At 43.7% G+C, this 114730-nt stretch carries 121 protein-coding genes and 2 pseudogenes (2 of these 123 running past the window's edge); 52 read left to right on the forward strand and 71 right to left on the reverse strand.

The annotated features are described in order from the left end of the window. The 3 genes in view from Q9R23_RS08345 to Q9R23_RS08355 are tightly spaced (at most 2 nt apart) and all read left to right on the forward strand, a layout consistent with a single transcriptional unit that may run on beyond the window. Window positions 1–199 carry the 3' portion of an AAA family ATPase gene (locus tag Q9R23_RS08345; RefSeq protein WP_311246835.1) on the forward strand. Its footprint begins 710 nt before the window's first position, so the window shows 199 of its 909 coding nt (coding positions 711–909); the start codon falls outside the window, past its left edge; the stop codon is at window positions 197–199. Window positions 200–201: 2 nt separating this feature from the next. Beyond that, window positions 202–1248: a DUF58 domain-containing protein gene (locus tag Q9R23_RS08350; protein ID WP_056061433.1), complete on the forward strand. Its 1047-nt coding sequence runs from the start codon at window positions 202–204 to the stop codon at window positions 1246–1248. Beyond that, window positions 1245–2219, forward strand: a complete 975-nt coding sequence (locus tag Q9R23_RS08355; protein WP_311246836.1) for a hypothetical protein — start codon at window positions 1245–1247, stop codon at window positions 2217–2219. The genes Q9R23_RS08350 and Q9R23_RS08355 overlap by 4 nt, the downstream gene beginning before the upstream one ends. On the opposite strand, the gene Q9R23_RS08360 is transcribed toward Q9R23_RS08355, so the two are convergent. From Q9R23_RS08360 to Q9R23_RS08370, 3 genes are all read right to left on the reverse strand, one after another. Then, window positions 2149–2637, reverse strand: a complete 489-nt coding sequence (locus tag Q9R23_RS08360) for a hypothetical protein (protein WP_311246837.1) — start codon at window positions 2635–2637, stop codon at window positions 2149–2151. The genes Q9R23_RS08355 and Q9R23_RS08360 overlap by 71 nt on opposite strands. 325 nt (window positions 2638–2962) lie before the next feature. Further along, on the reverse strand, window positions 2963–3289 hold the full coding sequence (locus tag Q9R23_RS08365; RefSeq protein ID WP_311246838.1) for a hypothetical protein: 327 nt from the start codon (window positions 3287–3289) through the stop codon (window positions 2963–2965). 154 nt (window positions 3290–3443) lie between these two features. Then, the gene (locus tag Q9R23_RS08370) at window positions 3444–4448 is read right to left on the reverse strand and encodes a helix-turn-helix transcriptional regulator (protein WP_214853790.1); all 1005 of its coding nucleotides are present in this window, start codon (window positions 4446–4448) and stop codon (window positions 3444–3446) included. Between the two features lie 113 nt (window positions 4449–4561). Between Q9R23_RS08370 and Q9R23_RS08375 the strand changes: the two genes are divergently transcribed. Then, a complete protein-coding gene (locus tag Q9R23_RS08375) occupies window positions 4562–5413 on the forward strand; it encodes an alpha/beta fold hydrolase (protein WP_311246839.1) in 852 nt (283 codons plus the stop codon). Here Q9R23_RS08375 and Q9R23_RS08380 read toward each other — a convergent pair. Beyond that, a complete protein-coding gene (locus tag Q9R23_RS08380) occupies window positions 5401–6069 on the reverse strand; it encodes a hypothetical protein (protein WP_311246840.1) in 669 nt (222 codons plus the stop codon). The genes Q9R23_RS08375 and Q9R23_RS08380 overlap by 13 nt on opposite strands. Before the next feature lie 146 nt (window positions 6070–6215). Here Q9R23_RS08380 and Q9R23_RS08385 point away from each other — a divergent pair, with 146 nt between their 5' ends. Together Q9R23_RS08385 and Q9R23_RS08390 are read left to right on the forward strand one after the other, a co-directional pair. Next, complete coding sequence (locus tag Q9R23_RS08385) at window positions 6216–6752, forward strand: flavodoxin family protein (protein WP_311246841.1); 537 nt, start codon at window positions 6216–6218, stop codon at window positions 6750–6752. 79 nt (window positions 6753–6831) lie between these two features. Beyond that, window positions 6832–7149 (forward strand): hypothetical protein, encoded by a 318-nt coding sequence (locus Q9R23_RS08390; protein WP_311246842.1) that lies wholly within the window; start codon window positions 6832–6834, stop codon window positions 7147–7149. Window positions 7150–7293: 144 nt separating this feature from the next. Here Q9R23_RS08390 and Q9R23_RS08395 read toward each other — a convergent pair whose 3' ends face one another. The 11 genes from Q9R23_RS08395 to Q9R23_RS08445 all read right to left on the reverse strand — a co-directional run bounded on the left by Q9R23_RS08395 (window position 7294) and on the right by Q9R23_RS08445 (window position 18142). Beyond that, entirely contained in the window at window positions 7294–7491 is a 198-nt protein-coding gene (locus Q9R23_RS08395) for an antibiotic biosynthesis monooxygenase (protein ID WP_311246843.1), read from the reverse strand. Then, window positions 7488–7853, reverse strand: coding sequence for a YciI family protein (locus Q9R23_RS08400; protein ID WP_311246844.1), 366 nt, complete (start codon window positions 7851–7853; stop codon window positions 7488–7490). Before Q9R23_RS08400 ends, Q9R23_RS08395 begins: the two co-directional genes overlap by 4 nt. A 93-nt stretch (window positions 7854–7946) precedes the next feature. Continuing rightward, window positions 7947–8408: a general stress protein gene (locus tag Q9R23_RS08405; RefSeq protein WP_311246845.1), complete on the reverse strand. Its 462-nt coding sequence runs from the start codon at window positions 8406–8408 to the stop codon at window positions 7947–7949. Between the two features lie 86 nt (window positions 8409–8494). Continuing rightward, window positions 8495–10168 carry an FTR1 family iron permease gene (locus Q9R23_RS08410; RefSeq protein WP_290783926.1) on the reverse strand — a complete coding sequence of 558 codons (1674 nt, stop codon included), beginning with the start codon at window positions 10166–10168 and terminating at the stop codon, window positions 8495–8497. Beyond that, window positions 10152–11384 (reverse strand): iron uptake transporter deferrochelatase/peroxidase subunit, encoded by a 1233-nt coding sequence (efeB, locus tag Q9R23_RS08415; protein ID WP_396136363.1) that lies wholly within the window; start codon window positions 11382–11384, stop codon window positions 10152–10154. Before efeB ends, Q9R23_RS08410 begins: the two co-directional genes overlap by 17 nt. 2 nt (window positions 11385–11386) lie before the next feature. Beyond that, window positions 11387–12205: an iron uptake system protein EfeO gene (gene efeO, locus Q9R23_RS08420; RefSeq protein ID WP_290783863.1), complete on the reverse strand. Its 819-nt coding sequence runs from the start codon at window positions 12203–12205 to the stop codon at window positions 11387–11389. 133 nt (window positions 12206–12338) lie between these two features. Further along, window positions 12339–14042, reverse strand: a complete 1704-nt coding sequence (locus Q9R23_RS08425; protein WP_311246846.1) for a DUF2339 domain-containing protein — start codon at window positions 14040–14042, stop codon at window positions 12339–12341. A gap of 136 nt (window positions 14043–14178) precedes the next feature. Continuing rightward, on the reverse strand, window positions 14179–15255 hold the full coding sequence (locus Q9R23_RS08430; RefSeq protein WP_311246847.1) for a C39 family peptidase: 1077 nt from the start codon (window positions 15253–15255) through the stop codon (window positions 14179–14181). A 183-nt stretch (window positions 15256–15438) separates the two neighbouring features. Continuing rightward, window positions 15439–16488, reverse strand: coding sequence for an oxidoreductase (locus Q9R23_RS08435; RefSeq protein WP_290758436.1), 1050 nt, complete (start codon window positions 16486–16488; stop codon window positions 15439–15441). A 73-nt stretch (window positions 16489–16561) separates the two neighbouring features. Next, window positions 16562–17047: a GNAT family N-acetyltransferase gene (locus Q9R23_RS08440; RefSeq protein WP_214853766.1), complete on the reverse strand. Its 486-nt coding sequence runs from the start codon at window positions 17045–17047 to the stop codon at window positions 16562–16564. Window positions 17048–17269: 222 nt separating this feature from the next. Next, window positions 17270–18142 carry an SDR family NAD(P)-dependent oxidoreductase gene (locus tag Q9R23_RS08445; protein WP_035408008.1) on the reverse strand — a complete coding sequence of 291 codons (873 nt, stop codon included), beginning with the start codon at window positions 18140–18142 and terminating at the stop codon, window positions 17270–17272. A 160-nt stretch (window positions 18143–18302) separates the two neighbouring features. Between Q9R23_RS08445 and Q9R23_RS08450 the strand changes: the two genes are divergently transcribed. Beyond that, window positions 18303–19766 carry a potassium/proton antiporter gene (locus Q9R23_RS08450; RefSeq protein ID WP_311246848.1) on the forward strand — a complete coding sequence of 488 codons (1464 nt, stop codon included), beginning with the start codon at window positions 18303–18305 and terminating at the stop codon, window positions 19764–19766. A gap of 246 nt (window positions 19767–20012) precedes the next feature. Here Q9R23_RS08450 and Q9R23_RS08455 read toward each other — a convergent pair whose 3' ends face one another. The 4 genes and pseudogenes from Q9R23_RS08455 to Q9R23_RS08470 form a co-directional block, all read right to left on the reverse strand. Further along, on the reverse strand, window positions 20013–20501 hold the full coding sequence (locus Q9R23_RS08455) for a PTS sugar transporter subunit IIA (RefSeq protein ID WP_234943139.1): 489 nt from the start codon (window positions 20499–20501) through the stop codon (window positions 20013–20015). Window positions 20502–20519: 18 nt separating this feature from the next. Beyond that, window positions 20520–21290: a MurR/RpiR family transcriptional regulator gene (locus Q9R23_RS08460; RefSeq protein WP_311246849.1), complete on the reverse strand. Its 771-nt coding sequence runs from the start codon at window positions 21288–21290 to the stop codon at window positions 20520–20522. Between the two features lie 84 nt (window positions 21291–21374). After that, the gene (locus Q9R23_RS08465) at window positions 21375–22709 is read right to left on the reverse strand and encodes a 6-phospho-alpha-glucosidase (RefSeq protein ID WP_214853755.1); all 1335 of its coding nucleotides are present in this window, start codon (window positions 22707–22709) and stop codon (window positions 21375–21377) included. 157 nt (window positions 22710–22866) lie between these two features. Beyond that, window positions 22867–23139 (reverse strand): annotated as a pseudogene (locus Q9R23_RS08470) (glucose PTS transporter subunit EIIB); the annotation flags it as partial. Window positions 23140–23667: 528 nt separating this feature from the next. On the opposite strand from Q9R23_RS08470, the gene Q9R23_RS08475 reads away from it, so the two are divergent. Continuing rightward, window positions 23668–23976, forward strand: coding sequence for a hypothetical protein (locus tag Q9R23_RS08475; RefSeq protein ID WP_311246850.1), 309 nt, complete (start codon window positions 23668–23670; stop codon window positions 23974–23976). A 47-nt stretch (window positions 23977–24023) separates the two neighbouring features. Here the strand turns inward: Q9R23_RS08475 and Q9R23_RS08480 are convergent, their stop codons facing one another. Further along, the gene (locus Q9R23_RS08480; protein WP_035408013.1) at window positions 24024–25208 is read right to left on the reverse strand and encodes a hypothetical protein; all 1185 of its coding nucleotides are present in this window, start codon (window positions 25206–25208) and stop codon (window positions 24024–24026) included. 21 nt (window positions 25209–25229) lie between these two features. Beyond that, window positions 25230–25826: a hypothetical protein gene (locus Q9R23_RS08485; protein WP_311246851.1), complete on the reverse strand. Its 597-nt coding sequence runs from the start codon at window positions 25824–25826 to the stop codon at window positions 25230–25232. Window positions 25827–25974: 148 nt separating this feature from the next. On the opposite strand from Q9R23_RS08485, the gene Q9R23_RS08490 reads away from it, so the two are divergent. Continuing rightward, window positions 25975–26121, forward strand: coding sequence for a hypothetical protein (locus tag Q9R23_RS08490; protein WP_214853749.1), 147 nt, complete (start codon window positions 25975–25977; stop codon window positions 26119–26121). Between the two features lie 35 nt (window positions 26122–26156). On the opposite strand, the gene Q9R23_RS08495 is transcribed toward Q9R23_RS08490, so the two are convergent. From Q9R23_RS08495 to Q9R23_RS08510, 4 genes are read right to left on the reverse strand one after another with little or no spacing between them, the layout of a single operon-like run. Then, complete coding sequence (locus tag Q9R23_RS08495; protein ID WP_214853746.1) at window positions 26157–26948, reverse strand: PP2C family serine/threonine-protein phosphatase; 792 nt, start codon at window positions 26946–26948, stop codon at window positions 26157–26159. A gap of 18 nt (window positions 26949–26966) precedes the next feature. Beyond that, the gene (locus Q9R23_RS08500) at window positions 26967–27884 is read right to left on the reverse strand and encodes an alpha/beta hydrolase (protein WP_311246852.1); all 918 of its coding nucleotides are present in this window, start codon (window positions 27882–27884) and stop codon (window positions 26967–26969) included. Between the two features lie 34 nt (window positions 27885–27918). After that, the gene (locus Q9R23_RS08505; protein WP_290758415.1) at window positions 27919–29367 is read right to left on the reverse strand and encodes a PH domain-containing protein; all 1449 of its coding nucleotides are present in this window, start codon (window positions 29365–29367) and stop codon (window positions 27919–27921) included. Continuing rightward, window positions 29364–29855, reverse strand: coding sequence for a PH domain-containing protein (locus Q9R23_RS08510; protein WP_311246853.1), 492 nt, complete (start codon window positions 29853–29855; stop codon window positions 29364–29366). Before Q9R23_RS08510 ends, Q9R23_RS08505 begins: the two co-directional genes overlap by 4 nt. Window positions 29856–29981: 126 nt before the next feature. Here Q9R23_RS08510 and Q9R23_RS08515 point away from each other — a divergent pair, with 126 nt between their 5' ends. Beyond that, a complete protein-coding gene (locus Q9R23_RS08515; protein WP_023468294.1) occupies window positions 29982–30437 on the forward strand; it encodes a hypothetical protein in 456 nt (151 codons plus the stop codon). 17 nt (window positions 30438–30454) lie between these two features. Here Q9R23_RS08515 and Q9R23_RS08520 read toward each other — a convergent pair whose 3' ends face one another. Further along, window positions 30455–30886 carry a MarR family winged helix-turn-helix transcriptional regulator gene (locus Q9R23_RS08520; RefSeq protein ID WP_290758409.1) on the reverse strand — a complete coding sequence of 144 codons (432 nt, stop codon included), beginning with the start codon at window positions 30884–30886 and terminating at the stop codon, window positions 30455–30457. A gap of 108 nt (window positions 30887–30994) precedes the next feature. On the opposite strand from Q9R23_RS08520, the gene Q9R23_RS08525 reads away from it, so the two are divergent. Then, a complete protein-coding gene (locus Q9R23_RS08525) occupies window positions 30995–31417 on the forward strand; it encodes an organic hydroperoxide resistance protein (RefSeq protein ID WP_023468292.1) in 423 nt (140 codons plus the stop codon). Between the two features lie 131 nt (window positions 31418–31548). Here Q9R23_RS08525 and Q9R23_RS08530 read toward each other — a convergent pair whose 3' ends face one another. Beyond that, entirely contained in the window at window positions 31549–32685 is a 1137-nt protein-coding gene (locus tag Q9R23_RS08530) for a Six-bladed beta-propeller, TolB-like protein (RefSeq protein WP_311246854.1), read from the reverse strand. A 140-nt stretch (window positions 32686–32825) separates the two neighbouring features. On the opposite strand from Q9R23_RS08530, the gene Q9R23_RS08535 reads away from it, so the two are divergent. The 4 genes from Q9R23_RS08535 (at window position 32826) to Q9R23_RS08550 (ending at window position 35304) form a co-directional block, all read left to right on the forward strand. After that, complete coding sequence (locus tag Q9R23_RS08535; protein ID WP_235514003.1) at window positions 32826–33902, forward strand: GTP pyrophosphokinase; 1077 nt, start codon at window positions 32826–32828, stop codon at window positions 33900–33902. Between the two features lie 71 nt (window positions 33903–33973). Further along, window positions 33974–34417 (forward strand): MarR family winged helix-turn-helix transcriptional regulator, encoded by a 444-nt coding sequence (locus Q9R23_RS08540; RefSeq protein ID WP_035397402.1) that lies wholly within the window; start codon window positions 33974–33976, stop codon window positions 34415–34417. A gap of 72 nt (window positions 34418–34489) precedes the next feature. Beyond that, window positions 34490–34975 (forward strand): tetratricopeptide repeat protein, encoded by a 486-nt coding sequence (locus Q9R23_RS08545; protein WP_311246855.1) that lies wholly within the window; start codon window positions 34490–34492, stop codon window positions 34973–34975. Window positions 34976–35055: 80 nt separating this feature from the next. Beyond that, complete coding sequence (locus Q9R23_RS08550) at window positions 35056–35304, forward strand: hypothetical protein (RefSeq protein ID WP_231496855.1); 249 nt, start codon at window positions 35056–35058, stop codon at window positions 35302–35304. 76 nt (window positions 35305–35380) lie between these two features. Here the strand turns inward: Q9R23_RS08550 and Q9R23_RS08555 are convergent, their stop codons facing one another. Genes Q9R23_RS08555 through Q9R23_RS08575 form a run of 5 tightly spaced genes read right to left on the reverse strand, consistent with a single transcriptional unit; the run spans window position 35381 to window position 39550 of the window. Then, window positions 35381–36268 (reverse strand): aminoglycoside phosphotransferase family protein, encoded by an 888-nt coding sequence (locus tag Q9R23_RS08555; protein ID WP_311246856.1) that lies wholly within the window; start codon window positions 36266–36268, stop codon window positions 35381–35383. A gap of 51 nt (window positions 36269–36319) precedes the next feature. After that, window positions 36320–36877: a guanylate kinase gene (locus Q9R23_RS08560; protein WP_311246857.1), complete on the reverse strand. Its 558-nt coding sequence runs from the start codon at window positions 36875–36877 to the stop codon at window positions 36320–36322. A gap of 10 nt (window positions 36878–36887) precedes the next feature. Beyond that, window positions 36888–37337 carry a hypothetical protein gene (locus Q9R23_RS08565; RefSeq protein ID WP_035408033.1) on the reverse strand — a complete coding sequence of 150 codons (450 nt, stop codon included), beginning with the start codon at window positions 37335–37337 and terminating at the stop codon, window positions 36888–36890. A 12-nt stretch (window positions 37338–37349) separates the two neighbouring features. Continuing rightward, window positions 37350–38072, reverse strand: a complete 723-nt coding sequence (locus tag Q9R23_RS08570; protein WP_251137840.1) for a glycerophosphodiester phosphodiesterase — start codon at window positions 38070–38072, stop codon at window positions 37350–37352. After that, window positions 38072–39550: a carboxypeptidase M32 gene (locus tag Q9R23_RS08575; RefSeq protein WP_290750307.1), complete on the reverse strand. Its 1479-nt coding sequence runs from the start codon at window positions 39548–39550 to the stop codon at window positions 38072–38074. Before Q9R23_RS08575 ends, Q9R23_RS08570 begins: the two co-directional genes overlap by 1 nt. Window positions 39551–39705: 155 nt before the next feature. On the opposite strand from Q9R23_RS08575, the gene Q9R23_RS08580 reads away from it, so the two are divergent. Further along, window positions 39706–40326 (forward strand): serine/threonine protein kinase, encoded by a 621-nt coding sequence (locus tag Q9R23_RS08580; RefSeq protein ID WP_214853713.1) that lies wholly within the window; start codon window positions 39706–39708, stop codon window positions 40324–40326. Between the two features lie 51 nt (window positions 40327–40377). Here Q9R23_RS08580 and Q9R23_RS08585 read toward each other — a convergent pair whose 3' ends face one another. The 4 genes from Q9R23_RS08585 to Q9R23_RS08600 all read right to left on the reverse strand — a co-directional run bounded on the left by Q9R23_RS08585 (window position 40378) and on the right by Q9R23_RS08600 (window position 43791). Beyond that, a complete protein-coding gene (locus Q9R23_RS08585) occupies window positions 40378–41319 on the reverse strand; it encodes a sensor domain-containing diguanylate cyclase (RefSeq protein WP_290783930.1) in 942 nt (313 codons plus the stop codon). 409 nt (window positions 41320–41728) lie between these two features. After that, a complete protein-coding gene (locus Q9R23_RS08590) occupies window positions 41729–42118 on the reverse strand; it encodes a hypothetical protein (RefSeq protein WP_311246858.1) in 390 nt (129 codons plus the stop codon). 41 nt (window positions 42119–42159) lie between these two features. Next, the gene (locus tag Q9R23_RS08595; RefSeq protein WP_290783898.1) at window positions 42160–42420 is read right to left on the reverse strand and encodes a hypothetical protein; all 261 of its coding nucleotides are present in this window, start codon (window positions 42418–42420) and stop codon (window positions 42160–42162) included. Window positions 42421–42498: 78 nt separating this feature from the next. After that, window positions 42499–43791 (reverse strand): methyl-accepting chemotaxis protein, encoded by a 1293-nt coding sequence (locus tag Q9R23_RS08600; RefSeq protein ID WP_311246859.1) that lies wholly within the window; start codon window positions 43789–43791, stop codon window positions 42499–42501. 384 nt (window positions 43792–44175) lie between these two features. Between Q9R23_RS08600 and Q9R23_RS08605 the strand changes: the two genes are divergently transcribed. From Q9R23_RS08605 to Q9R23_RS08615, 3 genes are all read left to right on the forward strand, one after another. Further along, window positions 44176–44931 carry a hypothetical protein gene (locus tag Q9R23_RS08605; protein WP_311246860.1) on the forward strand — a complete coding sequence of 252 codons (756 nt, stop codon included), beginning with the start codon at window positions 44176–44178 and terminating at the stop codon, window positions 44929–44931. Window positions 44932–45049: 118 nt separating this feature from the next. Beyond that, window positions 45050–45652, forward strand: a complete 603-nt coding sequence (locus Q9R23_RS08610) for a TetR/AcrR family transcriptional regulator (RefSeq protein ID WP_311246861.1) — start codon at window positions 45050–45052, stop codon at window positions 45650–45652. Between the two features lie 8 nt (window positions 45653–45660). Continuing rightward, the gene (locus tag Q9R23_RS08615) at window positions 45661–46842 is read left to right on the forward strand and encodes an MFS transporter (protein WP_056061330.1); all 1182 of its coding nucleotides are present in this window, start codon (window positions 45661–45663) and stop codon (window positions 46840–46842) included. Window positions 46843–46882: 40 nt separating this feature from the next. Here Q9R23_RS08615 and Q9R23_RS08620 read toward each other — a convergent pair whose 3' ends face one another. From Q9R23_RS08620 to Q9R23_RS08635, 4 genes are all read right to left on the reverse strand, one after another. Further along, the gene (locus Q9R23_RS08620) at window positions 46883–47488 is read right to left on the reverse strand and encodes an HAD-IA family hydrolase (RefSeq protein WP_290758368.1); all 606 of its coding nucleotides are present in this window, start codon (window positions 47486–47488) and stop codon (window positions 46883–46885) included. After that, the gene (locus Q9R23_RS08625) at window positions 47460–47861 is read right to left on the reverse strand and encodes a PhzF family phenazine biosynthesis isomerase (protein WP_311246862.1); all 402 of its coding nucleotides are present in this window, start codon (window positions 47859–47861) and stop codon (window positions 47460–47462) included. The genes Q9R23_RS08620 and Q9R23_RS08625 overlap by 29 nt, the downstream gene beginning before the upstream one ends. Further along, the gene (locus tag Q9R23_RS08630; protein ID WP_311246863.1) at window positions 47824–47958 is read right to left on the reverse strand and encodes a hypothetical protein; all 135 of its coding nucleotides are present in this window, start codon (window positions 47956–47958) and stop codon (window positions 47824–47826) included. The genes Q9R23_RS08625 and Q9R23_RS08630 overlap by 38 nt, the downstream gene beginning before the upstream one ends. Before the next feature lie 140 nt (window positions 47959–48098). Then, window positions 48099–48317, reverse strand: a complete 219-nt coding sequence (locus Q9R23_RS08635; protein WP_155960153.1) for a hypothetical protein — start codon at window positions 48315–48317, stop codon at window positions 48099–48101. Window positions 48318–48490: 173 nt separating this feature from the next. Between Q9R23_RS08635 and Q9R23_RS08640 the strand changes: the two genes are divergently transcribed. The 5 genes from Q9R23_RS08640 to Q9R23_RS08660 all read left to right on the forward strand — a co-directional run bounded on the left by Q9R23_RS08640 (window position 48491) and on the right by Q9R23_RS08660 (window position 51109). Then, window positions 48491–48772, forward strand: coding sequence for a hypothetical protein (locus tag Q9R23_RS08640; RefSeq protein WP_290758358.1), 282 nt, complete (start codon window positions 48491–48493; stop codon window positions 48770–48772). Between the two features lie 179 nt (window positions 48773–48951). Further along, window positions 48952–49158, forward strand: a complete 207-nt coding sequence (locus tag Q9R23_RS08645) for a helix-turn-helix transcriptional regulator (RefSeq protein ID WP_035408056.1) — start codon at window positions 48952–48954, stop codon at window positions 49156–49158. Further along, window positions 49158–49634, forward strand: coding sequence for a DUF2178 domain-containing protein (locus Q9R23_RS08650; protein WP_290783913.1), 477 nt, complete (start codon window positions 49158–49160; stop codon window positions 49632–49634). Before Q9R23_RS08645 ends, Q9R23_RS08650 begins: the two co-directional genes overlap by 1 nt. A 162-nt stretch (window positions 49635–49796) precedes the next feature. Next, the gene (locus Q9R23_RS08655; RefSeq protein ID WP_214853677.1) at window positions 49797–50327 is read left to right on the forward strand and encodes a GNAT family N-acetyltransferase; all 531 of its coding nucleotides are present in this window, start codon (window positions 49797–49799) and stop codon (window positions 50325–50327) included. Beyond that, entirely contained in the window at window positions 50324–51109 is a 786-nt protein-coding gene (locus Q9R23_RS08660; protein WP_311246864.1) for an endonuclease/exonuclease/phosphatase family protein, read from the forward strand. The genes Q9R23_RS08655 and Q9R23_RS08660 overlap by 4 nt, the downstream gene beginning before the upstream one ends. Before the next feature lie 247 nt (window positions 51110–51356). On the opposite strand, the gene Q9R23_RS08665 is transcribed toward Q9R23_RS08660, so the two are convergent. From Q9R23_RS08665 to Q9R23_RS08690, 6 genes are all read right to left on the reverse strand, one after another. Beyond that, on the reverse strand, window positions 51357–51842 hold the full coding sequence (locus Q9R23_RS08665; RefSeq protein ID WP_251137838.1) for a YusW family protein: 486 nt from the start codon (window positions 51840–51842) through the stop codon (window positions 51357–51359). After that, entirely contained in the window at window positions 51839–52456 is a 618-nt protein-coding gene (locus Q9R23_RS08670) for a flavodoxin family protein (protein ID WP_311246865.1), read from the reverse strand. Before Q9R23_RS08670 ends, Q9R23_RS08665 begins: the two co-directional genes overlap by 4 nt. A gap of 107 nt (window positions 52457–52563) precedes the next feature. Further along, window positions 52564–54222, reverse strand: a complete 1659-nt coding sequence (locus Q9R23_RS08675; protein ID WP_311246866.1) for an FAD-dependent oxidoreductase — start codon at window positions 54220–54222, stop codon at window positions 52564–52566. 15 nt (window positions 54223–54237) lie between these two features. Then, window positions 54238–55533, reverse strand: coding sequence for an arsenic transporter (locus Q9R23_RS08680; RefSeq protein ID WP_311246867.1), 1296 nt, complete (start codon window positions 55531–55533; stop codon window positions 54238–54240). Between the two features lie 49 nt (window positions 55534–55582). After that, a complete protein-coding gene (locus Q9R23_RS08685) occupies window positions 55583–55906 on the reverse strand; it encodes an ArsR/SmtB family transcription factor (protein ID WP_214853643.1) in 324 nt (107 codons plus the stop codon). Window positions 55907–55985: 79 nt separating this feature from the next. Next, window positions 55986–56465, reverse strand: coding sequence for a GNAT family N-acetyltransferase (locus tag Q9R23_RS08690; protein ID WP_214853640.1), 480 nt, complete (start codon window positions 56463–56465; stop codon window positions 55986–55988). Window positions 56466–56576: 111 nt separating this feature from the next. Between Q9R23_RS08690 and Q9R23_RS08695 the strand changes: the two genes are divergently transcribed. Beyond that, on the forward strand, window positions 56577–57023 hold the full coding sequence (locus tag Q9R23_RS08695) for a MarR family winged helix-turn-helix transcriptional regulator (RefSeq protein WP_311246868.1): 447 nt from the start codon (window positions 56577–56579) through the stop codon (window positions 57021–57023). Between the two features lie 36 nt (window positions 57024–57059). Beyond that, window positions 57060–58328: an NAD(P)-binding domain-containing protein gene (locus tag Q9R23_RS08700; RefSeq protein ID WP_311246869.1), complete on the forward strand. Its 1269-nt coding sequence runs from the start codon at window positions 57060–57062 to the stop codon at window positions 58326–58328. Window positions 58329–58348: 20 nt separating this feature from the next. Here Q9R23_RS08700 and Q9R23_RS08705 read toward each other — a convergent pair whose 3' ends face one another. Next, on the reverse strand, window positions 58349–58789 hold the full coding sequence (locus tag Q9R23_RS08705; RefSeq protein WP_311246870.1) for a VOC family protein: 441 nt from the start codon (window positions 58787–58789) through the stop codon (window positions 58349–58351). Between the two features lie 390 nt (window positions 58790–59179). Here Q9R23_RS08705 and Q9R23_RS08710 point away from each other — a divergent pair. Continuing rightward, window positions 59180–60507 (forward strand): IS3 family transposase gene (locus Q9R23_RS08710; protein WP_396136364.1). Its coding sequence is split into 2 segments (ribosomal slippage): window positions 59180–59558 and window positions 59558–60507, totalling 1329 coding nucleotides; the frame shifts between segments, so codons are not numbered across the junction. Window positions 60508–60618: 111 nt separating this feature from the next. Then, window positions 60619–61455, forward strand: coding sequence for a hypothetical protein (locus tag Q9R23_RS08715; RefSeq protein ID WP_311246871.1), 837 nt, complete (start codon window positions 60619–60621; stop codon window positions 61453–61455). A 49-nt stretch (window positions 61456–61504) separates the two neighbouring features. Here Q9R23_RS08715 and Q9R23_RS08720 read toward each other — a convergent pair whose 3' ends face one another. From Q9R23_RS08720 to Q9R23_RS08740, 5 genes are all read right to left on the reverse strand, one after another. After that, a complete protein-coding gene (locus tag Q9R23_RS08720) occupies window positions 61505–64684 on the reverse strand; it encodes a type I restriction endonuclease subunit R (RefSeq protein ID WP_311246872.1) in 3180 nt (1059 codons plus the stop codon). A 24-nt stretch (window positions 64685–64708) separates the two neighbouring features. Then, window positions 64709–65947 carry a restriction endonuclease subunit S gene (locus Q9R23_RS08725; protein WP_311246873.1) on the reverse strand — a complete coding sequence of 413 codons (1239 nt, stop codon included), beginning with the start codon at window positions 65945–65947 and terminating at the stop codon, window positions 64709–64711. Further along, window positions 65937–67529 carry a type I restriction-modification system subunit M gene (locus Q9R23_RS08730; protein WP_311246874.1) on the reverse strand — a complete coding sequence of 531 codons (1593 nt, stop codon included), beginning with the start codon at window positions 67527–67529 and terminating at the stop codon, window positions 65937–65939. Before Q9R23_RS08730 ends, Q9R23_RS08725 begins: the two co-directional genes overlap by 11 nt. A gap of 479 nt (window positions 67530–68008) precedes the next feature. Next, a complete protein-coding gene (locus Q9R23_RS08735) occupies window positions 68009–69325 on the reverse strand; it encodes an McrC family protein (protein WP_311246875.1) in 1317 nt (438 codons plus the stop codon). Then, the gene (locus Q9R23_RS08740; RefSeq protein ID WP_311246876.1) at window positions 69312–71441 is read right to left on the reverse strand and encodes an AAA family ATPase; all 2130 of its coding nucleotides are present in this window, start codon (window positions 71439–71441) and stop codon (window positions 69312–69314) included. Before Q9R23_RS08740 ends, Q9R23_RS08735 begins: the two co-directional genes overlap by 14 nt. A 266-nt stretch (window positions 71442–71707) precedes the next feature. On the opposite strand from Q9R23_RS08740, the gene Q9R23_RS08745 reads away from it, so the two are divergent. Genes Q9R23_RS08745 through Q9R23_RS08760 form a run of 4 tightly spaced genes read left to right on the forward strand, consistent with a single transcriptional unit; the run spans window position 71708 to window position 73492 of the window. After that, complete coding sequence (locus Q9R23_RS08745; RefSeq protein ID WP_311246877.1) at window positions 71708–71839, forward strand: hypothetical protein; 132 nt, start codon at window positions 71708–71710, stop codon at window positions 71837–71839. Between the two features lie 33 nt (window positions 71840–71872). Next, a complete protein-coding gene (locus Q9R23_RS08750) occupies window positions 71873–72547 on the forward strand; it encodes a DNA/RNA helicase domain-containing protein (protein ID WP_311246878.1) in 675 nt (224 codons plus the stop codon). Further along, a complete protein-coding gene (locus tag Q9R23_RS08755; protein ID WP_311246879.1) occupies window positions 72510–72950 on the forward strand; it encodes a DNA/RNA helicase domain-containing protein in 441 nt (146 codons plus the stop codon). Before Q9R23_RS08750 ends, Q9R23_RS08755 begins: the two co-directional genes overlap by 38 nt. Next, window positions 72911–73492, forward strand: a complete 582-nt coding sequence (locus Q9R23_RS08760; RefSeq protein WP_311246880.1) for a DNA/RNA helicase domain-containing protein — start codon at window positions 72911–72913, stop codon at window positions 73490–73492. The genes Q9R23_RS08755 and Q9R23_RS08760 overlap by 40 nt, the downstream gene beginning before the upstream one ends. 111 nt (window positions 73493–73603) lie before the next feature. Here Q9R23_RS08760 and Q9R23_RS08765 read toward each other — a convergent pair whose 3' ends face one another. From Q9R23_RS08765 to Q9R23_RS08775, 3 genes are all read right to left on the reverse strand, one after another. Next, window positions 73604–73867 (reverse strand): hypothetical protein, encoded by a 264-nt coding sequence (locus Q9R23_RS08765; protein WP_311246881.1) that lies wholly within the window; start codon window positions 73865–73867, stop codon window positions 73604–73606. Between the two features lie 243 nt (window positions 73868–74110). Continuing rightward, window positions 74111–74959 carry an HNH endonuclease gene (locus tag Q9R23_RS08770; protein WP_311246882.1) on the reverse strand — a complete coding sequence of 283 codons (849 nt, stop codon included), beginning with the start codon at window positions 74957–74959 and terminating at the stop codon, window positions 74111–74113. Window positions 74960–74971: 12 nt separating this feature from the next. Next, a complete protein-coding gene (locus tag Q9R23_RS08775) occupies window positions 74972–75745 on the reverse strand; it encodes a hypothetical protein (protein WP_311246883.1) in 774 nt (257 codons plus the stop codon). A gap of 273 nt (window positions 75746–76018) precedes the next feature. Here Q9R23_RS08775 and Q9R23_RS08780 point away from each other — a divergent pair, with 273 nt between their 5' ends. The 3 genes from Q9R23_RS08780 (at window position 76019) to Q9R23_RS08790 (ending at window position 77480) form a co-directional block, all read left to right on the forward strand. Continuing rightward, window positions 76019–76204 carry a hypothetical protein gene (locus Q9R23_RS08780; RefSeq protein ID WP_311246884.1) on the forward strand — a complete coding sequence of 62 codons (186 nt, stop codon included), beginning with the start codon at window positions 76019–76021 and terminating at the stop codon, window positions 76202–76204. An 18-nt stretch (window positions 76205–76222) separates the two neighbouring features. Further along, window positions 76223–76492: a hypothetical protein gene (locus tag Q9R23_RS08785; RefSeq protein WP_311246885.1), complete on the forward strand. Its 270-nt coding sequence runs from the start codon at window positions 76223–76225 to the stop codon at window positions 76490–76492. A 232-nt stretch (window positions 76493–76724) separates the two neighbouring features. Beyond that, the gene (locus Q9R23_RS08790; protein ID WP_311246886.1) at window positions 76725–77480 is read left to right on the forward strand and encodes a coiled-coil domain-containing protein; all 756 of its coding nucleotides are present in this window, start codon (window positions 76725–76727) and stop codon (window positions 77478–77480) included. 64 nt (window positions 77481–77544) lie between these two features. On the opposite strand, the gene Q9R23_RS08795 is transcribed toward Q9R23_RS08790, so the two are convergent. The 7 genes and pseudogenes from Q9R23_RS08795 to Q9R23_RS08825 all read right to left on the reverse strand — a co-directional run bounded on the left by Q9R23_RS08795 (window position 77545) and on the right by Q9R23_RS08825 (window position 85741). Further along, window positions 77545–78348, reverse strand: coding sequence for a hypothetical protein (locus Q9R23_RS08795; protein ID WP_311246887.1), 804 nt, complete (start codon window positions 78346–78348; stop codon window positions 77545–77547). Then, a complete protein-coding gene (locus Q9R23_RS08800) occupies window positions 78345–79124 on the reverse strand; it encodes a ParA family protein (protein ID WP_215148774.1) in 780 nt (259 codons plus the stop codon). The genes Q9R23_RS08795 and Q9R23_RS08800 overlap by 4 nt, the downstream gene beginning before the upstream one ends. Next, complete coding sequence (locus tag Q9R23_RS08805) at window positions 79121–79807, reverse strand: DUF3102 domain-containing protein (protein ID WP_029343472.1); 687 nt, start codon at window positions 79805–79807, stop codon at window positions 79121–79123. Before Q9R23_RS08805 ends, Q9R23_RS08800 begins: the two co-directional genes overlap by 4 nt. Beyond that, window positions 79791–80579 (reverse strand): ParA family protein, encoded by a 789-nt coding sequence (locus Q9R23_RS08810; RefSeq protein ID WP_311246888.1) that lies wholly within the window; start codon window positions 80577–80579, stop codon window positions 79791–79793. The genes Q9R23_RS08805 and Q9R23_RS08810 overlap by 17 nt, the downstream gene beginning before the upstream one ends. 648 nt (window positions 80580–81227) lie before the next feature. Continuing rightward, complete coding sequence (locus Q9R23_RS08815; RefSeq protein ID WP_311246889.1) at window positions 81228–82304, reverse strand: hypothetical protein; 1077 nt, start codon at window positions 82302–82304, stop codon at window positions 81228–81230. A gap of 1124 nt (window positions 82305–83428) precedes the next feature. Beyond that, window positions 83429–84862, reverse strand: a complete 1434-nt coding sequence (locus tag Q9R23_RS08820; protein ID WP_311246890.1) for a hypothetical protein — start codon at window positions 84860–84862, stop codon at window positions 83429–83431. Between the two features lie 137 nt (window positions 84863–84999). Next, window positions 85000–85741: pseudogene (locus Q9R23_RS08825) on the reverse strand (SDR family NAD(P)-dependent oxidoreductase). A 114-nt stretch (window positions 85742–85855) separates the two neighbouring features. Here Q9R23_RS08825 and Q9R23_RS08830 point away from each other — a divergent pair. Together Q9R23_RS08830 and Q9R23_RS15915 are read left to right on the forward strand one after the other, a co-directional pair. Further along, window positions 85856–86236, forward strand: coding sequence for a LysR family transcriptional regulator (locus Q9R23_RS08830; protein WP_311246891.1), 381 nt, complete (start codon window positions 85856–85858; stop codon window positions 86234–86236). A gap of 12 nt (window positions 86237–86248) precedes the next feature. Continuing rightward, window positions 86249–86716 (forward strand): LysR substrate-binding domain-containing protein, encoded by a 468-nt coding sequence (locus tag Q9R23_RS15915; RefSeq protein WP_396136365.1) that lies wholly within the window; start codon window positions 86249–86251, stop codon window positions 86714–86716. Between the two features lie 753 nt (window positions 86717–87469). Here the strand turns inward: Q9R23_RS15915 and Q9R23_RS08835 are convergent. Both Q9R23_RS08835 and Q9R23_RS08840 read right to left on the reverse strand, forming a co-directional pair. Continuing rightward, window positions 87470–87694, reverse strand: coding sequence for an excalibur calcium-binding domain-containing protein (locus Q9R23_RS08835; RefSeq protein ID WP_311246892.1), 225 nt, complete (start codon window positions 87692–87694; stop codon window positions 87470–87472). Continuing rightward, window positions 87691–88233: a hypothetical protein gene (locus Q9R23_RS08840; protein WP_311246893.1), complete on the reverse strand. Its 543-nt coding sequence runs from the start codon at window positions 88231–88233 to the stop codon at window positions 87691–87693. Before Q9R23_RS08840 ends, Q9R23_RS08835 begins: the two co-directional genes overlap by 4 nt. Before the next feature lie 748 nt (window positions 88234–88981). On the opposite strand from Q9R23_RS08840, the gene Q9R23_RS08845 reads away from it, so the two are divergent. After that, window positions 88982–91513: a DEAD/DEAH box helicase gene (locus Q9R23_RS08845; protein ID WP_311246894.1), complete on the forward strand. Its 2532-nt coding sequence runs from the start codon at window positions 88982–88984 to the stop codon at window positions 91511–91513. A 983-nt stretch (window positions 91514–92496) separates the two neighbouring features. Here Q9R23_RS08845 and Q9R23_RS08850 read toward each other — a convergent pair. The 4 genes from Q9R23_RS08850 to Q9R23_RS08865 all read right to left on the reverse strand — a co-directional run bounded on the left by Q9R23_RS08850 (window position 92497) and on the right by Q9R23_RS08865 (window position 98241). Then, window positions 92497–94278, reverse strand: a complete 1782-nt coding sequence (locus tag Q9R23_RS08850; protein ID WP_311246895.1) for a DUF4365 domain-containing protein — start codon at window positions 94276–94278, stop codon at window positions 92497–92499. 524 nt (window positions 94279–94802) lie between these two features. Next, on the reverse strand, window positions 94803–95822 hold the full coding sequence (locus Q9R23_RS08855) for a tyrosine-type recombinase/integrase (RefSeq protein WP_311246896.1): 1020 nt from the start codon (window positions 95820–95822) through the stop codon (window positions 94803–94805). 1154 nt (window positions 95823–96976) lie between these two features. Then, window positions 96977–97555: a PBECR4 domain-containing protein gene (locus Q9R23_RS08860; RefSeq protein WP_311246897.1), complete on the reverse strand. Its 579-nt coding sequence runs from the start codon at window positions 97553–97555 to the stop codon at window positions 96977–96979. Between the two features lie 347 nt (window positions 97556–97902). Then, on the reverse strand, window positions 97903–98241 hold the full coding sequence (locus tag Q9R23_RS08865) for a YolD-like family protein (RefSeq protein WP_311246898.1): 339 nt from the start codon (window positions 98239–98241) through the stop codon (window positions 97903–97905). A gap of 2010 nt (window positions 98242–100251) precedes the next feature. On the opposite strand from Q9R23_RS08865, the gene Q9R23_RS08870 reads away from it, so the two are divergent. The 5 genes from Q9R23_RS08870 (at window position 100252) to Q9R23_RS08890 (ending at window position 103022) form a co-directional block, all read left to right on the forward strand. Then, the gene (locus tag Q9R23_RS08870) at window positions 100252–100485 is read left to right on the forward strand and encodes a hypothetical protein (protein ID WP_311246899.1); all 234 of its coding nucleotides are present in this window, start codon (window positions 100252–100254) and stop codon (window positions 100483–100485) included. A 115-nt stretch (window positions 100486–100600) separates the two neighbouring features. Then, window positions 100601–100873, forward strand: a complete 273-nt coding sequence (locus Q9R23_RS08875) for a hypothetical protein (protein ID WP_311246900.1) — start codon at window positions 100601–100603, stop codon at window positions 100871–100873. Between the two features lie 144 nt (window positions 100874–101017). Beyond that, window positions 101018–101608, forward strand: coding sequence for a hypothetical protein (locus Q9R23_RS08880; protein ID WP_311246901.1), 591 nt, complete (start codon window positions 101018–101020; stop codon window positions 101606–101608). 97 nt (window positions 101609–101705) lie between these two features. After that, window positions 101706–101882 (forward strand): hypothetical protein, encoded by a 177-nt coding sequence (locus Q9R23_RS08885; RefSeq protein ID WP_311246902.1) that lies wholly within the window; start codon window positions 101706–101708, stop codon window positions 101880–101882. A 972-nt stretch (window positions 101883–102854) separates the two neighbouring features. After that, window positions 102855–103022, forward strand: coding sequence for a hypothetical protein (locus Q9R23_RS08890; protein WP_311246903.1), 168 nt, complete (start codon window positions 102855–102857; stop codon window positions 103020–103022). Between the two features lie 133 nt (window positions 103023–103155). Here Q9R23_RS08890 and Q9R23_RS08895 read toward each other — a convergent pair whose 3' ends face one another. Next, complete coding sequence (locus Q9R23_RS08895) at window positions 103156–103707, reverse strand: hypothetical protein (RefSeq protein WP_311246904.1); 552 nt, start codon at window positions 103705–103707, stop codon at window positions 103156–103158. Between the two features lie 371 nt (window positions 103708–104078). Continuing rightward, window positions 104079–104498, reverse strand: a complete 420-nt coding sequence (locus tag Q9R23_RS08900; protein WP_311246905.1) for a hypothetical protein — start codon at window positions 104496–104498, stop codon at window positions 104079–104081. Between the two features lie 560 nt (window positions 104499–105058). Here Q9R23_RS08900 and Q9R23_RS08905 point away from each other — a divergent pair. Beyond that, entirely contained in the window at window positions 105059–107065 is a 2007-nt protein-coding gene (locus tag Q9R23_RS08905) for an NACHT domain-containing protein (protein WP_311246906.1), read from the forward strand. Between the two features lie 209 nt (window positions 107066–107274). Here Q9R23_RS08905 and Q9R23_RS08910 read toward each other — a convergent pair whose 3' ends face one another. Further along, a complete protein-coding gene (locus Q9R23_RS08910; RefSeq protein WP_311246907.1) occupies window positions 107275–108564 on the reverse strand; it encodes a HEPN domain-containing protein in 1290 nt (429 codons plus the stop codon). Window positions 108565–108877: 313 nt separating this feature from the next. On the opposite strand from Q9R23_RS08910, the gene Q9R23_RS08915 reads away from it, so the two are divergent. The 8 genes from Q9R23_RS08915 to Q9R23_RS08950 all read left to right on the forward strand — a co-directional run. Continuing rightward, window positions 108878–109366, forward strand: coding sequence for a helix-turn-helix domain-containing protein (locus Q9R23_RS08915; RefSeq protein WP_311246908.1), 489 nt, complete (start codon window positions 108878–108880; stop codon window positions 109364–109366). Between the two features lie 350 nt (window positions 109367–109716). Beyond that, entirely contained in the window at window positions 109717–109905 is a 189-nt protein-coding gene (locus Q9R23_RS08920; protein WP_214749308.1) for a hypothetical protein, read from the forward strand. A gap of 14 nt (window positions 109906–109919) precedes the next feature. Beyond that, the gene (locus tag Q9R23_RS08925; RefSeq protein WP_050678812.1) at window positions 109920–110144 is read left to right on the forward strand and encodes a hypothetical protein; all 225 of its coding nucleotides are present in this window, start codon (window positions 109920–109922) and stop codon (window positions 110142–110144) included. Window positions 110145–110236: 92 nt separating this feature from the next. Beyond that, complete coding sequence (locus Q9R23_RS08930; RefSeq protein WP_311246909.1) at window positions 110237–111343, forward strand: hypothetical protein; 1107 nt, start codon at window positions 110237–110239, stop codon at window positions 111341–111343. 22 nt (window positions 111344–111365) lie between these two features. Continuing rightward, window positions 111366–113735: a VirD4-like conjugal transfer protein, CD1115 family gene (locus tag Q9R23_RS08935; RefSeq protein WP_311246910.1), complete on the forward strand. Its 2370-nt coding sequence runs from the start codon at window positions 111366–111368 to the stop codon at window positions 113733–113735. Window positions 113736–113747: 12 nt separating this feature from the next. Continuing rightward, window positions 113748–113999 (forward strand): hypothetical protein, encoded by a 252-nt coding sequence (locus Q9R23_RS08940; protein ID WP_311246911.1) that lies wholly within the window; start codon window positions 113748–113750, stop codon window positions 113997–113999. Window positions 114000–114018: 19 nt separating this feature from the next. Further along, a complete protein-coding gene (locus Q9R23_RS08945) occupies window positions 114019–114435 on the forward strand; it encodes a hypothetical protein (RefSeq protein WP_311246912.1) in 417 nt (138 codons plus the stop codon). Window positions 114436–114461: 26 nt separating this feature from the next. Further along, on the forward strand, window positions 114462–114730 hold the 5' portion of the coding sequence (locus tag Q9R23_RS08950) for a pLS20_p028 family conjugation system transmembrane protein (protein WP_311246913.1). It continues 1666 nt past the right edge of the window; only the first 269 of its 1935 coding nucleotides appear in the window; its start codon is at window positions 114462–114464; its stop codon lies off the right edge, out of view.

Raw genomic sequence — 114730 nt, forward strand, 5'->3', positions numbered from 1 at the left:
ACTCGCTCTTTTAAAGGCAGCAAAAGCGCGTGCTTGGATGCAAGAGCGGACGTACGTCACACCAGAGGACGTCAAACACTTAGCAACGCCGCTTCTCGCTCACCGACTCGTCCTAACACTTGAAGCGACGCTGAAGTTGTCGAACGAACGTCTCGTCCAGCAGGTGCTCGATTCACTCACCGTTCCGACTGAGGTGTAATCATGCAATTGATCACACCAAAAGCCTTTAACCTCATCATTCTCACCATGACGGGCGCAAGTGGGATCATCGTCGGACTCTATGGTCCTGTTTGGATGGCGGCTTTATTATTTGCCTATACGATATACGGCTGGGTGATGCCCTATTATCTTGAATACGTCGCGAAGCGAATCCACGTCCGCCTCCTTGAGACAGTCCGTGCTTTCCGAGAAGAAGCGATCCAGATTCCGTTCGAGCTGACGAATCCGACGAAGTTACCGCTTGGACGGATTACGATTTCCGGTCTTCTCGGGGATCAAATCAAGCTTCCTGACGCGAGTAGTCAGTTTTGGCGTCAACACATGTATGTCGGTAAACAGACGATCGTCCCGTTTTCAATCGATGTCATCGCTGCACAGCGAGGAACAATTCGGATTCAATCGTTTGACATCATGATCTCGGATCCGTTTCATCTGATGACGATCTATATCACGCTCGACATCCAGGAACTTGGGCATGTCTTCCCAGACTTCGCGCCAGCGTCCGTCGAGTGGAACGAGCGGATGATTCCGGGTGAGACGATTGATCGTTCGAGTCCGTTTTCGGATCGTTCGAGTTTTCATTCAGTCGTTCCCTATTCCGGAGACGCGAAATCGATTTATTGGTCTGCCTATGCAAAGACAAACGAACTGTATTCGTATCAATATGATCGGAAACGTAATCATGATTATGCCGTGATCGTCGATGGTCTGTCAGCAGATGGGCTCGCCCTCCGCTCTGACTTCGAGAAACTCTTATCGCGTGCCGCAACAATCATCCGCGAACTCGAAAAACAAGGCGCTTCCTACAGTCTTTGGATCTCGATGGTCAATCGAACGGGTCAGTGGTATCATGTCCCGTCCGGTACGGGGAAACATCAGTTCCTGCGGACGATGGAATGTCTTGCCCGGATCTCGGAATATGACTTACCACTCGAGCGCCGCTATTTCACGAAACGCTTACAACGGAGCGTTCCGTCAACGACGGCAGAGATCCATCTCGGTCATCGGCAGAAAGGGGTGAGCGCATGATTCTCTGGTGGATTTTCCTAGCGAGTCTGTTACCCGTTCCGTTCTATCTAGCACTCGTTTTCCCGGCACTTGCCTTCGTGCCGCACCGCTCGCTTCGGATTGGACTACAGCTACTCGCAGCGGGATTACTGTTCATTCTATCTCCGGTTGCTTGTATTTTAGCTCTTATCTTCGTCGCCTGGACCGCATTTCTTGATACGGTCGAGTCAGCTTGGCGTTACGCCGCAAGTGGACTGATCGTCGGTGGCGTGATGATTCTATTCCCAGGTGTGACTCCACCGCTTGGTGCCTTTTTGCTCCTCTTCCTTGTCGTCGCGTATCCATTCGTCGTCACCTATATGACAGAATGGCGACGTATCTTCTCAACAGTTGGTCTGATGCTGACGTTAGGGCTCCTTTTAGCCGGTCTTTTTCGATTGACGAAGGAAGCACTCGTAGGGTCCGTGACGAATTCGATCCGACCGCTGTTTGAAGCATTTGGCTCCCTCTTCCTTTGGACGGAGCCACTCGGACGAAAAGCGGACAACATGACGAACCGCGCAATGGGACTTGAAAACATCAAAAGCGTGGAAGACGTCAAACAAGCAACGGTCCAAGCGGGAACGTCACATTGGATTTGGATCGTGACGGCAATCGTGACTGTACTGTTCGTTGCAATCACGCTGTACGTCATCCGGAAGCGAAAAATCATTCCGATTGAAATGGAACAGACTGTCAAACGTTCCAAACAGGTACGAACGCATGCTCCAAAACGTTATAGTCATCACCCGCTGCTGAAGATTGCTTCGCAACTTGAACAAGCCTTCCCAAGACGTCATGAGGAGACGACGCTTGAGTGGTTGATGCGGATTGAGTTCCCGGATGCGTCATCCAATGCGCGTTTAATCGACGGGATTGAATTCAGCACAAGCGAACCCGCCTATGATATCCAAACGTTCCGGCGTCAAGTACGCGAACAAATCGAACGTTAACAAAAAGCCCTTGCTCGTGGAGTAAGGGCTTTTTGTCGCATTGAGTGCGCATCAATTGATTGAGGCTTCCCTCATAGGAGAGACTCGGATTAAGAAACGGTTCGATGGATTTTTGAGAGCCGATGAAGAAAAATGAAATATGTGCTTTCCGGTAGACGGAGGCATAGTCACGTCCCGCTGCCTTATGTAAGTACTCCGGCATGATCATGACGGCGTCATATTGACGTAAATCTCCTTTGATTTCCTGCAGATCAATTGAGTGGAAGTCCGGAGATTGTGTAAGAACCGGAGCCGTTCCGACGACAGCGATGGTGAGATCGATGGTACTAGCTTTTGGCGTCAACGTCGATTTTTTCAACATACACACCGTAAGCAGTAGACTGAGTGCAAGTAAAGTCATGACGGTTCTTTGGCTCATCCGTCCATCCATGGTTTCCTGATATTAGGTCTTTCACCTAGTTTCTTTATACCATTAAATGTGTGGCGTTATGTTTTCGAACAATAGGGAAATCGCGTAAATAAAGTGTCAACGGAACCCGATAAAAAAAGACTCCCTAGCTGGAGTCTTCTTACTTTTCAGCATCGATTTTTGAAGCCTTACGCGCAATGACGACAATAAAGACGATGGCACCGACAGGAATCACGAGCGGCATCCAGTCGAGGATATACTGTGCGTTCATCGTATCCCCCCTTACCTAGCAAGCTATAAGCGTAGCATATGCCAATTGCTTAGGAGTTGCAAGTTACAGTCTGGGTAGAAGCGCGTAGGCAACTGAATAATAGATCAAAACACTTGTTGAAAGCATATACCCGATGAATAAAAGGGGGATAAATTTAGGTTTCATGCGCCGTTCGATCAAACGTAGCGATCCGATGGTGACAACAAGAGCGATAACCGGACTGAATCCGAACGCGACGATATCGAGTGATGTCATGACATCTTCTGGTAACACGAGACGAAAGACAAAAAGTGAGAATAAGTACCAAGATGTATAGGATAAACAAACGAAGAACAGGAAAGCACCTAATTTCCGCATCCCGTTTGATCGGCTTTTTTCCATCTGTTGCATGTCGTTCCTCCTACATAAGTATCAGATACCTATAATAGTAACTGGAACTATTCGCTTAAAATATTCAAATATGAATATCCGACAAAAAACGACATTTTTTTATTCAATCATTAAAAAAGCAAGATCCATGGTCAAATGAACCTTGCTTTACCTCTTAAAGAGCAGGTGTTTCGACTTGGTACATCGTCGCAAGACCCGCTACTTTATTCTTGAATGCCTCTCGGCGTTCGACAGGTGCGATGATTTCTGCTTGGTTGCCGAACTGGATCAGCCACATCATGAAGCCGTCAGAAAAGAGCGCATCGACCTTAACCTCGAACCAGAGGTCATCGAGACGACGACAACGGATATCGGTCCCGAACCGGTCAACGACGGTCGGCATCAGACTCTCCTGGAATTTAAGCGTCAATTGCTCGTTCTCTCCTCCATACATGTTGAACATATTACTTAAGTAACTTGGCTCGACATAGACCGGTTCTTCCATCGGTTCGAATGCTTTACAATCAACGATTCGGTCGACCCGATACGTTCGAATCTCTTTGATCCGTTCGTCTCTTCCGATCAAATAGTAATTTCCGTTATCCATCAATAGGTGTGCTGGTGAAACGAGATAATGCTCGCCATCCTTGCGTAACTCGAACTTTCGCGTCCGTTCATTGAATTTCCCTTGGTACTGGAAGCTGATGACGAAACCTTCGCTGATTGCTTTCTGAATCGTATCGATTGAGCGGGATGTCATCCCTTTTGGTTTTTTGACAGTATGTAGGACCGGCTGAAGTGACTCCGCCATCTTATCACTCGTCAGGGATTGAAGCGTCTTGACGAGAGCTGTTGTCTCACTTTCCGAGATGAACTTCGCACTAGCGATGGCATCGACGAGCAATCGGAGCTGATGATGTTCAAAAGGACGACTGACGAGATGATACGGAATGGCAAGTCCATTCTTCGTCTCTTCCGCCACGACGTCGAAGCCTGATTTGGCAAGTGCTGCAATATCATCCTTTAACGATTTTCGGGATAGCTTCTCGATTAAGCCTCGTTTCGAGAGTTCCATGCTTAATTCCTCAAGCGTCAACGTATGATCTTCATCCGACTGACGTTCGAAGATTTCTCGTACAGCAAGTAAGCGGTCACGGTTTGTTAATTTTTCGTTTGACACTACGCATCCTCATTTCCTAAGTCACAATGGTTTGGTTATACTTTACAGTATACATGAAAAAGAGAATTAGATTAACAATAAAATGGTAAATATTAAGAGATAGGAGAATTTGGATGCATTGTATCGCAGAATGGAACGGTCAGCGCTTTGATTACCGGGATAGCGGAAGCGGTCCCGTCATTCTTTTAATTCATGGGACGCAGTCGGATTATCGGGAAATCTACCATGTCGAGAAATTGATTGCTGCAGGGTATCGTGTCATCGTACCATCGCGTCCGGGGTATGGGCGAACACCACTTCAACTCGCAGATAATCCAGAGGCGCTCGCGACATTTTACGCCGGGTGGCTCGCATCCCGTCAAATCGGACACTATACCGTTTACGGCATCTCAGCCGGAGGACCGACGGCGATCGCCCTTGCCGGAATGGATACGGGCGTTCATGCCCTCGTCTTAGCGTGTGCGATGACGCATCGGATTTCACTTCCTTATCATCGCCTACTCATCCAACCGGTCTTGCAGCGTCCCTTGCAGTTCATTCAATGGGGGATTTGGGCGTATGTGAAGGATAAAATTCGGAAGTTTCCTGAAGAAGCGGCCGTTCGGATGGTCGAGATGACGAGTCTCTTACCACGCGAAACAATCCGTACTCACATCAGTGAGACGGATGCTTCGTTGTTATATGAGGTCGGTCTTCAAAATGGTCCAGGACGGGGTGTGTTGTTCGATATCACGCAAGACTTAGGACAAGAGCGACTCAAAGCCGTCACGTGTCCGGTTTTGATCGTCCATTCAAAGTCAGACCGTGCTGTTCCGTTCGAACACGCCGAACACGCTCGACGAAGCATTCCGCATGCACAGTTCATCGAATCGAAGAGCCCCGGTCATCTCATTTGGATTGGTCCATCCGCGCGTTGGGATGAACGCATGATTGAACGCTTCATCGCCTTCAATCAGATGACTTGAAGCCGAAGCCGCATCTTCAACTTCTCGTCGTCCTCCTCGATCGCAACCAGTCCCCGGTTCTTCAGTTCACCGATCGCACGACGTGTTCGATCTTGATTGAGGCGGGCACAGCGGGCGATCTCGGCGATCCCCATTCGGCACGATAATTGATTGGCCTTGATTTTTGATGAAGGCTTCGCGACGGAACGTTGTAAAAGTCGCCAAAAGACGTGTCGGGCATCTTCCGACAAGGCGTAGGCGTTCTTCTCGATCACCGGTGGCATATAGCGGACATCTTCTCGAATTCGGCGAATCAGATAAAGACTGAGCCATTCTTCGAGTTCCGCTAGAATCCGTGAGAACTCGAACCACCAGAGCTGCTCGAGTGCCTCTTCTTCTTTCGTCGCCAGTTGCCAATTAGCAGGAATCTCATCAAATTCTTCCTCGAGCCAATCTTCGTAATCGAGAGCCGTCTCATATAAGACTTGTGACGGAATCTGTTCGAGCGACGTCCGATGTTTATAGATATCAAAGCTCATCCGCCGAAAATGTTCGACGGATGCAGCCACTTGGCTCAAATGAATCAATTGTTTCGTAATCAGCCGCGCCAGTCCATCCATTTCGAGGTGGATGGCATATAAGTGTTTTTCTAGCGCAATGAGCGTACTTCTCTCCATTCGACTGTTCCTCCCCCATTTGTTTTTTCGTCTTCTTGTCTTTTTCCGCAAAACCCTTATTCAAAACCAATTGTGAGCATATCGGTGTATTGACAGTGAAGTTTGGAATAGAATAAAACAATCGAATTCAAAAGGAGATGCACGATATGTATACGATTTATGGTAGCTCACGTAAAGGAAACAGTGAATGGCTCGGGGAACAAGCATTGAAAGGCATCCCTCATGTTGCTGTCGATTTGGCGAACGTCTCGATTCAGCCGATCGAAGACCGCCGTCATCATGGAGGCTTTTTGCCGATCGGTGATGACTATCGCCGAATCGTCGAAGCGATGCTTGAACACGATGACATCCTGTTCATCACGCCGATTTACTGGTACTCGATGTCGACGAAGATGAAATTATTCATCGACCGATTCAGCGAGTCATTGCGCGACGAAGAACTTGACTTCAAAAGCCGAATGGCGGGGAAACGATTCCACTTGATTGCCGTCGGTGGAGACGATCCGCGCCTCAAAGGACAAGCACTCGTCACGCAGTTCAAACATATCGCGTCGTTCCTCGGTGCGACGCTTGAGACAGCGATTCTTGCCGAAGGGAATGCACCGGGTGAGGTCGAGCACGATCAAGAAGCAATTGTGGCCATCGAGGCGTTTCGTGAAAAAATGTCAGGTGCACGTGTTTAAGCACGGATCGTGAAGGGAATTATCTGAAGCAGAGCGCACGACTGTCTAGCGTACGACTCAATTCAGGAGGTGGTCAGCCATGTTCGCATCTAAAAAACGATCGAATCGCAAGTGGAAACAACTGACTTCACGCCAGCATATCCTTCATCTTGAACATTTGTATCAATCACGCGAAGAGACGATTGTTCGTGATCGCCTCTCCTTGCAACACATCATGGAACGTGCAATCCGGACCGGACAGACGGTCCACGTCCGATTGAAACAACTGGATACGGTATCCGGTTCGATCCAAGCGATTTTTCATGACCGCGGAACGATTGAACTCGTCACATCGACAGGTATGCGCCGAATGGTGCGAGCGTCGGACGTCATCGATATCGAGTGGAAGGCAACCTAACAGCATTCAACCCCTTCTCGATGAGAGAAGGGGTTTTGATTTATATGAGTCCTTTGCCACCGAGCGGTTGATCTTCCAGTACACGTTCAACATGTTCAAGTAACGGACGCGCTTGCGTAATCAAGTGCTGCGTCACCGGTAACGTTAAGGATGCTTGATGAGTAGCCGCATCCGTCCAAATTTCGCGAACATGCAAAACATCTGGCTCGCAGAACGGCTGATGATGTAGTGCAGGCAGCCCGGATGCGTCGCAAGAGAAGCCGCAGCTTCAAGCAACAGGGCAATGACGTTGTCGCGTTGTCCGTTTTGAGTCGTAAATGTCGTCCATAATCCATACATCATGAGGTACCTGATAACGGTCGAACTTCCGCTCGCCAACCGTAAGATTCCCCTTCTGCGACTTGAGTCGTCGGATGAAGGAAAGCTAGTTCCATCGCATGATCCAAATCACGTGCTTCAAAGACGATCAAACTGCCGATTTGCTCCCCACTCGAGCGATCTGGTTCATCATTCGTCTGCACGACACCATCTCGCCAGTAAAGTGTTTGTGTCGCTAGACCCGGGTGCCAGTCTGATAAAACGTTCACTTGTTTATTAAAGGTGTTCATCAACGCATCACAACGCGACATCAAGGCGTCAATCTCTTCCTTTGATAAAGCATCCATCTGGTCTGCATCGTAATAACCAACATATAAGAATTGCATCGTCTTTCCTCCTTTCACCCTTTCCATTCCCTTCCAAGAGAAGGTTAAACAAAAGCCTCCTGTCTCTATGCTGAGAAACAGGAGGCTTACGTATCATTCATCTTTTAATTTGACATTTTGATCGGCTGGTAACGTTGTTGTCGTTTCCTCATCTTCGAGTTTCGGGACGCCAGCACCATAATCGGTTGCTTCATCCGCCACATACGATGCCGCAAACACTGGATTCAGTAAATCAGACTTCGAACCGACGATGACAATCCGACCGTGTCGGACTTCATCTTCTAGGTCCTCGGCGACATCCTTCGTCATACCAAGCTCGGACAACTGAGCGATCCGGTCTTTCCGGTTACTCCGGACGGCTGATAATAAGGTCTCGAAGAACGACTTCTTCGTCACGCGATACGGTAACGTCTGCGTATCGTTCGCGATGCGTTCGGCGAGTTCTTCGTCTTTCGCAAAGATGTAGATCTGTTTATTCGAATAACCACTTGATTTAAGGCTCGTCACTTCTGCGTCGACAGCGGTCATGTTTCGTACGATGCGCGTTTCAAGCATAAAAATCCCTCTCCTTCATGCAGCAAGCTGCTGATAAGAAGTTATACCCGAAACATAATAGTTAAAACCTGAAATTGAAAAATGGATTAAGCAGCCGTCTGGATTGAAGATGCACGCCGCTTTTGCCAAATCGTAAACATCGCAATCAAAATCATCAGGACGATTTGCGGGATGAGTGTCTCGATCGTCGGATAGAAGCCGATCCAGCCGGCGGTTCCGAGTCCATTGATCGGATGGATCGGTAAGACGTTCGTCAGCTGCAACGCGTGCAGACTCGTACCAAGAATCTTGAATGCCATCAGATAAATCAACCACGACGCGACTTGGAACAAACGATGGATCGGTAAACGAACACCGATTTGGATGACCGCATACGAGACGAGTCCGATGATGACGATTGCAAGACCAATCCCGGACAACAAGGCAGTCTTCGTCATCGCTGGTGCCATTCCGATGTAGAATAACAACGTCTCGGCACCTTCCCGAAAGATCGTCAAGAAACTGACGAAGAACAAGGACGTCGTTGAGAGCGTCGACAAAAAGTGTTTGCGTTTCGCGACGGCGCTTTTCGAGTGCAACCAGTAACCGACGAATAACATGACGACGACCGCGACGATTCCCGTGTAGCCCTCGATTTGTTCGCGACCTGTTGCTGCGAATGAGGCTTGAAAGACGGTCTGCAGGATGAGGGCTAACAGACCACTTGCGATCAGACCAAGTCCGGCACCTGCCCAGACCTTACCTTCTTGTTTGGTTCGGCTTTTCCGTGCAAAGGCAACAAGTGCACTGACGATTAATAATGCTTCCAAACCTTCCCGGAGCATCACGAGCATCGCGTCGATGAACGTATAATGCGTCTTTGTTTGTAATTGTGCAATAGCATTCTCGAACGACTGGAGTTCTTGTGCCGTTTTTTGCCGCGTTTCCGGCGTCAGCCGAGCAAGTAGCAAGGGTACGTCTGATTCAAGCTGGGAATAGAGACCTTCATTTCGTGTCCGGACCTCGCCTTCGGCTCGCGGCCAGGTCTTCAGAAACGATTCGAGTGCCAGCTTCGCTTGCGGCAAATCACTTGCTGCAAGCGCGGTCTGTGCCTCTTCAAGCGGTGTCAGCAGTGACTGCAGTCCTGTTTTCTTCGCTTGGACTTGTTCTCCGTCAAGGAAGGACTGAACGGCCGTATCGAATTGATCAAGTGCCGTCTTCCACTCCTTCGTATCCGCAGGCTTTCGCGCCGCGGCGATCCGAATCGAGGCAAGCGCCATCTCGATGTTGCCATAGTGACCGACACTGTCATTTCGGACAAGACTCTCGTGCGTCGCCCATGCGGTCAACAATCGTTGCTCCGCTGCCGGACGGTCGCTCGCTTTGACCTGCCGCATCTCTTTCGTCAATGAAAGCAATTGTTTCACCTTTGCTTTCGCGACCGGATCTGTCTTCGGTTTAGTAGCTTCTTCTTGCTTCCGGACGGCAGCAGAGAGTGCTGTCAGTTGCTCGCGGACTTCCGGAAACGCTGCCGACCGTTTCGCATCGACCTGTTTGACAGCTTTCGTGATTGCCGCTTGTTGATCAGCTAAGTCTTGAGCAGCTTGTCCTAGTTCATCAATCGCTTGATTCAGTGCCGCGCGATCTTCACTTGCGACGGCAGACAAAGCTTGTCCGATTGCGACATAGAGATCATCCGTCGAAGTAGCTTGGACAGGCATCGCGTGTTGACCGGCTACAAGGAGTACAAGTAAAAGGACAAGATTACGCAAATAACGCATCACCGATGTAGCCTCCTTTCGAGATCCCACCGAAGCAGGCGAAGATGGCACTTCCACGGTGCGTGATGTATTCATTCAGTCGATCCTGTGCGGCAAGACGACGCTGAATCTCGATAAATTGTTTTGGCGAGCGCTGATACGATAAAAAGAGTAGTCCAGCGTCGAGGGCACCCGTTTTTTCATCGATGCCGTCCTGATACGAGTAGGAACGGCGTAAGATGGCTGTCTTCCCGTCTCCGTGCGCGACAGCCGTATGCGAGTCAACGGGTAAAGCAGCTTCGCCCCGTTCTTGCCGTTTCGATGGTGTAACGGAAGCGAATTCGTCTGTAGAGCCAAGTGGTGCCCCGGAAGCACGTTCGCGCCCGAAGGTCCGTTCTTGCTCTTTTAGGATCGTCCGGTCCCAGACTTCGAGATGCATCTGAATGCGACGGACAACGAGGAACGAGCCGTTCGTCAACCATGGCGTCCCGTCCTGCCACTGGCAAAAGAGTGCTTCTTTCCGGACCTGTTTATTCGAGACGTCAGGATTTCCCGTACCGTCCTTGAAGCCGAACAGATTGCGCGGTGTCCCGCCAGAGGCATCTGCTGCTTTACTGCGCTGGAAACCAGCTTGGGACCAACGCATCGCGACCGTTCCGCGCCCAACACGGACGAGGTTACGAATTGCATGGAAGACGACTTGCGCATCATCACCGCAAACTTGGACGACGAGGTCGCCTCCGCCCCATTTTTCATCTAAACGATCGAGATCGAACGTCGGCAACGGTTTAAGCGCCTCCGGTCGCTTATGACGGATGCCGAAGCGACCGTCAAACAGACTCGGACCGCACCCGAACGTAAACGTCAAGTGACCGGCCGATAATCCGTCGGCTTCCCCCGTATCTTCCGGTGGGACGTAACGGGAGTCGGAATCGCCATATGGTAACCCAGCCGCAAGTCGGGCACACAACCGTGTCCAGCGCTTTAATAAATAAACGAGTTCATCGCGTCGCTCCGTCTTGATATCAAAGGCGACAACTTGGACGTGATTTTGTGGTGGTGTCAGAATTCCCGCTTGATATGTCCCGTAGAACGGCTCTTGATCACTTGCTTCGACAGTTAATGTCCGCGGAAGAAACTTCTCAAGACCGCTGGCATATAGGGCGGCTCCGAGACTCGTCAAGCCTGCGACCTTCAGGACGTCACGCCGCGTGACGCCTTCTTGGATTGGTTTCATGCTTATCCCTCCAGTACGATGCCCATCTTCGAGAGCGGTTCCGCGAGTTCATTGATGGCAACACTCATCTGCTTGACGTCTTGTTTCGAGAGACTCGTATAGAGGACGAAGCCGTCACCCTGTTTCTTCGCATCGAGTAACGCGTGGACATCCTTGAAGCGAGCTGCAATCTCTTTTGATAACGCCGCATCTTGTTTTTTCAATGCCGGGTTCAATAGTTCGTAGATCTTTTCAGCCCCTTCGACGTTTGCCGCGAAGTCATATAAATCGGTATGCGAATAACGGTCTTCTTCCCCTGTCACTTTTGACGTCGAGACCTCGTTTAATAGATCGGTCGCCCCCGTGACGAGTAACTCCGGTGTCACTTCGACCGTCTCGACCTTCGCCCGCAGTAAGTGGACGTCTTTCATCAATTGTTTCGCGTACGCTTCATAGCCTTTTGTCGTTCCCTTTTCAAACAACCCTTGTTCGATCCGGTGGTAGCCCCCCCACTCCGACGCTTTGACATCGCCTGCTCGCGCATCGATTTTCGGATCGAGATCACCGAACACTTCCGCGATCGGTTCCGCGCGTTCGTAATACATCCGCGTCGGTGCGTACAACGCTTTTGCTTCTTCCAGTTTGCCTGCTTGAACGGCATCGGTGAATTTTTCTGTCTCACGAACGAACGTATCGATTTCATTGATCGCATACGTCCGGTAATCGGTGACGACCTGATCGAAATTCGCCTTTTTCGGTGCTGGTTTTTCCGCTTGTTTTGCTTCACTGCAACCTGCTAAGACGACCGCGAGTGCGCCTGTCATCAATAATGCTTGTTTCATGTATGGTTCCCCCTATTACTAATTAAGTCAGTTCCTTCATCAGTATAGACGACAATGATAATCGTTATCAATAAATTTTTTGCACAATAAAAAAAGCTTGAACTGGTCATTCTTGACCAATCCAAGCGCTTTGTCAGGCATTTTCTTTTCGTTTCTTGAAATAGGTCCGTGAAATGATGAACGTCACGATTCCAAAGCCAATGAAGACGAACGCTTTTTGGAACAAGGTGAGGAATGACAAGTCAAACAATAAAAGCTTGACGGCACTGATCGTCAGGAGCAACAACCCGGACAACCGCCACGTCGACGACGTCCGCATCCGACCGATCGCGACGAGCACGAGGGCAAGGACGATATAAGCCGCGGATAACGTCGTACTACGTGCCGTCTCTTCAAGACCACGATAAAACGGTAGTTCCATGATGATCAACGTATAGGTCGTAAAGACGCCGATCGCCGCTAGGACAAGTACGAGTTGCCACGACCCTTTCCAGCCCGGATCACGATGTGTCTGAACGAGGAGTAAGACAAACGCTGTCGAAGCTAGGACCATCGCTAGAACGGTCAAGGCGTAGGATAAACCTAGGTTTTGATAGGTTTCATAGTCAACGACAGCCGAGAAGATGAAGACGACATACAATCCGACGTTAAATAACCGTTGGTGTGGCATCCGCGCTCGTGGAACGAACCAGAATGCAGCAATCAAACCGGCAATCAAAAAGTAGCGCAGTTGATACGTCCAGCTGAGGGCATCTGCCGGAATCAAGAGGACGGTGACGAGTAAGGCGACGTGACCGACACCATTTTGAGCGGGATCCTTCAATCGTTCAGCGAGAAGGTAGGCAGTGCCAGCGAACAGAATCGCGATCAGCGTACCGAACGACCAGTCGAGGATCAGTAACGTCAGTAAGACGACACCCCCAGCGAGCCAACTTGGGACGTTCTTCTCAAACTGAATCCGTTTTCCGACGAAGGAAGTCGCACCGTAGCCGAAGAATGTCGCAAGTAAGAGAGACCATTCATCAAGTCGTGGTACCTGTTCATCAAGCCAGTAGAGCTCTAACGAGAGTAGACCGAACGCGAGTGCGATCGTAAAGATCACCCAAGCGAAGACGAACGCTTTTTTGGCCTTCAGTCGGTCAACCGCAAAGAAGATCGCTGCGAACAAGACGACTTCGTACAATAAGAAGAGCGGTAAGTTCGGGTCGTCCGATAATTGTAGATACGGTAATAAGAAGCCGGTGATGGATACGAGGACGAGCAAGGCTTGCGATCGCATCCAAAGCATCAGACCGTACGCGATGAAAACGACGACGAGCTCAAGTAAGAAAGCTAATGACGGTGGATAGAATTGATATAAGGCCATTCCGGCGAACAATGCCGCCAAAGCGACGATCGTACCGGTCGCGACGAGTCCGACCCCAAGTTCACGTCGCTTCTTCTCATACTGGTATTCTCCAAGGGCGATGACGAGTAAACCGATCAATACCCCACTTCCGATGCGGACAGGCGGACTGATCAGACCGGCAACCGAGGCGTAGGAGAAGAGGAACAAAGCTCCAAGTGCGGCGAATATCGCTCCAATTCGGGGTAACCAGACAGTTGCGATGACCTGTTCCCAGTCTTCGCGGGAGCGCTTTTCCTTGAATGTTGGTTGAGGAACAACCGGCTTTCGTTTCGTAAAGGCAGGACGCGGGGCTGGGCGGGCGACCGTACTTACTTCTGGTTCGCTCGGTTCAGGGGCGACAGGCGAAGTGTGCTGTCCTTCAAGGGCAGCCACGCGTTGGCGTAACGCAGCGACCTCCTGCTCGAGACGCGTGATCCGTGGATCTTCCATCTCTTCACTTCCTTTCATGGATACATTGTCATTCTTTTACACACCTAGCAGGTGAACTCCTTCATTTTACAGTAGTTTTCGTATCAATACGCCTGAAAATAAAAATCCGGTCGCGTGGAAGCGACCGGTTGAGCGTTTAACGAACAGATAACGCATATTGTCCTGTCTGATTGAAGACGGACGTGAACTGCGAGCGACTGACACTGTACTTGCCGCGGTATGGATCCGAAACGTAGAACGAACCGCTTGAGACACCCGTCACGAGCATGACGTGATAGTTCCGGTAACCTGTGAATGTTTTGCCGTCCGGTTTAATCCATGAGAAGTAGCCATATGGATTCTTGAAATCGACCGTTGCCCAGACGATGACCGGGTTTCCGCTACGGATCTCACTCTCAATCTTTGAAACACCTTGTTTTGAGATATCAACGGACCCGCTGCGGTATTTTTTCGCGAGAGGTAGAATTCCTTTCGGATAGATTCCCCAGTTCTTGTAGTAGTCGAGCGTTCCAGCGGGATTACCTGTGAACATCTTTTGTGGATCTGCCCAGTAATACTTCCCGTTTTTATACGTCGCATTTTTCATGCTTTTCGGCATTTGATTGTAGAGTGATGTAGCAGAGACGGCTTTTTTCTTGTACTCGAGTGCCATCTTCAACGAGACGAACTCACAACCGGACGGATATCCGAGTGAATATTGGTTGTAGTACGGGACGTTTAACTGCTTCGTCGACGTTGATGGCTTTGACTTTGATACGTACTGCGTCGAGATATAACGGTAACTTCCCTTATAGAGAATCCGTGTCCAGCTCCCTGACGTGCCATATGTCGCAACCGCAACGCCTTTGTTTAATTGATCCACGACCTTATACTTCGTACCAGCGCCCGTCCGGACGTTGAGTGTGCCGACCGTCGTATACTTCGTTCCTGTCGACGTGTATTTCGAAGTGGACGATTTGACGTAGTTCTTGTGTATGTAGCCGGTACGGGATTTGTAGCTGATTTTATACCAGCTGCCGGATGTTCCCTTTGAAGTGTAGACGTTCCCTTTGTAGACGTTACCGAGAATCTTACTCGATGTCGACGGTTTTTCGCGGACACGCAAGACCTCCGTCGTCACGGTCAACTTCGTCGCGGCCTCAGCGATCAACGAAGGGCTGAGTACCCCAACGATAACAGCCGCTACGAGCAATGCGGATAAGAATCGTTTCATGATAGACCCCCTATGTTTAGATTTGATGAGACATTCCCCTTTTCCCAACTTTTTGAAAAAATAATCAACATTTCTTTAGAAAAATCTGAAAAATAAGGGATGTACTCATTCGTTATAGCAAAAAAAACCGACCATGCCTATAGGCACAGTCGAGTTGTCATCAACCTGCAATCAAATTAAAATTTAATTTTGGATCGTCAAGATATAAGGAGACGGTTGCGCAAAAGCCTGTTCAAGCAGGTGGGCAACAAACAAGGTATCTTCTTCTTTCACTGGAAGCGGTGCATCTTCGACGATACTGCGGTAAAAGGCACGATACATTTTACCGTAATCACCGACGGGACTCGGAATCCGGACGTCTTGTAAGTGACCATGTTCATCATGATAAATCAAACGACCGTAATCGTCTTCCGAATCCTCTCCAAAGCCCTCTTCTCCCGGGAAGTAGTTCGCTTTCAGATCAAGCTCTTGCCGATCGACGTGTTGTTTGATGAACGTACCGTTCGTTCCGTGTAACATCCACCTCGGTGCCGGAGCAAGCGCGACGTGACTCGTCCGAACGCTGACTTTTAGCTCCGGATAATAGAGATCAATCGCAAACGCATCATCGGGATTGTGCGGCAGTCGAACACTACGCACATCAAAGGCGACCTTGTCCGGTTTTCCGAATAAGGCGATGATTTGGTCAAGCGTATGAACACCGAGTCCGTAGAGTGCGCCGTTCTCATGGCGCGCATCAGCTGACGCTGCTTCGGGACGAAACAAATCAAACTGCGAGACGACTTCGACAAGTCGTCCGAGTTTTCCGGAACGGATGATTTGGGCGACGACTTGGAAGTCGCTGTCGTAACGGCGGTTTTGATAAGCGAGAATTTTGACGCCTTGCGCATGTGCTTCCGCAAATAAACGCTTCGTCTCCTCTTCCGTCACGGTAAACGGCTTTTCGACGAGAACATGCTTTTGATGTTGCAAGGCGAGCAACGCGTATTCGAAATGGGTAGCCGGTGGTGTATTGATGACGACGACATCAAGTGCCGGGTCAGCGAGCATCTCAGACACATCCGTCGTAAAACGTGCATCTGGCAGTCGATTTTGATAGGACGCGAACAGCTCCGGTTTTTCCTTCCGATTGTAAATCCAGGTGACGTGATAGTTGTCCTCGATCATCACGTACGGTAAATGGTAACGGGTCGTACTTTTGCCAAAGCCGATGAAGCCGATATTCAATCGCATCCGATCACTCCTTGAACCGTTCTTTTTCTCTTACCATACCAAACGAAACGACCGTTGTCTTGATTGAACCGCTTCAGGCCGTCGCTTCGATGCGTTCATACTCGTAAATCGCGAACCCGTCCCGTGTTCCTTGATAGACGAAGCCGAATGACGTGTAATACGCATTGAGAAACTCGTTTGAAGCGACACAGTCGAGTCGTAGGATTTCCCCTTCGTCCTCTGTCACAGCAATCGCATGTTCCAGCAGTTTCCGACCGACTCCACGTCCTTTTGCGCGGTCGCTGACGACGATTCGATGGATATACAGACCTTCTACATCATCCCACAAGGATTGATCCCATTCGAGCGAAGGAAGCAGGGCAACGGAACCAAGCAGCTCGTTCTGATCCTCAAAGACATACAGGCGACCGGCTTCTAAATCTCGCACGACGAGTTGCTCGATGTCTTGCTCAAGATAAGCTGACCACTGGCTACTGCCACCAGCTTTAAGGGAGAGCGCTTTTTGCTCAAGTAGGGTTGCGATGTTTCGAACGTCTTTTGATGTAGCTTGTCGTATCATGTTATTCCTCCTGTTACAAAAAAATTCTTCTCTATCCTAACGAATGCAAAGCGAGAAGAAAACCTTTTTGCTTCAAGATTTCATGTTTGCCCATTATTTTGTGATTTTTTTCATATTCCACAATTTTATTTCGATGTAACGTATTCTTTAGGAGTGATCTGACCCCCAGTCGTCACAACGGTAAACGACCTGCTTCCCACGAGCCGGTCGTTTTTTTGGCGTTCAGGATAATTCGACCCAGCGGCGCGACAAATTCCGTGCTTGTGCCCGGTACTCGTCATCTTCAACGATCGGATTGCTGAGTCGAGGAGCGGAATCAGCATAATAGCCGCCGTTGTCAAGTGGATCGTCGGTTGTTGCAAGATAGAGCGCCGTCTTCGCACCGTATTCCGGTGTATAAAGTTTTCCGGTCCAGTATCCGACTTGCGCGACTGGTTTGAGTAACGTCTTCATCACTTTGCCGTACTTGCCGCGATAGAACAAATCCGTATTGACGATCCCGGGGTGGACGCTGACGAACGTGATCCGGTCGCCGTGCTTTTCAGCTAGCTCACGCATATGAATCATTTGCAGGAGCTTCGATTCGCGGTAAGAACGCATCGGGCTGTAGTGTTCTTTTTTGACGTGCGCGATCGCCTCAAGTTCGACGTCGGTCCGGATCAAGCCGCCTTCACCGGCGAGAGAGGAAATCGAGATGACGCGCGGATCTTGTCCTTTTTCGAGTAAAGGTAACAATCGCTCGATCAAGTAGAAGTGACTCAAGTAATTGACTTGGAATTGCGATTCAAAGCCGTCCTTCGTGACATGATACGGCGGTACCATGACTCCAGCATTTAGGATCAAACGGTCGATTCGACCCACCATGTCGAACAGGCGATCCGCAAAACGACGGACGGAGTCAAGTTGATCCAGTTGCACAATCTCGATTTCCAGTTGTGTATGCGATACACCGTTTTCCCGCAACAGTTGAACGAGTGCCGTCGCTTTTTTCTGAGACCGGACGGTCGCGATGACACGATCTCCCCGCTCCAGTAATTCTTGAATCGTGACCATTCCCATACCAGAATTGGCACCCGTGACGATACAGATGTTCATCCCTCTTCCTCCTTGATGTTCCATTTTGAACGCACTAGTCCTGCTTCTAGTTTTCCTTTTTCTATTCGTTTATACACCTTATTTCGGTATTATTTTTCGAAATTTTCAAAAAATAACGTATACTAAGAAGAGAGCATGTCATCAAGAAAGAGGTGGTGGGATGGAAGAAGGTACGATTTTGTTCGTCGCAGGCACACTATTACTGATTGCAATCATCACGACGAAGTTTGCTGTCCGGTTAAATGTACCGACGTTGATCCTATTCGTCGTTGTCGGTATCGTCGCCGGGTCCGACGTTTCAGGAATCATCAACTTCGGTGATTTTGAACAAGCCCGTCTCTATGGGACAATGGCGCTCGTCTTGATTCTATTTGACGGTGGCTTGCATACAAAATGGACGCATTTCCGAAAGATTCTCCCTGCTGCCCTGTCGCTCGCGACCATCGGAGTCCTCGCAACGACAGGAATCATCGCTTTCGTCGCACATTATCTGCTTGATTTTTCTTGGCCGGTCGCGTTATTGATCGGCGCACTCGTCGGCTCAACCGATGCGGCGGCTGTCTTTTCTCTGTTAAGTGGACGACCGGTCGATGCTAATGTCAAACATACGCTTGAAGCGGAGTCTGGAACGAACGACCCGATGGCTGTCTTTCTCACGATCTTATTCACATCGTTTGCATTGGCACCGGAATCGTTCTCGATTGGTGCGGGTATTCTTTCCTTCATCTACGAGATGGGACTTGGGACACTAGTTGGTCTTGCGATCGGGTATCTCGTCACGCAACTGCTGAACCGGATCGAGTTGCCATCGTCCGCCCTTTATCCGACGCTTCTGTTCAGTGGGGCGCTCTTCTCGTATGGTCTCGCGACGATTTTGCACGCCAGTGGGTTTCTCGCCGTCTATCTGACCGGAATCTGGATCAACAATCATGATATGATCTACCGCGAGACGCTCAAACGATTTAGTGGTAGCTTGTCGCATCTAGCAGAGATCGGCATGTTCATCATGCTCGGACTGCTCGTCTTTCCAAAACAATTACTCGATCCTCGGACCTTGTTCGTCTCGGCCGTCATCGTCCTGACGTTGATCCTGCTCGCTCGTCCACTTGCCGTCGTCTTATCGCTACTTCCGTTTCAGTACACGGTCAAAGAACAGAGTGTCATCACGGCAGCTGGTCTACGTGGAGCCGTTCCGATCATTCTCGCGACCTATCCGCTTTCGAGTGGTCTTTCTGATGCGCCGCTTCTTTTCAATATCGTCTTCTTCACCGTCATGACGTCTGCTCTTTTGCAAGGAACGGCCTTGCCGTGGATCGTCCGGCGAATGGGGCTAGAGACACAGCCCGACACGACGGTCGAACCGTTCCTGAAATTCATGACCGTCACCCATCCGCAAGCGGAGATCATCGAGGTCAGGGTCTCGACAAACAGTGTGATTGCCGGAAGAACGTTACAGGATATCGAGATGCCCCAGGATGTGCTCGTCGTTGCGATCATTCGTGAAGATGAAATCCTGACGCCGCGTGGTCAGACACGTGTCCTCGTAGACGATCAACTGTTGATTTTAACACCTAAACAAGCGGATCAGGACGTGCGACGGCTGATTGCGTCGCTCGGATTATAGATCAGAGGAACATAATAAAAGCCTGAATGAAGGAAGTATCATACAGGCTAATTATTACTTAATAAATTCACTTTTTGATCTAAGAATTAGGTTGTCAAAAATAAATAACAACTATGGCATGAGAATCTTCCTTACCAAGAATGGAGGCCGTTTCGCTTTTTAAAATCAGTTCAAGCTACGAATTTGGCTGGGTCTTAAATTATTGAGAGCCCCATCACAAATCGATTTTCAAATATGAAATTTGAGTTATTTAAAAATCAATTGAGCAATTTCCGTTCCACTTTCAACTTCATCTGACTTTAACGGAATCATTTCAGAGATTTTTTCTTCAAAATTCGGGAAAACAAGGACTGAAATAATTTCTTTTCCCTTCTCCTCAATATAGGAAAGATCAAAAGTACCAATGTGGTCATTAACACTAACTATATCTCCAGCATTAATTTTGATATTAAATCCTTCACCTTTTAATTCAACTGTTTCAAGTCCTAAATGTAATAGCATTTCAAGGCCATCTTCCGTTACCATTCCAATTGCATGTTTAGTAGGAAACACTTGTGTAACCTTCCCGTTTACAGGAGAAAAAACTTCGCCGTTAGTTGGAATAAAGGCTAGCCCTTCGCCCATCATTTTCTGGGAAAAAACGGGATCTGGAACACTTCCTAATGGAATAACCTCGCCCTTTAAAGGGCTATGGATGAATATATTTTTTTCTTTTTTACTCTTCTTAAAAAACATCATTTCACACCTCAATGTCTATCTTTTACTATTTATATAATCTAAGTATCCAAATGCCAATGCTTCTACCACAATAAAAAAGGAAGAGGCAGATCGTACCCACCAATTTTTCGGAATAGGATTCATCGTACTGGAAGCATATAAATTAAAATCAGCATGTCCTGACAACCAATTACTTTTAAAATTGGTAAGGGAAATCATTTTTGCACCCTTAACTGCAGGAATATCAGGTAACCCTTGTAAGTTTGGATTTTCACCGGATAGCGAAAACAAAATAATTAAATCTTTAGAAGTTAACTTTTCAATTATAAGCCTATATTCATTTGCGTGGGCCATTGCAGGAATAATTTGAACGGGTTTGCCAATAAGTAGGAATAGTCGTTGCAGTTCTGCAGCTTGATTTTTCTGGGCTATTCCTGTTGAAATGACATAAATATTTTCGCTAGTATCAATTGCTTTATAAATAGGTTCAAAATCCACACTATTTAAATAGTCTAAAGTTTTATTGACATCATAAAGAACTTGTTCAAACAATTCATTTGGTTTAAGTTCCTCATTTGGGCTGGCATTTTCCCATTTTACAAAGTTTTTAAATTCACTATATCCACTAAAACCTAATTTTTGAGCAAATCTTAATACAGATGATTTGGATGCTAAACTATTTTTAGCGAACTGATTAATACCCATGTTCCCAATTTTATCTTTATTAGCAAGAACGTACTTAGCAATAGTAAAATCAGTATCACTCAAATACTCATAATTTTTATTAATTAACTCTTCAAGATTCACAAGGAGATCCTCCTAACTTAATTACCAGGCAACAGGGTATGAAAACACCTCATACCCGCTGCTAGTTTAGCAAACCCTTTTTCCTTAAGAAAGTTCCGGCCAAAAATCCTTGTTTGCCTCGATAAGGTCATCTAAAATTGCTTTTGCAACACTCGCACTTGGTACTGTCTTTGACAATGTTAGCGCTTGCCAAAGTTTTTGATATGATTTTTCTAAATAAGCTTGAACGACTAACTTTTCTACTGATACTTGTTGTTCAATCAATCCCTTTTGGAATTGAGGAATCGTCCCAATAGATAGTGATTCCACACCTGCTTTACTTACTAAACATGGAATCTCAACCATTGCAGTTGGTTCAACGTTTGCAATCGCCCCATTATTAGGAACAATTAATAGCATTCTTTCATATGTGTTGTATGCAAGCGCTCCTGCCAATCGAACGATGAATTCCGCGTGTTCCCCGGCTTCAATACTTGTTCCTTCAGCGGTGCCAGCTTCGGCAATTCGTATACATTCGGCAAAGACATTCTTTTCACGATGATCCATCACTTCGTTTGCCCGTGTATGTTCTGGGTTTGAATGTTGTACTACATAGTCAGGGAATAAATAATATTTTAAATACGTATTTGGTAGTGTATCCGGGTCAACAGCGTATACGTCCTTAGCTTTAGTAAATGTATCCATCCAGCTGGATTCCGCTAGCAGTGGATTATTGATCCCATCATTTTTAGCCCCATAACCCCATTGTTTTACATGTTCTTTCAATCTTGGCATTAAGTCATTGCCTTCTTTATCATAAAGCTCAGTCCACCAACCAAAATGGTTTAGTCCATAATACCGTTCAATAATATCATTCTCAGATTCCAACCCTAAAATGTCAGCCATTGATTTTTTAATGGCAACTGGCATATCACAAATATTAATGATTTTCGAGTTAGGACGTAAGATACGTGTTGCCTCTGCAACAATCGAAGCTGGGTTAGAGTAGTTTAACATCCAAGCATTCGGTGAATACTTTTCCATATAATCAATTAATTCAATTACTCCTGGAATTGAACGCATACCATAGGCCATGCCGCCAGGTCCACATGTTTCTTGACCAACGGCCCCATATTTTAATGGAATTTTTTCATCTAGTTCACGCATTTTTAGACCACCGACACGAATATGTGCCATTACGAAATCAACATCTGTAAAAGCTTCCTCGGGATCTGTTGTTGCTATGAATTCAATTTTAGGAGCGCGTTCCTTAATGATAATTTCACATGCTTTCGCAACGATATCTTGACGTTCTTTATTATTATCGTAAAATTTTAATTTCCGTAATGGAAATTTATCTTGATTTTCAATTAACATCATTACAATTCCAGCTGTATAAGTACTTCCCCCACCAGCAATTACTACAGAATTTTTTTTCATTTTTAGTCCCTCTTTCCTTATTGTTGTTATGTCTTAGCGTATAAATATTTCTTTAAGGTGAGTATACTGCGATTTTTCCTTCATCGTAATAGTTTGGAAAGATGATGGGAAAGGTTTCACTCATTGGGAGATTTCTTTAACCTTCTTACATCCTATTTTACTTTCGAACACTTTTAACCTTTTCTTCCATTTTATCTCGAACTTGACCAACTGATAGTCCAACTATTATTTGGATCGCTTGTTTATTTCGAACTAAGCCATGTGCTCCATGTTTTCTAAAAACTTGTTCACTTTCTAGTTTTTCAGGATCTTTTACTGAAACACGTAATCTCGTTGCACAGTTTGTAATATCTTGAATATTTGCAGCGCCATCTAAATCTGCTAAAAAGTATTCAGCTAATTGTTCAAAAGAACTGCTTCCACCTGTATTTCCTAATTTCTTCTCTTTGTAATCTGCTTTCGTAAATAACTTGCTTTAAGGTTTAACATTCTAAGCGAAAAAAGATAAAAGATATCACTAACTTTTATCTTCAATACTATTAATAGGGGCATTTTTAAAATCATATTAAGCAACTAAGTGGATATACCCCATCTCAAATATACAGAAGACATTATCAAAGCCAATTCCTCTACATAAAAAAAGACCCTAGGATTCAGGGGTTAAATAAGGTTGAGTTTTAGAAAAAAGGAGTATATCATCGCTTAGAATTCTAAGATTATTTAGCCAATATGAAAGGCTATTAATTCCTTAGCATAGGAAAAAGTCGATTTATTTCATCCAGAAATTGACTTAGCGTATGTTTTCCGCGTTTTGTTGGGGGGACCCCTCAATAAGGAAAATAAAGGAGGAACCTTGATGTTAAACCGATTACTTGCCGTCATCTTGACCACCACGCTCGTTTGCACCGTCCTAGCATACATATCCTATACACCGCTCTGAGATCGGACATCGGATACGATGTATGAATCATTCGGTTCAATATTTTTGTTTTACGTCTTAGCGACCTTGCCAATCATCTTGCTGTCCGGCTTCTTACTCGACTTCCTTATCGGCATGATCATCAACCGGTCATCGACGACATTAGCGTATGTGCCGACAGTCCTCGGTTACGGAGTGTACGGTATCGTGATCGCGAGTCTCCTGATTCTCTTGACGACGAAGGACGCATTTGACCTACCGCTTTCTTTTACGATCGCTGCTCTGACAGCAATGATCTATTACAGTCTGTCCGTCGTCTTTAATCGATTGTCACAGCACGCGCACTAAAAAAACGAACAGACACGTCTGCTTACTCGCGGACGTGCCTGTTCGTGTTATTCTGCTTCCGTTCGTTCAATCGTGATGACACCCGGTGGACGATGTGGGAAGGTCAACGTCAGACCGGCAAAGCGACAAATATCATCTTCGTTCGGTGCCCGGTGCACCCACTCGATCGTCTCTTGCCTTGCTAGCGCGTGGCGGATCCGGTTATCGGCTTGTGTACGCGAGATGCCGCGGCAATCAACGTTCGTGATATACGTTGCTTCGTCCGACTCGATCTGTTGCCAAATCCCGAGGATCAGTTGACCAATCGGACTGACGGATTGACCATCCGGTTCTTCACTGCTGACGGCAGCATCGAGCATTTCGATGACAGCGTCACAAGTCTCACCGGAAGCAAGCAATCGCGTCGATCCTTGTTGTAGAATCCGGTAACGCGTCACGCCGTTCTCGAGCCACAAGCGTTGTGCGAATGGATTGACCGGAACACCGTGGAAAAATGTCTGCGTCCCGCGCCAAGCAAAACCAAATGATGGGTCGTACGCCCGAATCGTCGCCATGGCACGATCATGGAACTTAGCGATCGTCTGTCGTTCCGTTTCCAGTAAGTTTCGGATCGCCTCTTCATCCTCTAACGGTACCGACTTTGGTGTCACAGTAAATAATTCCGATTCCGGTAAGCGGTGTGGGGACAAAATCGTTCCGTCGAAACGATAATCGTTCGCCGGACGTCCAGTACGCCCGACGGATAAGCGCCACGTCCGTTCTTCCGGCATGAAGGCATAACTTTGATGGGCAAAAGGTGGTGCGACGAACAGTCCCGGAAACGGATCGAATGTGTCGACTCGCAGGACGTCACCGTCATACCAGCACTCTTCGATCAGACGGACGAGCCGTCCGACGGGTGCATTACGGTCCGTCAGGTAACGACCGGTATTAGCATGGAAACCGAGCAGAAATTCCCGCTCTTCTTCTTGGAACGTCACCATCAAGAGTTGGAACAACGAGGCAATCTGCTGCTCGACGAGTTGCGGATCCTCCCCCGTCTCTGCCTCAAACGCGACCATCTTCCAGCCGGACCGTTCATAGAGATGAATCGTCACCGGGAAGAACAGGAAGGCACCATGTGTCGCTTCGAGTTTGACCATGTCTTGCATCGCTAGGCGTTCCGTCAGTAAGGAAAAGCCCATTCGTTCGAAATGATCTTGCAGCCGTCGTTTCCAATGTGTGAATTCCACGCAACCATCCCCTCTCGCAAATTACGCGCCGCGTTTTCGTAACGGATTCTTCGACCAGTAGATATAAAGACCGACCAGCCCTGCAATGCCTATGATATAAGACGGCAATCCACTGACCTGAATCAAGACGTCCGGTGCCGGGAAGATCGTCACGAGCAGTGCCTTATAGGTTGAAAATAGAATGAAACTGATGACGAATTGAATCCAGACCCGCGACTTGACTTGTTTAAGCTTCGGTGCCGTGATGACTTGGGACATCGCGTCGATCAAGAACAAGGCGATGATTGAGAAGAATAAGTAATCAATCAAGGCAAACTGGAATAATCCGTCGATTCCTTCGATGAAGATGAACATCAAAATCGACGAGACGTAGTTCCGCGTCCAGCGTTTCTGCGTTTCCATCCGGTGCCGCTGCGGTAACTCGGCAATCATCTGGTCGAGACGTGCCTCGACGGAAAGACCATGAATCTCTTCGAATGGTCGTTGTTTCCGCTGGGCTTCGTAGATGTCTGCCCGTAAGCGGTCTTCGATTTCCGTCCGGTCCGGTTCTGCGACGTTCAGATTCAATCGCGGTAAAACGGTTTCTAATAGACGTGTGTTGGCTTTCGTTAATTTCAATCGATTTCCCCCTTTTTCATGTTTAAGTATACTGGGTTTTTGGGAAAAATACGTAGTGGAAATAAAAGATTGCTTGACGAAACGATGAAGAATGTTCAGAATTATTAAAATATAACGTCAGAAACAGACAGAAAGGACGTGTTGGACCATGCGCCAAACATTGACGAGCGCCGCCTTGATCACTTTGCTGACGAGTGCGGGCATCGCCTTCCCATTGGCTGAAGTGAAAACACCGGTCGACCAAGAACCGGTTGAACTCGATCAGCAACAGCAGCAACCAACTGAAACAGAATGACGACACCCCGCGCTCCAAAAGGAATGCGGGGTGTTTTATGTATCGCTTGGTTGGGTGACTGATTCTTCGATCGTGACGGACCACGCAACGACGGTCGTGCTGTCGCGCACGCCCAACGCTTCAATCGTCGAGAGCAGTTCTTCGACACCCCCTGACTGTAAGTCTTTATCGATTTGCATTGCTTCGACATACGGTGTTCCCGGGCACTCGAGCAAACCATCCGTCGTCACGAACAATCGGTTGTCCCCTTGCCGCAACTCGCGGACGCCTCGTGTGTAACTCGGGACCGGTAACGCAAAGGCGTTCGCGCGTCCAATCCATTCATAGAACTGCCGCTCATTCAAAGCAGCTTGTCCCATCTTCATCAAATCCGGGTGAAACAGATACAAGACGACGTCACCAACGGAGAACCACCAGATGAAGCGCCCTTTGCGAACGGCAATCAGACAGGCGGTCTCCCCTTGTAACGTTGCGCATGCCGCTATGAAGTCAGGATCTTGAAAGAGATCCAGCACGGTCGTCTCCATTCGACCAAACGCTTCAGTGAGTGGGGCATCTAGATCATCTCGAATACGCGACTCATATTGCGCTAGGTGCTGTAAGACAAGTGCCGCACTATCTGCTGTCTTATGAGCGTCTAAGACGACGGCCATCTCCCAATCGTTGCCGAATAAGATAGCAGCTCCGTCTTCATTTTTATATTGACCGCTTCTCGAGCAGCCACCGAATCGTCCGAGCATCATCCGACCAAACCGGTCGATTTGTTGCGTATCGACGAACGGTTCGTCGGAGCCGACCCAGTAGTAGGATGATTGTCTCGTCTGCATGCTTCCGTCTTCCCTTCTTTACATATCCCGCAAGTAAGGTTGCAGGAACAAACGCAATCGTTTTTCATAGTTGTCCGGATCAATCGTATATGTCTCGTCATGTCCGGCATCACGAACCGGATACAATTGTTTTAATCCGGTTTTTGCTTGATACAGCTCGTACATCATCTGAACCGGGACGAGGTCGTCCTTCAGTCCATGGATGAACAGCGTCGGAACCCGGATTTTCGTCGCTTGGCGCGTCACCGAGACGTCGCCGAAGAAGAAGTCCTGGTCCCCTTTGTTCCACATGCTTGCGACCGTCAACGACGGCAGTGCTGGGTAATGGATCTGATCGTCCGCAAGGAAACTGAACCAGTCGTCGAGTCGGGCGTAAGCTCCTTCGGCAACGATCGCTCGGACTTGCATCGGTATGGTCTCACCAGCAGCAAGTAAAACGGTCGCAGCGCCGACACCGAGTCCGTGATAGACAATTCTATCGTCTCCGTTTTCAGCCACTAAGCGCTTTGTCCATTCCAAGACATCCAGTCGATCGAGCCAGCCGTAGTTCCGAACGCCGCCACTGCGATCCTGCCCACGCCGTTCGATGAGTAAGACGTTAAAGTCAGCCTCATGATAATAACGAGCTAATGCGTAAGCACCGGTCTGTGAAAACATCATCTCATCCGGGACGAGGAGGACTGTTTGTTTGCTGCCGTCAACCGGTAGATAACGCCCGAAGCGGACGATCCCGTCCTTCGACCATTGCTGCGTCTCGCTCGTTTGTTTGAACCATGTCTCGTCGTTCGTCACCTGTCCGTCCGTTCTCGTCGTCTTCAGAATCGGAGAAGCGTCCGACTGACCGATCAATGTTTCTTGCATCCGGTATCCATCATAGACGATGAACAATAGCAGACACGTGACGAGCAACACGATGCCGATTCCCCATTTGCGCATGTGCTTCGCTTCCTTTCCGACAGTGAGTCTTTCCTTATTCGTCGTCAGTTTTCACTTCCCCTGCTAACGGGGTCGAAAGGAACGATTGTTTATACCAGCGCTGTAAGGTATCGATATCCGTTCTTTCAAAATAGAGCGCGTTAAAAGCAGTATTGCCCCGTAGTTGAATCTCAATCCGGGCAATCTCCTTTGCTTCGAGCCAGCGAGAAACGGACCAGGTCAATTCCTCGATTTTCAGTCGTGGCGTATAGACGGTCTCTTTTTGGACCCATTGTTTGCGTAACATCAAGAGATCGTGGCCGGTTCCGAAACGGGTCTTTCGGTAACCGCTGCGCACAGCGAAGTAATAGAACGGTAACCAGATGAACAGAAGCAAGATCAGGAAGCGCCATGAGGAATCAAGGACGATGATAAAGACACTGCTTAATGCAGTAAACAACAGCGCATAACCGAGTAACGGCCAACGAACCCGGTAGCGAAAGCCAATCGGTGCGACTTCATGCTGCGGGCTGAACTGACGAAAGCGCGGCAGATATGTCGCCAGAAACGGATCAATCTCGTTCGTCCGGATGAACGGATGGAGCAACAGTCGCTCCTTCTCTCCGGTCGCCGAGATGATGTGCAAGGACAGGCTCGCTCGTCCGATCAAACGCTGAATCCAGCTTTCCTGAATGACGAGGGCTTGAATCTTATCAGCATGAAACGTGACCTCGGTCCGGTTCAACATCCCGTACCCGATCAACAATCGGTTGTGTTGCAAGACGGCACGGTACGAACCGTATTTCAAGATATAGACGATGATCGAGCCGATGTAGATGACGAGTAAGACGAGTACGCCAAGTCCCGTCAAAACGAACAACGATAAATGAGCGAGTTCTGAGAACAGTCGATCGACATAACGTTCAATGAACTGATCGATGAATTGATAGGCGGTCCCGATCCCGACGAGCGCTAGTCCGACGCGTCCTGACAAGGCACCGGCTAATGCCAAATCGCGGACAGGGATCGTATAGGCGACTTCCGCCTGTTGTTCTTCGACGACGAGCTGTCCCTCGTTTTTGATCGACGACTTCAGTTCTTTCGCAAAATCAAGACGGATCCCCTTCAGTTCGACTTCCGGTGTTCCGCTCTCAGACGATGTCTCGACGGTCAACGTCGCAAGACGCAACAGTCGTTCGATGACGTTTTGCTGAATGCCGATCGACTCGATCCGTTTACGTTGCGTCGTCCGTTCACTTTTTTGGAAAATTCCTTTGCGGACCCGAATCGTCTCGGCATCAATCGTGAACGTATAGAAATACCAGGAGGCGATCCCGTATAAGAGGACGAACACAATCCCAACACTGATCCCGATCCACGTATAGGTGTTGATCTCGCCTTTTCGGATCGCATTTAAAATCAAGGCGGCGAACGGAATCAGGAGCGAGCGGATGATCGAGATACTCGACATCACGATGAACAGCGGGTGGACGCGCCGGGTCATAACGATTCCTCCTCCCGCTCCTCGAGTTTCGCGAATCGTTCGACTTGTGTGCGTAGCGCGTCTCCTTGAGCATGATCGAGTCTTGACAACGTGACGAAGCCGGATGCCGTTCGAATATCAAGTGTGATCAAATCATAGCGACGCAGAATCGGTCCCGTTTGGCTATCGATCAATTGCACCTTGACGAGCGGCACGGTGACTTCGCGGCGAAAGAAGATGCCGTTGCGGACGACGAGAAATTCCTCATCGATGCGATAACGCATATACTTCAAGCGAAGAACGGGTATGTAGACGATACGGGGAATGAAATAGATCAGCCAAAGCAGACCGACGATGCCCATCCACCAAGGTGTCAGGTCGAGCCACATGAATTGAGTAATCGTCGTTCCGATCAAGATGACGGCGATTAAGCCATGTAACGGCAACAATCCGAGCCGTTCTGCTCGAATCGATCGTTCTGGCAGCGTATGCCATTGTACAGTAGACATCAAAAAACACTTCCTTTCGTTTCCATTTACGGTTAAAAACGTCGCTTGGTTTCAGACAGCGGTTGACATTTTGTTTGATTTCATCGCATATATAGAAGTGAAGAACTGTAACACCAAGGAGGAACCATGTTAACTTTTGAAGAAAAACTACGAATTATCGAGACCTTCCCACAACTCGTCCGAAAAGATGTCTCGCTGAAACGCGTCAATTTCCAATTTCCGGACAGTCAGTATGAGAAGAAGAATCTCGTCTATCATTTGCATCCGAACGGTAACGGCTTCGTTTATGCCGCTGGTCTACCAGGTTATGAAACGGACGAAAAAGGTTTCGTCAACATCCGTGAATTCTCAGAACCTGCTTTAATTCTCTTATTAGAAGATGCAATCAAAGCACTCTCAACAGTCCAATCGGTCGAAACACTCGAAGAAACATGGGTCAACGATAACCAGTTCGAATTGACGTTGCTCAATGAAGACATCGACACGTGGCTCGTCTACGCCGGTGATCTTTTAGACGGTGCATTCAACTCGTATAAGGAAGCAGCGAACTATCTGGAAGAAGAAGGCTTCCGCCGTAAATAAGACAATGAGCGATCCGGTTAATCCGGGTCGCTCATTTTCATGACGAGACGATTCAGTGCCGCTTTGACGACTTGAAGATCTTCTTCATCGACGTCGAGTGTCCGGACGAGATCAAGTGGAACGGTCTCTGCTTGTTTCCGTAACGCTCGGCCGGCATCTGTCAAAAAGATTTGGATGTGCCGTTCGTCTTCCGGCTTACGGACACGTCGCAACAAATCTGCTGCTTCGAGTTTCTTCAGTAATGGCGTCAATGTCCCCGAGTCGAGGTGGAGACGTTCACCGATGGCTTTAAGTGACTGTCCCTCCTCCTCCCAGACGACGAGCATGACGAGATATTGTGGATACGTCAGACCGAGGGGTTCAAGTAACGGACGATAACGACGCGTGATCTCACGCGAAATCGCATAAAACGGAAAACAGAGTTGTTCATCTAAAGCTAACGGGTTCATAAAAAATTCCTCCTATCGTGAGCAAACGAGTTGCATTTCGATTTAAATTGTATACAATCTAATTGTAAGCTACTTATTTGAATCTAACAACGAAAGGGAGTTACACACATGAAACCAATGTTCACATCATCTGCAACAGCTGTCGGAGGTCGCGACGGACGCGTCGTATCGGAGGACGGAATCCTTGACGTCGCCCTCGCAATGCCAGTACCAGGATCGAAAAAACAAGCAACGAACCCAGAACAACTCTTTGCTGCAGGATATTCTGCTTGCTTCGACTCTGCCTTGAACATGGTCGCTCGCAAACAAGGGATCAAACACGATGGCAGTGAAGTCACAGCACACGTAACGTTAAACGAAGCAGCTGACGGATTCATGCTTTCAGTCGAACTCGATGTTCTCGTCCGCGGGATCTCAGAAGAAGCGGCGGCTGAACTTGCAAAAGTCGCGCATACGGTCTGCCCTTACTCGCGTGCAACTGCTGGAAACATCCAAGTCGACGTCTACACACGTACGACTGACGCAGAATAAGTGTAGCATTTCTAGCCAGTCTGAGGTTTACTCTCAGCTGGTTTTTATTTTTTGTTATAAATTCGGTAATTGAAATAATTTCATTTTAGATGATAAACGGTTGCTCTCATGAAAAGAACAACCGCCCTTTTTTAAAGTTGATGGACCGATAAGATGACGAGTTCTCCGGATACGGTGACATAATAGGCATCCTCGAACCGATAACGTTCATTGTGTTCTGCGTCATAGACGGTGACCATTGGTTCCGCGTTGTCTCCAATCGCTTCGTGTAGATAGAAGCGTCCCCGTAAGACACGTTCGAACGGTTCTTTATCGAGGAATCGGGCACCGTTGCGTAAGTTGATTACTTCATGATGGTGCTCGGATCGGTCATTAACGATGAAGATCGTCGACTCAACGTCATCGTAAGTGAAATCGAGCGGTTCATAGTCACTCCACTGGATCCGGGCGACCTCTTCGACACTCGCTTCCGTATCGATCCGGTAAAAGATTTCTTCGTTCAGACGATCGGTATAGGCACTGAAGATAAGATGCCCTTCTTGTTCCCCGAGATATTGGACGGTGTCCCCTTCCCCATCTAATTTCAGTAGTGTCGCAAATGATAAATGTTCGACACCTTGTTCAATCTCCTCAATCAAGGTCGACAGTGGTGCGATCAACAGACTTTCGGAGTGATCAATCGGATCTTCTGGTGAGATGACACCACTTTCAAGGGCGTCATAGAACGAGAACTCATCGAGCCGAGCGTTACAGACGATGTACTCCTTGTCTTCGAGCGTGACGAGAAAGAAATAGAGTTCCCGGTAATTCTCCGTCATCCCGTAGAGCCGTGGATCGCGAATCGTCTGCCGTGATTCGTCCTTGACGTCATACAAAAACGCGGACGTCGTATCCGTCGTCTGCAAGAATACGAGATAGTTGTCATTGAGCACCCAGTAGAGCGTCAAATCCCCTTCCACGTAAAACGACGCAATCTGCTCGCGTTTCCCGGACAAGAGATCGAGGACGAGCACTTCCGTCTCCCCGCCTTGCTCTTGCGTATGTTCATTCAGACAATAGACCTTTCCATGACGAACAAACGGACGAGTTGGTCCGTGATCCGTCAAAGCCTGCTGCGTCAGGTCGACTTGTTCTTGATCTTCAAGATCATACCGACTGATGTGGTAACGGGCGTCATCGAGGCGACGTCGAAAATAGATCGACGACGGTGTGACATGCAAGACATCCATATGATCGGCAGGTAAAGCACTGGCATCCACTATTTCCATTTTCAATCTCCTCCTGAACACATACTACTTGTCTTTTTCCCACGAATCGTACTGCTTCAAACAGGGTCTTCTTGTGCGTTTAGTGAAGCAGAGTGCTACAATATGGCTAGATGACTACAGGATGAGGAAGGTGCAAAACGGTGCAATCACAAGATTTGAATACGATGATGCTCGAATACGTCAATGATAAGGAAGAATATGATGCCTATGCCGACAAGTTGAAGATGCTTCTGTCCGAGCTGTTAGACGCGGCAGGCATCAAATACCACTCAATCGTCGCCCGGACGAAAGACTCCGAGAGCCTGTATCAAAAGGTCTTACGGCAACCGAATAAATACCGTTCGCTCAAGGACGTCCATGACTTGACCGGGATCCGGATCGTCACCTATTTCCATGACGATGTCCGGGAAGCGGCACGCATCATCGAGAATGAGTTCGCGATCGATCGTGATCAATCGGTCGATAAGTCGACCTTGCTCGATACGACTGAATTCGGTTACCTCTCGGTCCACTTCGTCGCGTCACTCAGTGAACAGCGGCTTGCCTTAAGCGAGTATGGACGTTTCAAGGACTATACGGCAGAGATTCAGATCCGCTCGATCCTTCAACATGCGTGGGCCGAGATCGAGCATGATCTTGGATATAAAAATCCGAACAGCGTCCCGGCAGAAGTCCGGCGTAGCTTCAGTCGGGTGGCAGGATTACTCGAGATCGCCGATCAGGAGTTCGTCAACATCAAGAAGCAATTGAAACAATTCGAAGACGAGACGGTCCAACAAATCTTGTCTGATCCGCATCAAGTCCGGATCACAGCAGATAACTTGAATTACTTCATCGACCACTCCCCCGTCATCAGCGAACTCGACAAACGTCTCGTCACGTCACAAATGATGCTCGATTCCGATCAACAGTTGATCAACGAACTGATCCGAATGTTCCATTACGTCGATATCCGGACGTACGGTGAACTGATTGAAGCAGTCTCGACACATAGTCCGCTCGCCTTACGTTGTGCAAAGGTCATGCCGAATCCATTCCTGCCTCGTCAAGGAATCGGGATTGCCTATATCTGTATGGCATTGACGATCGCTGGTGAAGATACGCACCGCATTGACTACTTCTTCCGCCGTTTTTATCCGGAGTTACGCAACGTCGAAGAAATCGTCGCCCAAGTCGCCCGTGTCGTCGAGTCAGATGATTCAAGAGAAAAATATTGATTAAACTAAAATTTTTCACTATACTAAATCACGAGTGAAAGAAACTACGGTATAGAAAGAGTGAAGGATACATGGCAACTACACTAGAAGTAGCACAACGCGATCAGTTGATCGTTGATACGGAAAAAGGATTACGGATGAACTACCGCGCGATCAAAAAGGACGTGCGTAGCATGTTTACGACTTACTTGACACGTAACGAGTTCTTCATCTTAAAATCACTTTGTGCGAACAGTCCTCAAATTGCTTCAGCGCTCTCGCAAGAGTTCCAATTTTCAGCAAGCATGATTACGGCTCTGGCAGACGAATTGACGAAAAAAGAGTTGATCTCACGTGAGCGGAGCGAGCTCGATCGTCGCGTCGTCGAACTGCGGGCAACACCGAAAGGCATCGAGCTTTACGAAAAACTCGAGTCGATGAAGATGGATTACCTTGCAGACGTCTTTGAGGACTTCTCGGATCAGGAACTGGAGTTGTTCCGTTCGCTCTTAACGAAGCTTGAAAAAACAGTCTAAGCTGTTCGATGGAACGGATCCGGTCAAAAGCGATCGGATCCGTTTTTTAGTAATCGATTAGGAGGAAACACGATGTTTGATTTCGAATCAGTGCAACACTTACGAAAGACGGGACAGTATGAAGCAGCAAAGGAACTCGTCCGTCAGTATGTCGAGATAGCCCCTAACGATCCGATGGTCCTCTATCAGATGGCTTGGTGTCATGATAGTCTTGGTGAGGAACAGGCTGCTGTCCCCTACTATGAACAAGCACTTGCGCTCGGTCTTGCTGGTGAGGACCGCTTGCAAGCTCATATCGGGCTCGGCAGTACATACCGCGTCATCGGTCAGTTCAAAGAAGCATCAAGCGTTTTCCGAAGCGCGTTGCTTGAATTTCCAGACGCCCACGCCTTACAAGCATTCCTCGCGATGACGGAGTACAACCTCGGTCAAGTCAATCAGGCTGTCGGTCGGTTACTCAAGAGTCTTGCTGCGACGTCGTCGGACGCCTCGATTCAGACATTTAACCGGGCACTTCGTTATTATGCCGATCATTTGGACGAGATCGTTACGGAATAAAGCAACAGTTGACGATAGATTGGTTCGCACAGCATAATGTAACAGCCAAGCGGACTCGCTTTTGGCAGGAAAGGAAGTTAATGATGTCATCAAAAAAAGTATGGACAGTAGAAGGTTATGAAGAACAAGGGCAAGAAAAACACGGTAAGGCAAGTAAGTCAGAAACCTATACGACTGAAGCGGATGCTAAGAAAGCCGCTAAGAAGATGGCGGATCAAAACGATCATCTCGATGTCTACGTGATTTATACGAATACGGTAAACGGTAAAACTGAAGAACGGTTCTTCAATTCGAACGGCAAGTATAGTGAAGAAGGATTCGAATGGTAATCTTCCTTTTCATTTAAAGGTCCACTCAAAAAATAATGGATTCGTTTCTCTTCAAGTGAGAGACGAATCCATTTTTTTAGTCATGATTTTGCCTCTCATACCAAAGCGGTATTTCACACTGAAACCCATCGTGGTCTCGGATGATCCGCTGAACACGTCGTTGCATTGCCTCCAATCCGTCTACATCGAACCGTTTTGCCCAGACGAGAGACGAGAAGACGACCATCGCCATATAGAGGCTGTAGATCTGCCAAAAGTTAGACGGTACTTCGCTCTCGAAGTATCCATCGATCATGTGACGGGCAAAGACGGGACTCGTCTCGACTTGAAACAATCCACATTTGACGAAGTCATGCCACGGATCGCCGTAATCATGGTTCCCGTAATCGAGGAAGGCACAGAGATGTCCATTCTCAACAAGAAGATTATCGAGATGGACATCGTCATGTTGCAGTTGATTCGGACGCTCAGCTAAAAGGGAAAGCCTTAAAAGGATGAACCGATCGAGTCGCTCGATCCACTCTGGCTCAAGCAACCCATTAACCGCTGCGCGATAGCGGTCATGTTTCGCCTGACAACGTTCTTTCCATGCCGCCGTCCCGCTCGGTGCTATCACGTCATGAATGCTTCTCAACGCTCGCCCTGCCTCCTGACCGAGTCGAGGAGCTAATTCTGGTGACTCGAGAAGCACGCTTCGGACGGTTCGTCCGGGTAGGTATGGATAAATGCCGTACGCGGTCGTCGCAGTCCGTCCGGTCGCTAGCGGTAAGGCGTGAGAAATCCCCTTTTGTTCTGGTACCATTAAAGCCGCCTCTCGTTCAAACTGACGACTTAATGGGTCCGTCACGACCTTGACGATGTAGTGTGTTGTTGCCGTCTTGACGAACCAGACGGCTTGGTGCGAGCGTCCGGCAAGCCGTCTAACGCTATCGATATCGGTCAGTAATGGATGATCTGGTAGCATGAAGACTCCTTTCTGAAGACAAAAAGAGGACGCTTACTTGCGTCCTCTTCGTCATGCCTGTGGGATATAGCTGGCAATGATCTCAAGCAGATCGGCATACGCCGTTTCGAAATCGATGTTTTCGATCATATAATCGTAGTGATCGCGGTCTTTCCACGCTTCCTCGTAATCGACGAGTCGCGCTTCGAACTCCGGTGTATCACCGCGCATCAACAATCGCTCCTTCATCAAATCGGGTGGGACCGTGACGAAGATCGTAATGACTTGGTCACCAAACAGACGTTTAAAGTTTGCTGCTCCTTTTGGATCGATGTCCTTGATGACGATTTGATCCTGCTCGAGGACATCGACATACGCTTGCCGTGGTGTTCCGTACCACGCGCGGTGAACATGAGCGTATTCGATGAACCCGTCCTCTTGGATCAGTTGCTGGAACGTCTTGACATCGACGAAGTGATAGCTTGCTCCATCAATTTCCGTCGGACGTTTCGGTCGTGTCGTCACTGACGGGATGAACCGGACGTGTGCGTATTCCGTCCGCAGACGTTTGATTAGGGAAGACTTTCCGCTGCCCGATCCACCAATCAAGAGAATGATTTTACCTGACATCGTTTTCCCCCTATTGTTGTGTCGTGAAATAACCTGTAAAGCGGAGCGCGAACTGTTCTAGTTCACTATCAACGACCGTCCCGTATATTGGTCGGATGACGATCAAGTAGCGTTCATACGAGATGATCCGGGACGTCTCATTACGTGTCATCTGGACTTGGGCTTCCGGGTAACTCTCAACATAGTACCAATCGACCGCAATCCGTTCATCGGATGGGGTCTCATAGATCCAAGTCACGGTCGTTCCATTAGCAGGAAGGGTGCTTTTCAAGGTGAAGCGCTGAATCTGCTTCAATTCACGTTTCGCTGATGCAAGTCCTGCCTCATAATCCGCAGGACGCATCGGTGTCGTCGTCACTTGCTTCGGTTTTGGTTCCGGCAAGCGGGCAAAGCCAAGCTGGAGACCGACGAATAAGGCGACGAGCGACAAACTGATGACGAATACGTATTCCTTGCGCATCCCTTCCCCTCCTCATCCTTCGAGTGTGTCGCGCATTCCTTTTGGATCATTGACGATGACGGCGTCAACACCGATCGTTTGCATCTGATGGACATCGGCGATCGTCTTCGGGGTATAGACCCGGACCGTGACGTCTTTTGCGTGAGCGAACGCGACATCCGCCTCCGTCACGCGTCGGTAATCGGGATGAATCCCTGTCGCACCGATCCGGAGGGCTTGTTCTTCCGGATGATAGATCGGATAGGGATACAGAATCGCCGTCTCGACGCTCGGGTCAAGCTTGCGAATCAGAGCAACCGAATAATGGTTGAACGAACTGAACAACAACCGATCCGTCGCAATGCCGTGCGCCGCGCAACGCTCGAGGACATACGCCTCAATGCCATCATAGCGAATCGTATCCGTCTTCAGCTCGATGTTGAGCCGCAGTGTCGCTGGTGCGAGGATTGCGAGTACTTCGTCAAGCGTCGGAATCTTCGTCTTGATCGCTTCTCCTTTGAAACGTGCTCCGGCATCGAGTGCTTGCAGTTCAGCGACCGTCATGTCGATCACACGCCCTGTCCCGTTCGTCGTCCGGTTGACAGTCTCGTCATGAATGATGACACCAACACCATCCTTTGAGAAATGGACATCGAACTCGACACCATCGACGTCGTCTTCGATCGCAGCGGCGATTGCTTCAAGCGTGTTCTCAGGAAAACGGTCACTGACACCGCGGTGTGCAAACCATAACATCAGAGTGCCTCGACGACACGCGTGTATTTCTTCGTCAAGTAGTTGACGAGGGGTGCGACCGAGATCGATTGACCCGTTGCTGCTTCGATTAGTTCAGCCGGTGTCTTCGATTTCCCGTGACGGTGAATGTTTTCCTTCAGCCAGCTTTTGATTGGTGCGAGAGTACCAGCTGCAATCAGACCATCGACGTTTTCGACGTCACGACGAAGCGCTTCGTTCAATTGTGCCGCGTAGACGAGACCGAGCGCGTAACTTGGGAAGTAACCGAACGATCCACCTGACCAGTGGACGTCTTGTAAGACGCCTTTATCGTCACTCGGGACATCGACGCCGAGATACTCTTTATAGAGACGGTTCCATTCTTGCGGGAGATCCTTCACTTCGAGTTCTTTCGTCATCAGGCGTTTTTCAAGCTCGTACCGAATGATGATATGAAGGGCATATGTCAATTCATCGGCTTCGATCCGAATGAGTGACGGTTTGACTTCGTTGACCGCTGCGTAGAAGCGTTCAAATGGGACGTCAGCAAGCGACGGGATTGCTTGTTGTAGACCATGATAACGTGCTGATAAGAAGCCTTGATTACGTCCGATGAAATTCTCGAAGAACAGTGATTGTGATTCGTGGATCCCCATCGAAGCACCTTCACCGAGACCAAGTGAATCGAGTTCCGGTTCGATACCTTGCTCATACGTCGCGTGTCCGGCTTCATGCATCGTGCCGAAGACGGAGTTCCGGTAGTCGTTCTCATCATATTTCGTCGTGATCCGCGCATCCTTCCGGTTAATCGTCGTTTGGAACGGGTGAACCGTCTCATCCAATCGACCGGACGTGAAGTCATAACCGATATCACGGAGCCATTCTTGATTCAAGGCGATCTGTGTCTCGCGGTCCGCTGACCAATCAAGCGTCGGGAAGTCTTTTCCTTCGAGTTGACTGAGCAAACCAATGATTGCTTGACGGAGTTCCGCAAATAATGGATCGAGTGTTGCGACCGTCATCCCTGGCTCATAGTCATGCAGGAGCGCGTCATATGGGTGCGCGTCATAACCCCAATACTCGACGAACTGGCGTTCCATCGCGACGATTTTCTCGAGATATGGTTCAAACATCGACCAATCATTCGCGTCCTTCGCCTTTTCCCAGACACTCTCGGCTTCCGAAATCAACGTGATGAACGTTTGATACTCGGCTTCTGGAATCTTCGAGTCGCGATCGAATGCTTCTTTTGCTTTCGCAAACGAGATCGCTTCGATGCCCGTCAGCGTCTCTTGCTCCATCGCTGCCAGTAATTGTTGGTACGTTTTCCCTGTCCGGCGACGGAAGCTTTCTGTTGAGAGGAACCCGATCGAAGCGGAACGATTCGCTGCACCTTGATCCGGCATATATGTCCGCATATCCCAGTATAGTAATGCGACGGCTTCTTCGTATGCGCGAAGACCATCAAAATGGTCGCGCCATTGTTGTGTCGTTGACATGATTATAGACCCCCTTGAAGTATGTAACAGTGTAGCATTTTTAGCATATCACAAAATGTTCAAAACTTTCACACACGAATGATTTTTGAAACTTTTCCCGTCAGATAAGCGTATAATGACCATACGATCAAGCAGAGCGAAAGGAAGTGGCAACAGTGAAGACAGACGCTGAGATAGCCGAGTTGATTCAGTTGAAAGAAACGGGACCGGTCTGTACGATCGAACATCTCCCAAAAGAGCTCGACTGGATCGGCACCGGTCGTAGCGCCTATGTATTCCGGGTTCGTGGCACCGACCGCGTCATCAAGAAGTTCTATCCGTCATTTCGTCCTCTCGCTGAGTTAGAAGGTGGCATTTATGAACAACTGACGACGTTTTCGACGTATGCGAGGATGTTCGAATATGGACCCGATTACCTTGTGCTCGAATACATCGAAGGACAAACGTTATTCGAATGCCTCGTCAGCGGGACCTATATTCCAGAATCCGTCTTGACGACTGTCGATGCAGCGCTAGCAGAGGCACGTGCCGTAGGTCTTAATCCATCAGATATTCATCTACGCAATATTTTGTTAACGGCAAATGGAGCACGGATCATCGATGTCGCAAGGTTCCGTCAAACCGAACCGTGTACACAATGGGATGATTTGAAGAAAGCCTACCAGTATGTCTATGCAAAACCGTTCTTCCCGAAAAAACTGAGCGAGACGTTCCTCAATACGATCGCTGATGTCTATAAGGGACGCTTGTTCGAATCGATTCGAAAGACCGGTTAATTGAAAACGCGATGCTCCTCCTTGTGAGGAAACATCGCGTTTTTTCGTTGATTATTGGACGCGATGTGAGACAGCATCCGCAAAACGAAACGTATTCTTACCGTCTTTTTTTGCGGCATATAACGCACGGTCTGCCTGTTGAATGATCGTTTTTAGCTTAATGGTTTCATCATCAAATAGCACGATCCCGATGCTGGTCGAGACAGCGTATGGCGTCTGCCATGTTCCAAGTTTCTGAAGGAGCTGCTGCGCAATTCGTTCGTACTCCTTTTTCGTCTTCTGATGGGTGAAACGAATCAAGAACTCGTCTCCCCCGATCCGTACAGAAAACGCGTCTTCATAAGAACGTGTACTATCCTGTAGTCGTTTCGCGACGTCGATCAAGACTTTGTCGCCGGTCTCATGCCCATACACGTCGTTCACTTGCTTGAATCCGTCAAGATCAAGATAAAACAGCGCACCGGAATGTTGCTGTTCCGTTTCCCACTGTCTCATCAAATAACGTCGGTTATACAATTGTGTTAGCGTGTCCTTCCAAGCAAACTGTTCGAGCTCAAGGTAATACGAAAACAGTTTCGCGATCCGTTGGAGAAGTTGAATGCTCTTCTCTTCGAATTGACTTGCTTCATAATGGACAGCGCACAACGTACCAAAGGGTTGACCATTCGTTAAGCTGATCGGAATCCCGAGATAGGACTCGATCTGTAACGCTTTTAATGCGTCCTGCATATCTTCTAAGCGCTCGTCATCGCTGATGGACTCATACCAGATGGGTTCGTTCTTTTCGAAATTGATGTGACGACAAAGTGTCTTTTCCATCTCGAACACTTGTCCTGCTCGAATCTCGATTCGTTGATGATCATTTGAGAGTCGTAAAATCATCTGTTGGTTTTCTTCGATCGTCGTTAAATACAACAATTGGTCAGGTAGAATCTCTTTCGCTAATTCCAATACATCATCTGCCAGTTCGTTAAAATTCCGATACAGTGTCATTTCTTGCAACGTATCACACCTCTTTCGTTATTCGTTCTTTTTTAGATTATATGTTTCACGAAGCAGCCCATCGATTGCACAATCCTTATATTTTCCAGTCGCATTGCGAATCATCACCCATATAGTCCTTCTTGAATCATACCGACCTTCTGCATGATTCCTCCTGGAGCTTTATCGATATTATGGGCGACTGAAACCTTATAAAGGAGCGTTTCTTGAAAACCAAAGGCAAGGACTGCAGCTAATGCATCGCTACCATTTCCATTGTTCCACAATCCGTTCTAAACATCGCTTCCGTATCAGACAGTTGGATTTTTCGTAATAAGAGTATTTTAGTATGTAACGCCGTACTCCCTTGAAACTGTTTCATTTTATTTTTGTTATAATAAAGGTATTTGAAATAAAATAATTATGAATAAACAAGTCGAAAGACGATCGTGCTTGCGACAGCTAATAGACGTATATTCGTCTCACAATCAAAGTGAAGTTGTGTCCTGTGTCGTGAACTCGTCGCAATGCAGTCCCCGTTCTGATGAACACCGATCTTTCTCGTGACTGTCGAGGAACGAATCTGATACTCCTGACCGGCATACGAGACGAGTAAGACTTCTTGTAGCCGCAATTGCTGACGAAGTGCCGGATCGGTACGGATTGTACCGACGTCACGTCCATCTTTACGAATCACGAAATGTGTCGTATTGCGAAGCCATTCCGTTCTCGTTTCTTTAATTTGAAGAAGGGTTCCTTCTCCGTCGAACGTTACATCGAGGAAAAACGATTCAAACTTCTTGAAGCGCACAAGGATCGCCTGCCACCACGTGGCATAACGTCGTGAGAACGTCAGCCATTGTTCATGCGCGAGAAAACCGTATTCGTCTTTTGCGTCGCCCGGTCCGCTAAGCGAACGGACACCTCTGCCTCTCGTCTACGATAACGCAAATCACACCGGATTTGCCACCATTCGACTCTACCGTTCAAGAAAGCGACGACGGTTAAACCAAGTAATCCGTACACCTCACGTGGAGCGAGTTCCCCTGTCGTCAGGTAATGTCCGATCAAAGCGAAAAAGCATAAAACAATCAATAATAGACTCTGCACCATGAACCTTCCACACCTCCAACTCTATTTTTCCATAAAGCGTCAAAAAAGTCCTCCTTTCACATGGAAAGGAGGACTAAATCAGAGGGTCGCGGCGACTTCTTGTAAATCATCCGCTGTCTCAGCAATAGCTTCTGCAATCTTACGCATGCCTTCGATCGTGCCGGCGACATCCTTCGTATCAGTCGATAGTTCATGAATTTGCCGCGAGACATTGTCGGTCTGTTCCGAAATCCTTGAAAAGGCACGGACGACTTGTTGCATCTCTGTCGTCGTCCGGACGACCGCTGTCTCCGTCGTTCCCATCCGCTCTGAGACGACGAGCATCTTTTGCGTAATCTCTTGGGCGATCCGCGACGTCTCTGTTGCCGACTGTTTACTCTCTTCGGCAAGCTTCCGAATTTCTTGCGCAACGACGGTGAACCCGCGTCCCATCTCCCCGGCACGTGCCGCTTCGATTGAGGCGTTCAAACTGAGTAGATTCGTCTGATCAGAAATCGTCGTCACCATCCCAGCGATCCGTTCGATTTCCTGCGACAGACGAGACAGTTCAGCGACTTGTTCGGTCGTCCGTGATAAATCTGCAACGACATGCTCAAAGTGCCGTGTCTCTTCTTCAACCAGGACGACGCCCGCTTCTGCTTCACTGACCGCTTCCGTCAACTGGATCGAAATCGCGTTTGTCGTCGTTGAGACGTGTTTAGCGTGCCGTTCAATCTCTTGGAAGTTTGCTGACGACTCCTCACTCATCGCAGCGAGTTCCTCGGTCGATTTTTGAACGCCATCCCCGACGTGTTGTTTTGCTGTCGCGATCGCTTGGCGTTCTTCATCGATTTGATCCTCATACATCGTCATGACGATCTGTTGTTCGAGGTTGAATAGTTTTCCCGCTGCCCGCATGATTCGGACACGCTCTGCTTCCGGCCAAGCACTGTCGTCAATCTTCTCACTGAGAACATTCCAGACTTTCTGGAAGGCAGCGATGTACCATTTATTGTGCAAACCAATCCGAACATGCCGTTCAGCAATCCGGCGCCGGGCTTCGATGTAGTCCATTGTCACCTGACCATCGAACATTTGTAAGATGTGCCGAGCGAGAGTGCCTTTCAATCGTTCGAGTGTCGAATGTTTTTCAATCAACTGACGGAGAGACGGAACCCGGACTAACTCCTCGTAGAACGCATCGACCATGCTCGGCATCCAACGGGAAACATCCTCGCGGATGACTCGTGCAATTTGTAAATCGATGGCGTTTAGACCGATTAGACGTAATTGTTCATGTAAAGATGCTGGAACATTCAATATGACATGAGTGCGTTCGACTTCAATGAGCGCGTCAAAGGAAGGTGAAGGTGATTTCTTAAACCAATTCATATATTCATCTCCTTGTTTTAAATTCACTTCACCTCTTATATCGTCACCGTTGATTGACCTTTAAAGGGATACGTTAGTCTCTTTCTACATGTCATGGTAATTGCATGTTGGAATATTTCGGACATTTTGAGGTTCATACGATCATTAATCATGTAACTGTAATACTAGGTTTTTCATTGTGACTTCCCGGAAATATAAGAGCTATGCGCGTAAGAAACTTGAGGTGAAGCTTTGCTATTCATGAACATCTCAAACTTGAAAGATTAATTTTGGGAGAGGTAGTGCTGATTATGGAAAAAAACAAATAAAGGCTTTTCATCTCACTTCCGAGCGGAAGCGGACGATGCGGGTCGTAACATTTCATGGAGTTCAATTTTTGCCGGTGTGGTATCATTCTTATCTTTATTGATTCTTTTCAGTCTGATTGGATCGGCGATCGGTCTCGGCGTCACGGACGTCACGTCGTATAACCCGTTCGATGGCGTCGGAACAGGCTTGATCATCTGGGCGATTCTGTCATTGCTCATTTCGTTATTCGTTGCCGGATTCGTTCCTGGTGTGACGTCAGCTCGAGCCGGTCTCATTCACGGATTTTTGACTTGGTCGACGAGCGTCATCCTCTTGTTCGCTCTCTTGTCGTTTACGACCGTCAATACGTTACAATCGGTCGGTTCATTACTCGGAACAGTCGGTGGAGCTGCCGGTAGCGGCATCGGGTCTGTCGCGTCGACTGCTAAAGACGCTGCGACGAAAGGGTTCGACTCCGTTACGAAAAACGTCTCAGGTATCGATACGAAGGAACTCGATGGAAAGAAAATCGCTGACGCAGTTGCGAAGAACACGGATCTTACAGGCGCCGAAGCAGATAAAGCGACGCAAAACATTGTCGATGGTTTAAACACGGCAACAAAAGAAACAACGCAACAAATCAATAATGCGAAACAAACATTTGACGAGAGATCAGCTGACTTGAAGAAAACGGTTCAAGATGTTCGTCAGCAAACGGAACAAGCGACACAAACGGCATCGAAAGTTTCGATCTGGGCGTTCGTCGGTCTCCTTCTGACACTGATCTTCACGTCGTTCGCTGGGATTGTCGGTTCACGCGTCGCAACACGCGGTCGTGTCATGAATAAATAATGATTCCTTATAAAACTGATTCCGCCATGGCAGAGTCAGTTTTTTTATATGGTAAGACACTCTTATTGACTGCCCATGAAATTTCCTGTTACAGTATTACCTAACGACCGTTAGGAAGGTGATTTATCTGAAAGCACAACAATTATTACAGACGAGCATCCATCATTTTGCAGCGCACGGCTATGAAGGAGCATCGCTACAAGAGATCGCAACAGAAGTCGGTATCAAAAAACCGTCCATCTACGCGCATTATAAAGGCAAAGACGACCTCTTTCTGCAAGCGACGACATATGCCTTGCAGGAACAAAAGCGTCGTTTCGCTACGTATTTCACAAAAACACGACAGCAACCGCTCGAGCAATCCTTGCACGGCTTCTTCGATTGGTTCATATTAGAGCAGCAGGATGATGTCCTGATGCGATTCATCCTTCGGGCAGCCTATTTTCCACCTGAAAAACTCGAACAAGAGATGACCGATCGCTTCAACCCATTCTTCGATTCACTGCATGATTTATTGACGCGTCTGTTACGCGAACGTGACCGAACGGAACAGATTCTCTATTCGACGGACTACAAAAGTGCAGCGCTTGCTTATTTGACGGTCGCTGAAGGTACGCTGACAGAACTTGTCTATAACGGCGTCGACGCCTTTCATGCTAGACAGCAAGCCGTCTGGCCAATCTTCTGGCGTGGCATGTCGAAAACGATTCCAAACAATTGAGGTGACCTATGCAAAACAATACATTGATTTTAAGTACACTCCTGCTCAACTTATTCATCGCTTTTCTCGGAATCGGACTCGTCATTCCTGTCACACCGACGATCATGAATGAGTTAAGCATCTCCGGGGCGACGGTCGGTTACATGGTATCTGCCTTCGCCTTCGCGCAATTGATTCTGTCCCCGCTTGCAGGACGTGCCGTCGATAAGTACGGACGCAAGCCAATGATCATCATCGGTTTATTCATCTTCAGCATGTCTGAGCTCTTGTTCGGTCTCGGTCAACAGGTCGAAGTCCTGTTCGCGTCACGGATTCTTGGTGGTGTCAGTGCGGCCTTCATCATGCCGGCTGTCACCGCTTTCATCGCTGACATCACGACGAACGAAACCCGTCCGAAAGCGCTTGGCTATATGTCTGCCGCCATCTCGACCGGTTTCATCATTGGACCAGGGATCGGCGGGTTCCTTGCTGACCTCGGCACGCGGACGCCGTTCTTCTTTGCTGCCGCGTTCGGTCTGACGGCAATGGTGTTATCTATCTTTACGCTCAAGGAACCTAACCGTCATTATGAGGCGACGACCATCAAACAACAGACGGGTTTTCGGAAAGTATTTAGTCCGCTCTATTTCATCGCTTTCCTAGTCCTATTGATCTCGTCGTTCGGCCTCGCCTCGTTCGAGTCCTTGTTCGCGCTGTTCGTTGACCGGAAGTTCGGTTTCACGGCAAAAGATATCGCGCTTGCGATCTCCCTTGGTGCGATTGTCGGTGTCATCGTCCAAGTCGGGCTGTTCGATCGTTTGACACGTTGGTTCGGTGAGATTCGCTTGATCCGTTACAGTTTGATCGGTTCGACGTTGCTCGTCGTCTTGATGACGTTCGTGACGAACTATGTCTCGATCATTCTCGTGACGATGGTCGTCTTCGTCGGCTTTGATTTGATGAGACCTGCCGTCACGACCTATCTTTCGAAGATTGCCGGGGATGAACAAGGTTTTGTCGGTGGAATGAACTCGATGTTTACGAGTATCGGGAATATTCTCGGACCGATCGTCGGCGGATTATTGTTTGACGTCAACCTTAACTATCCGTTTTATTTCGCGACGATGATGCTTGCGGTCGGTATTTTACTGACATACTTCTGGCATGCACCACGTACTGAAGTAACTGAATCGGATCGTTTGTCTTCTTAAAAAAACAGCCCCGTTCCCATCTCTGGAAGCGGGGCTGTCGTTATGTCAGCAATCGTTCGTGTAATTGTTCAGGCGTCGGTACCGTATAGGTCGCAACCGTCTCATTTGGTCGTTCGTTGATCAGACATGTGGCAATACCCGCACGATGTCCCGCTAAGACGTCGAGTTCCCGGTCTCCGATCATGATCGTCTCGTCTAGAGCCATCTGATGCCGATGAATCAAGTACGTGACAGCTTCCGGATCCGGCTTACGGACGAAGCCATGTTCTGCAGTCAGGATGTCTTGAAAATGATGCGTCAATTCGTGTTTTGCAAGCAGCGCATGAATGGATGTTCCGCGATGGGTGACGATATGATGCGTCGCACCACTTGCCGATAATGTCTCAAGCAATTCATGAATTCCTGGAAACGGACCGGACCGTTCGCGCTCGATCGTCGCCTTTTGTTGTTTGTAGTTCGTAATGAACGCTTCGGACACCGCAAACGCCTCATACATCGTCTTTGCCGAGATCGCCATCAGCTCAGCGACACGTTCTCGATCGACCGATTGCCCCTCGCTCTCGAGCATGTCCACGAAAACATCGATCAACACCGGATAGGTATCGAACAAGGTGCCGTCAAAATCCCAAATGAAGTGTTTCAACATCTGCCTCTTCCTCTCCCACTTTCTTAACACCAACAAAGACGGCTTTCCCGTCCATCTCGACCTTCCAGTCGTTGTGATTAAGTCCTTGACCGGAGACATGGATTCTCACCTGACCTGATCGTCCTATCTCATGTCCTTGCTCGACGGTGATCATCGTTTCTGAGACGGATGGCTTCATGAATTTTCGGTAATAGACACCCATCACACCACTCGCCGTTCCTGTTACCGGATCTTCGACGCTACCTGATCCCGTTGCTGAGAAGCGACGTCCGTGTAAAGTCGCCTGCGCATCATATGTATCGAAACAGATGTGGTGAATCGATGCTTGAGGATAGTCAGCCAAAACGGATGCAAATTGTTGATGATCTGGCATCATCCGTTGAAAATCGACGAGACGGCGAATCGGCGTTTAAGACGACTCCGGCTGGATTACCGGTTCCTGGTGTCGTCGTAAATATATCATAGTGCATCAATCATCTGTCTCCTCCTGTCCAATTTTCAGATCACGCACCGTGTTGTTATGTGTCTTTGATTTCTGACATCCTGATTTCATGTTTATTAGATAAGTCTAACAGAACAGATGAAAAAACAAGGACGAGACGCCCTTGCCTTAGGATGATTGCATTTGCTGCCAGTCGTCTTCTTCATAAATCGACTGGACCCATTCGATCGGTACATAGAGGGACCTTGCAATCGCTTCGTCTGTTTTACCCAGTTTTCGCAACAGATGGACGATTCGAATCCTTCGTTCGAGCTCCCGGTCATCCGGTATCAGTTCAGGCATCATCTTCTCTTCTCCTTTCCACTGAATCGGCGATGGTGTTTTCATGATGATACCCGATTATTATCTGAATATTCCGATTGGTGCATAGAAGCAAGGATTTTTGATAAAGTTCCGAGAAAGATAACAGACAGGAATTCGATTCATTTTGACGAATGACTAGAAGGTAGACGCACCGATCACGAAGTCATGCGTCAAACCAACAGATTAGGAGCATCTATATGATTAAATCCAAAAAACGGTTTCAGCTAGCGATCGGTTTGCTATTGATTGGTGTTTTTAGCGGGATCCTTTTTGATGCATTGGGCTACTTTCCGCACGCGACAGCGTATCTATTGAGTATTCCGATCGCTTCCCATGACACGGAATTTCTTTTAGGATGGATCGTTACTGGTGTCACGATCGCAGGGCTTGTTTTGCTTCCCTTGTCCTTACGACGACATCACGTCATTACGACGTTCGTATGTCTCATAGCCATCATTGTAACGCCGCACGTCATGTAATGTTTGCGAATGGCTCGCTTCATTCCCATTGCAATATAAACCAATTTGAATGTATCGCTTACGACTACGCCAATGGATCGTCTTGATTCATTGGCTTTTTCTCATCTAAAAAGTAAAGTCTACTTTACAAAATGTAAAACAGACTTTACAATACAGATAACTGGAAAGGAGGTCGCTGGATGAAGCTGACGAATCAAGTCCGGATTTACCGCCAACAACAGAAGTGGACGCAGGAACAGTTCGCTGAACGGATCGGCGTGACACGCCAGACCGTCATCTCGCTTGAAAAAGGCAGCTATACGCCATCCTTATTACTCGCAATGCAAATTGCTCGCGTCTTCGATCGACCAGTGGAGGAATTATTTCAATTAGAGGAGGAGTCTTGATGAACCGCGTCATAACCCAATCTGTTTTAAATTGTTGTCTCTATTTTTTAGCTGCGTCTCTCATCAGTGCGATTCATGACAAACTTCAATTATTTCAAGATGATCCTGTATCCGGTACCGGTCTGTCGTTTGAGCTCGATCTCAGCATCATGCTGCCACTGGTCATCATCGCTATTGTCGTCTCATGCATTGGCTATCTCTCACGAACGGATCGCTCCCGGTCATTTTCAAAATGGTCGACGTCAACAGCAGAATTCTCTGACTCGGACGAACGAGAAGCCCTTATCACTGGTAAGGCGACCCGCGCGGCGTACGTTGCTTTTTTGATCAGTCTTCCTATCCTGATGATTGCCTTTTTATTTGAACAGCCACTACTTGAACGGTATCCTTCGTTTCCGTTTTATGCGATCGCGCTCGTCCTATCGGTTGGAACCCTTACCTATATGACCGCTTGGATCGTCCACGTTCGCCGCTAACATCGTTTGACGAAGGACTATTGAGTTTGCGCCTGCTCCGGATGGTCCGTCAGTTGACCCTCTTCGTGATACACCGTTTCCCTAGCATATACATGTGACCGATTACAATCCGACAACAATGCCACAATGATGGCATATTCTATCTAGATGGGAGGTTAATATATGCAGACGACGCACCACTCATTTAATACGCAACGTTACCACATTCGTCCGGCTCGTCTTAGTGATGCTGAAGCACTTGCTGTACTACGTCAAGCACTCGACGCGGAAACGGAGTACTTCGACCGGATGCCTGGTGAGGACGTGATGACGGCGACCGATTTCGTTGATCAGTTACACAATTCATTGGTTCCGGATCAAATCCTCGTCGTTGAACGGGAGGAACAACTCATTGCTTACGCCAGGTGTCGTGGATTTGCATTAAAGCGCTTTGCTCATAAAGCATCGTTCGGCTTAGGTGTCCTGCGTTCGGATTGGGGACAAGGAATCGGCACCCAATTGACGATCCGGATGATCGCTTGGGCGAAGACGCAGTCGCTTCTGAAAATCCAACTCGAAGTCGTCGAGACGAATCACGGGGCGATCCGACTCTACCAGCGCCACAGTTTCCTAGAAGAAGGACGACTACGCCACGATCGGTTGCTGTCGGACGGCTGTTATTATGATACCGTCCTGATGGGCTTAGCGTTATGAGACTCTCATTATCGATCGCGACGTATAACATTTGGCATCATCCACACAAGCGTCAGGAACGGTTTGCGGCATTGTGTGCGGAAATCAATCAGCATCAACCGGATGTTCTTCTTCTGCAGGAAGTGATGTCGACGTTTCATCCGGATGAACCGTTCGTCTCAATCGCCGAACATCTCGCAGAGGCGACCGGTTATCCGTATTGGATGATGGATCCTTATATGGATTCACCGGATGAAGGACTTGCCATTTTAACGAAACTGCCGTTTGAGCGAACGGATGCGAGTGCCGCAGCGACAGCAAACATCAACCATCACTGTGCGATTCGGATTCCGTTTTCGATTGAAGGTGTTCGATTTGCCGTGACGAACATTCATTTCAACTGGCGTGCTTCAGACATTCGACTCGATCAACTTCGATTCGTCAACGAATGGATTGCCTCACAAACAGATGACGCGACGGTCGAGTTCCTTGGTGGTGACTTTAATGATTGTCCAAATTCTTCTCTGCATCAAGCAACGCTTAATGAGTGGGTCGATCTCGCTGACAGTTTTGCCATGCGGACCGGTCAACTTGCTCCTGTGACTCTTGATCCTATGACGAATTCGTATGCTAAAAAGAATGACGGAATCACGACACCTGCCCGGTACGATTGGTTGCTGTGTCAACGCTCACCGGCACCAGTGACCTTACAACGCGTTCAATTGATCGGACATGAACGACTGCCCCATCACGTCATACCAAGTGATCATTATGGGGTCCTCGCTCATATGACGATTCACTAAAACGACGAGGCTGACTCAAAAAAGAATGACGCGTCTTTTTACGCCTTTTCCTCAGGCGAGACACAAGCCAGTTTTCTTGCTTCATTCAAGCAGGAAAGCGGGTCTTGTTCGTCTCTGACAGCGCATAATGCACTTTTTCCTGTAGGAGTGGCGTGTGACGCGTCATTTTTTTTACGAGATAAGGGTGGCAGATCATCATTCTGCCACCCTTATCTTTAGAGGATGACATGTGAGTCAGCCCCGTCGTTTATTTTTTATATTCTTTTTCTGTTCCGTCCGAGAAGTCAATCTCTACCTCGAGGCGGGACGCATCTTGAATCGCAAATACACGCTCCACTTCCGCGATGACATCTTTCTCAGATGTATCCGCATCTACTTTTAAGTTCTTGAACTTCGCGTCGAGTTCCGTCATCGCCGCGTCCCCGCGTTTGTTTTCATCTTTATACTGGTATTCGGCTTCCGTGCCGTCATTCTCTCGGTCATAGCTGATGTCGATTGCGTCCATATCCCCGTTGACGTCCGCTTCAATCGATAAACTGGTGAATCCATAATCCGTATCTGCATTTTTCGTGACCGCATCCTTATCTTTCATCGTATTGTCGGTCGTATTCGAGTTTGTAGATCCGTCCTCGACCTTGTCCGTCGCCGTTTCGTCGTTCCCACATCCTGCTACCATTAAACTCATCGCAAATAAGGTCGCAACACCATATCCTGTAACATATCCTCTCTTCATTCCATCACATTCCCTTCTGCTGGAATCGGATGCACTTTCAATAGCCGAGCAAGATGCAAAAGATTGGCAGCTAAAAACTGGGCATGCCGTTTCGTGAAGTCATTGTCACGTCCGGCTTCGATGTAAGACGGTCCAGGTCCCGCTTCACCGACCCAGTACGCATCGACATTGGGGGGAATCGTGAATCCAATGTGCGACAGACCGTATAAAATCGACGCGGACGCGTGTTTCGCCCCATCCTCGTTGCCGGTGACGATGACACCACCGACCTTGTTATAATAGATGGCTTGTCCAACGTCGTTCGTCAAGCCACTTCCCCCGTATAATCGTTCGATGACTTGTGTCGCGACACTACTTTTTTCACCGAGCCACAGCGGCGTCCCGATGACGACGATATCTGCCTGTTTGACTTTGTCGAAGAGTGCAGGCCATTCGTCGCCATTTCCTTCATCTTCCGTCACACCGAATGCGACTTGATGATCGACGACACGGATGATTTCTGAATCGACGTCCTCATGCTCCCAGTACGCGATCACGTCACGAATCAACGCTTCCGTATTCGATGGTTCTTGTGATGCTTTTAAAGTACAGTTCAAAAATAAAGCGCGTACCATCCATTCATCCTCCCCTATTGAATTGACATGTTCCTCGTCCTTAATCCTTTCCTGATTCCGATCTTAAGTAAACAAAAAAGCCTCCGCCTTCGCGAAGACTTTCCTCGTCAGAGACAAGACTTGATGTGTTGATAGTTTTGATTGCCACCGGATAAGTTACAGACGTCCCTGAACCCGAGATTCTTCAAGACGTTCTGTGCCGCGTTTCCTGTGACACCTTTATTGCAGTAAACGATCGTCGGTACCGTCGGATCAAGTTCCTGCGCCCGCTCACGTAACTCACCGAGCGGAATATGGATTGCCCCGTCGACATGACTCTTCTCGAACTGAGCGCGTGACCGCGTATCGATGATTTGGAAGACATTGCCCGCAGCGACCTCTTCCATCAAAGCATTCGGTGTTTTCAGACGGGCCGTTCGTTTGATCGCGTTATCGAGGGCCATCCCGGTGTAAAGAATGGGGTCCTTCGTCGTCGAGAATGGCGGCGCATAGGCCAGATCAAGATGGAATAAGTCTTCCGCTTTTGCTTTGAAGCTGATTGCGGTCGCAAGGACATCGATCCGTTTATCGACCCCTTGCGGACCAACGATTTGGGCACCGAGGACACGACCATCGTTCCGATCTGCGATCGCCTTGATGACCATTTCTTTCCCGCCGAGATATTCCGGACGATCCGGCTTGATGTTGTGTAACACTTCGATATCATACCCGGCGTCGCGGGCTTCTTTTTCAGTCAATCCGGTCTGGGCGACCGTCAAATCGAATGCTTTAAAAATACCCGTTCCAAGGATTCCCCGGTGTTCAATCGCTTCACCAGTGATGACCATCCCAGCGATTCGTCCCATCTTGTTTGCCGTCGAACCAAGCGGGCGGTAAAGGGGTTGACCGGTGATGAGCGAAAAGCTCTCGGCGACATCGCCGACCGCATAAACGTCCTCGATGTTCGTTTGCATCTGTCGATTGACGGCGATCGCACCGGTCTGTCCAATCGTCACGCCGATCTCTTGTGCGAGTTGCGTGTTTGGTTTGACACCGACTGACAGGATGACGAGATCCGTCTCGATCGTCTCGCCACTTGCAAGAACGACTGCACGAGCCGTTTTCTCCCCTTCGAACGAAGCGACGGACTCACCGAGTCGCAAGATGACGCCGTTCGCTTCGAGATGGTCACTAACGCGTTTTGCCATATCAACGTCTAGCGGTGGCATGACTTGCGCCAATCGTTCGACGAGCGTCACTTCGATTCCGCGATACGTCAACTGCTCCGCCATCTCGAGTCCAATGAATCCGCCGCCGACGATGACAGCACGTTTTGGAGCTTGCGCGTCGACGTACCGACGAATCGCTTCCGCATTGCGGATGTTACGTACCGGAAAAATGTTTTCGAGATCGACGCCCGGTAGCGGCGGAATGATGCTAGAGGCACCCGTCGCGAAAACGAGCGTATCGTACGTATCCGTGAATGTCTCACCCGTATTCAGATGACGGATCGTTGCTGTCTTCGTCTCATGATCGATCGCTTCGACGTTATGACGCGTCTTGACGTCGATGTTGTAACGTTTCTTGAAGAACGCCGCGTCGCGTGGTGTCAATTCATCGAGCTCAGCGATCTCACCACCGACGAAATAGGGAATGCCACAACCGGAATAGGAGATGTCCTCGTCCCGGTCGTAGATCGTGATCTCTAAGTCTTCACTATTGCGGCGTGCCTTCGCCCCGACCGATGTGCCGGCAGCGACCGAGCCGATGATAAGTAGTTTTGTCATAGAAACGTCCTCCTTTTAATAGAGCAGTAAGCTGATATAGAGCCCGAGCAACGCGATGGCGAGCGTCGGAATCGTCAAGACGGTACCGATTTTGAAATATTGTCCCCACCCAATCCGGACTCCTTTCGAGCGCAAGACATGGAGCCACAATAATGTCGCGAGACTGCCGATCGGCGTGATTTTTGGACCGAGATCGCTACCGATGACATTCGCGTAGATTAAGGCGTCACGAATCGCACCCGTCGTTGCCGTATGCTCGATTGATAACGCATTGATCATGACGGTCGGCATATTGTTCATGACTGAGGATAACAGAGCGGCAAGGAAGCCCATTCCGAACGTCGCCGATGCGAGGTTCGTCGCCATCCACTCGATCAACTCCGCAAGGACTTGAGTCAGCCCCGCATTGCGCAGACCGTAGACGACGATATACATGCCAAGCGAGAAGAAAACGATCGCCCACGGGGCACCGGCAAGGACCTTCTTCGTCGGGACGCTTGGTGATTTTTGCGCCAGGAATAAGAAGAAGACGGCGATGATGCCAGCAACGAGACTGACCGGAATGCCGATTGCATCACTCGTGAAATACCCGATGAGCAACAAACCAAGGACGATCCACGAAGCACGGAACATCCGTATATCTCTAATCGCAGACGTCGGTTGCGCCAAATCCTCGACAGCATAAAGTTTCGGGATCTGCTTCTTGAAATAGAGATACAAGACGAGTAGACTTCCCGCGACTGAAAAGACGTTGACAAAGACCATCCGCGCCGCATACGCCGTAAAGCCGATGTGAAAGAAGTCCGCCGAGACGATGTTGACGAGGTTTGAGATGACGAACGGAAGACTCGCCGTGTCGGCGATGAAGCCGGAGGCGAAGACATACGCCAGGACGACCGCATCCGGTAACTTCAAATGACGGACCATCGCGAGGACGATCGGTGTCAGGATCAAGGCAGCCCCATCATTCGCGAACAAGGCCGAGACAAGAGCACCGAGTAACGTCATGTAGATGAAGAGTTTCAGACCGCCACCGCGAGCGATCCGGGCCATATGTAACGCGGCCCATTCAAAGAAGCCGATCTCATCTAAGATCAACGAGATGACGATCAAAGCGATGAAGGTGAACGTCGCATTCCAGATGATCCCCCAGACGGTCGCGACGTCTCCCAGTTCGACGACGCCCGTTAAAAGTGCGACAATCGCCATCCCGATTGCCGAGTACCCGATGCCGAGCCCTTTCGGTTGTTTGATGATCAAAAATAAGGTGATCAGAAATATTCCGATCGCTAGCCATTGTGATGCTGTCAATTAATTCACTTCATTTCTTCATTTGATAGCAGTCGTATGAGGACTGCGATTAACACGTTATTGTATTAGGAACGTCTGCTACGCCCACTTGTTCGAGGATTCGTCGCAACAGGTCATGCTGCCCATGCTCTGAATTTAGTCGAAAGTAGTTCCATTGGCGCTCCCGTCTTTCCAAAATGACACCAGCTGACCGAAGTAGTTTGAGATGACGACTGACTGCCGGTTGTGAGATGCCAAACAAATCAACGAAGTCACAGACACAATGCTCTCGCACCGCAAGACGTCGGATGATTTCAAGTCGGGTCGGATCTGAGAGCAACTTCAGAAACTGACTGACTTCTATGGTCGAATGATCGGCGGTGATGGATGACATATCGGTTTCCCCTCTTTCTCGATTTCGTTCGATGACATAACCATATTATTATATAACATGATAGTTATGCAATGTCCTTTCACCGTAAATCGTTTCGACGTTCCAACAACAACACATCGCGCCATACTCCATGATGTCTTGCAATCGCACGCCGTCGACCGACAAGTTCGAATCCGAGTCGCTCATGCAAGCGTCTGCTTGCCTCGTTTTCAGGAAACAGTTGAGACTGAAGCGTCCAGATGCCTTGAGTGTCCGCAAAATGAACCATCGTCTCTAACAAAAGTCGACCACCGCCTTTACCACGGACGGAGCGTTCTACATAGATACTGACTTCTCGAATCCCACTGTAAACAGTTCGTTCAGATATCCGACTCAACTTTCCCCAACCGACAATAGAGTCTTCCTTTATCAATACGAATCGTTCACATTGGGTGATCGCATTCCAAAATGCATCCGAATCAATCGTCATCTCGAATGTCGCATTTCGATCTTCAATCCCTTGACGATAAATCTCAATCACTTGAAGACGATCCTCTTCTTTCATCCATCGAACGTACATCCAAAATCCTCCTTTTCGTCTGATTAATTAAATCATCATCTATTTACTTGCAAAATGCAAATATTTATCGTATAACTGACTCATCAACGATATTTTGAAAGGAGACTTTACATGACTGAGACACGTGAGTTGTTTCAAACGTTCACCCGCCGCTTTGGTTTGCTTAACAAGAATTGCTGCGCCTTTCTGGATGAAGATATTTCACTTGTCCAAAGCCATTTATTATATCAAGTCGCGAAACACCCAGATTCCTCGATGCAAGAAATTGCTGACCAACTCGCTCTTGATATCACTACATTCAGCCGACAAGTACAAACATTGATTAAACGAGACCTACTAGTAAAGCGTCCCGCGATCAACGATCGGCGAATTCACCTACTTCGCCTGTCCGAAAAAGGATTGCGTGTTGCTCAAGCCATCGACGAAGAGATGAACACGTATCTGGATGCCATCTTCTCATCAATGACTTCCTTCGAAAAAGCACATGTCCTCCAGGCAATCGACTTGCTTAATACGAAGATGGGCGAGAGTGACATCTGTTGTAAACCATGTCTCTAATACTTGCAATTTACAAACAAAAAGGAGGTTTTATTCATGCCATACGGTTCTTCCCACCCAATCGTCATCATCGGTGCCGGACCGATCGGTCTTGCAGCTGCAGCTCAACTTGTAGTGGAAGGTCAATCGTTTTTATTATTTGAGAGAGGTCCTTCGATTGCGCATCAGGTCAAAAAATGGGAACACGTTCGGATGTTTTCAACATGGCAATACAATATCAGTGATGCAGCACGTCATTTGCTCGAGTTGACGGACTGGAGCGCCCCAACGGACGATGCTGTGCCGACCGGTACTGAATTAATCAATCAATATCTTGCCCCACTTGCTGCTTTACCGGAAATTGCTCCTTTCCTACATTTCCAACATGAGATTCTCTCGATCTCACGGGCAGGTCTAGACAAGATGACGAATGCCTCACGCGAAGTGACGCCGTTTGAATTAGTCATGGACACGCCGAATGGACGTAAACATATTCTCGCTCGCGCGGTCATCGATGCATCTGGCGTCCTCCGGCGACCAAACCCTGCTATCAGTTCTGGTCATCGAGTCGAAATCGAGCAGAACTTACCTGTCCGGTATTCGATCGTAGATGGGAAACGTGATACTGTTGTTTTCGCGAATCAATCCGTCGCTGTCATCGGTAGCGGGCACTCGGCTTTGAACTCGCTCCTTGAACTCGTTTCCATTAAAGCGCACCACCCTGAAACGGAGATTCATTGGATCCTTCGCAAATCGGATCCCGTTCAAGCTTACGGCGGCGAAGATAAGGATGCACTGGAAGGTCGCGGGGCACTCGGTTCACGTATCCGTCAGCTCGTTGAAGGAGATCAGATTAGGATTCACTCCAACTTCAAGACCCAATCCATTGAATCAAAAGGACAGTCGTTTGGCATCACTGCGCAAGATGGTCGATCCCTCCATCACATCGATCAGCTAATCGTCAACGCAGGAAGTCGACCCGACTTTTCGTTCCTCGAGGAAGTACGGCTTGATATCGATCCTGTCACCGAGAGTAGTCGAGTACTTGCTCCTCTGATTAATCCGAACTTTCATAGTTGCGGAACTGTCCGTCCACATGGGGAAGCGGAGTTACGTCATCCTGATCACGGACTTTATCTGGTCGGTGCGAAGAGTTACGGTCGTGCTCCGACCTTCCTGCTTGCTACCGGTTATGAACAAGTTCGATCAATCGTTGCTTTTCTTGTCGGAGATGAGGCACGTGCCAAGCAGGTCAATTTATCATTACCAGAGACGGGTGTGTGCAACGTTTCTCTGCCACAATCATCGACTTCCTGTTGCTCTTAAAAATATACATCGGACCAGTCTTAGACAGGTCCGATTTTTTCTGCTAGCTCTATGATCACACCTTCTGGTCCTCTTATGTAACATAGGCTATACTCATTTTCGTAATTCGCGACGTCCCCAATCGGTTGATATCCATGATTCGCTAACCGTTTGAGGAGTGTATCGAGTCCTGTCACTTCAAAACAGAGATGACGTAAACCACTGGAATAAACGGTCTGGACGACAGTGGACGTCTCAACTGGTCGTTTGAACCGAACCAGTTCGAGCCAGATTGCTTCACCTGGTAACCCAAGAGCAACACATTCCGTCTTTGCACCGTCTAGATCCAACAAACGATCGAGCAACTTCCCTTCCATTTCCCATCGTCCACGTACTTCGAGCCCGCAAAGCGAAAAAAAGTGAATCGCTTCTTCTAGGTTCACGACGTTCAGACTGATATGATCCGTTCGTTTAATTGGCATCCGTCATTCCCCCTCAAGTGTGTCAGAATGTTGTCAAACCGTTGCTAGAAAGCACATCTAGAGCGTTTCGACGTAGTGTCTGCAGTTTGTATCGTCATTAAAATATAAGTATGAAAGATTGTGTCCACTTACGAAAAGGAGTCGAAATAACATGGAAGACGTCAACCTTCTCGTCCTTGCGACCTAGAACATATTTTGGGTCAGATTCGGTCTGATTACCTTCTCTGCCGTCAAAACGATGTCCGCAACGAAAAAATTGAAATCCACTTAATCAAAAGACTGAACTGAACCCTGAATGGTGGACACTTGATAAAAGACCCCATTCGGGGTTTTTTGTGTTTAAAGATATCGATATACTGTACCTATTCAATTTAGACGGGGGAACTATTCATGAACAGACGCACCTTCAATCCAGATCAAATCAAACAACTTGAAGCGAATCTTCACGTATCCTCTGTATCAGATCGTACGATTCAATACAAAGGAGAATTTAAGATTCACGCTGTACGTGAGAATTTAGCTGGTAAGCGACCGATACAAATCTTTGAGGAAAGCGGCTTTGACTTGGACATGATCGGTAAGCAAACGCCGAACGAAGCGCTGAAACGGTGGCGGAAGACATATCGCATTTATGGAGAAGAAGGACTCTTGAATGAGAGACGTGGAAAATCTAATCTTGGAGGTCGACCGAAAAAAGATGATTCCGTCGAACGACGACTTGCGAGAGCTGAAGCACGAATCAAGTACCTCACAGCGGAGAATGAATTACTAAAAAAGCTAGAAGCTCTCGAAAGAGAGGCGAAGTACCGAAACTAACGGCATCTGAACGTTATCAGGCAATCAATATTGTCTTACGAAAACAATCGTCGAGTCGGTTCGTGACGGATCTATGTATGCTCGCTGAAGTGAGCCGCAGCGGTTATTACGCCTGGCTCGCACGTACAGATAGTGTTTCCCTTCGGGAAGAACGCGACTATGCGGACTACCTCCTTCTGAAACATGTTCATGATCGTCATAAGGGAAAAATCGGCTATCGTGGTCTTTACATGGAGATGCTTGATCTTATCGGGGGACCGATGAATCATAAACGTATTTTGCGTATCATGAGGAAGTTTGGAATCGTGACGAAAATCCGTAGGCAGAACGCCTACCGTAAAATCGCTAAAGCGACATATGAACATAAGACTGTACCAAATCACTTGAACCGTCGGTTCGATCAGCAGGAGCCTGGTAAAGTATTCGTCACAGACATCACTTATCTCCGTATTGGATCTGGTCAAACTGTTTATCTTTCTTGTGTGAAGGATATCGCTACACGTGAAATTATGGCACATCATGTATCTAAAAGCCTCCATATGGAACTCGTCCTTCATACAACGAATAAACTCGCAGAACGACTTCAAGGGAATATACACCCGGAAGCCATGATACATTCCGATCAAGGATTCCATTATACGCATCCTGCTTATCAAACACGCATCCGTGAGATGGGAATGCTTCAATCCATGTCTCGTAGAGGAAACTGCCTGGATAATGCCCCGATGGAATCGTTCTTTGGGCACTTGAAAGATTATGTCGATTATAAATTAGCATCTAACCTCGATGAGGTCTGTGCCATGGTCGATGCTTACATTGATTATTACAATAGCGAACGAAGACAATGGAAACTACAAAAGATGACTCCGGTACAATACCGAAGCCATCTCATAGCAGCTTAAAACGTTAAGGGTGCTTTTATTAAACTGTCCAAACTGTAGGGCTCAGTTCATATTTTTGATGACATTAGTGGGATTTTTAATATTAATTATTCAAACGTTGGACAAATCGGAATGGAAATTGTAATAGAGGAGTCTCGTGAAAATATTACTGAAACAGATTCAGCCCATAAAATTTTTATTGAACTTGGGAAAACCGTATTAGAACAAATCTACTGTGAAACGTTAGATTACCAGTCCTTAATCGATAGCCATTTCAGGTATTTATACAATCCTAAATCCCAATGGGCAAAGTTCACCAAAATCGCAGTCTTTTTATACACAGTCCGAAGATACATTTTAGAACAAGCAACAATTGATGATGAGAAACTCGAGAATGGACCAGGATTTTATCATGACTTAATCGATTTAAATAAAGAGCAGCGCATTCATGCGATCGGAACAACAAACTACAATAATTTCATTTCTGAGATTTTTCAAAAACATGATATGCACGATGTAAGTATTTATCATCTCAATGGTAGTGTTCATGATTATTATGATCCTTACAAAAATCGGATTATCAGTAATCTTGATGAGGTAGATAGTAGTAAACAAATTGTTGTACCATTCATTTTTACCCAAAGTGGGGTTAAACCGCTTACTTCTATCACCATGTCTCAGCGTTATGTTGATCTATATGAAAAATTTAAAGAATGCGATTCAATCGCAATTGTTGGCTACGGTTTCAATGGAGATGATGGACATATCAATGGCATGTTTAGAAGTTTGATTGAAGAAGATCAAAAAGATATTCATATTTTCCATTATAATTCTGATAACTCGACCTTATCATCGCTTCAAAGAGGATATAAAAACAAGTTACGCATAGACTCTACGAGTAAGCTTCACATTCACTTGATAAATAATTCCAGAGTGGTAGAAGAAAGCATTTGGTACGAAATTTTATAAAAAAAAGTGAGTATTTCTTTTGAAGATCTTCAAAAGAAATACTCACTTTTTATCTAAGTTCTTGATCTAACGGGATAATTGCTTCATCAAGCATAGTACGCCAAGCGCGTTTCATACCTGGACCATACTTTAGTAAAATGGCTTCCGGATGTGCTTCTTTGTAATTTGCAAAATTTTTACTTTCAATGATTCGTCCTACATTCGGGATGGCGTCCATTCCAACGTGATATTGTACCGCCGATGTATGCAACTCTTGCTCATCCACACACCACTCCTGTGCAAACGCCTCGATCTTATGCTGATAAGCTTGTGTAAAGTACCGCCGTTTGACTACAAAAATGTCCTCATCTGGTGAAACGACTTGATCATCTATCGCATTTAAAATCGTTTGATAGACTTCTTGCACGACTTCTGATTTTTCGAGTTTCTGAAGCGCTCGTTCAATTTCAGAGCGGATGTCTTCATTATTCGCAGAGTACGTGCCGAGGAGTTGATCAATATAGGTAGAATCAATATCGTATAGTTTAATCGCATTTTCTCCGAAGAATTCGATTTCAGAGTAATCTACTTCGTCGTCCTTATCCTCTTCGGAATTTCCATCATCCATCAATTCTTCAATTAAAGATCCTTTAACTGTGTGATAGATACCAAGGAAAGACTCTAGTGTTTTGACTTGTTCGGTAAGTGCCTGCGATTTCTCCATATCATCGTTGTAGTCATCGTACGTGATCAAAGCTTCAAACGCATTGTTGAGTTCTTGGAATGCTTTAACAAATTCAATCCGTTCTTCTAACGGTGAATGCTCATCAATCTCATCTGGACTTGTCACTTGTTGTAATAATGACTTATGTGCTTTTTTAAACCGTTTCTTCGATTCATCATAAGTCGGATAAATCAAGCTCGAATCCTCATTTTCATTCGAGTAGAGACGCGTCGCCGCGCGGACGTTCTCTTCCATCGTCGCAGGACGACGGAATGTGACGACTAATCCTTTCGTCTTATCCGGATATGTTCGATTCGTTCGTGAGAACGCTTGAATCAAGTTCGCATAGCTGAGGTTCCGGTCGACGAACAATGTCTGGATTGTCGGCGCATCAAAGCCAGTCAGCAACCGATCAACAACGATGACGAGATCGATATGTTTTCCGAATTGCTTGAACTCGGCTTTTTTTCGTGCCAATCGATTATTGATATCGCCGTTATAACGTTCGATATCTTCGATGTACCAAGCCGTTCCATAGTAGTCGTTATAGACACGAATGACTTGGCGCATTTCTTCTTGGACTTCCGTCGCGTTCTCAGTGTTCTCTTGCATTGAGTAGGTAATCGCGATCCGCGGGAAATCGGGATCATCGATCGTCCGTCCTTTTCGAAGTGGGTGCCCAGCAAAGTGTGCCTCCATCCAGTTTGGATTTTGTTTCATCTCTTGAATGGCATGATAATAGCGCTTCGCCATTGCGATCGAACTCGTCGTCAAGATGGCCGATTTTTGTGGTCGCCCGTTCTTGAAGTCGAACTTCGTATAGGCATTATCCGGACGAAACAGCTTCTGCAAGACCTTCTCGATGTGTGCGTCCCGTTCATACAAATCATTCGGGATGTACGTCTCCTTCGTCAGCTCATCCATCTCTTCGATCAAGGTACCGATTTCTTCGTCGGTCCGGTCAGCATATTTAGCATCTGCTCGTAGATTTGAAAAAATATGATTATAGAGCGAGCCAGGCTCAATCGTATCCTCATGTTCGACTTGGAAGCCAAGGACCGATCCATCTTCGAGCGCATTCTTGATCGTATACGTATGTAGAATCTCACCGTATTGATCCCGTGTCGTTCGCGCCAATTGACCTTGTGCTTGTTTCTTGTTTTCATTGAAGATCGGTGTTCCCGTGAAGCCAAACCAGGTCGAGTTCGGGAAGAAGCCTTTGATTGCCTCCATCCCTTCCGCACTCAAAGCACGATGACATTCATCGACGACAAAAATGATATGCTGTCTAATCAGCTTCTGGAAGCGTTGCGTTCCTTTTTCAGCTTCTTGCTTTTGTGCATAACGTAGTGCTGCCTCGAGCTTTTGACGCGTCGTGATGATGACGGTGTTGGAGTTCGTATCCGACAACAGTGTCTCGCTCAATTTCTTCGAGCTCGATGTACCAATGATTAAGCTATTCGCGGAACCTGTCCCAGTCGAGATGCCCGTGTTGAACTCCGAGGCGAACTTCGTGAATTCACTCGTCGTCTGGTTATCCAGGTCTTTTCGGTCAATCAGCATGATCGTCCGGTCGACTCCCGGTTTCCGGGCTAATAACTTCGTCGAGACAAAACTCGTCAGTGTCTTTCCAGACCCTGTCGCATGCCAGACAAAGCCCGATTCATGACGCATCGCTGCCGTGAATAGCGCTTCGATTGCATGAATCTGATACGGATGGAGCACCATCAACGCTTTGTTGTCTTGGTCCTCGCTGACGATCGTGTAGTTCGCAATCAGACGATGCGCATCGGGGATGTTTAAGACTTGTTTGACAAACTCATATAGATTGTCGACTTTCTGATTATTCGTTGTCCGCCAACTGAAGATGAACTTCCGGTGCATGTCCTTGGGCAGCGCATTGGCAAAATAACGTGTTGTCTGTTCGTTCGAGATGACGAACAGCTGCAGTGTCGAGAAGATGTTGTTCCGGAACAAGCCTTCTTCAGCGTATTTCTTGATTTGATGATGCGCTTGGAAGACGCCATCCTTTGCCGTAACTTTCTTCAACTCGATTTGAACGATCGGCAAGCCATTGATTAAGAGCGTGACGTCAAAACGACGATCACGTCCGTCTTCTGTCGACCGTTGTTTCGCAATTTGATGAACGACTTCGTATGTCGAAATACCACCACCAATATCTTGGTTCGAATAGAGAATGAGTGACATGGAACCAAGTGAAGCATCTTCGCGCTCGATCGTAATGCGAGAGATCCCATTCTCTCCTTTTAACCAGCGTGCAGCGTCGAAAGGCGTCTGTGTTTTCGATAATAACTCCGTCTTAATCTTATCGAATTCTGCGTCAGTGATCGGATGTTCGCCAATCTCTGATAAGTTATTGCGCGTAATCTTGTGGCGGAGATTTTCCCATAGATCCTCCTCCGATTTCAAGTCCGGTCGATAGTTCCATTGGTTATGTCCTTCGCCGAGCACCTCAATTAACCGCCGTTCAACAGTCAGCTCATCATCATATGTCAGTTTCACCACGATTCCTCATTTCTTTTTAATGAATTAGATAAACATCTTTTGAAGGAAACCCTTCTTCGTCTCCTTCAAGGCTTCAACTTCTTTTTCTTTCAACTCGATTACCTCGTCCAGTTGTCTGAAGAACCCACCGATTTTGATTTGTTCTTCTCTATTCTCCGGCAACCAAATTGAAACCTTTTTGATAATTGCACCAGAAAGATTGCCCTGACCACCCTGTAAATAAGAGTTAACTATAGATTTTTTACTTTTCTTTAAATATTGATACAAAAATTGAATGTCATATTCTTCTTTAGGTTTAATAGCTAAAATAGCTTGGTTTATAGCTCCATCTATCCTCGAAATACCTACTTCTCCACTAGTAGCACCATACATGGCATATAATATTGTCCCTTTTTGTACCAACTTTGCTGATGAGTTATTCAATCCTTTTTCGGTAAGGAAAAGTTCGGTTGTGGAAGAGTTTATTTCTGCTGAACGAATAAAAGGAATTGTCCCGTTGTAATATTGTTTATTACCTGCTGAAGGTGTTCCTCCAGAATATGAATCGCTAATAGTCCCTAGAGACACTTCTCTCCATGATTCCATAAAATTTTTGAAACGCACTTCAGGAACAATCTCTCCATCTTTTGGAAACATCTTCTGCAAGAAACCTTGTTTGGTTTGTTTAAGAGCATCGAGTTCTTGCTGATGAAGAGCAATTAAATTATCAAATAAGTTAAAAAAAACACCTATTTTTCTTTGCTCATCTATCGATGGGATAGAAATAATCCATTTTTTAACTTCACTAAGAGGTACAAGATTAGTGATTGCCGATCCAGGATTACCAGAAGTAAGTCGATGCTGCATTTTTTCAGAACGCATCCAATGCAAAAAATAGTCAGGATTTACTTTCTCAGAATCTATTCTGATTCTGATTAAAGCTTGATTTATTATTCCTTTACTCGCATTTCTTGGAACTCTTGAAATTTTCCCTATAGTTCCTGCTCCACTTAAAAGAAAATCTCCTTCTTTTACTAAAAAAGATTTCATTTCTTCATACTTTTTAAAAGAGATTTTATATCTAAAATCAAATCTATCGTAAATCGCATTTCTTTGTTCATATACGACATAATCACTTTCTTTAACAAAAATGTCTTTTTTTAAAGCTCCTCCGAATGGACCTCTACGTATACCATCATTTTCATTTAGAATTTCTTCAAACATGTATTCATTTAGTTTTTGATTTGCTTCTAAAAATATCAAACGAGAACTTTTATTCCCCATTTTTAAACACCTCTAATGCTCCTTTAATCCATTCTTCTTCTCTTTCATCATGTTGAAGTGATGAAATCATCTCAAATAAATTTGCTTCTAACTCTGTTTTCTTTTCACGAACTATCTTCAGTTCTTGACCGATTGACACCAGATCAATTTGTTCTTCCTTTTCAAAAGTGTCAACATATCTCGGGATATTGAGATTAAAGTCATTTTCCTTGATTTCTTCGAAACTTGCGACATAAGCGTATTTTTCTACAGTCTCACGTTTTTTATACATATCAATGATTCGATCAATATGTTCGGTCGAAAGTTTATTTTGATTCTTTCCTTTTATAAAATCTTTACTCGCATCAATGAATAGAACATCCCGTGTCTCGCGATTCTTCTTCAATATAACAACTGTTGTCGGGATAGAGGTTCCAAAGAACATGTTTCCTGGCAACCCAATGACTGCATCGATGCTACCATCTTCTAATAATTTTTTACGAATGACACCCTCTGCTGCTCCACGGAACAGAATACCGTGTGGCAAGACAATCGCCATCGTTCCGGTATCTTTTAAATGATAATAACCGTGTAGCAAGAATGAGAAATCGGCTTTCGTTTTTGGTGCTAGTTTTCCGTAGCGATTAAACCGAGAGTCATCCAAGAATGTTGCGTCTGCTGACCAGTGTGCTGAGTATGGAGGGTTCATCAACACAGCATCGAATGTATAGGGTTCATCTGTTGGCCAGTCTTTATTTAATGTATCCCCGTTACGAAGACGCATATCTTCACTTTTCACACCGTGTAAGATCAAGTTCATTTTCGCTAAATTAAATGTTGTGGTATTCAACTCTTGTCCGTGATATTTAACCGTCTCTGGATAGTTTAAATAATTCCGTACGTTCAACATCAAAGAACCCGATCCCATCGTTGGATCAAAGACACTGAATAACTTTTTATCTTCATGATTGATCGTGACGATGCGCGCCATCATGTCTGAAACTTCATGCGGCGTATAAAACTCCCCTGCTTTTTTTCCCGCTTCTGAGGCAAATTGACTGATTAAGTATTCATACGCATCTCCAATCACATCTCTGCTTTGTCCCAATAACTCGACATGATTTAATTTCTTTAATACTTCGGTAATCGTGATATTTCGTTGTTGATCGTCGGACCCGAGCTTTTTCGACTGCAGGTCGACATCATCAAATAAGCCATTGAATTGAATATACTTCGTCGAAAGATCATTAAACGCTTTCGCTAAATCATTCAACTGGAACGTATTTTGTTGTGCTTGATCCGCTAAGACATTGAATAGGTAAGCCGGTGCAATTTCATAACCGAGCATATCGACAAGTGTTTCTACTAAATCATCTTTGATCTCCTCGTCAGAGAGCAGTTCTATATATAACAATGTTTGTTTTGCTTGCGTATCATAATCCTCAAAAGACTTATCTGCTAACGTAACCACTCTTTCTAAAACTCTGTCTGATAAGTATTTATAAAAAATCAATCCGAGTAAGTAGTTTTTGTATTCTGAAGCATCCATTTTGCTACGCAAACTATCCGCTGCGCTAAATAGTTGTTGGTTTAATACTGACATCTATTTTCTCTCCATTTCGTAAACACAAAGTATAAGTTCTTTATTCTATTCCATTATAGTTTACTTTTGACCTGATTTATAAAAAAACGAGTCTTTTCCCAACTATTTGTGCATATAGTAATGACTTTATTGAGTTGTATATACAACGACCGTTATGTATACAAGTTTGTTCAAAGGATATCATTATATATTTTTTCTAGCATCCCACTTATGTTTGAAGTATCTAATCTGTCTGTAAACTCATCTTTTTATCAACGTATACTTAGTTTTTCTTTTAAACAAAAAATAGACAGGCAAAAGAAGTATACATTTCGATGTCGAAAAATGTATACTTCTTAGTTTTTAAGCATTTTTTTAAGAACACTCATATTATATTATTTAAAAGGAACTAAAAAACTTCTATTAACACTAATTGATAAGCATTCACCTGATGTTCGTTGGTTTTTAGTAAACAATATAAATAGCCGTAAAAACATACCTCATCCTCGTATGATTGGATCGCCGAGTCGATCAGATTTACATTGATGATCCTCTGGATTATCGAGGAATCGAAGCAACTCTTTCTCCCCATTTACACAATCCAACAGATAGATAAACACGGTGATATCTTCACTCGTGTAGCGGAATACCCTCTGATTAACGGCGAAGCTCTCAACGAGTGGGTAAACAACGATCACCTGCTCGCTCGCGTACTTCTTCGCATAAGCAAACATCTGATACATATCTGCCTGTGAGATCCCTAAATTTTTGATATTTGGATTAAGAACCTTCCATTTCATATCGATAATCCGCGTTTTTTTCACATTATCGATAGGACATATATAATTCATCACGACATCCGGAACAAGTCTAAACGATCCACGATCAAAAAGAGACTTTACGGGATTCTTAAGAGAAACCTCCCATCGTGTTCCAGAATGACGTTCAATTAAGTTCCCGACATAACTCTCAAATAATTGATTCATCGAAAAGAGAAGCGACTGAGCTCGAGTATTTCCTACCATGTTAGAAATATTTAAGTCATTTAACAAAAGGCGTGACCACTCTAAACTCGTTGTATACTGTCGATTTTTTCGATTTTCAAGTATATTCTTGAATTCTTGATCAATTGTATGACTCTCTTCAACATGATCAAAATACTGTAAAAGACGTCGTGCTTCTCGACGATTCCTCGGATCCGATGCGACCATCATTGCCTTCATTAATGCTTTCTTGAGGATCCGGTTTTCTGGGCAATCGATACTATAATCATCAAACGCAACAAAAAATCGTTCTTTATGGACATGGTTAATAGTAAGCTGTCGTGCAAAGTTCATTTTCCCTTTGTAAAATCGCACGTTTTCTTCTTTTTTGCGATAATCAGATTTCAGTCCTCGCTTGACTATATGAGATACTTCGCGAAGAAAAAGACTGATATAGATGTCAAACATCGGCATTTTTGAGCTTCCCAGTTCCGTTGCATCAAACGATTTACTCGGGAATTCACGGAACGTTTTTAGCATTTTTAACATCACGATACGGGCATCGACGTTCGATGTATGAATTTTCGGAAGGATTTGGAGTTGTCTACCGCTTGGCATTTGAAGAACACCAACATAGTTCTTGGCTCGAATCACTTTACCGATACCTTTTCTCGAAGATAGACTTAAGAAATCTAAACCATCCCGTCCTTCTTGCGATAGTTCAAGCATGACATGCTCTAGTTCTTTAAACGTCTTTTTGTCGATATTTCGACCAAATCCTGAACAGAATATGGCCTCATATTCCATTACTTCGATGACATCATGCGTTTGCATATTGTTTTCCATAGATTGCTTTGTATGTCTCTGGATTCTTAAGGACTGTATGATTGACCTGATAGCTTACCTCTAAGTCTCTTACATCAATTGAGGAATCAAACAAGTCAAACGCTGGAACTTCTTGGATAAGAAGCGGATAGGTCTTATCATTTCCAAAAATAGCGTTTATTTTCCCGAAATCATCAAAGAAGTATTCTTGAAGAAGTGGAATGATCGATTTTAAAAAGACTTGCTGCAACGCATCGATCTTGTCGGTCGATGACAGGGACATAAAGTAGGCATGGCCGATCATGTGATCTCGATCGTAAAGCGCAGCAATACGGCGATTCATAATATCGAGGACAGATTTTAAATGTACCCCTTCAATAGAGATGCCTTGGAGCAATTGCGGATCAGGGGACATTTCGACAAACTGAAACCTTCTTCGTAGTGCTGTATCCATCAACGCGATGGACCGATCTGCAGTATTCATCGTTCCAATAATATAGATGTTATTCGGAACTCCGAACTCTTTTTTCGAATAGGGTAGTTTTACAAGTGTTTCTTCCATCTCCCCCATACGTTTTGACGGTTCGATTAGCGTGATCAGCTCTCCTAAAATTTTCGAAATATTACCGCGGTTGATTTCATCAACAATGAATACATAGGGTTTCTCGTTCTGATGACTTACATCTGGAATGCTATATTCTCCTTCAAGCATACGCTCTACTTGGGACACCGATAAACGATCTAAAGGATAAACAGTTTTTTGAGTCAACTTCTTTCGCATATTCATTTCATGGATATCTAGTTCGATATTCTGAGCTAGCCAATTCACCTTTCGGCTACGTTGGTATCGATCTTCATCTTCTAGCCATTCGACTTCACCTTCGATGATACCAATCCCATCAATATGTCGTTCATCTTTCAACGATAGAACGATATCACCAGTTTTCATGGTGTCGTAGAAGTATGTCAAAATACTGCGCTCCGAAGGATTCATAGTAGACGTACTATTGAATGGGTCTTCGCCAAAATGATCCCAACCAATTCGCATGACCCCTTTGTCAAAACAAGCCTTCTTGAGAGGACGATCCCCTGATCCGCCTAAAGAAACTTTCCAGATACGCGCTTCCCCATCAATGGATATATCATATCCACCAAAACGATGATCGGCAGCAGCAAGATCGCAAAATTCTTTAAATACACCAGACTCAATGTTAAATCCGATCTCGTTCGTATCTGTCGCTATAACGGGTTTGATCCCTTCAATAAACTCTTCATATCCATACGATTGATGAAAAGTTGTAAAGGCAATTCGATTCTCATCTCGGTATTTTGCATATCTTTTTTTTACTTCTATGTAGTCTTCTTGTTTAATATCTGAAATAGCTTTTCCTTCAATAATGGCAACAGCATATAAGACCGTATGATACGTCTTTCCCGTACCTGGGGGGCCTTGAAGGATCATATTCTTAGGATGCACATGTCTTCCTCCTTCAATATGTTTAGTGATCATGGGTGGTTGTTCCATAAGAATCGTTGGTGCAGCTTCTAAAATGGCTTCATAACTTGGTACCATTCGCTGAATTGCCTCGCGTAGTAGTTGAGTCAGATCTTTCTTCTGATTTCCTGTACGGACATCTACATGATGGATAAAGACTAACTCTATATTTTTATTTGGCTCATGTTCCACTTGCTTTTTTAACGCTTCAGGAGACTCGATTCCTGACTCTGATACATAATGGAATCCATCTTCATTAAGATAAGGTATCCTCAAAAGCCGACTATGTCGGATCAAATCTTCATAAGTCGGATAACGTTTTTTCGTTCCTGATCCATAGCGACACTGCAGTACAATACGAACAACAACCTGCTCTTCTTCCCGACTCCATCGAAGGTCTACTTGCAGTCCATGAGGAAGTTCTTCGTATCCTTTCTTTTTAAGGACTCCCCATAATCGTTTTCGTCTATTGATTAATCTATTCCCATCCGCTAATACCAAGTTGCTATTAACCATTAAGTTCTCATAAAAGTGTTTCTCTGCTTCTTGTATAGCGATAGCTTCCTCATTCGATATGTCACCTTCTCCCGCCAGATACTCGAAGAGAACCATATTCACTTCATTACTCATATCCTATTCCTTTCGAGACATTCCTCAATTGTTGTGAGTATGTGTTTCGTCACCTTATCGATAGTGGAATGTTCCTCCATTAGTAAAATCCTTATTATTGAAATGATTTTATCGTATAATGCTTATAAAAGGATTATATAGTTTTTTTTTCCATCTATCTATAAAAAATAAGGTAAGGTTCTCTCATTTAACAGCTTCATTAGGGTCGATAGCTATTTCTAGTTAGCAATTAGTTTTTTTATTTAAATTGATTTGGAGTGATTAGTTTGTCAGTTGGATGGAGCGGTACGATTCTAGATTTTTTACAGATCGATCAACATCAATTTTTAGATATTTTACAGCATTCGATTCCAGATGCTTCAGATAGTCAATTACGCGCTTGGATCGATTCGTACTAATGCCTCGTTGACTTATTTCAAGAAGTACCTGAGTTGAATGCGCAACTCTTATTTGAATACCAGCTATTTCGTGGCGGTGGTCGGCGACCTGATATTGTGCTACTTGTTAACGATCAAGTCCTTGTCATTGAATGTAAAAGTTATCATCAAATTTCGGATGGGGAATGCATCCAGACCTCTCTTTACGTTCGCGACTTGGAACACTATCATTCAGCCATTCAATCTCAGCATGTAACTGTTTCCGGTATATTACTTTTAACGAAGGACAATCGTGATCATGTCCATTTTCATGAATCCTTTAATATATTCATCGCAGCGAAATATGGCTTATTAAAAATCCTAAGGCGGTTAGCAGCTAAACAACAGTCACCTGTCTTAAGTATTCATGATATGTTACAAGGCTACTATTCTCCATCCCCTTCAATGCTTGAAGCAGCTAGTGCAATTATGAAAAACGAACCATTACCTCGGGTTCGAGCAATAGATAGTAGTAATTTTGAAATAATTCATCACTCGCTTCAGCAGATTATTCAACAAGCTAAGGATCATAACGAGCATCACCTTGTTCTCGTCACAGGTGAACCCGGTGCAGGAAAAACGCTTTTGGGATTACTTTTAGCTCACGAGAATGAAAATGCCGTATATCTTTCAGGAAATGGGCCGTTAGTTGATGTTTTACAGCATTCCCTCCAAAACGCGCTTATATAATTATAAGATGGACTATATCAAACACGGTCGTGTTCCGCATGAACATATTATAATCTTTGATGAAGCGCAACGTGCTTGGGATCAAAATCAAGTGAATTCATCTTTTGAACGCTCTTCATATCCAGCACCGAATATGAGTGAACCGGATATTATTATGGAAATCGCGACAACAGATAAAAAGTGGAGTGTAACGATTGGATTAGTCGGGGAGGGGCAGGAAATTTATAAAGGAGAAGAAGGCGGTATTGCATTATGGAATCACGCTTTAGAAAATAAGAACGTCATTATGGTAAGTTTGAAGCGACAACTTTTACCCATTCACCGGACGTACGAACATCAGAAACATTACACCTCGATACGTCATTGCGTACACATGCTGCGCAGACCTACAATCAGTTTATGATTCAGTTTATAGAAGGAGAGATTGAAGCGGCAGCTCGTCTTCTTGAAAACCTTGATTCTTCTCGCTTCCATCTTCGAATAACCCGTCATTTAGAAAAAGCAAAGTATGTAGCGCGTCATCTCTATTCAGATGACTCTAAAACAGTCGGTGTTGTATGCGTAGGTGGAGCGGATCATCAAAAACAAACACCGGTCTTACCTAGAAATGAGCGGTACGAACGTCCTTCTAAAATCGCACAATATTTTACCGTTCCTACGTCTGACTACTACTGCAAAACATTACACTATTCGATAACCGAATTTCAGTCGCAAGGTCTTGAATTAGATTTTGCCATTTTAGAATGGGATAACGATTTTTATCTACAAAATGGGAGATGGACTGGAAAGCATTTTCAACGATCTGTTAAAGATCCGCTTCAAATTAAGCGCAATGCCTATCATGTCAATTTGACGAGAGGGCGAGATGGATTGATTATCTATATTCCAGAAAAACCTGAGTTAGAAGAAACATGGCATACCCTTAAACACGTGTTACATAGTTAAAGAACTGGTATAGCATTAATAAAGGTCATTTTAATGCTTAAGAACACTCACATGATGAAATCAACCACTATTCACGCTTCGCATCAGTGCTGTACTTTTATTAGTTACGTTTTAACCTTCAACTGCAATAAACATATGCGCTTTTTTAATTACTCCACTAATATGATGCTCATTCATTTCATTTAAAAACGATTGTGCCTCTTCAATTGACTCAAATTTAACAGCTAATTCGAGCATACCATCTAAAACTTTTCCTTCAAAAATATCATCTTCTACAACGTACAATCCACAGATTTCATCTGTACTCGTTTGAATCATATAGCAACTATCATACGCTTCTACATCGCGCATATTTTTCAACAAAGCATGTTCCATTTTTTACAACGCCTACTTTCGTTTATCTCATTAATAACTATATCGAAATATAACTATTAAGTTATTATAATTTAGATTCCCAGTGTAACGTTGTAAAAAAATGTACTAGGTGACTATATTTTTGGTATGAAGTAATTCATAAAGGATCTATCAGACAGATGTTCTAACTTCTGATTCATGCACAATCTCTATTCATGAAAAAATTAGTAATATAGTTCTAAACACCTCTCATTTGATTAAATCTTAATAAATTCGTCTGAATCGAAAAGGATTTTCCTTTACATCAATTTTATCTATTAATTCTTGATTATACGTACTACCATCTATCCCACGATGAATGCGAGCATGACAGTTCGGACAAATTGCTGCGACATGTTCAGGATGATCAGGGCCACCATCCGATAATTTATACATATGGTGCACTTCAAGTGATGATCCGGAACTCGCTTCAAATGGTTCGGGTTGTTCACATGCTTCGCATATTCCTGCCGCTCTTTTTCGCGCATATAGCTTAATCGCTTCTGATCGTTTTCTGACCTTTACTTGTTTTATTTGAATCGACTCATCTCCTGTCGATGTATCTTGAAGAGCTAAAGTCTTTAATTCTTCAAGCGAGTTCTCGATCGTCACATTACTCTCCACATAACGTTCTGATTCAAGCAGTTTATGCTTCATACTAGTGGCCGATTCAAAAATAAATTGAATGACTTCACGTGGATTACCGTCACGATCGAGTGCTTGTTTCAATTCATAATCAATTAACGTTAGCTGATCATCAAATCGATATAAACCATTTAGCTCCCGATGAAAAAGTAAAACATCTTTTGAGTTATTGACATGATCGCGTAACGCTTTATTCCCCATCGTAAATGTTTGATCACCTACTTGTCCTTCACCAGTGTACATAAACAACGTCTTGTTTTCATTCCAACCGTCTGAATAGCCATATTGCGTACCGCTTGATCCCGAAAAAATAAATATAATGGATTCTTTTGCTGAAGCACTAATGCCACGTTGTCGGTTTCCACCGAACTGATCATGTATCTCAGCACGTTTATAGTGTTCTCCTGGAATATAATGAATCGATAACATAAACTCTCTCCCTTAGTTTGAATAACCAATGACATGTCTAGATACAACTTCAATCGTTTCCGAGTCAATTGTATCGATATCTAAAGTGTACATTATATTTAATCGTGGATTGAACACTCCTAATTCGGATAATCCAACAAAATAATTTTTAAGTTTTGAACGACATCCCATTAAATAATAGATCAGCAGTTGCAATGTATGTTCGGTAGTAGGACCATTTTTTGAAACTTTCATTTCCCATAGAGCATGCGGAGTTAGATAATCCGCATCCCCATTAGTGATAATATCTGTATAACCACCTTCAAAAATAATTCTTTCTTGACTAACCGGACCATATTCTTCAAAAAAATGCAGGCTTCTCGTTACCATTGTTTTGATATTCTTAATCGTTGCATCATCTGGATTAATCGTTTGGACAGGTACGTACGTATGTTTTCCAGCACGTGCTACGCTCTCATATCCGCATAATCTACACGCATTAAAAATCGATTCTTCATCTAACCCGTGTATCTCCGATCGTAGTTCTGATGCATACTCAAGCTCTTTTACGACCAATGCTCCATTCATAGGAGAAACAAAGGCCTTATCATCACCTTGGCAAAAGCGAGTCAAATAATCTACGACAATGCCAATAAGCGATGGATGGATGTTCTCATTTAAAGACAGCTCAACTCCATCTTCAAAACATTTCTTATTAAGTGTTTTTGGAGGAACATAACCACCTCTTGGTTGCTTAGCAGCGTCAATTTTTTTAATTGCTTGAATACGTTGTGTGACAGATACCATATCATTCACCTCAATTTATAGTAGAAGCATTTCTTATTATTTAGTTTACCTTTTAATCACTAGTACATCGATTATCATGGATAATACTGCCACATTCTTAATCACGGAAAACAAACCCAATGTATTTCAATTAAAACTTTACAATCCAAAATATGATTTTTAAAACAAACAATAACAGTAAATTAAATCCTTATAATTATCTTAAATAGAAAAAAAGAGTAAATATCGATTTCATATTATATACTATTAATAAATAAAAGGAGGTATATTTAAATGCCGAATAAAAACATTGATAATTTAAAAAATTCTACAGACCGTCATGCTGCTAGTCAATGGAGAGATTCTTTAAATTTAAAATCAATGACTACTAGAGAATGGAATAATGCTGCAAACTTAGCATCACAAGGGAAAAATGACTCTGAAATCAGAGCACAAATCTTAAAAAATAGAAAAAAGTAAATTTTAGGAGGTCTTTCTATGGGTTTTTGGTCTACTGTTGCTAGTGGCGCTGTAAAAGTAGGAAAAGCGATGTTAGAAGAGGCTGAGAAATCTAAAGAAATTAGAGATAAACAACTTGCAAGTGCTGAAAGAAGAGCTTCAGGAGTCAACCATGATCGCGATCTAGTAAATCGTTTTCAAAATTCATCTGGAATAGATAAACGTGCATATGCTCTTGAGCTTGAAAAAAGAGGATATTTAGAAAGAGATCATGAAGGAAAGTTGAAAAGAACTAGTAAAAAGCTATAAAAGGCTAACTAATTTTTTTGTATTATAGTACTAAAAAATTAATCACATAAAAAGCGGTGTATCTTCTCTAAAAAAGAATGGATACATCGCTTTTCTATAAGTATTCAATATTATATAAATTTTATTCTATTTTTGCTTTTGTGGCTTGCTGCACTATAAAATAGAAAAGGCTAAGTGAATAATACAATTGATGTTATACTTTACATATCAATTCAGCAAGAGAGGTATACATATGTCATCTAATGAAATGAAAAATAAATCCTTCCGTCTCTCAGAAGAAGTTACTGAAAAAATTGGTGAATTGCTAAAAGGACGTCAGATTACAACCAATCAGCTCTTCGAAGAGTTTATTGTACTTGCTGAACAAAGAGAGATTGATCCGAAACTCAGTGAAGAGGATGCTGTATTAGAATCTTCACTTAAGCAGATCACGCTTCTCTTTCAAGAACGGGCAGCACGTCTTGAAGCGTTCCAACACGAAAATCAACGTATTCAATCTCGTCACTTAGATACAGTTACTAAGTTAGAGTCAGAAGTGCTACAAGCTAAGGAAGATTTAGAAGCAGAGTATATAGAAAAAGTATCTAATCATCAGCAAGAACTTGAAGATATGGCTGCAAAATTAGAACAGACAGAAAATGAATTAGTTCAGATAAGAGAGCAACAAGAAAAATTAGACGTATCTAAAAAAGAAGAAATCACATCACTAAAACGAGAAGTATTTCATTTAGAAGGAAACATTACTAAACTAGAGGAAGAGCGCGATCAATTGTATCGTCAGAATAAAGCATTGACTGATCGAATCGATGAATTGAAAGCACGTACTGAGCGTTCCGATCAGTTAGAAGAAGAAAATCGAAAACTGTCGTTGGCATTGACCATTGCGCAGCGGGATCAAGAATCGTTCGAACGTCGCCTTCACGAACAAGTTGAGCTTGCTGTTTTACGAGAACGTACACAGAAAACTCTCGATAATGAGAATGAATGAGAAGTTAGAAATGACATTATAAAAAGATCGTTCTACTGTGATGTAGAACGGTCTTTTTATCTATTTACGTGCGTAAGTATTGTTCTAACGCTGCTCTTATGATTTGATCCGGTTTCATACCTTGATCTTGCGCTCGCTTTTTTAGCGTTTGGTACAATGGATCATTTTTATCGGAGAAATCTACGTGTACGCGTGCTGGTTTTGGCTGTATAGGAGTTGCATCAATCATGTTTTGTTCTTTACGCTCATTCAGCATTTTTTTCACTTCACGTAATTGCTCACGTGTCATTTCATAGACCGTGAACTCCCCATCGTTCGTCGTATACTTTCGTTCTTCTAGTAAGGCGACTTTTGGATCCTCTGGCCATGTTAATAGTTCAGCTAATTTAGAAGCACTAAAGTCCTGTTGAATCGCCTTGTCTAAGATCGTTGGTCCAAATACATTCCAAAATGAAATAAAGCGATTGACTTGAGGATGAGACATTCCGATTCGATTTAAAAATTCTTTCCAACTTCCTTGTTCCTGCTGAAACGCTTCTTTAGTTTCAGCGTCACGGAATACTTCATTCGCATGTGCTAAAATACGACACTTTTCAACAAAACTTGTCGCTTGAATCGTATCAATATGATTGTAGTACTGAATAATACCTTCCATGTCTTCCGGAAGACGTTTTGATAGCACGCGTGATAAGCCGATAGCTGGAAGCGACTGATACGGATTTGGCATCGCAGGCGCAGCAAACTTCTTCACCGCTTCGACTTGCTCTTCCCGTAACGCTTCTGTTCCCTGTTCTTGAACCGTTGTTTCAGCTACTGTGCTCTGAAAGCTTTTGAATGTTGCTTGTCCTTTTTTACGTCGACTGCTCATAGGGCAAGTACCTCCTCTGCTAACTGTAAGTAAGCATCTGTCGCTGGACTCTTATGGTCAAGGACAGGACGTGCTTCTCGTTGTAAGGATTGGATTTTTACGATGTACGGGATTGTCGTTAGTACGGGAATGCCAACTTCTTCCCCTAACTCCTTTAACTCGTCCACGGTCGTCATATCTCCTTTAGAGCGCGCATTCACCATCGTGGGAATAAATGCTGAGATATGAATATCTTCCTTATATCCGTGTCTCATTTCTTCTAACTCTTCCGGAGCTGTATAGACAGCATCCATTGAGAATTTCTGCATCTGTACCGGCATGACGATCCGGTCCTGCGCAACAAGAGCACAACGCGCATATGGGTTTAAAGCGGACGTTGATCCCGGGCAATCAATTAAACAAATATCAAATAAGTCTTCAAGTCGCGCTAGTTCTTCAATCAAGCGGTATTCGTACCCCATCTGACTCGTCAGTCCGGTAGGAGAAGCAGAGCGACGCGTGGGTACTAAGTGAATCGTTCCTAGTTCATAATCACAGGTAACAATCACTTGTTCAATCGGTGCGTACAACGGATCGTATTCTTCAATCAGACAATCAAGGAGCACTTTTCCATCGTAATCATCGGTTAAGCCTAGTCCGTTTGTCGTCGATGCTTGGTCATCTGCATCAATGACTAGAACGCGCAATCCTTGGCGAGCATATGCGTGGGCTAGATTAATCGTGGTCGTTGATTTTCCGACTCCACCCTTTCGATTATATAAGGCAATTTTTTTCACTGTTCCTTCTCTCCTTCCACGATCTCACTCTGATCTTCAATAATGTTTCGCTGAATTGTCTCTTCGATCATCTTTGAAATGTATTCACTAATGCTGAGTCCTTTAGCACGCGCTAACACATGAATCTGTTCTGATGTTTCTGTAGGAACTCGTGTAGAAAGGACGGTCGATGTCACTTCCGGTTGTTGAAACGATTTGACTTTTACTTTAGGTGTCGTTGATCGAGCAGCACGAATTTCTCGTACTGTCGCACTGTCTAATGACTTCCGTCCTTCTTCTACAGGTAAACCATTTAAAACAACGTCTTCTGGGTCATCGACATACATCAGTTCGAATACTTTGGATGCAGGTAACGTTTGGAGTTGTTCTTCAAATGGTTCTAGAGTGTCAAACGCTTTAACATATCGGGAGGCGAGTGAATTGGACATGTTGACGACTTCTAAAAATGTGCGCCATTCTTGTTGATCATGCATTTCTGATTTAGCAATCGACAAGCGCTTACCAATCTCGAAAACAGAGATCGTTTGAATCTTAGCTAACTCCTTGATCTCGACTGCGAGATTTTCTAAATCGCGGGAAACCGGTAACTTCTGCACGACAGAACTCAGATCAGTCAATCCACTCCGATAAGGATGTTGATCCTGTGGTCTTACTTTATGGATTTGTTTATTCCGCGCTTTCATGTTTCGGACCTCCTGTCATCAAGAGTGCTAGCTCACGAAATGGTCGAGCCAGTTCCATACCTTCTTTCGACTTATACTGTAAAACACTCTTTCCGCTATCTGCTGCCTTCTCGATAAAAGCAGCGCGTCGTACAGAAGGCAGCACATGTAATTGCTCTGTTGCTGCCAATTGTTCCATCGCTTCTGCGTATTCGCGATCCCCTTTTAAACCAAGATCGATTGCGACTGGCATAATACCTGTTAGCTCTAGAGAAGCATTATAATACTTCTTCACTTGTCGAATCGTTCGAACTGTACTTCCTAACTGATCAAAGACGAGCTTTTTCGGCATAAATGGAATGACCACCTCGTCTGCGCACGATAAAACTACTTTCGATAATTCATTGATTGAAGGAACTGAATCAAGAATGATCCAATCAAACTCATGGGCAAGAGGAGATAGTAAGTCTTTTAATAGAAAAATCTTATCTTGTTCAGATATTAAATTGATTAAACGGGCATTTCGTTCATTGGAGGGAAGAAGACTAATGTTGTGTTTTTCATCATCAAATAAGATATCTTCAATCGCTAATCCTTTCGCTTGGACGTCGTACAGCGTCATGTATTGAATCGTGTCCGACTCTTTCAGCATTAACTTACTTAATGATCCCTGCGGATCTAAGTCAACGAGAAGCGTACGATACCCGAGTTCACCAAGGGCATGACCCATATTGAGCGAACAGGTTGTCTTACCGGATCCTCCTTTTGATATGTAAAACGTCATAATATTCATCATCTCTCCCCTTTCTTCATTCATCATGGCACACGAAAATAATAATTTCAATGATTATCAGTACTCAAAGGATGATATGTATAAAATTTTATGTATACATTATTAAATAACCTGTAAACATTTCGACATCGAAATGTTTACAGGTTATTTAAGCTTTTCTACTTAGATGTTTTTGTCTACGTTCTTAAAATGCTTCTTTATACTTTAATTTGATTCTCCATCATAATAAGCCGTGATCTACCAGATTATTATGATTTAACATATTGGAAGAGATTAAAAAGATTAATAAAGAATTAATAAGAATTAGAAAAACAAATTACCGTCTCAAGCCTGTAATACCAACAAAAACAAGACATTTTGTGATTCGGGAAACGAACAGCACAATTTGTAGAAATTCAAAGAGTGTTGTTTTTTGTGAATTCATTAAATGATTTCGTTCAGAATTAGTTGAATAAGCAACTCAACAAGCTGTTTTTTTAACAATAGAATTTGTTTTTTTTCCTAAATAGTATGGCATATTGATATTGTCCTTGGATGGATCAATACAATGAGTAGCATAACGATGAATTCGATCAAAAAGACTTAAAATGGCGCGGTTTTGTTGTCTTTTCACGACTATTTTCAAAAAAAAGCATGACAAATAGACCATCATGCAATGGCCAATTTTTCCGATACGACTCGGAGTCGTTCATTTAGATAGAGAATTGGTGATTCAAAGAAGAGGCGATAGAGTTCTGCATCTTCAAGACGGTCCCCGTATTGGTAGAAATCGTTTCGAATCGAACGAATGACTGCATCACATGCAGCAAATCCGTACGTATCACTTAACGATTGCAGCGAGGTTTGCGGAACTTCCAATGCATCGAAGTCTACGAAGTCACGAGCGACTTCTCGAAGGTTGAACCAACTGATCAACGTACTCGCCCGTTCCGCTTCCCGGATGCGCTTGCTATTAATTTGGTCTTCAAGTTTCACGTGAAACATTAAAGGACGTGTTACGGTATGTATGCGCTTCTTAAGCGAAACGTTCTCTTTGACAGCAGATAAGAAATCTTTCGTATTCTCAACCAAATGTACATTAAAGAACTGCGATAGTTGATTAAGCATCCCTTTTACAGCCAAACGGTGTCCACAGTAACGCGGTAAGAATCCACGTACTTCATCATATGTTAAAGTCGCTTTCTCCTGAGACTGAACATTCACATCTCGCTCTACCTGCACAAGGGCACGTAACGCGACGCGAAGGATATTCACATGCTCAATATCCATCAGTTGGCGCACCATCCCACACCAAAGAGACGTATAACCGGTCTTCGATGTGTACGTACCACTCTCTTCAAAAAGATCACGGTAGTTTTCAAGATAATCTACGAGTTCAATGGTGACAACTCCCGAGAAATGGATCGAGTATCGAATAAGTCCAACTGCTTCAAAAAGGCGTAGGTTATTGTGTAACGATCGAACTGACGTATGCGCATAGTGAGCCAATGCTTCACTTTCCATCAATGAGAGAACACCTTGATCATCGCAATGCGATAAAAGCGTCAACAAATGACGAATACGAGATTTTGTCCACTTCAATGCCAGGAAAGGTCCTGGAATGTTATAGTGATGCTGTTCATATAAGAAACTGTCTTGACGTTTTGTCCAACGTGTTAAGCCGCTCATCGCGATCAGTAATTTATTAGCGACCAATACATGACGATTTTCATGTTGAAATGACATACCTACACCTCCCCTACTCTGAACTATTATTACTAGTATCCTGTTCAGAAAAGGAACTGTCAAAACGCGGTTTCGGTACGGTCAAAAACGACCAATGTGTTAAAAACGTTGATGTGAAGCCATTTTCAAGTAAAAAATAGATGTCAATTCAGTACGGTCAAAAACGACCAGAATCTCTAAAATCCTTATATGATGCGCTTTCTAGAGGTTTTTCTTGAGTAAATTCATACATGTAGCGATGCAATATGTCATTCTGGTACGGTACATAACGACCAAATGATCAAAAGTGTCATTTCAGTACGGGATAAAGCGACTAAAATGTCCAAAAGTGTTGTTTGAGTACGGTATATGACGACCAAATGGATAGGATAGTCGCTTTAAAATAATTTTTAAAAGGTGTTCTAAAGTGCAAGATGGTCATTTTGGTACGGGAATCAACGACCCAAAACATAAAACTGTTGTTTTGGTACGGTGATCGACGACCTAAATCGATGAAGTGTTGTTTCGGTACGGTCAAATCCGACAAAAATGCTGAAATTATAAGAAAAAGTGCTGTTTCAGTACGGTAAATATCGTCTGAATTTGAAAAATGGTCGTTTTCCGACACGATTCGACATGTACGATCAATAGATATTCTTGAGAATAAGACATTCAATAATATGTGAGTTCTTACAAAAAGGAGAAAAATAGAAAAACCAAATAGAACATATGTTCCTATTTTGTATATGTTACTTCATATACGACCATCTATGTTGGTACTACATTACAGATCCTTTGGTATGATCGTTTATATAAATATATGATTGTGATTAGCGAAATATACATGAGCACAGCTGATTGCTTGATGCTGCTTATTTTTGATTATTGTATTGCTATTAAAGCGATCATAAAGCGACCATATTTTTCAGTGGCAACATGACACGATAGCTAATCTCGATTTAATAGGACAAAGACAATGTAGGTTAGGCATATGAGTTAAAACGCTTATTACTTTCATTTAGTTTCAAGGAGAATCATAATTAGTATTCAAAAGAGCGTACGAGATTCATGATCTCATACGCTCTTTTATTTGAATCTATGAAGAATGGAAGAAGACTACTTTCTATTGATCTGCTCGATATTCCTTATAGGAGAAGGGCATTGCGGCGATCATCATGTTCCCAGCGTTCCAAGGGATGGAAGTATAAGAAATAGTAGTCACCGGACCGATGCCAATCTTGAATGATAAAATCAAGTTCTTTGATACGATCCAAGTTAGTTTCAAGCTCTTTCAAGTTTTCTGCTTTTCGACTCTTATTAAATCGAATCGAGTGGGTAAACTGACGCCAATGCCGTTTCGCAGGCATTGCTTCGTTTAACTGATACGAGTTAAGTCGCTCCTTTTGAAGTACAAAGGAGAGATGATAAGCGAATGTTCCTTTTAACCGCTCAATTTGCTCTCCATAGATACTGATGATCTGTTGTTTTAATAAATCATCATAGACTTCCTCTGAGACAGTGACAGTGATTTGTGTGTCCCGCTTAACAGAAGAGGTATTACTAATTTTAACCGAGGAGAAGAGACCAAAGATCGAAAGGTCCCCTTCCTCATTTCTAACAGCTACGCGATAATAACCGAGTTTTACAAGACGTTGGGTTGTGAGGGTATAGCTTTTCCCGCTATCGTTTCCATAAATCTTTTTGACAAGTTTTGAGATTGGGAAGACGATCTTTCGACTCGTTTGAAACGTTACATCGCGATATGACAAAATTTCGTTAAAGGCCTCAAAATCACGAGCATCAAGATCCGGGACTTTACCGTCGAGTTCTGCAAGAAACTCATTACTGACGAGAACGGATAAATTTGCCGGAATACCTTGTTTGTATTTAGGAACGACAGCGGAGAAGTCGTGGAGATCAAGAGATAAGTCCGTCAACATACCTTCTCCTTGATTAAACTTTTCCGTCGTATTTTTCATGCGATCAGCGATTCCAAAGAACGGTACCGTAATCGAGGTAGAAGTGGCAACGTGTGCTTTTGGTTGCGCACGTTTCAATTCCTTCGCAACCTCTCCAATAACCATTAGAATATCGGTCCGCATCGTTGTCGTTTGCTGGTTCTTCGTTTTTTGTCCCCAATGCGGATACGTATGAATTAGCAAGTTATTATTTTCTGCCCATTCCTCAAGTTCCTGTATGTGTTCCTGCATCAATTTTTCAACACTATCAGCTGAGAACTTTCGTTGAAATCCTTCTTTGCCCGCAATGTCCCAATACTCAAGATACATTTTATGAAGTCCTCGTAGTTCTTTCATCGGACCTTTATTCTCTACATAGTTTTTTACGGCTGCCCGTACCCAGCGCCGTTTTAATTTCTTAAAGGAATAATAACGGAGCTTGGTATAAACATCTTCTTCATTTTGAAATTCATAATATTCTTCATAGAGTTGATTGACATAGGCTTCGACATCCATGATATCAATGGAGATTAGTTGTTCGGTCACATCGTTCTCGAGCAATGTCTTTGCTGCTTGAGATACAACAAGTTGTCTATGTTGGACGGATGAGGTAGAGTCCATAATGCACGCCCCCTTAATTCGATATAGCTAGCATAGCATGTCTGAAGAAGAGTGGGGAAATTAGATAAAAAGTGTGCGCCGGCGCACACTTTATGAAAAAAGACATCGGTTTAGATCTATCTTACAATATTTAAACTTTAGAGCGTTTGGCCGTTATCAATCACGAAGACTTGTCCCGTTATGGACGATTGTGTCAACTGGAATAGAATAGCCTCCGCGATGTCCTCCGGTGTGGAGATTTTCTGAAAGGGAAGATTACCTGCTAAACCATCCATCCGTCCCTCAGTCCCAGCCCACCAACGCGTGGTGACCGTTCCCGGAGAGATACAATTAACGCGAATGTCAGATGCGAGTGAGATAGCAAGTGAGCGTGTCATCGTATGAATGGCTGACTTAGTGGCTGCATAAAGAATAGAAGAACCGATCCCGTTCACTCCGGCTACGCTCCCTAGGTTGACGATTGCACCTGCGGATTGTCTTTTCATGTGGTGGTACGACCGTCTTCACACAGTGGAACATACCTTTTACATTAACAGTAAAGAGAGAATCCCATACCTCTCCGGTCACTTCATCCAGTTCATTCATGGGGATCTGAGACGTGATGCTTGCGTTGTTCACCAAAAAATCAATCTTTCCAAACACCATGAGGGTATGGGTGACCATATCCTGAACTTCGTGTTCTATTGAGACATCTGCTCGATAAGGAATTGCCACATCACCATCGTTCATAATTTTTTTTAAGACCTCTAATGCCCCTTCTTCAGACTGACTGTAATTGACGATAGCATTTACTCCTTCGGCGGCTAAACGGAGCGCTGTTGCACGCCCTATACCGGATCCAGCTCCTGTCACTATAGCTACTTTATCTTTCAAATTCATTGACAATCTTCCTCTCATCCTATGTGATTGATATCATTATGCTTCTATTCGAGACGAGAGTATAATTCTTGATAATGAACGGGATATCACTACGAGTGATGTCAGAAAGAAATGATGCTATTGGATACCCAGGATTTATTGATTTTCAAGCATGTAGCAGATATACATTCGATTTCGAAAGCAGCTGAGAAGTTGGGTTATGTTCAATCGAACGTCAGTCAGCGGATAAAGCTTCTTGAAGACGAGCTAGGTGCTCGTTTACTGATTCGGAGTAATCGTGGAGTGAAATTGACAGAAGAAGGGACTACGCTGTACCAATATGCTGAGGACATCCTAAAGTTGATGCAGGATGCGAAATCCGCAATCAATAAAAATAAATGGAGAGAATACTTGGTCATCGCTGCAACACAGACTATATCGGAGGCGTTGCTTCTAAAACTCTTTTTGCTCTTCATGAAAGAGAACGATGACATTGGTATGTCGATGAAGACATAAGACAAGCAACGATTGCTGGAAATGCTCTTCTATAGTGAAATAGATGGCGTGTTTGTCAACGGATTATTCGACGAAAAACGCTTTGAGTCCGTACATAGTTTAACTGAAGATATAGTAGTCTTATCACCTCAGGACTTCAAGTTTGAAGAAGATGGATGCCCGACGCTCATCGTCAATAGTGACACTACGTGTATGTACAGAAACAAAACATTTGAAGTCGCGAAGGACAAGGGATATACAGGTTCTAGAATAATGGAGTTCGATACACTCGAGTCTATTCTAAATGCTGTAGAGTCAGGAATGGGCATGAGTGTCGTACCGAAGCGGATTTTAGATAATCGAAAAACGATGCAGGGAATCATCCAATCTGATTTATCTATGCCTGTACGAATAGAATTTATAGTTAGCCTGAAAAAGAAACGTAGCAAGAGTCTGCAGAAGTTCATTCGCTTTATAAAATCATTATCTTTAAACGTATAAGATTAATGTATGATCATGTAAAATAGAGGGCAATTTGAATTTGAAATTTAAAACTAAGTATGAAAAAGATAAGTATTCCGCAAAAGTGAAAGGGAAATAACAAAGGGTATGCGCCAGTGCATACCCTTTGTTATTTCACGTACCATATTCAACATTAAAAATTGATTCGTCATGAGGAATAGCTGAAGTTTAATTTAACTTCCAAAAATAAAACGACTAGTTATCAATGTGTCATTTATTCTTGAGTTGACTGAAGTGAAGAGGTTAAAGATCATCATCGCGATGTCCATAAAATATGACGAGAAGAGTTTAAGGACGGTACATAATAATCAAAAACCTCGAATGGATAAAGATGTTTCACGTGAAACAAGATAACGTGCACTCTAGAATACAGTTTTTAATGAGATGATTTGATCGTTTGAAGAACAAAGTGGATTGATGGAAGATGGATGGAATGTTCTCCCATGTGCTATTCGAGACACAAATTGCGAGCCTTTTGGGATTACCATAAGTCATGTAATAAAAAAGTGTGCGCCGGCGCACACTTTTTAGAATGAATAAGACAACCAATTGATCGAAACAAAGCGGTAGAAATTTGACCCAAAAACTCTTCAATAGAGAAGGTATGCTTGATATCTTCTACGGTTTTATTCATCGTATATCAGTTTTAATTTGTTTAAATAAAATAAAGTTGAATTTGAATAAAAGAGGAATTTATGCAGTTCAAAGTACGAAAGAGATTTAATACTGACATCAGTTCCAATCACATGCATTTCCATCGTTATCGCGGTCTAAATCATGGGGATCAACTGCAGGACCTCCGGCAGCTATATAAAAATCTTGAGCGGCTTGGGCGCTGGAAAAATCACCACAGTCGCGATCTGCTCCAGAAGGATCGTATTCAAGATCAGTTGCTACTTCTGTATCTGCTTCATCTACGTAATCCTCATCAGATATACTCTCATCTTCAGCTATCATTCGCTACTTGCTAAAGAGGCTTCAAGTTCGTCAATTTTCTCTTTTGCAGCAATATGCTTCGTCTCTTCTTCTTTGAGCTTACTCTCTAAAGCAGCACGTTTGTCTGCTTCTTCCTTGTAGCTTTCAACGGTTTGCAAACGTAACTCTTTTTCTCGTGCTAACTCTTCTTTCAATTTTTTCGTTTCTTGTTGCTGCTCTTTTAGTTTAAGTTGCGTGTCCTTTAAAGATGTTTTTAACTCCCTTGACTCTATCTTTAATGATTCCAACATCTTTGTTTCCTTGGTAGAAGACCCGGCTTCTATTTTTTGAGGCTCATTTATTCTGTCTACCATATAGATAGAAATTGCAAAAGCAATGAATACGCCTAACCAAACGACAAAGGTTGGGTACTTCACTTGATTTCGAAGCCTTGGTTTAAAGTAAAAGTATAGACCAACTGCTGAGATCAACAAGCCAATGAGACTCCAAAAGGTGATAGTGAAGAGTAAAAGATAGACAAAAGCAATTACGACGAGAAATAATACTTTTCGGATGTTCATAAATTCAGTTCCTTCAATAATATTATGTATTCTGTATGTCTATTGTACATACTTACAAGAAATAATAGGTTTAGTAATTTATACTTCTTTTCTGACAAAGTGCCTGCAACGCTCAAATACTAATTTTAATAAAATACAGGCATTTTCTACTCAAAAATTGTCAATATTTTTAATTGAAGGAATGAACTTACACCGTACGGAATCGAAATAAAAAATGCTAAATTATTCGACGCTTACGCTAAAAAAGCTTTTATTTCACTGAAGACAATTAATTGTTGATAGTACGCCTAATTTAAAAAGAAATAAGAACATTAAATGAGATTGAGATACTTATAATTTTTAAGGCAAACAATTTATGCATATGAATTGAAATGGCGCTGTAATTAACGATTAAATGGGTCGTTAAATTAATTATGTAGAACAAGTTAGTTATACGACATCATTAACATCAATGATTCAATCCCCCAAGTCACTACAGCATATAAATAAATAAATATAGTTTATTTATGAAGAAATCATAAAAGGTAAGCATGCTAAAAAAAATTGTTGATACAAAACGTAACTGTAAATTAATAAACTTTATTGACACTCCCCAAAAAGAATCCTTAATGAACAAAGTTCTATCGAACTTTGTTCATTAAGGATTCTTTAGAGTTCACTGTTTATTTATGCCAAAATTTAATGTAAAAATGGATTATTTAAGGTTCTTAATGTATATTAAAGTTATATTATAAATTTGGAGGTTATGATGGTAAACTTTAAAACCAGATTAAATCAAAAAGTAATTGAAAAGAAAGTTAATCCAATTGAAATTTATGAAACTTTAGATAGGACATCAGAAAAAGGTCCACTACGACCAATTCAAACACAAATTTTAGAAAGATGGTTTACTGATTTTAAAGATAAAAAAGATGTCATTATGAAATTGCATACAGGACAGGGGAAAACAATAACTGGATTATTAATGCTGCAATCAAAATTGAATGAAGATAAAGGTCCAGCGTTGTATTTATGTCACAATCATCAGCTTGTAGATCAAGCATGTGAACAGGCCTTAAGTTTTGGAATCAAGTTTGTAAGAATGGATAATCAAGAATTTCCAGATGAGTTTATAGATTCTAATGCAATTTTGATTACGACTGTTCAAAAGTTATTTAATGGCGAAACTAAATTTAAAATTGGAGCAAAATCACTTCCAGTAGCAACAATACTCTTAGATGACGCTCATGCCTGTATTGAAGTAATTAAAAATTCTTTTAAAATAACTCTACCTCAAGGTTCTCATGCATACCAAGAAATTTTTGAACTATTCTCAGATGATATTCAAAATCAAGGAGCAGGTACTTTTGCTGACATCAAAAGAAACTCTTTTGATGCATTGTCCTTAATACCATATTGGAGATGGAAAGAACTACATAAGGAAGTTTCGGATATTCTTTCTAAATATAGTGATAATCAAAATATTAAATTCAGTTGGCCAGTGTTAAAAGATATTATTGATGAGTGTCAATGTGTTATATCTGGTAAAAGCTTAGAGATAGCACCTTATAAAAACCCATTGCATATGTTTGGATCATTTTTTAAAGCAAGTCACCGGATTTTTATGTCGGCTACAATTACTGATGATTCTTTTTTAATCAAAGGATTAGGTTTGAATTTGGAAGTTATAAAAAATCCACTATCGATTCAAAATGAAAAATGGTCTGGGGAAAAAATGATTCTCATTCCGTCATTAATTGACGAATCATTAACTAGAACTGAAATGGTAAAGTTTTTTGGTCAGCCAAGAGAAAAGAATTTCGGTATGGTAGCTTTAGTTCCTGGATTTGAGTACACAAAAGATTGGAAAGCTTATAAGTCAAATATAGCAACTAAAGATAGTATTGTAACCGACATTGGGAATCTAAAAGAAAAGAAGTTTGATCGAACACTTGTGATAGCAAATAGATATGATGGTATAGATTTACCTGATAGCACTTGTAGAGTACTAATAATTGACTCTAAACCATATTCGTCCTCCCTATTTGATAGGTATCTTGAAAGTACAGTCGGAAACAGCATAGTTGCGAACAAAAAATTAACCCAAACAATTGAACAAGGTTTGGGTAGAGCTGTTCGAGGCGAAAAGGACTATTGTGTAATTATTTTAATAGGGTCAGAATTAGTACAGGCTGTAAGAAACCGAGAGGTTAGACAAAATTATTCTACCCAGACTAAAACTCAAATTGAGTTAGGCTTAGAAATTGCTGAGTTTGCAAAAGAAGATATTAAACAGGGGAAAGAACCTGAGCGAGCTCTTGGAGAATTGCTTAATCAATCTTTAACAAGGGATGAAGGATGGAAAGAATTTTATACAGAAAGAATGAATGAAGTAGGGCTAATTCAACCAACTCATGATACTCTAAATATTTTTGAACTAGAAAGAATTGCAGAAGAGCAATATTATAACGGAGAACATCAAAAAGCTGCTAAAACAATCCAAACAATAATTGATTCATATGTTAAAACAGATGAAGAAAGAGGTTGGTACCTTCAAGAAATGGCAAGATACTACTATCCTTTTTCTAAATTAGAATCAAATAGATTGCAAGTTATTGCACAAAAAAAGAATAGATATTTATTAAAGCCAATTGAAGGAATGGAAATTAGTAAAATTAGCTCTTTGAGTTTAAAAAGAATAGAAAATATTTGTAATTGGGTTCGTAAATTTGAAGATTATAATGAATTATCTGTAGAAGTAGATAGTATTTTAAGTAAATTAAAATTCGGTGTATCTTCGGATAATTTTGAACAGTCGTTAGATCAATTAGCCAAAATGTTAGGTTTTGAAAGTCAAAGACCGGATAAAGAATGGAAAGAAGGACCCGATAATCTTTGGAAAATAAATGATGATACGTTTTTGCTTATTGAGTGTAAAAATAATGTTAAAGTAGATAGAGATTCAATAAATAAAGAAGAAACTGGTCAAATGAATAATGCGTGTGCTTGGTTTGAAAGAGTTTATGGGGATAGAAATAGAAAGAATATAATAATAATTTCTACCAGATTAATATCCAGTGCAGCAGGGTTTAATGAATCTGTTCAAATCATGAAATCTAATAAATTATATGCATTAGTTGGAAATGTAAGGAGATTTTATAGAGAGTTTCGAGCGTTTGAACTTAACGATTTATCGGAAAGAACAATTCAAAGCTTATTAGAAAAGTATAATTTAACCGTTAAAGATTTTCTAAACGATGAATATTCCGAAGAACCTAGACGTGCAATGAGTAAATCGTAAAAAATATATTAAAAAATTGAAATGGTAATCAGTTTTATCTTACAACTGTATTGCAAAATAAAGTTTCTATTACGCATATAATTCCCTAATTGAAAGGGAGAAAGATTTCCAATGTTACTATGGAAATCTTTCTCCCTTTTTTCAATATTATTAAGTGAAATTTTTTTTTTTGAATTATCTGTGTTTTGCATAATAGTATAGTTTTAAACAAATATACCTAGTCTTTAATATTTGAATATTTATTTTTGATTAATAAAATCATAGTTATTAATAAAACACAATAATAAAATGATCAGAAAAAAATTGAAATAATGTTCTTTAGGAATTCTAAAGCTCCATCTTTTTTACTATCACTAAGACCTACTGTAGAAACATATAAAGATAAAACTGCTAAAATCATAGCAATTAAAGTAATAAAAGCTGAAAACACCCCTATAGTATAAGAACGTTCTCTTAAAGTATTTCTTGTTTATAAACCCGCTTCGTATGCGGGCTTTTTTGACTATAAATCGGAAATAACTCCGTCGCCCAGAATAGTTCAAAAATCTCGAGATCGCTGAGTGCCTATATGTTAAAGTGATTATTCTCGATCACAGCCAGTAATTTCTCACTGCTGTCGGAAAATGCTAGCGTTAGTTTATCTTTAATCCGGCGTTTTGTTGTATCACCAAGCCGCATGTTTAAGTCCTACTCTAAGTCGAAAAGAGTGGAGAATAGTTATTATCAGTGATTGACTAAAACAGCAGAGTCCGATTATTTGTGCGCTATATTTTTTGCTGACAATCAATCTTTTTCGGCTATAAATGAAACCTGTCTATATGCCTTTTAGTTGGACACTTTAATCAATTCAACTGCTATTTCCCAAGTGACCAATCACATAAAAGTAGTTTCAACGATGTCAAGTACTTTTCAAATTCATATATGGCGACGAGACAATTACTTAGTCTTGATCACTACTTTCTATTTAAATTAATGAAGAATGATTAATTCTTAAAATAAGTAAAAATAGGCATTTCTTCATATACATTTTTTTGTTCATCAGTAAAAAGGTCAAAAAAGTGTTTAGCTTCTCTTTGATTGTTTAATAATACATTTAAACAAAAAATAAGCTCTATATTTTTATTATCTTCAATAGTAGTACTAATTTTAAAATCAAGGATCGAAGAAAATTCTTCTTCATTAAAAGAGCCATTTTTTCTCAGGTTAGTCTGCATTTTGTTTATAAATATAATATCTTTTAAATCTTTAATTTCTGTATTTTTTTCTAATATTGAAAATAGAGGTAAAATTAAATCTATAAACCTTACATCTGAAGTCAAATCAAATGTTTTTAAACACCGTAAACAAAAGTTATTAATTAATCCAAAAACTGAATCTATGTTTTCTAGATCAATAAGTTTGTAAGAATCAGTTATTATTTCAAAATCTAGGTTTTTTGCGTGTATCAGAGTTTCTTCCTCTAGTAATAGAAACGGACTAATCAATATTGATTTTGGTGGCGAATCAACAATCATTGCTATCGAAGAATTGTTTAAAAAAAATTCTGTAAACGGATTAGTAAATTTATCATTTAATGAAGCTTTGTAAAAAAGTATTAAATAAATTCCACCAACATAATGTGTCAAAAAGCTAGGTTTTTCAGGATTTTTCACTACTATTTTACTATAATCATGCGTGCGAATCATTTTATTCAAATAATTTATTTCACTATATATGTTATCTGAATTTTCAAACTCGTTATCTAAAGAAACCCCTAATTCCGAGAAAATTTCAGCAGCTAAATTCCAAAAATCAAGATCTTTTTTTAAATTTATTAATTGTTCTTCAAACTTTTTTCTATCAATTTCTCCATAAAAACTACTGAATTGAATTATTCCTGTTTCAAAAATTTTTTCCAAAATCTTAAGAACTTTTATTTGTGAACTTATCGAATGAATTCTTAAAACAATAAATTTTATTTTGTTTGTTTTTGTGTCGATTCTTATCTCAACTGTGTTTTCAATCTTAATATTCAAATTTTTTGAAGCATCTATTTTTGTTTCAATAAAAGCTTCAATTTTATTGTCAAGTATTTCGATTGTTTCTATACTTGGGAAAGAAACAGATGTCATACTAACAGTTCTTAATGGTATTTCCATATCATCTTTAATACCATATTGATAAAAACTGTGATCGAATATTTCTGATATTGAAAAATATTTAGGATGAAATGTAGGGCTTGTCAACATAACTTTCTCGAAATTTGCTTCTTTTAATTTATTTGACTCTATTAACACTTTAGGTTGTAAAATCATTTGTTCAGAAAAAATCATACAAACATTATAAAGTGTAGTATTCTCTAATTCCCTTAGGCGAACTGAATGTGTCCCTTGATGACCATAATCTCTACTTATTTCATAAAGATCTATCGCAAGCAAATGTCTGTAAAAAATCTTAGTTGTGTAATGATTTAAAACTTCAACAACAAGAAGTAAACATCCGCCTCTTTTATAAAAATTTTCATAATGAGTAGTGTTTAAACTAAATGTTCTGGTTTTTTCACTAAATCTAGTTACTTGTGTTCCCTTAACTTGAACAGGAACTTCATTTATGTAACTTTCAGTTTTGTCGCTGTTGTCTTTAAATATAGTAATCGATCCGTCGAATGATGGAGCTTTATCACCTACAGGAATATCGATTCTTAAAAATGAATTTGGACGAATTCCTTCGTTAAGGATACTATTAACAGCAAGACGCTCTATTTCAGAATTAGATAATTTGGACATATTTACTTCCTTTCTAAACTATATTGTATGAATAAAATTTAGATCAGTTCTAAAAAAACTTCATATACTAATCATTATAAATTGCTAATTAATATAATTATTTTTTTATTTACTTTAATTTATTTTCAATATTATTTTTTTCTATTATACATTAAGAAAAACTAGTTTTTAAGAATTAGGTAAAATGTTCGACAAAGCTAAAAAAGATATTAAAGTTGAAAGACTTTTACTAATACGAACAACTCAGATATATAAATGTGGAATCGTACGCTGTATCGAAAGAGCCTGTAGACAATTGAACGTATATTCGCGATGCAAAAGATAAGCATGGCATGTGTTGGCCCCACTAATGAGAGTTGAAATAACACTTCAAACGATACTTTTTTTCATTTTCCTGAACTTCGAAAAATGAACAATTGATCCTGAAATTCTTAGGTTTTTTAAATATTTTAGCGGTCGATATATACATTAAACTCTCATTTCAATTACGAAATGAGAGTTTACTTACAATCTGAATATTTATGTTAATCATAAGGTATCACAATTAAATTAGCCTTTTTTAATTGTTGTAGGTATGCATTAGTGGTCATGATGGATTTGTGTCCAGAAAGATTCATGACTTCATATAAAGGAATACCATTTGCTAATAGCTTTGTGATAAAAGATCGTCTAAACCAGTGTGGTGAATTTTTTTGTGATGTCAATTGTTTAGAGGCTAATTGAGCGATAAGTCTTAATGCTTCGTATGATATAGAAGAATCTTTAGAACGAATATTAAAACAAATATGAGGATTCATTACTCCTTCAATTTGCATTAGTTGCTTTAGCCGATCGATGAGATGAATTGATTTTTGAGATAATGGTATGCGCCGCCATTTTTCAAGCTTTCCTTTAAATTCGATGTATCTCATTGAATGTGATTCTTGAACATGTTTAAACTGCAATGCTAGTAACTCAGAAGCACGCATTCCCGTTGTCAATAACAAGTAGCCCATTGTCTCGTTACGCAGTTGTAACAGCTCGCGATTCTTTTTCTGCTTCACGGTGTGACGAAAGGCGAGGGCAATTGCTTCTATCTCGTCAAAATCGATTTCGCGGCGGAGAGGCTCGGGCTTCATCTGGTCCTTCACCTGCAGCGACAGGTCGCGCGCATGATAATCGTTGACATGCAGGAAGCGCAAGAAGCGTCGTAGCATGGCGTTGCGTCGTTTAACGGTCCGCGGTGCATATTGGTCATGGACGTCTTTTAAGTACTCGTGCAGGTTGAGGATCGTCAGCTGCTTGACGCCCTGTGTCTTCGTCACAAAGAAGCGGAGAATATAATCGAGATCTTGTTTGTAGGCCCGCTTCGTATGCGGGCTTTTTTGACTATAAATCGGAAACAACTCCGTCGCCCAGAACAGTTCGAAGATCTCAAGATCGCTCAGTGCTTCCATATTTAAATGATCGTTCTCAAGCACTGCGAGTAGCTTTTCCCGGCTATCGGCAAATGCCAGTGCTGCTTCTTCTTTAATCACGATTTCGTTCATTTCTTCTTCGTTCATCAACTATCCTCCGATCTCTCTGCTCAACGCTTCCTCTTTTGACACCTTTTTTGTTCATTTGCTAAGTAAAATACCGATTATTTACGTATTACATTCAATTATGACTTATATACATACGTATTTAAAATGTAATCAATTAATTAATAATTGTATTACATCATATCTCTCTAAACAGTATAACAAATAACTACTTGTGATAACAGATAATTATCACAAGTGAATTAAGCGGGTGATTTTAAGTACATAACACAATTATTAGTTGGATAGAGTGATATAGTTCTTCAGAAAGGTGAGATAGATTGACCTCAACCCTCTAGCCTACCAATCCTGTCCTGGAGTAATTTCCATCTTATAATCTATAGAATTCTTCTTCGATTGAGTTGCATAAATCGTACTGGCATGAATAATCATTTGGATAGACGAGGCGGGGACGTGTAAGGGGGCTACACGAAGGACTTTTCCTTCTTAAGAAAAAGAAGGGGTCTCTCGCCTGCTTCTGAAGTGATTGAACTTACGAGCTAGAGATGCAATAACTTCAAGGTTTTTTGGCTCTAAGAGTTTCCTGTTTCTTGTCTTGTATCCCCTTGCTCCATATATTCCTAGCGTATGTGTTTTGAGTGTCCTCTTTAATACTATAGATGTATGCAAGGTGCTATTGGCAGTAGTAAGCTATTGTAGGAACCCGTCTATCTATACGCGACGAACTTATTATCAATCGACATCGACTAAGGATCCGTTTTTCGACTTGGACGATGACCACCCCTCTATTCGTTCATGGACGTGATTCACGACGGTCTACAGGACCTCTGAGCAAAATCATTTATACGGAAAATCAGTGCTAAGGATTAGTGAATCTAGGGCTGAATGGGGAAAAGATGTATTGTCGCTTCCTTTTCATTTATGTATGGTCAGTCAATTTTATGTCAGACCGTTCTCTATCCATATGTGGGAGAAAGAATTCACAGATGTTTGGTAAAATGACGATGATCATCCCGTTCAAAGACATGTGTATAATGTTCAGACGTAAGATTTGTCGTTCAACTTTTATACTTGGGTTCCTACTTCACCACAACAAAGGCACAAGGTTTAAATAGTATACAAGACGCTCCATCGCTAAGTAAAAGGACGTCATGACGACGTCCTTCATTGCGTGTCTATTGATCGAGCACCGAGTTCTGATCATAGATTGTAACTCCTTTGATCGGTGCCTGCTTCCGGTTCGCATATCGAGGATAGTTGCTATCATCTTCGACAAACGTCACGGGTACGTAAAAATCAGATGTCTTTTCCTTCACAATACCCATATAGATGTATCGACCAAGCGCTTCATCATAGATGAAGAACTTGATGTTGCGCATATCACCTTGAGCAGTACCTTCACCGCACTTCCCGTTCTCCAGCAACTCCGGTAAGAGCTGAAAACACTGGATCCGCATCCATCGTTTACGAAATTCTTGTGGATTCATTTCTTCGAGCATCTCCATCGTGAAGTTGCCATTGAGCATGCTGCGGTACAAGTTCTCCGCTCGATACTTCTTATCTTTTGACTTGATGATGTGTTGCAGGCCAAGCAAGTGCTTCAGATGACCTTCGTCGAACTTGATGCGAATCGGCGTGCCTTTATGTGCCACGTCGAGATGCAAGATTTTTTTAACGAGCATATCGCGGAACATCAGCGTCAGCTCTTGCAATGTGACGTCCGGGTTGAACGTCGAATATTTATCATTAGTCATGATCAATGACCTCACTTCGTTTGAATTCTACGCAAAAAGAGTGACCCCGCATCAGCAGAGTCACTCCCGAGAATTAAACGTAAGGTACGACTGGACAATCACCAGCCGGGATGGTCCTCAGTATGTTTTATCAGCGCGTTAGACGTGCTGCCCCTGGGCGGGTCCGGATAGTACCTGTATCCTTCTATAAGTATATTACCCCGAATACGACCACCAAAACAAGCGAATTCGCTCATTTTCTGTCCATTTTCGACAATTTTATGTCTGAATCGGACGTTTTCGTGTCGTATTCGCTTTCGATGAATCCGCGCATTGTGCGGAAATCACCGTGCGTGATGGGCATATACTCAGAATACTTTCGATACTCCGATCATCTGATCGAACCTTACTTTTTCCTCTTGGAAGTTACTCTTGCGTAGCGTGATGTTATCCGTCTGGTAGTCGAGTTTCTCAACATAGGCATCGAATTTGAATTCGATCCCGTTTCGATGCGCGACGATGCGGAGGAGCCCTCCGTTAAAGATGGCATCATTCAACACATTTTCGATTTGTGGATCCAGTCGCTCGTCGTAATTCGGGACATCCAGTTGATGTACTTCCCGGTAATACTGTTTGAGCATCGCATTGTGTTCAGGCATGAGAAACGGAATCCATTTCAAGTTGCCGCGGTCGACGTATCGCGTCATTGTGAGTCACTCCTCTGGGTTTCAAAAATAGGAACACATGTTCCTGTTGTATACCCCGGATTCATGATCCGCAATCCCACTCTTCGCAACGGGTACCTCGTCGAGGATGGCGTCGGCACCGCGTTAACTTGTACCTTTAGTATGATGGGTCTGGTTGTTTTGTGCATGTCGGCTCAGCGGCACTCAGACGACGTCTCGCCCGTTTACAGCCGATTAGAGTACGGTATTGCACTCGTTTTGATAGATTTTTGCAGGATTTCGCTCGTTTTCGCTCGATTTCTGCACGTTCAGAAAAAATGACGATTGTTTTTGCGTCGAATGGCTTTGCTGCAGTCGTGTGATTAGGACGAACTGAGCGGGTTTCCTTCGCGTGTAACGATAGGAGCATTCAATATATAGGAAAAACAGGAGATTTTTTAAACAACAATTTTAGCTTTTTGATTTTCATAAGCATACGCCAACGTTGATGAAGCGGAAGCGCACTCTCGTGCGCGTTCATTAACGTTATTATGAAGGCGATTTTCTAGCTGACAAGCATAAACGAAAAATACATGAAATTTTAGCGACAGGTTGCCTACCTGAAGCCGTTGATAATACATGTGTTTCATTGTACTACATACAATAATTTTGCGGATGTCGGACAATGTCTCGAGAACAGATAACGGAACGCACCAAATGGCGGAATTACGTCCTTGTACGCTCAAAAAATAAGCATCTTCCGACGGTCATCGTACGGACGAATTGATCCGTTTCGAAGTAAAATAGATACTCCAATCAAACCGAGTTAACGCAATCCAACCGTTCGTTCCTCTGAAGAATCCTTCCACGAGTACATCATAGATTGAATTATGACAGGTCCGCGACCGGAGTTCGACTCATTGATGAACGACGTCGAGTAAACGAGAGATGATCCAAGTTGCGTTTCGTTGGTATGGCTGGCATCATCGGAAAACGAAATGTCCAGTTTGACCGAACTTATCACCAGCGTAGATTCGCTTTCCTGTTCGTCTTCTCCATGAGTTCTTTACCTGGAATCCATTGTTTTATAACATCCGTACTTTATATTTCAACATATAAAAGAATCCAAAAAATCAGCATCATGATGTGGAAGAATCCGAAACCGGCCAGCTGAACCGGCGGCGCCTCCACAAGAGCTATTTAGAGCATATATGAGAACTGTGACCGCGAACGGCTCGAAATGCGATTCACAGAGAAAGAGTTGTATGATTGTGTCGAAATCGAAGAATCCTGATTCGTAGCAAAGTGGCTCCGCGGCTTTAACGAACCCGTTTAGCGGTGTTCGTTGCTTGTTCGTCGGCCGGTCAGGTGCGATTCGCATTTCGAAACGAATGCAGATGCCGGACTGGGAACTCGAAATGAAAGGCCGCCGCGTGACCCAAATGGCTTGTCACCACCAGTACCACCTCATCGAAACCATTAGAAGTTTCAAAGTCAATATACTTCGCAAACTTTCTGAATATCACGCTCAGACGTCCGAGCAGTCGGGAAAAGGTGTCTGAGGATTTCCCAGAAGAGCATCCCCCTTTTCTCCATGTATTCTATACATCGCCATGCTGAAAATATGATACTTATATGATATTTAATTGGGAAAATGAACGGATGCGTCGGGAGCGTCGACCTTTTTGAAGCATGCTCTGCTCATGTACGTCATTGTCTCATGATATGCGAATAGGCGCGATGTCATTCGTTGCTTTCGGTGGGATATCGAAAGCGAAATCGTTGGTATCGCTAGAGAAATGATACCCATGTTGGACTAAGTAAACGGTAATTGAGTTTATCCCCCTACACCCGTACTTGCGAAAAACGCGATAAAAAGGACATTTGTTGACGAAATAACGTTTTAGAAGTTCCATTTTTTTGATCGATGCCTGATTTCTCGTCGCAATCCCTTCGATGCTTGCGGCACTCGGATAGACTTTGTGACCGTTCCGTGATTCGTCTTTTTAACTGTGATTGGTAATGTGAATCACACCAAAAGGAGGAATCATCATGAACAACACGAAGCACAGCAATTGTCTGCTCGAAGCACTCAAGGCAAAGCTCCGCTCCCGCGGCAAAGCCAAGATTCATCAAATCGGCGAATGGTCATGGATTTGGAAAAAACGTTGTTTCCCGCATTTTTACTGGACGATCGGTGGGAAGAAATTCAAGTTCAACGCCCGTTACTCCGACGAACCGCTCTACGGCCAACTCTGGTACGAAGGACGGGTCGATGAATATTGAGCGCGACTTCGGTCGTGCTTTTTTTACGTCAATGAAATCCGCTGCCGCTTGCCTCGTATAATAGAAGAGACACCAAGGAACGCGGTGATCAATCGATGGACTGGAGTGGATGGAGATGAAAGCACAGCACAAGACACGGCGACAGAAACAGACGTCGCACCCCATCACCTTGACCGAGATCAAGAATCTCGTGAACGGTGGAACCGGCATCCACACCTCACAGACAGCGGAAGACGGGATAAAGACGCTGCTCACGTATGGATTCGCCCGATTGACGAGCAAGAACATCAATGCCATTACGGAAGATGGTGAAGTCTCTCCGCGAGGTCGGGACGGAGTACAATCTCCGCGTGTTCCAGACACAATTCGGAGGGGGCGAGGACTATGAGTTCAGCCTGCCGCATTTCGTCGACGATCGCGACCATTGATTGATCATACAACGTCACCTTCAAGCGAGGTAGTGTTTTCTCATGTTTAAGCAGGAGAAACAGTGGTATCAGTGGTATTAAAGGGTGACAAGGAGGTAAAGCCATTGAGGAAACAATCAGTCAGAGCACCACTCGTCCGCTACACCGAGTTAGAAGAACAAGGACTCGTCGAAATGTTGCATGAAGGAGACGACTTGCTCCGCTTGCTGCAAGAGCGAGGATTCATCTGCGTCGAAGGGAAGGTCACCTTTGCTCCGTATCGTCTCATGCTCGACCTGGAGAAGGAAGGAATCGAGTATCAAGTGAAATCGTTCGGGTTTGATGATCTGCATCCGAATCCAAACAGCGAGTTCAGCTTGCCGCATTTCATCGATGACCGCATCATGAACGCGGAAGGCTTCCGCGAGGAGCGACGAATCAAGCCACCGAACTTCGTGCCACTCAACTCTTTCGACATGACGTTTAGTGAAGCGGCGGCATATGCGCCATTCCTGACGGAGAATAACAAGAACGGGGTCTTGCAGATGATCCGGAACTTCGGGTTCGTCGGGACGGACCATCTGTCGTACCGCTTGATCCACAACATGAGTCTCCGGAAGACGGAGTTCATGATGCGGAGTTACGTCGAGCAGGATGCCATCTCGTATGAATTCCAGCTGGCCGGATTCGTCGATGACCGCGAGGACACGGATTGAAGGGAAGGGACTCGACGTCCCTTCTTTTTTTTCTTGCCGCATAACTGTGATTAGTATGGTGAACAAAAACCACCCACATTAAAGGAGAAACATCACCATGTCCACATCACAAAAAGAAGAACTAAAACGCTTAGGAATCATCGTCGCAGTCGCCACAACACTCGGCACACTCGGAAACCTCATCACACGCAAGGAACGCAAACAACTCGAATCCATGCAAATCAAAGACATGACCGGAAAACAATTCGCTCGTCTACAACTCTTGACGAAATAACGACCAAGCACCGCTCACGCGGTGCTTTTCTTGCGCTCTTTTTTTGAAAAAACGCAGGCTAGGAAAAGAAACCAACGGGGTGCGGGGGTACGAAAAAAGGCTCTCCCTATCGCGAGGGGAGAGCCGGTGTAGACAACGAGTACGCCTGCCTGAGTATGTAAAGCAGTCGTGCGATGCCTACAGCATACAGCGCATCGATCGTATTTGTGAATGGAAGATTCCACGAGGATTGACGAAAAAAAAGAAAGATGTCGCCCTGATTTTTTTCGAAGCCATTCGAAGAAGTGGTAGTAGCGGCAAGATTAAGCATACGACTCGAAAATTTTTTTTAAAGAATCAAATTTTCACACGACGTCGGCAAATGGGCTGGAATATTATAGAAATGTATTCGATTTCAGTATTTTTTTGAATATGTCTGAAAAAATCAGATTGGAGCGATTTTTTATGGAGAAGCCGCAAGAAGAACGATGAAAGGTGATCGAAATCGAAGAAGCGGTGAGACGATGGCGCGGTGGCTGTTTAACACCGCGCGCAGCCATGGAACTCATCGAGTAACATATTGAACGTCCTCATCCCGGCAGAGTTGCTGATTGACCTGTTCAATAATTATTCGAAAGTCCGTCGAGCAGGAGAAAGGGTCAAGTTTCGCAACAAGTTCTTTTGGGCGGTGAGCGAGGAACTGACCAGTCTGATTTACCGGGCGGAGGTCGGTTTTCGTGACGAATTCCTGAATCAACGATATCTTCGTGGTGATGATTGAAGAGAAACAGAAATACATCCGCTACGATTAAAGCTTCAAGTCGTGTACAACCATACAAAACTATATCTGTACAAATACAGATGAGTACAAGCATACATCAGTACATGTAAACATTAAAATGACGGGAGGAATCACGATGCAAGTATTCGGCGCCATGCTCGAAGAAGTATCGCTTCTACTATAACCGCTGGCTCGCACAAGAATACTAAGCGATGCTCTTCTACAACAATAGGTTCCAAGGTGAGCCGAATGACGAGCAACTGGATGCGCTCCAAATGTTGAAGGACGAAGGATTTCTCCATACGGTCGTCCCACCGAAGACAATCAAATATCTGTACCGCGAACAATATCAGAAGGTGATGGCGCATATGACGCGCTGATCAAAGAAAAACAGATCGACGTCGTCCTGAAAGAAGAACTCGAACGTGCAGCGTTCCGACAGTTCTCCGGTACCGGTTCACGTAAAGCCGAGTAAACAAAAAAAGGAGAGGTTCGGTCTCTCCTTTCCTGTAATCACCAAGCATCTTGAATCGCATCACGAAACTCGACGGCTTGCTCGTACTGCATCTTGCCGACCTCGAACTCCATCTCTTTCGCTGGTTCGTACATCTTATCCCAGCGCACTTCGAGATAGGCGGCTTTCGACTCGTCCATGTGCTCCGCGCCATGGAGGTTCTCTGAGACATACTTCATCGCCTCGATATATTCTTTATAATACTTCGCAACTTGCTGGAGCGACTTCGTCTCCGAGTCGTCCTCATAGTATTGGAACATGGTAGCGATGCTTTCCATCGTTTCAACCTTTTGCTTCAATGATTCCGCATTGAGCGTCTGGACGTAGTCACCCGTCGTGAATGGGATCGCGTCCTGGATATACTTCATCGAATTCTCGATGTATTGGATCCGATTGACTTTGTTGACGGTCGGTGCATCCATCATTTCTTCGAACACTTTGTCGGCATGCGGCTTCGTATTCGGAATCATGCCCATGTAATAGATGTAGGCACCAAGACACGCGACGATGACGAGCGCGATGCCCGTGAAATACAATTTGTTGTTTTTCAAATAAACCCCTCACAACTCCAAAATATACTTGAATTATATCAAAATATAGTAAAAAATTGTCGCATATCGACGTTTTTCATTTCAGAGAGGAGCACCAATATGTTGAACGAACGCTATCAACGCGGTGATTGGCTCCAAGGAACGTCTTTAAGCGGGTAGAGTCGGGTCGGTGAGGGTCGGGAACACAAAAAAACGGATTTTTTATTTCATCTACTGTAATTATTCCTGATCTCAATAAGTATGGCGAGGGACGTCCCTTTCGGGACCACCTATTCTTCCTTTTCAAGATCATTTCACATTCGAAGCTCAGCGGATTATGATGGATGATTTTGATGCTATTCTTGCTGCAACAGTTCATCGTAGTCCGCGCCTCACATCTTTCGAGAGTTGTTGGTGACTGCTTCACTGATGAAGTCCTGTTCTGACAGATGAAAATAGGCATCGCGTCGGTGAAGCGATGCGGATCGGATCTTATTTACGTGTCCCTCTTGCAGTTCTCGTTGGCACTGTGTCCAGTTCTTCTTGTCTGCCGTAAGACCGAGTTCCTCATTCATTCCATCCATTTGACCACGGATGGCGTTGCTTTGTGCCTGACTATACCGATAACGAATATTACGATCCTTCGCATCCAAATACTCACGTTTGTTAACGGCGTTCAGGTGATTCGCTCGATTGATTTCATTTTTGACGACGGGATAACCAGCAATCCCGGCTCCGGCGATAGCGCCGGTTACGCCGCGATTCCGGTTGAAATAGGACTTAGATTTTCTTTCTTCCTCTTTTGACGCCAATCGCTCGAATATTTTCCGATTTACCCATGCGAATCCCCTTTTTTGATTTCGCTCTCAGTTGCATCGACATACGTTACCATGGCCACTCACCCGACTCGATGCAACTGAACGGAAAAACGACTTTCCCCCCCTATTTCAATTGTAAATTGATGACTAGAAGATTATTCTTCGACTTTCAGATCAGACCCGATTTTATCGCTTTTTTCTGCCGTATTTTTTATCATTGCGTGAAATGATAATTTCACGCAATGATAATGCTGGTATTTAAGTGTTTTGGAATAAATTGATTTTAAATTATATATAACAAGCTTGTCATTTTATTTTTTTGTTTACATAATTTTTTTATTGAAAACCTATTTTTGATAGATTTAAAATAATACATTAGGCACAACATCGGTAATTAACATTGTAAGCAATAAAAAATAGGTAGTGTAATATATTGGTTATTGATAAAATGAAAATAAAATAAAATTATTAGAAAAAATTAAAAATGAAAATAAAAATATTTTATTATATCTTTTGGTTTAGATGTAATTATTAAATTAAATTAGGAGGAAGTCATGGACTACAATATTGCAGCTACATTGATTCAACCTGTAATCACTTCGCTTTTAGACACTTTACTTAAACCGAAAATCCAAGAAATTCAAAATAATACGAATCAAAAATTAAACGAAGTTAAAATTCTAAGTGCTTTTTTCGAATATATAAACAGAAGTCATAATACGCACAAATTCATGAACACTATTGTTTTCAGAAATGATCCTATTGAAATATATGATTTGTATTGTCCTCTAACACTTATGAGAGATGATGAAAAATACTATATAGATAGTTATCCAGAAAGTATGATGGATTCGTATAACAAAATTGTAATCACTGATGATGCTGGAATGGGTAAGTCTACTCTATTAAAGTGGATTTTTGTAAATACAATTCATTCAGAAAGATATATCCCTATTTTTATTGAGTTAAGAAAACTATCAAAAGATAAAAATATAATCGATGAAATTGAAAAAGAATTAAATGGTCTTGAATCAATAATAAGTAAAGATGTTATTTATGAAATGTTAAAGAAGGGGGATTTTGTATTTCTCTTAGATGGATATGATGAAATTCCTCAACAATTCACTAAAGAGGTTACTGAAGAAATACAACATTTTATATCAAGAGCAGATAAAAACAAGTTTATACTAACGTCTAGACCACAATCTGCAATTGCTTCTTTCAATAATTTTCATGAATTTAAAATTAAATCTTTAGAAAATGAAGAAGCATTTAGTTTAATAAGAAAATATGATAAAAAAAATACTTTTTCAGAAACTCTAATAAGTTTAATTGTAGAAAAAGAAGAATTAATAAATTTACATGAGTTTTTATCAAACCCATTAATGGTTTCGTTATTGTACAAAGGATATGAACATAAGCAGACGATACCTTATAAAAAAAGTATATTTTATAGACAAGTGTATGACGCTTTATTTGAAGATCATGACTTAGCAAAAGGTGGTGCTTACGTACACGAAAAACTATGTTTACTAGATAGTGAAAAATTTCATACGGTCTTAAGAGCTTTAGGTTTTATAACATTTAGACTAGGAAAAATTGAATATTCTAAAGACGAGATAATTGAATGCTTGCGAAAAGCACAGCACGCAACTTCAATTGAATTTCAAGCGAGTGACCTACTAAATGATTTAATCAACAGTGTGCCTTTATTTTATAAAGAAGGTTTATATTACAGGTGGAAACACAAGTCATTACAAGAGTATTTTACCGCTCAATTTATTTGTGCGGATTCAAAAATTAAACAAGACGATATTATGCTAGGCATGTATAATAATTTAAAATTTGATACGTATTTAAATATTTTAGATTTATGCTATGACATGGATGAAAAAACTTTTAAAAAAACAATTTTATTAGAATTTTTAAAATCTGCTGAGAGATATTTTGATTCTAACCCTACATATACAAAAGGAGATGTTATAAATAACGAGCAAAGGGGTATATTTTTTTGGGAAAAAAATTATATTCTTTTCAATAAATCATTTATTTCCGAAGAAGTTCAAAAAAATTTTTTCCCACACTTCAATGCAGCAATTCGTTCCCAAATTTCCGAAAGTAAATTGTTTTCAGAAGGTTATTTAGAATCATCTATGGTAATGGTACATGATACTAATTTTGGCTTAGTAAACTTTAAAAAGATACAATATAAATTAATTGAATTACTATTTAAAAAAGGTTTAGACATATTTATTGAAGTAAATGATAAGAAATCTTTTTATGAAACATATCAATTAACACCCTCTATAATTATAAATGAGTTTTTTAGTAATAATGAGGAAAATGAAGGATGCTACTTGATAGATGCAGAGTTTTTGAAGTTAAAAAATCTAGATAAAGACCTAGTCGAGGCTTTTTTTGAACACGTAAAAGAGCAAAATACAAGACCAGGTGATATTGGAAAATATGTTATTTGCGAAAATAAAATTAAAAGATTAAAAAAACAAATTGAAGACGAAATTTATTTAGAAAAAAGTGTAGAAGATTTTTTTGATATATAACTATATTTTAGTTTTTATAAACACGAATAATGAAATAAAGAAAGGTGCAATTTTCTCATAATTTGAGATGAATTGCACCTTTTGTTTAATTCAATTCGTTTTATCACCCTAAGGGTTGTATATTTACTAGTAAATTCACAATCAACAACATTAGAAAGAAAATGATTGCTTAGAAGATAATCTGATTTCTTTTTGGAGATAATTAAATCCTATTCATTTGCGATATTTACAGAAATTAGATAAGTATTAATATTATTGATTATCATTATATAATTTTTAAGAAATTTAATGAAAGATTGCTTAGGTACTGACGATTCAAGATCGTTCATTTTTGAAAGAGCTTCGGAGGTTATCTTTATATCCACTAACAAGTTTGAAGGTAAGAAATCTATATTTTTTTCTAAATAATCTATCCGTGATTCATGAGAACCTAAAATCGGTATCATCATTTTTTGAATTTCTGAGTAATCGAAGTTACTTTTTAAATTGTTCTCTATTAAATTGATTATCATCGATTCCATGAATTGAAAATTACTTTTTAACTCACTTTTAAGATGATCATTCGGGTCAGGATGAATATTATTAGAAAATATGCTATCTTCAAGAACTAAGTGCTGAGAAATTGTCTTCTTCTCTTCTTCTGTAATATTAATTTCGTCTAAGATTAAAATAGAACTTTCTAATTTTTCTTTGACTTCTCTTATATTTTTTAACAGAATTTCATATTCGTCAACGGTTATAGATTTATTATGTGCAATTATATTTCTAGTTTTACTGATACTTTCCCATCTATTTTGTAAGAACTCACCTTGAAAATTGACACGATTACTAAAGATTCTTTCCCAATTTGATTTTTTAACATATTTCTTTAAACCTTCTAGAGAAAAGCTATCTATACTTTTGGCACTTTTAATTTCTTCTAACAAATCTTCTACTGAATGCGGTGAATATTCATCAAATAAAATATTGCTCAATTGATCTATATTTAAATTAAATAGGTAATCAGTTGTTTTATTTGATGATTTAAGTCCATTTGGAATGTAGTTATCAGTCCATTTAACACCTACGTTCAAAATCATAAATTTATTAATCAGTTTTCTCATTAAATTTTCGATTTCATGGATTTTAGGATAAGCTTTCTCGGAGTAATAAGAAGTTATATCATCCTTTAACACATAAAGATCTTCAGAAAATTTGCGAAATGTAGTTTTTATTATTTTATTGAACATTCTAAATTTTTCTATTTGATTTATATCTACACAAGTAAAAGAGGTATTGATTACATTTTGAGTATTAGATTTCTCTTGATTTAAAGGACGTATATCAACCTTATATGAAATTTTTAATTGTTTAAATGAAATTTCTCCAGCATCATCAATACTTATATCAGAATTACATAAAAGTAAGCTATTGAAAGAAGATTTATCAGAACAAAAGTTATTTTTAGAATCTACAATTAATAAGTATTCCATTTCGCAATTAAAATTTTTATCAGACATCTTGATTCAACTCCATATTTTTTCTATGTACTACTTCTATTTTCTACATCATAACAAAAAGTAGTCCTCAAGATTACGTTTAATCAAATTCAAATTAATATTCCGTTTATTTTACAATTCAAAGTCAATAATTTTTAATGTTTACTTTTTTTAACGTTTTATACCTAAATGTAAAGGTTCGACAAATAACGACATTTGTAACATTTTTGACATATCAAAATATTTATTGAATTAACAGAATAATCTGCTGTATTCTAACTATCAACAGGAAGACATTGTCATATTACGGTTCTTCAAGGAAAGGAGAATATGTATGTACCGATTCGGTGAGTGGTTACGGCGTGAGCGTCTGGAACATGGTTGGAGTCAAGTAGAGTTGGCTGAAAAGACATATGGAGAGATCTCACAGGCGGCAATCAGCGCCTATGAGCGGAATCGTTCACTTCCTTCTATCCTGGATGTCCAAATCCTTGCGACAGCCTGTGAACAGACGCTTGGATCCATCCCTTGGGATGAGTTCGACTTAAGAACAGATAAAAAACGCAACTGGTCCAATCTGAAGCAGGAACGTTTTGATCTAGCAGAACTTCCGCTGGCGGATTCCGTCCGTACGTTTGACGGTAAGACGTATCAGCTGCACGGGCGAATCGCGATCGAACAGGAGAGTAAAGAGACACAAGAAATCTCGCAGATCTATTACCGTATTCGGACCGTCGTCGGAGAGAATCAAGTGATCGCAAAGCGAAAGCACCCAAATGACGAATTGATTCATGTTTCACGCCGTAAACTCGTCCATCAGTGAACCATCTATGAATACGTATCTGCTTATGGAGTAACACGAAACAATGACCGGAAGAAATGATGACTGTAGCAGCATATCGCTAAGGACAGTCTTTCCAATCATATATTGGCGTGTCCCTCACGAGTGACCGGGTGAGCGGGATATACGCAGAAATGGTTCGGCGAGAGTCGCCTAAAACTCGCCCACAGGTCACGTATTCGTTGAGGGTCAGCGAAAAACCCTAGACAGATGTCCGGTGCTGGATATCAGAGTTTGTGGGGGAACGCGCTCCAAACCCACTGCTATGCTCGACTCCGACTGTCCTTAAGGATGTGCTGCTGCGCATCGACCTCAAGGAAGGAGTGTATTTTATGCCGACACGTGAACAGAAGCAGAACAAGACCTTTGCCGAGAAGTTGCTCCGGATCCAAGGGAAAGACTATGAAGAGTGGCTCGACGCCCAACATCAACTCGTTATCCAGGAGAACCAGGAACTGATCTTAGAAGCACTCGACTCGAAACTGAATTTCACATCGCCTGCATCCGCGTCACGGGATTGAGAGGAGGGAAACAGATGGGATTGAATGAGACAGGACTCAGCTTACTCCAGTTCTTTCAAGGACTCGCTGTCATCGCGGCAGCCATCGCCTTCGCAGTTGGTGGCTTCTACTTCATCTTCGGGGGAGATCGTGGACGATCAAAAGCGGTCGGTTGGCTCGTCGGTGGTGCCGTCGGTCTAATCATCGTCATGGGTGCCTTTACGCTGGCTGAGATGGTCAACGATAATATCAAATTCTAATTGAACAAGTGATCGTGCAGACTGTCATTCCAAATTGGATGGCTTTTTTTATTGCCTTCGTTACGATGTCTCGCTTCAAAGGAGGAGAATATATGCTCTTCATCCGTTTCACGGATGTACCGAAAGATGGCTTTCCGAACTATGAGCGTCTCCCGTATGAGGAGGCGCTTTTATTATCGACACAAGTTCATCAGGAAGCCCAGCAAGCGAACGAACGCTTCTCGAGTGAGTTCCGGATTTTTGATGATGCTGACCAACTCGTCTACAAAGGAATGTTCCAGTTTGGTGATCCGACCTATCCGAATCTTTCCTATCCGAATCTTTATCTGCAGCTGAAAGACCGGATCCCACGCATCCGGATCCGGAAGGAGGATGCAACAAAGAAGATCTTATTGCTCGAGAACTTGGAACGTTTAACACCGGAATCCTACAAGACGATGACGGCGTCAGCGATTCAACAACAGCCGAATGCAACACACGTCTCCCGCTTACGTCGCGGGCAACGTCGTCTCGTCTACGGCGTCAGCGGTGTCAGCCTCTTGCTCCTCGGTGCGTTGTCCATTGTCCAACTCGTTCAGCCGGATCCACCGAGCGGCGTCCAAGCGGAAACATCAGATTGGCAACCGTTGTATGAAGCAGCGTTGACGGGAGAGACGGGTCCACTCGTCGAACGACTAGAAAAACGAAAGTCGTTGAACGATGAACAACAGCAATTCCTGATTACGCAGTATGTCGAAGAACAGGACTACGACCAAGCGGTCTCCGTGACGAAGGATCCAATCGATGTCGAGACGATCATCATGCAGTCGAAACGATTCGCGACCAATCGTCAGGATACGCTACAAGCCTTCCAATCCGTTTATCCGACGGACGAAGGAACGTTCGACCTTGCTATCTTGCAGAAAGACTATAAACGTGCCGTCTCGCTTACGGGCGTCGAGATGACGACTGCCCGTCAGGAAGCCAAAACACGTGCCTACATCGCATTGAAAGATGTGATGAAGGCTCAAGAAAGCGTCAAGATGATCAACGACGAGCAATTAAAGAAGCAAGTAGCAACACTCGTCCAACTGGACGAAGAGATTCAAGCACTCGAGGATCAAAAGCAACAGTTATCAAAGAAGACGGACAAAAAAGAGCTCGAGAAGCTCAATGAGTCGCTCGAAGCGAAGCAAAGACAAGCCTCTTCTCTTCTTTAACGAAAGTGTGGTGACTGAAATAATGATGAATTTCTCACTTCGTTCTCTTGTTACATCTGCTTGGCTGTGGCGATGTCTCACCTTTTTGATCGCTTTACCCATTGTATTGTTCTTAGTACTCAATGTGGCGTTTCAGTTCCTGCAACAGACAGTCCAAAATCTCTTTCAGGATGGGGAGTTAACGACCGGATCCCCGCTACAATACGATCCAAATTGGTGGACGACGCTTGCCTGGTCGACCTCCATCGCTTTCGCTTTGTTCGGTGTCTGCTTCCTCTTAGGAGGATTTCTCTTATTAAAGTATTGGCTCAATTTCCGTGATCTCAAGGCAGCACAGAAAGGAAGTGCCCGCTTCACGACGTTTCAAGAGCTGAAACGGCAGTATCGGGACGTGCCGGATCGTAAAGAGATATATAGCGGTTCTGGCGGTGTTCCGGTCGGGCGCTATCGTGATCGCCTCTACATCGACGACAGTGCCGTCAACAATCTCGTCATCGGGACGACCCGGTCCGGGAAGGGCGAGACGTTCGTCTTCTCGACGATCGATCTCTACAGTCGTGCCGAACTCCAGGCAAGCTTGATCATCAATGATCCAAAAGGTGAACTATTCGCCGCCTCCAAAGAAACACTCGAAGCACGCGGCTATCAGGTCGAGGTCCTGAATCTGATGAACCCGTCGCAATCAATGTCCTACAATCTGTTACAGCTGACGATCGACGCGTATCTGGACGAGAACTACTCCCTCGCCCAACAGTATGCCCGTTCGGTTGCTTATATGCTCTATCATGATCCGAAGGCGAAAGATCCGTTCTGGAGTAACTCTTCGACGGACCTTTGCACCGCCCTGATTCTCGGATTATGCGAACAAGCAAAACATGAACCGGAGAAGATCACGATGTATAACGTCGCTTTGATGTTATCCGATCTCGGCTCACGCACAGTCATCGATGGAATGGGACAGGAACAATCGGCACTCGACGCCTTCTTCGCATCGTTTCCGGAGAATCATCCGGCACGTATGCAGTACGCGACGCTTCACTTCTCCGGTGGTCAGACGCGCGCGAGCATCCTCGCCAATACAAATGCTAAGCTCGGGATTTTCACACTCGATGCGACGGCACGTTTAACGGCACAAAACTCACTCGATATGAAATTGATTGGTTTCAATCGTTGGATTCGCGGACGTGCCCTTCCCTTGTCACGGTTGACGTTCTACTTTTCAAGTGGAAAACAACTCGCCTTGACGACGGACGACGACGGAAGTTTTGTACTCCATCACGAAGAAACCCTCGAAGTGGATACGGACATCACCGTAGAAAGTGAAGGACAGCAGTACACCGTGTCACTCTCAGGTTGGAGAGACGAGACGGACGGTGTCTTCGATTGGACGACGGATGCACCAATCGACATCCGGGAGATTCGTCAGCATCCGCGCCCGGTAGCCGTGTTCCTGATCGTTCCGGACTATGATCCAACACTGAATGTCATCGCCTCACTGTACGTCAAGCAAGTCTATACCTCCCTCGCTCGCGTCGCCTCGCAAGCGACGAGCGGACGTTGTGAACGCCAGGTCATCTTCCTGCTCGACGAATTTGGGAACATGCCAGCGATTGAAGGGATGGCGAACATCATCACCGTCTGTCTCGGTCGGAACATCCGCTTCAACCTCGTCATCCAGTCTTATGCCCAACTCGAGAACCTCTACGGGGAGGATTGGAAGACGATCGACGGGAACTGCGGGAACACGCACTACCTATTGACAGCAGATGAGTCGACGGCAGAATTGATTTCGAAGAAGCTCGGGGAGCAGACGATCGTCACGAAATCACGTTCCGGACAGACGTTCTCTCTCTCGAAGTCGAAGACGGAGAGTGTCGATGGTCGGCGCTTGCTGACGGCAACCGAAGTGATGGGACTGAAGGAAGGCGAGATGCTGATTATCCGCGTCATTAAGCGGCAAGACAAGCAACAGAAACGAATCCAATCCTATCCTCTCTTTTTGACAGGACGGACGGCGATGAAATACCGCTATGAATACTTGGCGGATGACTTTAATACGGACCGTTCCATCAACAATCTCGTCATTCCCTGTGCACATGCCCATCTCGACCTGAATACGCTTCGTGTCCCGTTTCATCTCGGCGCCTCAGTTGCATCGAAAACGGTTGAGACGGAGGAGGAGACACTTGACGCAACACAATGGCGCGTCTGCGATGTCCTGCAACCGAAAATCCTACGCTCGATCTTCGAGACGACCGAATACGATACGTTACCGATTGATCTGTTCGAACAAGGCATTTTAGATAAGACAATTCCTGTGACCGACAACCAGCGCCATTTCTTGAAGACGATCATCAGCAAACGACTCGAGAAACTTCGTCATGGCGTCTAAGGAGGGCATCATATGACAGAACTGACACGCACGGAACGCGTTCAACGCGAACTCCGCGTCATCGCGACCATCATCAAGGAGAACAAGAAACGCCTCCGTCGCGGAGAAGTCTTGAACATCCAGACCCGGGACGGATTCCTCGTCGTATTTGAGGAAGAAGACCCAGACTCAGGCGACCGAAAAACTGTTACGCTTATAGACACATTCGATTTCCGAGTCCATGTCAGCAATTGTGATCTGACGGGTCCGGAACAGGTGTCATAAACGGAAAAGGGGTGGAGGCATGCAAGCGAAACGAGTACTCTCCGGACTATTGATTTCCTCTGCGTTACTTTTAGTCGGTTGTAGTGAAAATAGTGAAGCAAAGTCTCTTAAACAAGTTTCTGTAAAAGAAATTGATCAACTAAAAGATAGTGATCAAAGCAATTTCTTACTTGTTGATAGCGACAGTAAAGCAGAATTTGAGCCTTATGTAGATAAAGTGAAGGACATCGCTGAGAAAGAAGATGTACAAGTAAACTTGTTTAATCCTTTTCAACCTAACGGAAAAGATTTAGAAAATCGTGCTACAGATGAACATGGAGAATTAAAGGGTGGTCGTCTGTACAAACTAGATAATGGTAAATTAGTTCGTTCTCTCGACCTTACTACGTTAGATGACAAGGCAATCGAAGATGAAGTCACCTCTTTTATTAATTAAAAGCAGACAGAGAAGGGAGGACCATCATGGCTAATGGAGATCTAGCATCCAAACTGGAGGAATTTCAAGACTTATTGAGCATCAGTGATTTAGTGAGAGATGCGCTTCGTTCTATTGGTTGGCTTCTTGTTAGAGGTCTCTCCTTCATCATCGATGGTCTTGAACAGATTACAAACGACATCCTCCTCATAAAATCATTCTTTAATAATCCTCAAGTGGTTGAATTCGTTCAGACGATTCAACCTTTTTTATATGTCATTTTAGCCGGGAGCTTTTTATTCACCGGTTACTTGAT

Source organism: Exiguobacterium sp. BRG2 (assembly GCF_031844245.1).
Classification (GTDB): domain Bacteria; phylum Bacillota; class Bacilli; order Exiguobacteriales; family Exiguobacteriaceae; genus Exiguobacterium_A.

Excerpts from the sequence above, each read along its gene's own strand:
- Q9R23_RS08465 (WP_214853755.1), bottom strand. The coding sequence starts at position 22,709 with ATGAAAAAAAATTCTGTAGTAATTGCTGGTGGGGGAAGTACTTATACA.
- Q9R23_RS08505 (WP_290758415.1), bottom strand. The coding sequence starts at position 29,367 with ATGACCCGGCGCGTCCACCCGCTGTTCATCGTGATGTCGAGTATCTCG.
- Q9R23_RS08665 (WP_251137838.1), bottom strand. The coding sequence starts at position 51,842 with ATGAAGAGAGGATATGTTACAGGATATGGTGTTGCGACCTTATTTGCG.
- Q9R23_RS08850 (WP_311246895.1), bottom strand. The coding sequence starts at position 94,278 with ATGTCCAAATTATCTAATTCTGAAATAGAGCGTCTTGCTGTTAATAGT.
- Q9R23_RS08625 (WP_311246862.1), bottom strand. The coding sequence starts at position 47,861 with ATGCCAGATCATCAACAATTTGCATCCGTTTTGGCTGACTATCCTCAA.
- Q9R23_RS08935 (WP_311246910.1), top strand. The coding sequence starts at position 111,366 with ATGATGAATTTCTCACTTCGTTCTCTTGTTACATCTGCTTGGCTGTGG.
- Q9R23_RS08890 (WP_311246903.1), top strand. The coding sequence starts at position 102,855 with ATGCTCTTCTACAACAATAGGTTCCAAGGTGAGCCGAATGACGAGCAA.
- Q9R23_RS08410 (WP_290783926.1), bottom strand. The coding sequence starts at position 10,168 with ATGCGTTATTTGCGTAATCTTGTCCTTTTACTTGTACTCCTTGTAGCC.
- Q9R23_RS08855 (WP_311246896.1), bottom strand. The coding sequence starts at position 95,822 with ATGAACGAAGAAGAAATGAACGAAATCGTGATTAAAGAAGAAGCAGCA.
- Q9R23_RS08830 (WP_311246891.1), top strand. The coding sequence starts at position 85,856 with ATGCTATTGGATACCCAGGATTTATTGATTTTCAAGCATGTAGCAGAT.
- Q9R23_RS08700 (WP_311246869.1), top strand. The coding sequence starts at position 57,060 with ATGCCATACGGTTCTTCCCACCCAATCGTCATCATCGGTGCCGGACCG.
- Q9R23_RS08405 (WP_311246845.1), bottom strand. The coding sequence starts at position 8,408 with ATGCTTGAAACGCGCATCGTACGAAACATGACCGCTGTCGACGCAGAA.
- Q9R23_RS08925 (WP_050678812.1), top strand. The coding sequence starts at position 109,920 with ATGGGATTGAATGAGACAGGACTCAGCTTACTCCAGTTCTTTCAAGGA.
- Q9R23_RS08660 (WP_311246864.1), top strand. The coding sequence starts at position 50,324 with ATGAGACTCTCATTATCGATCGCGACGTATAACATTTGGCATCATCCA.
- Q9R23_RS08455 (WP_234943139.1), bottom strand. The coding sequence starts at position 20,501 with ATGTTTTTTAAGAAGAGTAAAAAAGAAAAAAATATATTCATCCATAGC.
- Q9R23_RS08860 (WP_311246897.1), bottom strand. The coding sequence starts at position 97,555 with ATGACTAATGATAAATATTCGACGTTCAACCCGGACGTCACATTGCAA.
- Q9R23_RS08920 (WP_214749308.1), top strand. The coding sequence starts at position 109,717 with ATGCCGACACGTGAACAGAAGCAGAACAAGACCTTTGCCGAGAAGTTG.
- Q9R23_RS08755 (WP_311246879.1), top strand. The coding sequence starts at position 72,510 with ATGTTTTACAGCATTCCCTCCAAAACGCGCTTATATAATTATAAGATG.
- Q9R23_RS08795 (WP_311246887.1), bottom strand. The coding sequence starts at position 78,348 with ATGAGCAGTCGACGTAAAAAAGGACAAGCAACATTCAAAAGCTTTCAG.
- Q9R23_RS08735 (WP_311246875.1), bottom strand. The coding sequence starts at position 69,325 with ATGCAAACGCATGATGTCATCGAAGTAATGGAATATGAGGCCATATTC.
- Q9R23_RS08425 (WP_311246846.1), bottom strand. The coding sequence starts at position 14,042 with ATGGAAGATCCACGGATCACGCGTCTCGAGCAGGAGGTCGCTGCGTTA.
- Q9R23_RS08365 (WP_311246838.1), bottom strand. The coding sequence starts at position 3,289 with ATGCAACAGATGGAAAAAAGCCGATCAAACGGGATGCGGAAATTAGGT.
- Q9R23_RS08385 (WP_311246841.1), top strand. The coding sequence starts at position 6,216 with ATGTATACGATTTATGGTAGCTCACGTAAAGGAAACAGTGAATGGCTC.
- Q9R23_RS08780 (WP_311246884.1), top strand. The coding sequence starts at position 76,019 with ATGCCGAATAAAAACATTGATAATTTAAAAAATTCTACAGACCGTCAT.
- Q9R23_RS08675 (WP_311246866.1), bottom strand. The coding sequence starts at position 54,222 with ATGACAAAACTACTTATCATCGGCTCGGTCGCTGCCGGCACATCGGTC.
- Q9R23_RS08570 (WP_251137840.1), bottom strand. The coding sequence starts at position 38,072 with ATGTTATGGTTTGCACACCGCGGTGTCAGTGACCGTTTTCCTGAGAAC.
- Q9R23_RS08815 (WP_311246889.1), bottom strand. The coding sequence starts at position 82,304 with ATGTCATTTCAACATGAAAATCGTCATGTATTGGTCGCTAATAAATTA.
- Q9R23_RS08945 (WP_311246912.1), top strand. The coding sequence starts at position 114,019 with ATGCAAGCGAAACGAGTACTCTCCGGACTATTGATTTCCTCTGCGTTA.
- Q9R23_RS08875 (WP_311246900.1), top strand. The coding sequence starts at position 100,601 with ATGAAAGCACAGCACAAGACACGGCGACAGAAACAGACGTCGCACCCC.
- Q9R23_RS08885 (WP_311246902.1), top strand. The coding sequence starts at position 101,706 with ATGTCCACATCACAAAAAGAAGAACTAAAACGCTTAGGAATCATCGTC.
- Q9R23_RS08695 (WP_311246868.1), top strand. The coding sequence starts at position 56,577 with ATGACTGAGACACGTGAGTTGTTTCAAACGTTCACCCGCCGCTTTGGT.
- Q9R23_RS08375 (WP_311246839.1), top strand. The coding sequence starts at position 4,562 with ATGCATTGTATCGCAGAATGGAACGGTCAGCGCTTTGATTACCGGGAT.
- Q9R23_RS08565 (WP_035408033.1), bottom strand. The coding sequence starts at position 37,337 with ATGCGCAAGGAATACGTATTCGTCATCAGTTTGTCGCTCGTCGCCTTA.
- Q9R23_RS08685 (WP_214853643.1), bottom strand. The coding sequence starts at position 55,906 with ATGTCATCCATCACCGCCGATCATTCGACCATAGAAGTCAGTCAGTTT.
- Q9R23_RS08400 (WP_311246844.1), bottom strand. The coding sequence starts at position 7,853 with ATGCAATTCTTATATGTTGGTTATTACGATGCAGACCAGATGGATGCT.
- Q9R23_RS08635 (WP_155960153.1), bottom strand. The coding sequence starts at position 48,317 with ATGAAAACACCATCGCCGATTCAGTGGAAAGGAGAAGAGAAGATGATG.
- Q9R23_RS08520 (WP_290758409.1), bottom strand. The coding sequence starts at position 30,886 with ATGAACCCGTTAGCTTTAGATGAACAACTCTGTTTTCCGTTTTATGCG.
- Q9R23_RS08805 (WP_029343472.1), bottom strand. The coding sequence starts at position 79,807 with ATGAAAGCGCGGAATAAACAAATCCATAAAGTAAGACCACAGGATCAA.
- efeB (WP_396136363.1), bottom strand. The coding sequence starts at position 11,384 with ATGAAACCAATCCAAGAAGGCGTCACGCGGCGTGACGTCCTGAAGGTC.
- Q9R23_RS08615 (WP_056061330.1), top strand. The coding sequence starts at position 45,661 with ATGCAAAACAATACATTGATTTTAAGTACACTCCTGCTCAACTTATTC.
- Q9R23_RS08810 (WP_311246888.1), bottom strand. The coding sequence starts at position 80,579 with ATGAATATTATGACGTTTTACATATCAAAAGGAGGATCCGGTAAGACA.
- Q9R23_RS08445 (WP_035408008.1), bottom strand. The coding sequence starts at position 18,142 with ATGAACATCTGTATCGTCACGGGTGCCAATTCTGGTATGGGAATGGTC.
- Q9R23_RS08845 (WP_311246894.1), top strand. The coding sequence starts at position 88,982 with ATGGTAAACTTTAAAACCAGATTAAATCAAAAAGTAATTGAAAAGAAA.
- Q9R23_RS08500 (WP_311246852.1), bottom strand. The coding sequence starts at position 27,884 with ATGCGCAAATGGGGAATCGGCATCGTGTTGCTCGTCACGTGTCTGCTA.
- Q9R23_RS08350 (WP_056061433.1), top strand. The coding sequence starts at position 202 with ATGCAATTGATCACACCAAAAGCCTTTAACCTCATCATTCTCACCATG.
- Q9R23_RS08355 (WP_311246836.1), top strand. The coding sequence starts at position 1,245 with ATGATTCTCTGGTGGATTTTCCTAGCGAGTCTGTTACCCGTTCCGTTC.
- Q9R23_RS08430 (WP_311246847.1), bottom strand. The coding sequence starts at position 15,255 with ATGAAACGATTCTTATCCGCATTGCTCGTAGCGGCTGTTATCGTTGGG.
- Q9R23_RS08790 (WP_311246886.1), top strand. The coding sequence starts at position 76,725 with ATGTCATCTAATGAAATGAAAAATAAATCCTTCCGTCTCTCAGAAGAA.
- Q9R23_RS08865 (WP_311246898.1), bottom strand. The coding sequence starts at position 98,241 with ATGACGCGATACGTCGACCGCGGCAACTTGAAATGGATTCCGTTTCTC.
- efeO (WP_290783863.1), bottom strand. The coding sequence starts at position 12,205 with ATGAAACAAGCATTATTGATGACAGGCGCACTCGCGGTCGTCTTAGCA.
- Q9R23_RS08770 (WP_311246882.1), bottom strand. The coding sequence starts at position 74,959 with ATGTTATCGATTCATTATATTCCAGGAGAACACTATAAACGTGCTGAG.
- Q9R23_RS08525 (WP_023468292.1), top strand. The coding sequence starts at position 30,995 with ATGAAACCAATGTTCACATCATCTGCAACAGCTGTCGGAGGTCGCGAC.
- Q9R23_RS08690 (WP_214853640.1), bottom strand. The coding sequence starts at position 56,465 with ATGTACGTTCGATGGATGAAAGAAGAGGATCGTCTTCAAGTGATTGAG.
- Q9R23_RS08775 (WP_311246883.1), bottom strand. The coding sequence starts at position 75,745 with ATGGTATCTGTCACACAACGTATTCAAGCAATTAAAAAAATTGACGCT.
- Q9R23_RS08940 (WP_311246911.1), top strand. The coding sequence starts at position 113,748 with ATGACAGAACTGACACGCACGGAACGCGTTCAACGCGAACTCCGCGTC.
- Q9R23_RS08650 (WP_290783913.1), top strand. The coding sequence starts at position 49,158 with ATGAACCGCGTCATAACCCAATCTGTTTTAAATTGTTGTCTCTATTTT.
- Q9R23_RS08910 (WP_311246907.1), bottom strand. The coding sequence starts at position 108,564 with ATGTCTGATAAAAATTTTAATTGCGAAATGGAATACTTATTAATTGTA.
- Q9R23_RS08530 (WP_311246854.1), bottom strand. The coding sequence starts at position 32,685 with ATGGAAATAGTGGATGCCAGTGCTTTACCTGCCGATCATATGGATGTC.
- Q9R23_RS08475 (WP_311246850.1), top strand. The coding sequence starts at position 23,668 with ATGTATGAATCATTCGGTTCAATATTTTTGTTTTACGTCTTAGCGACC.
- Q9R23_RS08670 (WP_311246865.1), bottom strand. The coding sequence starts at position 52,456 with ATGGTACGCGCTTTATTTTTGAACTGTACTTTAAAAGCATCACAAGAA.
- Q9R23_RS08575 (WP_290750307.1), bottom strand. The coding sequence starts at position 39,550 with ATGTCAACGACACAACAATGGCGCGACCATTTTGATGGTCTTCGCGCA.
- Q9R23_RS08620 (WP_290758368.1), bottom strand. The coding sequence starts at position 47,488 with ATGTTGAAACACTTCATTTGGGATTTTGACGGCACCTTGTTCGATACC.
- Q9R23_RS08870 (WP_311246899.1), top strand. The coding sequence starts at position 100,252 with ATGAACAACACGAAGCACAGCAATTGTCTGCTCGAAGCACTCAAGGCA.
- Q9R23_RS08915 (WP_311246908.1), top strand. The coding sequence starts at position 108,878 with ATGTACCGATTCGGTGAGTGGTTACGGCGTGAGCGTCTGGAACATGGT.
- Q9R23_RS08715 (WP_311246871.1), top strand. The coding sequence starts at position 60,619 with ATGGAAATTGTAATAGAGGAGTCTCGTGAAAATATTACTGAAACAGAT.
- Q9R23_RS08555 (WP_311246856.1), bottom strand. The coding sequence starts at position 36,268 with ATGCTACCAGATCATCCATTACTGACCGATATCGATAGCGTTAGACGG.
- Q9R23_RS08740 (WP_311246876.1), bottom strand. The coding sequence starts at position 71,441 with ATGAGTAATGAAGTGAATATGGTTCTCTTCGAGTATCTGGCGGGAGAA.
- Q9R23_RS08765 (WP_311246881.1), bottom strand. The coding sequence starts at position 73,867 with ATGGAACATGCTTTGTTGAAAAATATGCGCGATGTAGAAGCGTATGAT.
- Q9R23_RS08510 (WP_311246853.1), bottom strand. The coding sequence starts at position 29,855 with ATGTCTACTGTACAATGGCATACGCTGCCAGAACGATCGATTCGAGCA.
- Q9R23_RS08435 (WP_290758436.1), bottom strand. The coding sequence starts at position 16,488 with ATGCGATTGAATATCGGCTTCATCGGCTTTGGCAAAAGTACGACCCGT.
- Q9R23_RS08640 (WP_290758358.1), top strand. The coding sequence starts at position 48,491 with ATGATTAAATCCAAAAAACGGTTTCAGCTAGCGATCGGTTTGCTATTG.
- Q9R23_RS08725 (WP_311246873.1), bottom strand. The coding sequence starts at position 65,947 with ATGGGGAATAAAAGTTCTCGTTTGATATTTTTAGAAGCAAATCAAAAA.
- Q9R23_RS08785 (WP_311246885.1), top strand. The coding sequence starts at position 76,223 with ATGGGTTTTTGGTCTACTGTTGCTAGTGGCGCTGTAAAAGTAGGAAAA.
- Q9R23_RS08495 (WP_214853746.1), bottom strand. The coding sequence starts at position 26,948 with ATGCAGACGAGACAATCATCCTACTACTGGGTCGGCTCCGACGAACCG.
- Q9R23_RS08450 (WP_311246848.1), top strand. The coding sequence starts at position 18,303 with ATGGAAGAAGGTACGATTTTGTTCGTCGCAGGCACACTATTACTGATT.
- Q9R23_RS08380 (WP_311246840.1), bottom strand. The coding sequence starts at position 6,069 with ATGGAGAGAAGTACGCTCATTGCGCTAGAAAAACACTTATATGCCATC.
- Q9R23_RS08840 (WP_311246893.1), bottom strand. The coding sequence starts at position 88,233 with ATGAACATCCGAAAAGTATTATTTCTCGTCGTAATTGCTTTTGTCTAT.
- Q9R23_RS08515 (WP_023468294.1), top strand. The coding sequence starts at position 29,982 with ATGTTAACTTTTGAAGAAAAACTACGAATTATCGAGACCTTCCCACAA.
- Q9R23_RS08560 (WP_311246857.1), bottom strand. The coding sequence starts at position 36,877 with ATGTCAGGTAAAATCATTCTCTTGATTGGTGGATCGGGCAGCGGAAAG.
- Q9R23_RS08550 (WP_231496855.1), top strand. The coding sequence starts at position 35,056 with ATGATGTCATCAAAAAAAGTATGGACAGTAGAAGGTTATGAAGAACAA.
- Q9R23_RS08645 (WP_035408056.1), top strand. The coding sequence starts at position 48,952 with ATGAAGCTGACGAATCAAGTCCGGATTTACCGCCAACAACAGAAGTGG.
- Q9R23_RS08545 (WP_311246855.1), top strand. The coding sequence starts at position 34,490 with ATGTTTGATTTCGAATCAGTGCAACACTTACGAAAGACGGGACAGTAT.
- Q9R23_RS08600 (WP_311246859.1), bottom strand. The coding sequence starts at position 43,791 with ATGAATTGGTTTAAGAAATCACCTTCACCTTCCTTTGACGCGCTCATT.
- Q9R23_RS08905 (WP_311246906.1), top strand. The coding sequence starts at position 105,059 with ATGGACTACAATATTGCAGCTACATTGATTCAACCTGTAATCACTTCG.
- Q9R23_RS08440 (WP_214853766.1), bottom strand. The coding sequence starts at position 17,047 with ATGATACGACAAGCTACATCAAAAGACGTTCGAAACATCGCAACCCTA.
- Q9R23_RS08655 (WP_214853677.1), top strand. The coding sequence starts at position 49,797 with ATGCAGACGACGCACCACTCATTTAATACGCAACGTTACCACATTCGT.
- Q9R23_RS08820 (WP_311246890.1), bottom strand. The coding sequence starts at position 84,862 with ATGGACTCTACCTCATCCGTCCAACATAGACAACTTGTTGTATCTCAA.
- Q9R23_RS08630 (WP_311246863.1), bottom strand. The coding sequence starts at position 47,958 with ATGCACTATGATATATTTACGACGACACCAGGAACCGGTAATCCAGCC.
- Q9R23_RS08395 (WP_311246843.1), bottom strand. The coding sequence starts at position 7,491 with ATGATGTATGGATTATGGACGACATTTACGACTCAAAACGGACAACGC.
- Q9R23_RS08595 (WP_290783898.1), bottom strand. The coding sequence starts at position 42,420 with ATGGTGCAGAGTCTATTATTGATTGTTTTATGCTTTTTCGCTTTGATC.
- Q9R23_RS08540 (WP_035397402.1), top strand. The coding sequence starts at position 33,974 with ATGGCAACTACACTAGAAGTAGCACAACGCGATCAGTTGATCGTTGAT.
- Q9R23_RS08835 (WP_311246892.1), bottom strand. The coding sequence starts at position 87,694 with ATGATAGCTGAAGATGAGAGTATATCTGATGAGGATTACGTAGATGAA.
- Q9R23_RS08930 (WP_311246909.1), top strand. The coding sequence starts at position 110,237 with ATGCTCTTCATCCGTTTCACGGATGTACCGAAAGATGGCTTTCCGAAC.
- Q9R23_RS08730 (WP_311246874.1), bottom strand. The coding sequence starts at position 67,529 with ATGTCAGTATTAAACCAACAACTATTTAGCGCAGCGGATAGTTTGCGT.
- Q9R23_RS08490 (WP_214853749.1), top strand. The coding sequence starts at position 25,975 with ATGCGCCAAACATTGACGAGCGCCGCCTTGATCACTTTGCTGACGAGT.
- Q9R23_RS08705 (WP_311246870.1), bottom strand. The coding sequence starts at position 58,789 with ATGCCAATTAAACGAACGGATCATATCAGTCTGAACGTCGTGAACCTA.
- Q9R23_RS08585 (WP_290783930.1), bottom strand. The coding sequence starts at position 41,319 with ATGACACTGTATCGGAATTTTAACGAACTGGCAGATGATGTATTGGAA.
- Q9R23_RS08360 (WP_311246837.1), bottom strand. The coding sequence starts at position 2,637 with ATGAGCCAAAGAACCGTCATGACTTTACTTGCACTCAGTCTACTGCTT.
- Q9R23_RS08390 (WP_311246842.1), top strand. The coding sequence starts at position 6,832 with ATGTTCGCATCTAAAAAACGATCGAATCGCAAGTGGAAACAACTGACT.